Origin of the sequence: Pedobacter sp. Leaf194 (assembly GCF_001423945.1) — a bacterium.
In the GTDB taxonomy this organism is placed as follows: Bacteria; Bacteroidota; Bacteroidia; order Sphingobacteriales; family Sphingobacteriaceae; genus Pedobacter.
In genome coordinates this window covers 1-115,343 of record NZ_LMPU01000001.1, presented here as the reverse complement: position 1 = coordinate 115,343, position 115,343 = coordinate 1, and the positions used below count along the sequence as shown (strand labels likewise).

Here is a 115,343-nt window from a genome sequence, read left to right as displayed (position 1 = left end):
TTGCTGCCCGTAAGTCCAATCACCGGTATGCTTAGCTGTTTCCGGTGGTGCTTTGCCAAAGCCTGCAATGCCGTAAGTACGTCCTCCACCAGCAGGCAGTTTCCTGCTTCCGAGTATTCTGCTTCATCAACAACCGCAAATGCGGCACCCTTTTCAATGGCCTGCGCCGCAAATGTATTTGCATTGAAGTTATCGCCCTTTAATGCAAAAAAAATACAACCTTCAGCAATATTGCGTGTATCGGTAGAAATTACCGGGTGTTTTAGGTAGTGCTCGTATAATTCTTCGGTTGTAATCATGCTGATTTAAAAATATTTCGGGTAAAATTAAGCTTTCGCAGGAACAAAAAACAAAATTAGTACATTAGATAAAATTATCCATTATGAAGAAACTTTTTACCATTTGTTTATCTGCTATTTTCTCCGTTGTACTTGCTCAGGCACAGGTAAAATCTCCCGATGAATTTTTGGGTTATGAGCTTGGGGTTCATTTTACACCACATCATAAAGTAGCTGAATATTTCAAACAAACAGCTGCTGCGGCCTCAAATGTTGTAAAGTTAGTTGAGTATGGAAAAACGAATGAAGGCAGACCGCTTATGGTTGCCATTGTTTCTTCTGCAGAAAATATTAATAAGCTTGAAAAGATTCAAAAGGATAATTTGTCGCTCGCGGCCGGTACAACTAATGCGGTAGATGTCCGCTCGCAGCCTGCTATCCTCTGGCTAAGCTATAACGTTCACGGCAATGAAGCAAATTCTATGGAAACGGCCATGAAAATGCTTTATAATTTAGCTTCCGGAAAAAATCAGCAGGCCAGTAACTGGCTAAAAAACACGATAGTATTTATAGATCCTTGTCTAAATCCGGATGGAAGAGACCGATACGCAAATTATTTTAACAGTGTTGTTGGCGAAAAACCAAATTCAGATCCATCATCAAGAGAACACATAGAACCATGGCCAGGTGGCCGGCCGAACCACTACTACTTCGATTTAAACCGCGACTGGGCGTGGCAAACGCAAATCGAAAGCAAGCAAAGACTGGCACTTTACAATCAATGGATGCCTCAGGTACATGTCGATTTTCATGAGCAAAGCTATAACGACCCTTATTATTTTGCTCCTGCTGCAGAACCTGTGCATCAAGACATTACGCCCTGGCAGAAAAGCTTTCAGGTTGTAGTTGGTAAAAACAATGCGAAATACTTCGATGAGCAAGGTTGGCAATATTTTACCAAAGAACGTTTCGATTTACTATACCCATCTTACGGCGATACTTATCCCTTATATAATGGTGCAATTGGCATGACGTACGAGCAGGGCGGTATTAGGGCAGGTTTATCCGTTGTTACAAACGATGGAGATACCTTAACATTGAAAGATCGCATCGCACATCATTACACAACAGGCATGTCGACTTTAGAAGTTACCTCCCAAAACCACGATAAGCTTTTAGAAGAATATAAAAATTATTTTCAGCAATCGCTTACCACAGCACCTGGAATTTACAAAACCTATATCATAAAGCCTGATAACCTTTCGAGGTTGAAAAAATTGGCGGAACTATTGACAAAGAACAAAATTGAATTTGCATACGGTGGCGATAAAACCGGAAGGGGTTATGATTACGATTCTAAAAAGGAAGAAAATTTCACTTTAGGCAGAAATGATTTAATTGTAAATGTTGCGCAGCCGAGGGCCGTGCTTGCTAATGTTTTACTCGAGCCACAAACCTTGGTAACCGATTCGAACACTTATGATATTACTGCCTGGGCCCTGCCTTATGTTTATGGCTTAAAAGCTTATGCATCAAAAGAAAGTATAAAAGGAAAATATGACAACATCGAGGAGCGCAAAATCACTTCTTCGAATCTGGATAAACCATTAGCCTGGCTATTTGGTTGGGGAAACAGTGAAGATTTGCAATTGTTGGTGGCATTACAGAAAGAAAATATAAAAGTACGGCAAGCAGATCAACCGTTTTCGGTAAGTGGCAAAGATTATCCCGCAGGTACGCTTATCGTTTTGCGTGTAGAAAATGAGAAGGGAATAAAAGACCTCAAAAGCAAGATTGCTAAAATTTCGAACGAGCTCGAAAAACCCGTTCAGGCGATATCGACCGGTTTTGTAGATAAGGGCAAGGATTTTGGCTCTTCTGTTTATCCAATTTTAAAACAGCCAAAAATTGCGATTGTATCCGGAAATGAAGTTTCATCACTTGCCTTTGGAGAAGTTTGGTACTATCTGGAGCATGATCTGGGCCTAACTCCGAATATAATCAATGCCAGAGACATCAATAATTTAGACCTCAGCAAGGTAAATACCTTAATTCTTCCCGATGGAAATTATGGAAGCTTTATTGATGAAGGTTTAAAAAGCTGGATAAACAGGGGCGGAAAGTTAGTTTTAATGGAAGATGCCATCGAAAGTGTGTTGGAGAAAAAGGGATTTGATATCAAAAAGAAATCGGCTGTAGTAAAAAAAGACGAAAAACCGGAGGCAAGCAAGCTTTTATTTAAAGACAAAGACCGCGATGACTATGAGAATACCATACGGGGTGCAATTTATAAAATCAATTTAGACGCTTCTCACCCATTCGCATATGGCATCGGGAAAAATTACTATACCTTAAAAACAGACCGAAAAATTTACGAACCCTTAGCAGAAGGCTGGAACGTTGGTCAGCTAACCGACAAAAGTTTAATGGCAGGCGTTGTTGGGAAGAAAGTGCGGGAAGACTTAAAAACCGGCCTGCTTATCGGTGTTCAGGATGCAGGAAAAGGTTCCATTGTGTACCTCGCGAACGACCCATTATTTAGGAATTTCTGGGAAAATGGTAAAACCCTGTTCGGAAATATAATTTTTTGCAGCTATTAGGCCGTTTCTTTTGTGGAAATATTCTTCTGTTTTCCAGAGCGAACATTTTTTAGGGAAAAAACTAAAAAGATTCCCAAAACATTTAACTAATTATTAAGTTGCTTTCTGCCTCATTTTTTTTTAATTCATTTGCAGGCCTTTTTTAGGCCTGCAAATGTTAAATGTTAAAATTTGTTAAAAATAAATTTGGTGTTATTGCCAACTAACTATATTTTAGCACATTATTACTAATCATTAACTAACTTTTTTACAAACATGAAAAAACTTCTACAAAGTTTGTTCATACTTATGTTCGTTGCTGTAACAGCGATGGCACAAGATCGAACAATCACAGGTACGGTTACTTCTCAGGACGACGGCTTGCCAATCCCGGGTGTAACTGTTAAAGTAAAAGGCACTCAAACTGGTGCTGTAACTGCAGCAAACGGAAAGTATTCCGTAGCTGTTCCAGCCGGAGCGACTCAATTAGAATTCTCATTTCTTGGTTTTGCAGTTCAAACGAAAACTATCGGATCATCTACTACTGTAAATGCAGCTTTGGTTGCCGATTCTAAAACATTAACCGAGGTTGTAGTTACGGCAGTGGGTATCGAGAAAGATAAAGCATCTTTAGGATATTCTGCTGATGTGGTAAAAAGCCAGGATTTAACCAATGGTAAACAAACTAACTTAATTAACGGTTTAACAGGTAAAACAGCCGGTGTTCAGATTGGCCGTTCAAGTGGTGGTGTAAATACTGCAACTCGTATTACAATGCGTGGTATCAGATCATTACAGGGCGAAGGTCAGCCATTATTCGTTATTGACGGTATTCCAATTGACAACTCTGCTAACCAGCCATCTTCAAGTTCAGCGAACCAGGTGGATGTTGGTAATCGTGTTGGCGATATCAATCCGGATGACATCGAATCGGTGACGGTTTTGAAGGGCGCAAATGCTGCTGCATTGTACGGTTCTCAGGGTGTTAACGGTGCGATTGTAATCACAACCAAAACCGGTAAAGACGCAGCAATGCGCAACAAAAAAATGGAAATTAACGTTGTTTCTACCTTCCAGATTGATAACGTTCAGAAATTGCCACAACTTCAAAATGAATTTGGTTCAGGTTACGAAAACGGAACAGGAAATCCTGCAATTTATGATGAAATTGAAAATACAAACTGGGGTCCTAGATTAGACGGCTCTATGGTACAATCAGGTCCAACTTTAGCGAACGGTAACAAATTGATGATACCTTATAGCGCAGTTCCTGATAACGCTAAGAATTTCTTTAACACAGGTACTAACATTCAAAACTCTGTTTCATTTCAAGGTGGTAGCGAAAAAGGGTCATTCTATGCCTCGCTTTCTGATAACCAGGTTAAAGGTGTAGTTCCAAATGATAAGTTTAGAAGAAACACTTTTAAATTCTCTGGGTCTACCAAACTTGCAAATAACTTCAATGTAAGTGCAAATGTTAGTTACAATAAAAATTTAACTAATACTTCATTCGTTGGTCAGGGTAACAATGGTGTTATTAGTGACGTGCTTAACGTGAGTCGTCAAATCAATCTTGAAAATTTCAAAGATTGGAGAAATTATGAATTTGCGACTACGCAAGGCTTCTTTAACGGTTATCAGCCAAACCCATACTACGCTTTAGACAATAACAGGTTTAACGATAATTTGGACAGAGTGTTAGGTAGTATCCAAATGGGCTATGACCCATACAAATGGTTAAACGTAACTTGGCGCTTAGGTACCGATTATGCTTCTACAAGAAGAAAGCAGACTTTCGAAAAAACTGTTTTCGGAACAGGTCAACGTCCTACAGCAACTCCGGGTGCTATTATTGAAGATGCATTTTCTAACAGAATCATGAACTCAGATTTATTATTGACTTTCAAAAAAGACCTTAATAAAGATTTTAATGCAACTTTAATTTTGTTAAACAACGTACGTCAAACAGACAGTCGTAACCTGACAGCATCAGCGAGTGCAATTTCAACTCCAGGTTTCTTTAACCTATCTAACCGTGTTGGTGAACTGGGTGGTGGCGAATCAATTAACAAAAAACGTTTAATTGGTTGGGCTGGTGATTTAACAATTGGCTATAAAAACTTTTTATACTTAAACGGAACGTTGAGAAATGATATTTCTTCAACACTTCCAAAGGATAATAACTCATATTTTTATCCATCAGCAAGTTTAAGTTTCATACCTACAGAGGCAATTAGCTCACTAAAGGACAACGATATCCTTTCTTATGCAAAAGTGAGAGCAAGTTTTGCAAAGGTGGGTTCGGATGCTAATCCTTATAGTTTGGTTCCAACTTTCGGTGCTGCCGGTGGTTTCCCATTCGGTTCATTAGCAGCTTTTACACTATCTAATACAACACCTAATCCAAATCTTAAACCAGAGTTTACAACGTCTTACGAAGTAGGTACTGAATTATCTTTCTTCAAAGATAAATTAGGATTAGACTTTACTTATTACGATACGAAAACTGACGGACAGATCATCAATATCGGTATCCCTTCTTCTACAGGATTTACAGCTGCAACCGTAAATGCGGGTGTTGTAACTAATAAAGGTATAGAGGTTGCATTGAAAGGTAGCCCTTTCAGAAATCGTGATGGTTTCTCATGGAATTTCAGCGTAAGCTACACACACAACAAAAACGTTGTTGAATCACTATACCAAGAGTCAAAACAATTATCACTTGGCGCTGGAGACCCAGTTCCGACCGCAATTGTTGGTCAGCCGATATCTTTGGTAGGTTCTGCTTATCTGAGAGATTCACAAGGTCGTGTTGTTGTCGATGCAACTTCAGGTTACATCAGATTAGACCCTACGTTAAGAAACTTAGGTCAGGTGAATCCTAAACATATTTTAGGTTTCAACAATACTTTGTCTTACAAAGCCTTCACGTTGTCAACCACGCTTGATTTCAGATCTGGTAACGTGATTTACTCAGGTACGAAAAATACGTTAACCTTCACCGGTTCTACTTTAGAGACTACTCAATATGGTAGAGAGCGTTTTATTTATCCAAACTCAGTAATCGAAACTTCGCCAGGTGTGTTTACGCCTAACACAACTGTTAGAACACGTAGTGGTAACTTTGATTTCTGGTACGGTAACTTTAATAGCTTTGCAGAATCAAGCATTGTTGATGCTGCATTCTTAAAACTGAGAGACATTTCATTAAGCTACGCATTACCAAGCAAATTATTAAACAGAACACCATTCGGTAAAGCTAGCTTAGCGATATCAGGTGCTAATATTTTACTTTGGACTCCAAAATCTAACGTTTACATAGATCCTGAGGCGAGCATTTTCGGTACAAACAATTCTCAAGGAAGAGAGTTTACAAGTATTCCTTCAACAAGAACATTTGGTATCACTTTAAATGCTACGTTTTAGTATTTTAAATAATTAAGAATATGAAAATTAGACATATCATAAAGGGAATAGCCTTCTTATCGTTAACATTAACGGTAACGAGCTGTGAGAAGAATTTTTTGGAAATCAACGACAATCCAAACACCCCTACAACCACAACCCCTGAGTTGGTTTTACCAGCGGCATTAACCAATACTGGTGCAGCTGTAAATAACAACTTAAATATCCTTGGTAATCTTTTAACAGGCAACTGGGCGCAATCTCCAGATTTCTTGTTCTATCAGCCACAGGAAACTTATCAGTTTACTCCAGGTACATATGATGCTGTTTGGACTTCGTTATATGCTGGTGGATTAAATGACTACAAGTATGTAGAAACACAGGCAACTGCTGCCGGTAAAAAAAATGCGGTTGCAATCTCTAAAATAATGCAGGCATATAACTTCCAGTTACTTGTTGATACCTGGGGAGATGTTCCTTATTCAGACGCACTTAAAGGTACCGCATCTACAGCTCCAAAGTATGACAAAGCTGAAGACATTTATGACGGTATTTTAGGTTTATTGGATGCTGGTATCGCAAGTATAAATACGGCAGCTGGCGCTGACAACCCATCAGGATCGAGTGATATCGTTTTCGGTAGCGGCTCTGTAACAACTTCAATGGGCAGGTGGTTGAGATTCGCAAACACACTTAAGTTACGTGTATTGTTAAGACAATCTTTAACTCCATCTCGTGCAGCTAAAGTAACCGCAGGATTTGCAACGCTAGCTGGTCAGTCATTTTTAGGTGCTGGTGAAAACGCAGCGGTAAACCCTGGTTACATTAACCAGGCAGGTAAATTCAATCCTTTATATGGCGCCATCGGTTTTGCCGTTGCAGGAACTGAAACTTCAAACTATCAGGCAACAAGAGCAAATAAATATGCTGTCGACTTTTTATCATCTGCAACTGACCCTCGTATCGGTCTTATCTACAGACCTGCTGTAGCACCAATTCCTGCAACTCAGACCTATACAGGTGTTTATCCGGGAACAACAGCAACGCCAACAACTAAAAAAGATAACTATTCTGCAGTTGGTGCTGGTGTTTTACCTTCGAGTGCAAACAACGGCTTTGCAAAGCCCGCATATTTGTTAACGGCAGCAGAGGGATATTTTTTACAAGCTGAAGCTTATTTAAAAGGTTTCCTTCCAGGTGGTGCAGCGGCAGCACAAGCGGCTTATCAGGCTGGTATCGACGAATCATTTAAGCTATTGGGTTCAACTGCAGCAGCAGCTAATACTTACTATACAAATTCAACCCAGCCACTTGTTAACTGGGCAGTAGCTGCAACTGCAGGCCGTCAGTTCGAAGCTATTATTACTCAAAAATGGATAGCGAACAATGGTTTTAACGGTAATGAAGCTTGGGCTGAGTATCGTAGAACTGGCTTCCCAGCGAACATTCCGGTGGGCTTAAATAACTCAAGCGGTGGAAGGTTGCCATTACGTCTTCCTTATCCACAAAATGAAATTGCTTCGAATGCAGCAAATGTACCGCAGATTAATATTTTCACTTCGAAAATATTCTGGGAGAAATAACACAAACAGTTTTTAAGTAAAAGGGCAGGTTCGTTAGAATCTGCCCTTTTTTTGTGGAAAAAACGACAATACTAAACAAGTAACCGAATCAAATGTTCGTCATAATAATGTCATTTGAACCTTCTTTGTGTTAAAAATTTGTTAAAAAAATGTAAATGCATACTATATTTAGATTTTTAATAAACTAATATCAAACTAACTTAAATTTCATGAAAAAACTTTTACAAAGTTTGTTCGTGTTGATGTTTGTTGCGGTAACTGCAATGGCTCAAGAACGAACAGTAACTGGTACGGTTACCGCGAAGCAAGATGGACTACCAATTCCAGGCGTGACCGTAAGAATCAAAGACACGAAGATAGGGTCTACGACAAACGGTAACGGACAGTATTCGCTTAAAATTCCTGCTGGCTCAGTGCAGTTGGAGTTTTCTTCAATCGGATATATGCCTGTAACGAGAACCTTGGCTGCTGGCGCCAGTTCAGTAAACATCTCATTAGAAGGCGACAACAAAGATTTAGATGAAGTTGTGGTTACTGGTTATGGGTCTGGAAGAAGAGTTTCGTCTTCTGTAGGGTCTGTTGCTACTGTGAGTGCAAGAACAGTTGAAAACAAACCTGTTGCTAACGCATTTGATGCATTGCAAGGTAAGGTTGCTGGTTTACAGGTTTTTACATCTTCTGGTGAACCATCACAAACAGCAAGTATTAGATTACATGGTGTTGGCTCTTTAGGCGCTAGTAGTGCACCATTATTCTTGTTAGATGGTATTCAGGTTGATGAGAGCAGTATATTGAACATGAACCCGAATGATATCGAAGCGGTTTCTATATTAAAAGATGCTTCTTCAACTTCAATTTACGGCGCTCGTGCAGCAAATGGTGTAGTTTATGTTACTACAAAACGAGGCAGAATTGGTTCGGATGCAGTAATTACCGTACAAGGACAGTATTCAGTGGCGAACCCAGCAAGCGATAAATTTTACAGAAATTTCTTAAATACTGCTCAATTAAGTCAGTTACAAATTGAACAAGGATTAAGAACGCCGGCTGCAACAGCTGCTCTATTAGCTCAATATCCTAATGACACAAAGTGGTATGACTACTATTACAAAAAGGATGTTCCAACCTATCAAACTGATGTTACGGTTTCTGGTGGCGGCGGCAAGACTGCTTATTACATCTCTGGAAGTTTTTATCAGGGCGAAGGTAACCGTTTCCGCTCGGGCTTTGACAGATATACACTTCGTTCGAATTTAACCTCAACTTTAAATAATTATATTAAAATTGGCTTAAACTTATCGGGCGGTTCATCAGATACTGAAACTAATGGATTGGCTACGAATGACACCAATGGACCATTAGCATTATTGGCTCAACCCTGGTTTTCACCATATGATGCGAATGGAAATGAGTACTATGGTACAATTATTCCAGGTTGGGGCAGATACAGTCCAAGATATATTGCTGATAACACACCATATAACAGAAACAGATTAACATTTAATCCAACTGGTTTTGTAGAGATTACTCCTGTAAAAAACTTAACAATTAAATCTCAGGGGGGTATTGATGGTTACATTGATAGAGAAACAAGTGCTAGATTAGCATCAGACGTTCGTTTCCCTGGAGCAGGTACATTATCTGAATATTACTCTAGAAGAATTAATAAGACAGTTACTAACACGATTGAATACAAATTTTCTTTAGATAAGCATAATTTCACTGTTCTCGGCGGGCAAGAGTACGTGGATGGCATAACTCAGGAGTTTGGTGCAAACACAAGCAGACTTCCAAATGATAACCTTTTTATTCTTCAGAATGGAGATGCATCTAACAGAGGTGTAAGTTCGTTTAAGAGCGAATATACATTCAAGTCTTTATTCGGTAGATTAGAATATAATTTTAATAACAAATACTTCCTTGACGCTTCAGTTCGTGAAGATAAGTCGTCTCGTTTTGGTGCAAACAAACAGACAGCTACCTTTTGGTCAGTTGGCGGTATGTGGAGAGCAAAACAAGAAGAGTTCTTAAGGAATGTAGAGTGGTTAACTGATTTAACAGTAAGGGCAAGTACAGGTACAAGTGGTAATTCGTCAATTGGTAACTACGAGAGTTTGGCAACTGCTGCAGGTAGTTCGAATTATAACGGTCTTCCAGGTGTTTCTCAGAATGCTCCGGGTAATCCAGATTTAGGGTGGGAAAAACAACAGAAAACTACAGTTGGTTTTAAAGCGGCATTTTTGAATAAAATCCGCCTTGATGTTGAGTTTTACTACCGCGAAACAAGCAGTCAGCTAATTAACGTTCCACAGGTTTATACCACAGGATATTCATTGGTGAGAACCAATATTGGTGCTTTACAAAATAAAGGTGTTGATATCACTTTGGATTTTGACGTATATACTAACGATAAGCACAATGCTTTTGTAACGCCATACATCACTGCAAACATGAACAGAAATAAAATAACCGAATTGTTCCAGGGTAAAAATTACTATGTAAACCCAGGTACCGGTGTTTTATGGGCAATTGGCGAACCAGTTTCTTATGTTTATCCAATGTGGGCAGGCGTTAATCCGAGTAATGGTTTACCTCAATGGTATATTCCTAATACTGGTGATGCAAGTGTACAAACAAGGACTGATGCTAACGCTGTAACCAGTTCGTTTTCTGCTGCTAATTTACAGCAAAACACAGGTATTCAAAGGTATGCCTGGTTAAACGGAGGGTTTGGTGTTAATGCAGGTTATGAGGGAATTTTCTTAAATATTGATTTTACTTATTCTAAAGGTAAGTACATGATAAACAACGATAGATATTTCTTTGAAAACCCAACTACTTTTTCAGGTTTTAACCAAGCCACAACCGTTTTAGATTATTGGAAAACGCCAGGTCAAAATGCAACCTTTCCAAATTTAACACAACAGTTTACACAATTCGATAGTAGATTAATTGAAGATGCTTCATTCCTTAGATTGAAGAACTTGCAACTAGGTTATAATCTTCCTAAATCTATTCTTGAAAAAACAAAAGCAATTAAAGGCGCCAAAATATTCTTCCTATCAAGGAATCTGTTAACATTTACAAAATATTCAGGTCCAGATCCAGAGGTTGATTCAAACTTAGCTTTGGGCTCAAATCCTAATACAAAACAAGTTGGATTTGGCTTACAATTGACTTTTTAATAAATAACAAAAAATACTTCACATACAATAAAGTTATGAAAAAAATAATTTTAGGATTAGTTGGGTTGGCAGTGACTTTAACAGTGATTACATCTTGTAAGAAACTGGATTTAAAGCCATATGATGCCATTGACATCGCAACTGGCTTCAATACTGTTCAGGATGCAAAATACTGGAATTCAGGCTTGTACTCTGCATTGAGGGCTCGTACTTACGGAACATACAATGTTCCACAAGAGGTTCAGGGTGACCAGTTAAATGCATCTGGTGATTTCGGTAACAGAAATGGTGCTTTCCACCGTTGGGGTGCGTTTTTAAATGCAGATGATTTTTCTGGCGTTTATCAAGGTTACTATAGTGGCTTGTCTAACGTAAATGTTATGATAAAAGGCTTCGAGCAAATTCAGGCAACTGCAGGCGCTCAAACTGACAGTTTGAACACTTACAAAGCGGATGCTAGAATGATGAGAGCATATTATTATCATGAATTAGCTGTGAGATATGCGAAAGCATATAATCCTGCAACGGCCGGAACTGATTTAGGCGTTCCTTTGCTAACTGAATTTGATCTTACCGTTAAGCCATCTAGAGCAACTCTAAAAGCGGTATACGATCAGATTTTAGCAGATATTGCAATAGCGAAAACTTTGAACAAAAGAGCAAATGTTAAGGGTGCAAGATATTTTACGCCTGATGCTGTTTTAGCATTTGAAGCGAGAGTTAGATTAGCCATTCAGGATTGGGCCGGCGCATATGCTGCTGCAAGTACACTAATAGCTTCTGGCAGATATCCTTTGTACAATACTGCTGCTGGTTTGAAATCATATTGGGCAACTGATGCAAGCCAGGAGGATATTATGCGCATAAACGCAACATTAACTGAACCGGTTAATACAAACACCATCTACTTGGGCCTTAATGGAGCAGGAGGTTTTTTCCAACCTGATTTTATCCCAACACAAACGGTAGTAGACAGCTATGACAATGCAGATATTCGTAAAAATGTATACTTTGAACAAAAACTTATTCAAATTCAAGGTGTACGATATAACAATGTTTGGTTAGTAAATAAGTTCCCCGGTAACCCAGGCTTGTTTACAACAACTTTCACGAATTACCAGAACGCAAATAAAGTTTTCCGTATAGGTGAGGTTTATGCAATTGCAGCAGAAGCAGCTGCAAATCTAAACGATACTCCGAATGCATTAACCGCCCTAAATGGTTTACGCCAGGCTCGTGGTTTAGCTGGATTATCTGGTTTATCAGGCGCAACGCTTACAAATGAAGTTAGAGCGGAGCGAACCCGTGAGTTGAATTTCGATGGTTTCCATCTGTGGGATTTAAAGCGTTGGGGATTAGGTTTTACAAGGGGCGCTGCACAAGTTCCTGCAGCTGTTCAGCAAAGTACAGGCTTTACAGGCTTAACCATTGCGGCGGCTGATCCTAAATTTATTTGGGGACTACCAACAAATGATATCATCTTAAATCCAAACCTGGTTCAAAACCCAGGTTGGTAATATAATTTCTTATTAAACCCCCGATGTAAAACGTCGGGGGTTTTTTTTTGGACTGAAAATTAATACGCATCTCAATAATTTGCAAATACGGTTTATTAATCTTTAACATTAAGGCCGTAAAAGGTGACGGTAAATCTCTGAAGCCTTCACTAACGCTACTATTTCTCGAAGTTTAGATGATAGAGTGGAACTGGCGCCAGGCAAACCGGTAAAAGAATGCGGATATGATCCTCAAATATGGCTCAAGTAGCTAATAAGGTGGTGATTTTACAAAAAGGTGCAAGTTTTTCGCTGGCGTTAATTCATTGTCCTCGCTTTTGCATTCAATTTTCAAATTTATTGAGGCGAAATCCTTTAAATCCTACTTAATCAGTAGCATTTCTTATTGTAAAATTTGCATTACCCTGTACTTTTATATACATTAGTAGGAAACTAATTAATCTTAACTAATTTTATGAAAAAACTTTTACAAAGTTTGTTCGTCTTGCTATTTATTGCAGGAGCCGCATTCGGGCAAGAAAGAACAATCACAGGAACAGTTACAGGTAAGGAAGATGGTCTCCCACTTCCCGGGGTAAGTGTTAGAATCAAAGGCTCATCAGGCGGAACCATCACCGCCGCAGATGGAAAATACTCCATCAGAACCACCGCAACTACCGGTACATTAGAATTTTCTTCAATTGGGTTTACATCCCAAAGCAAAAGCATCGGCGCCGGTGGCGTTGTAAACGTTGCGTTATCAGCAGATGCTAAAACCTTAACCGATGTTGTTGTAACCGGCTACACAACGCAATCAAAAAGAGACGTAACCGGCTCTATCGCCAGTGTTAGCGGCGAAAAACTTAAGAATCAACCAATCCAAAGTTTTGAACAGGCCTTAGCAGGTAAAGCTGCGGGCGTTAACATTATTCAGCCAAATGGTGTTTTAAACAACCCACCAGTATTTAGGGTTCGTGGTTTTAACTCCATCTCATTAAGTTCTTATCCTTTAATTATTGTTGATGGTATTCCGGTTTTCACAGGAGATCAATCTTCAAACAGTGCTGCCGGGAATGCCTTAGGGGATATCAATCCGGCTGATATAGAATCAATCGACATCCTGAAGGATGCAGCTTCTTCTGCAATTTACGGATCAAGAGCGGCTAATGGTGTCGTTGTTATTACCACTAAAAAAGGTAAACAAGGCGTTACAAAAGTGAACTACGAAGGTTGGGTAGGAACCACAAAAGCCCAAAACCTTACGCCACTTTTAAATGCGGCAGAATATGTGCTGATCAAAAATGAATCACGAACCAATATCGGTCTTGCACCGGCATTTTTCTTGCAAAACAGATCTGATGGCTCTCAGGTTGAAACCAATTGGTATGATTATGCTTACCGTACAGCAACCTCTCAAAACCATGCATTAAATTTTTCAGGAGCGAATGAAAAAACATCTTATTATGTTTCAGTTGGCTATGGTAATCAGCAGGGTTTTATTCTTGGTAACTCATTCGAAAGAAAAAATGGTCGTGTTAATCTGGACCATAAATTATTTAAGAACGTAACAATAGGTACAAATTTTTCTTACAGTAACACCTTAAACAGAGCACCTAATACAGGCTCGTTGCCAGGGCAGGCATTTTCTACAGTGGGCTTAGGCCGATTGGCGATTGTCCTTCCACCAAACGTTTCTCCATATAATGAGGATGGTTCTTACAACATGAATGCTTCCGGTGCGATCGGCCTGGGCGCTAACACCATTGCTTCCAACTATCCCAATTCAGCAGTATTGGTAAATGAAGATAAGAATACATCAGAAAGCGATCGTATCATCGCAAACGCTTATGCGTCTATTCAAATCGTTAAGGGTTTAACGTTTAAAACAACTTATGGATTGGATAACCTAAAAATTGATAACAATTCATTTGTAAACCGTTTACAAGGTGATGGTTTTTCTTACAACGGAGGGGCAACCAGTAACTTTGTTAAAAATGCCCGTTGGAACTGGTCTAATACATTGAACTATAGTGGTGTATTTGGCGACCACTCCTTAGGTGCGTTTATTGGTGCTGAAGATCAATACACAAAATCTTCGGGTTATGGTGCAACCAGACAAGGGGTAATTGATCCGTTTATTCAAGTGTTTCAAGGCTCTTTTTCAACCATCACACCTGCAGGGTTAACCCAGGGCGACAATGCATTCCGTTCCTACTTCGGAAGCATCAATTACGATTACAAAAAGAAATATTACTTAACCGGTTCATTTAGACGGGATGGTTATTCTGGTTTATCGGCAGGTAACAAATATGGTAATTTTGGTGGTGCTTCAGTAGGTTGGGCGCTTTCAGAAGAGAACTTCTATAAAGGTTCTGGACTTAGTGAAATTTTAACACGCATTAAATTCCATGGTAGCTATGGAGAGGTTGGTAACATTAACATTGGTAACTACCCGGCCCTTTATTTATACAGCCCAGGTTTATATGGTTCTTCTCCGGCACTATCTTTTTCGCAGGCTGGTAACCCAGATTTGAAGTGGGAAACAAGTAAGAAAGCAGATGTTGGCGTTAATTTAGAGTTTTTAGCCGGCAGGTTCTCTTTGGATGTTGATTATTACCACAATAACATCGATAACCTGGTTCAAAACGCTCCTCAAGCGCCTTCTAAAGGTATTCCCGGGAATACAATCACAACAAATGTTGGTAAAATGTACAACAAAGGTTTTGAGTTTACCATCAACACCAAAAACATCAACAATGACGACTTTACCTGGTCGACTACTTTAACTTTCAGTACACTAAAAAATGAGGTTACTGAGTTGGGTAATAATAACGCTGACGTTTTTGGTGCAACAGGACTGGAAACTGCAAACATTACTAGAGTGGGGTATCCAATTGGATCAATATATACCGTGCCAACCGCTGGTGTAGACCCTGCAACTGGGGAAAGAGTGTTTATCAACAGGTTTGGCCAAAAATTGAGATTTAGTTTTGCCAGGGCAGCAGCTGCACGCTATCAATATTTAGACGGTGCAAACGCAGGCCAAAATGCACCTGCAATTGATGCCGCTTTAGATGCAACAATTACTGGCCAGTCGATTCCAAAATGGTTTGGCGGTTTAGACAACAATTTCCGTTACAAAGCCTTTGACTTAACCATTGGCGTAACCTTTTCTGGCGGAAATAAAATTTACTACGGTTCATTGGCAGGTTTAAGAGATCAGCGTTTCTGGAATAACGAAGCTGGTGTATTAAACAGGTGGACAACTCCAGGTCAGATTACTGATGTACCTCGTCTGGTTTATGGTGATAATACATCAAACGGTTCGGCATTTGCGCAATCGCAGAATGTATTCTCAGGTAACTTTTTAAAAGTACGCAACCTGGCTTTAGGCTACACCTTGCCACAAACAGTTTTAAGTAAACTTGGGGTTAGTAGTGCAAGGATATACTTACAGTCGAGTAACCTTTTGATTATTTCAAACTATCCTGGACCTGATCCGGAGGTTTCTGTTAATGGTAACTCTACAACAACAGGAAACAGCGGTAACCTTGCACCAGGTGTAGATAGAAACTCGGTTCCATCGGGAAGAACATTCACTTTCGGACTTAATGTTGGATTTTAAATAAAGAGATTATGAAAATTAAAATAAATAATAAATTAAAATATCTTTTCATTGCCGCACCGATGGTATTTGCGTCGTCATGCAAAAAAGATTTCTTAAATACTGCACCACAGACTGCACTGCCTATTGAAGATGCATTTTCTAACCCCGACAGGATTTTATCACAGGTAAATGGTATTTACGCAGGCGTAAAAAATGGCCAGTTTTATGGTGGCCGTTACCTGATATACAATGACATTCGTGGAGAAGATTTTATCGTTAATAAACCAAACGGCGTAACTGGTTTGGATACATGGCGTTTCAATGTAACTTCTGGAACAAATGAGGTGGTGAATTTGTGGGGTGCTGTGTACGCCGCAATTAACCGTGCAAATTTGGTTATAGAAGGAGTTGCGGCAAATGCTTCGATATTAACGCCGGTAGTTTCTAAACAATACATTGCAGAAGCTAAGTTTTTACGTGCCCTATCTTATTATAGTTTATTGCAGTTTTATGCAAAACCATATGTAACCGACAATGGCGCAAGTTTGGGTGTTCCACTTCGGTTAAAAGGCGAGAAAGATCTTACAGGTAACGATTTAAAAAGAAGCACTGTTGCCGAGGTTTACACGCAGATATTGAAAGATTTGAATGAAGCAGAACCTGATTTAGCATTAACACTTCCCGCAACAAGGGCTTCAAGAAATACCGCCATTGCCCTCAAAACCCGGGTTTATCTATCCATGGGCAACCTTGCTTCGGTTGTAACAGAAGCAAACAAAATTGTTTCGGCAACAGCACCATTTGCAGCAACAACAGGTACTCCTTTAAAACTGGAAAGTAACCTGGCTACAGTTTTTGGTGGTGCTTATGTTGGCAATGCTTCTGCTACAGAAGTTGCCTTAACTTTTCCAATGGCAGATTTAGATGCGCCGGGTACACAGAACCAACTCGCTTACTACTACAATGTTGCTACAAACGGCGCAGGTGGTAACGAAGAATTCTTTTTAAATCCTACAGGCATTTTTGCTAATGCAGCATTTGCGGCAGGCTCTACTGATGCCAGAAAGGGATTAACAGCTGTTTCGGGTGCGAATACATACTTAACCAAATTTAAAAGGCCTTCACCATACACAGACTATGTTCCGGTAATCAGGTATGCTGAGGTATTACTTAATCTTGCTGAAGCAACGGTTGTAAGTGATCCGACAAGATCTATCGCCTTGCTTACAGCGGTTAGACAGCGGTCAAACCCTGGTTATGTATTTCCGGCGGCTGATTTACTTCCTGCTAATTTGAAAAATACCATTTTAGCAGAGAGAAGAATCGAATTCCTCGGAGAAGGATTAAGGGCACCTGATATAATGCGTTTAGGCTTAGGGTTTGTGGCAAAAAGCGGGTCACAAGGTACTGCGCCAGCTATTCCATTCAACACGGCAGGTTATATATGGCCAATTTCATCTACAGAAATTCAAAATAATAAACTGGTCGTTCAGAATTAACAACGAATTATCGATTACAAAAAAAGCCGGCAATTGCCGGCTTTTTTTGTTTACTGATTTACTATTTCTTATCAACACTATATTTGCCCGGACCAACAAAGAGCAATCCGAAAAATACAATGCCCAATTCAATTGCATGGCTTGCGCCGCTTAGTCCATCGCCTTTGGCAAAGTGGCCCAGAGCAGCAATAATCATGGTGATGGTTAACAAGATTAACACAGGCCTGAAAAATAAGCCAACAATTAACAGGAAGCCACCGAAAGTTTCTGTCGCAGCGGCCATAAAACCCCAGAAAACAGGTAGAAAATCGATTCCAACAACCTTCATGCTGCCGCCAAGTTTTGCCCAGCCATCAGGGCCGCCTGCAATTTTTGGAAAGCCGTGAATGATAAACATAACGCCTAATCCAATCCTTAATAAAAGCAATCCGGTATTGCGGTACTTTCCTAAATTATCTAATACTGCCATCTTATATATATTTAAAATCTACATTATTTATTTCGATAGTTAACTCAACGGTTGCACCAACCACCATTGCCATGTTGTTATCGATATGACCGCTTGGAAAATTGAAGCATACCGGGTAAGTGTATTCTTTAACAAGTTCCCATATTACTTCGTCTGCAGTTTGTCCGAACGGAATTTTCTCCGGCGAAATTTCATTGAATGCACCAATAATCAAGCCCCGCAATCTTGATAGCTTTCCGGCTCTTTTGAGCATCCTTAACATCCTGTCGATAGAATATTCATGCTCACCAACATCTTCCAGAAAAAGGATTTTATCTTCAAAATCCATCTCCGATACCGAGCCTTGCAGCATGCAAAGCAAGGTTAAGTTGCCACCAATTAAGCTGCCGTTACAGGTTCCTGGCCTGTTATTAAAATCGCTTTTATAAGCATAATGGGGCTTTTCGCCAAAAAGTGCCTTTTTCAAGGATGCTAGCGCTTCACCGGTTGAATCATCAAAAGTATAAGGCATTTGCGCATGCATCGATTGTATGTTGTACCGGGCAAAAACATGGGCCAGCAAAACCGTAATATCGCTAAAGCCAATTATCCATTTAGGATTTTTCTGAAAGGCAGTAAAATCGAGGGAATCTATAATGCGCAAGGTGCCATAGCCACCCCGTCCGGCAACAATCGCCTTCACCATAGGGTCGTCTAAAAAAACCTGTAAATCTGTAGCCCTCAAATCATCATCGCCCGCAAACTGATTGTGTTCCGCATACACACTTTTCCCGATAACCACATCAAGTCCCCAGCCCTTAAGAACGGACACGGCAGAATCTATGGATTTTGGGAGTTTTTTCGCCGGACAAACAATCGCGATTTTATCACCTTTTTTTAAGTATGGGGGCTGTATAATCATGGTTAAAACAATATCTTTGTCAAATTAAATGAATTGTTTTGGATAATAATAAAATAAAAAGATATACAGTTACTGCGGCGCTACCATACACAAACGGGCCGGTGCACATCGGGCATTTGGCTGGGGTGTATATTCCTGCCGATATTTATGCCAGGTACCTGCGTTCTAACAAACGCGACGTGAAGTTTGTTTGTGGCTCTGATGAGAACGGTGTTCCCATTACCTTAAAGGCTAAGCGGGAAGGCATTACGCCGCAGGAAGTTGTAGATAAGTACCATAAAATTATCGGCGATTCTTTTAAAGAATTTGGTGTTTCTTTTGATATTTACCACCGTACATCTTCTTCAACCCACCATCAAACTGCTGCCGATTTCTTCGAAACCCTTTACAATAAGGGTGTTTTTACCGAAGAGATTACCGAGCAATATTACGATGAACAGGCAAAACAGTTTCTGGCCGACCGCTACATTACCGGAACCTGCCCAAACTGCGGTAATGAGAACGCTTATGGCGATCAATGCGAAAATTGCGGCACCACGCTCAACGCAACCGATTTAATCAATCCAAAATCAACCTTATCAGGTAATAAGCCAATTTTAAAAGAAACCAAAAACTGGTTCCTGCCTTTAGATAAGTACGAGGAAAGGCTGAGAACCTATATTGAAAGCCATAAAGAATGGCGCCCTAACGTTTATGGGCAATGCCAAAGCTGGCTTAATGCTGGCTTGCACCCACGTGCCATGACCCGCGATCTGGATTGGGGCATTCGCGTGCCGCTTCGAGATGCTGAAGGCAAGGTTTTATACGTTTGGTTCGATGCTCCGATTGGATACATCTCCGCTACAAAAGAGCTTTGTAATTATGCAAAACTCGATGTATGGAATCCTAAGGCAGAAGAATACTACATCAGCAATTACGAAGCCGATAAATGTGGCTGGGAAGAATACTGGAAAGATGACGATACTAAGCTGGTGCATTTCATCGGTAAAGATAATATCGTTTTCCACTGCATTATTTTCCCGGCAATGTTAATGGCGCATGGCGGATACATACTTGCAGACAATGTACCTGCGAACGAATTTTTAAACCTCGAAGGACAAAAAATTTCTACCTCCAAAAACTGGGCGGTTTGGTTAAATGAATACCTGCGGGAGTTTGAAGGCAAACAGGATGTTTTGCGCTATGTTTTAACAGCTACTGCTCCCGAAACAAAAGACAACGACTTTACCTGGAAAGACTTTCAGGCAAGAAATAATAACGAACTGGTAGCCGTCTTAGGAAATTTTGTAAACCGCGTTATTGTACTTACCCATAAGTATTTTAACGGCACCGTGCCGACCTTAATGGAAATTAAGGCGGAAGATCAGGCGGTTATTGATGAACTTTCCGGTTATCCTGCTAAAATTGCTGCTTCTATAGAAAACTATCGTTTCCGTGAGGCGCTTTCCGAAGTAATGAATGTTGCCCGTTTGGGAAATAAGTACCTCGCCGAAACTGAGCCCTGGAAACTGATTAAAACGGATGAAGACAGGGTTCGCACCATTTTACACATCTCCCTGCAAATTTGTGCAAACCTGCAGATTTTAATCGAACCGTTTTTGCCATTTACTGCAGATAAGTTAATGAAGATGCTAAACAATGGTAAACCAGGCTGGGAAGATGCAGGTTCCATTACATTGATAAAACGAGGACATGACATTAACGAAGGTGTGCTCCTTTTCGAGAAAGTTGAGGATGCTGCAATTGATTTCCAGATAGAGAAACTGAACCAGAGCAAGGTTACCAACGCAACAGCCTCTGCGCCCGTTCCGGTAAAAGAAAATATAAATTTCGATGATTTTTCTGCAATGGATATCCGCGTGGCAACCATTATAGCTGCCGAAAAAGTAGAGAAAACGAAAAAGTTGCTCAAACTCACCGTAAATACCGGCATTGATGAGCGAACCGTAGTTTCTGGTATTGCAGAACACTACAAGCCAGAAGAAATTATAGGCAAACAGGTTAGCATTATCGTAAACCTTGCGCCTAGGGAAATTAAAGGTATTTTATCTCAGGGGATGATTTTAATGGCCGAAAATGCAGAAGGGAAACTTGTTTTTGTATCACCAGCTGATAAATTTGAGGAAGGCAGTGTAATCAGATAAGCGAAACCGCCGTCTTTCTTTTCAACGATAGCATTAAAAAAGCCCTGCCTGGTCAGGGCTTTTTTAATGCCCCAGTGTGTGCTTAGGTTTCTAAAAGGATAGCGCTAGCCTTTGGGATAGTTATGGAAATAGCCGGGGGTCTATCTCTAAATTTGCTTCATAAAATTTAGAAAACATGAAAAAGATTCTTCATATCATTTCAAGTCCCCGCGGCGAGGCATCTATGAGTATAAAATTAGGCAAAGCCATAATAGAACAAATTCAGGACAGCTATCCTGGTGCAACCGTTCGCGAGCGTAACCTGGCAAAGCAACAATTTCCACATCTTGAAGAGGCACACATTGCCGCCTTTTTTACGCCAGCAGAAAACAGAAGTGAGCAAAGTGTTATAGCCATCCGCCATTCGGACGAAGCAATTGCAGAGATTCAGGATGCCGACATTATTGTTATCGATGTGCCCTTTTATAACTTCGGTGTACCCTCCACACTTAAAGCCTGGATAGACCACATCGCAAGAGCCGGTGTTACTTTTAAGTACGGTGCAAATGGCCCTGAAGGCTTAATTACAGGCAAAAAGATTTATCTGGCAATTGCCTCGGGCGGCATCTATTCTGACGGCCCTATGCAAGCCTACGATTTTGCCGCTCCTTATTTAAAATCGGTATTAGGCTTTATGGGCATGACAGATGTGAGCATCTTCCGAGCAGAAGGTGCATCAATTCCGGTTATCCAGGATACTGCTCTGGAGAAAGGTATTGCCAGTATTTTAATTGATTAACCGCTTTGCAAACCTTGCAGAAACGGATGTTTCTGCAAGGTTTAATTTCAGGTTGTAGCAATGTGATGGTACTAATCAAAAACTAACTACTCGAGCTAATAAATTTTAATCCAAGCATCATCAAATGAGTTTTGCTGCTTAATTGAGTGGTTTCAATCGTTCATGCCATCAGTAACAAGTGCTAAAAAAGCCGCATGTTTTTAGGCTTATTCGCAAGCAAGCAAATGGTCAACTTAAATCAGAAACCATGTATCCAAAACATATTAAATTATGCTGCTTCGTTTACCTGTTAACAATTTTAAGGAGAAGAGTGCTCAAGAAAGATGTGGCTGGCAAAAAATGGACTTCTTTACAGATGCTAAAGGAATGTAAAGATGGTATTTTTGAGTTAAAACTTTTATTATATTTGCGGCACATAGTCGGTCCCGTAGTTCAACGGATAGAATAGAAGTTTCCTAAACTTTAGATATGAGTTCGATTCTCGTCGGGACCACTTTTACGTATTTTAAAACGATTCAAAATCCTGTAAATCAAATGATTACGGGATTTTGTTTTTAATCAAAAACTGTCAAAAACAGGTCGTTTTCGCTCACTTTGGTGAGTAATTCGGTGAGTTTTGGAAAGAATCGAATTTCTACCACAGATTGAGCTTAAAATACTGATAGTCAGCATGTTCAAATTTCGAACATCTTGTTTTCGTCAGGTTGCAAATCTAACTTTGTTAACCTAGTAATTCAAGCTTATGAACCAGAATTTTAGCATGCTTTTCTATCTGAAAAAGCAAAAAAAAGAAAATGAAAATGGCCTGTTGCCGATTTATCTGCGCATAACCGTAGGCGGAAAACGCTCTGAGATTTCAATCGGGAGGGAGATTGAGCCTGAGCAATGGGACAATCGCCGCAACAAAGTCAGGGGCACCAGGCAGGAAAGCCGTGCCTTAAACGATTACATGAATAGCATCATTTCCAAAATCAGGAAAATCCATACCGGGATGATAGACCGTGATGAAGGGATTGATGCAGAGACCATTCGTAACCACTATCTTGGAAAAGGCACAAAATCAAGAATGATTCTTGAAATTTTTCAGGAGCATAATGAAAAAGTGGCCGAGCTTATTGGCAACGGATATAGTAAGAATACACTCAAGACTTATAAGAGTTCAATAAAGCATCTAGCGAACTACATTCTTGCGAAGTACGATAAAGCAGATTATCCCTTAATCAAGGTTGACTTTGGATTCATTACCGGGTATGAGCATTATCTTCGGGTTGAGAAGCAGTGCATGGCCATCTCTGCGCAAAAATATATAGTTCATTTAAAGAAGATTGTATTTTTCAGCCTGGCGAGCGGATGGATTGTTGCCAATCCGTTTCTGCATTATAAACTAAAAGCCAAGCCGTCTCCAAGAACATTTTTGACGCAGGCGGAGCTTGATGCCATGCGTACAAAAAAGCTGCATGTGCAGAGGCATACCCAGGTCAGGGATATTTTTGTTTTCAGCTGCTATACTGGCCTTGCCTATATAGATGTGCAAAAACTTAAAAGAAGTGAAATTCAGATTGGTGATGATGGCAAGGAATGGATTTTTACATCCAGGAATAAAACTGAAACGCCATCCCACATTCCCATCCTCCCTGAAGCAAAAGAAATCCTTGACCGATATAAAGACCATCCCATTTGTGAAATAAAAGGTTTGGCACTTCCGGTCTACTCCAACCAGCGAATGAACAGTTATCTTAAAGAAATCGCCGATCACTGCGGCATCACCAAAACCTTGACCTTCCATTTGGCCAGGCATACATTCGCGACAACCGTCACCCTTTCCAATGGCGTGCCAATAGAAACGGTTTCGAAAATGCTAGGGCATAACAGCCTAAAAACCACTCAGCATTATGCCAAGGTATTGGATTCGAAAACGGGACACGATATGTCCGCACTGGCTGAAAAACTATCTAAGAGAGTAAAGCATAAAGATCCGAAAAAGAAGAAGAGTGAAAAGGTAAAAATCGTGAAACTTTATAACTATAGTTAAAGTATTAACCACTAATCGGCAAATATTTCGGTATATTAGTCTATTTAAAGTTTTTTGGTAAATTTGTATTGATGAAAGGCACAAGACAAGCACGGGTTATACTGGTTCAGTGGAAAAGATTTACTGGGTTGGAATTCGATGTTTTTTCCAGTCTCAAGAACTTCTGTGATAGTTATCCAGATTATAGTTATCATACCATCAGCAATTACTTGTCGAAAAAGAAAGAGCCTTTTGAGAATGACCAAATAAGAATCGAGCGTAAACCAATTTTAACTAAACTGTCAAGGCCGGAACTCCCTAAGAGCTTGTTCTGGGATATGAAGCATTCCAACATCAATTGGCAGCGTTCTTATCGAATTGTTATTGAAAGAGTGATAACAAGGGGCGAAGAAATTGATTGGGAGGAGCTTTTAAGATTCTATGGTCAAGAGAAAATCGTGGACACACTGAAAAATGAAATCGGGTACCTACCTGAATTAATAATAGACAAAGTATGTAAATATTTCCGGTTGACTAAAAACCAACTGAAATGTTATACAAAAACACAGTTACAAGAGAAACACTGGATCTAATCCAGAAATTGATGGATGATACTAAGCTGGAACAATTTTTTCTGGTGGGCGGGACCGCAATATCGCTAAAAATCGGACATAGGATATCCATTGACATTGATTTGTTCTCGCTAGAAAAATTCGATCCTAACTTGTTGCAGGATCACATCCTGTGGAATTATGGCTCAAATTTAAGGGTCATCGGTTCGGGTGCCCTGATGGGTTTGATTGACGGTGTCAAGGTGGATTTTATCACGCATCCCTATCCCCATGTGGAGCCGCTTGACAATGTAGAGGATATCCGAATGGCATCATTGCAGGACATTGCTGCTATGAAATTAAATGCCATTGTCGGAAGCGGTGAACGCATTAAAGATTTTGTAGACTTATATTACCTGCTTGAAAAACTTAACTATTCCGAAATGCTCGATTATTACCGCCAAAAATATCCCAATGTAACAGTTGACATGGCTAACCGGTCTGTCGCCTATCATCAGCAAATCGATATGGAGGTACCCATAGATCTCCTGGATGGAAAACTTCAATGGGAGAAAGTCGCAAACAAATTAATTAGTATCTCGAATGAGTTTAGTCTTGCGGCTAAAACCATTTCTGGCGAACGGCCGGGCCTTGGGCTTAACCGTGATCGCAACAATGATATGGATAAGGGACATGGTATGACCAGATGATTACTATTTTTTAAAGTTTAATTGAAAGATAAGCTAAGAAACGGTACAACAATTTACCCTTTCTTAGCTTATTTAGCCACATACCACCAATTACTTTTTTGCGTAGATACAAAATCGGAACGAGGTGGATGGTGTGTACGGCTTAGATAGGCCACAAATGAGGGATGGCCAAAATTTATATCTTTGATTTTTATTTTTTTTGTCGCCTCTGTTCAATCTTCTTCTTGAGTAATCGCGCTTTGTTGAGTTCAACCTCTTTGTTTCTAAGGGTCTGCTCCGCCTGCAGCAGTTGTTCTTGGTTTAGTATGATCTCTTTTGCAACCCTAACCAGGCTATCCCTTGAGGATACAAACCCAAGGTCTATCCGCATTAAATATTCAGGATTATATGCCCTTAAATATAAAAGCTTATCGCTATCCAAAGCCAGGCTTGCATTTCGGTTGAGTATATATGCGCTTAAACCTGTTAGGACAGCTATGAACAAAAGGCCTGTAAAAATTCCTATAACCAAACCCTTACTACTCTTGTCAAGATAATGGTGATGTTTAACTGGAATGATGTCCGGCACTTTTTCTATTTTCCGATTTAAACTGACCAACATAGCTTTTAAATCCTCCCGGTCTAATTTTCCATTGACATCAGTTAACTCCTGTAATACCTTTTTGAAATCATCACCATAATCAGCAGGTTTGGTATTGATTAATGTCCTGACATTATCTTCTAGCGCTTTGCTTTGAGTTGCCAAGGCCTCCAAAATTTCTCCAAAATTGTCTAATGATTGCTCAATTGTTTTCATCTCATTTAATTTAATTACCTACTCATTCCCCGGCTTTTGCCCTTAGCCTGGGATTTCTTTTTTCGTTTAATAAATGGCTCCGGTTCAGTGGCAAGGGTGGGAAGCTCCGATTGCAGCAAAACCTCCAGCACGGAGGTGCCGGTATGTCCAAATTGAATATGATTACGAATCTCGTTAACCAAATTCGGCTTGGTAGAGGGCTCTTTTGTCCCTGCCGGAAAATTGGAGGTATCTAAAGCTATTACATTAAATTCGGCATTCAGCTTACCATAACTTAGCGACCTGTCAATTTCGGACCCCTTGAACAAATAGCCATCCTTGCTAAAAGAAAGTCCTTGAATCGCCTGGGTGTTGCCATTGTATTTGAAAATAATTTCCACCCCACGACTTTTTAGGGCCTGCTCAAAGTTTACCCAATTTTTTGTAACGGCTTTCGCATGTTTGATTTGGTCAAAAATCTCATACTTAACCTTATCAGCCCCCTTGAGTGCCTGTCTGTTTACATGCATTTTGCCGGCTGCTAAAAATAAATCATGGGCTTTGGTCAGTTCCCGGCATACATTCGCGTTTTTATGAAACAGGTTTTTATCAGAAATGGTCTTACCCGAATTTGAGACCCGGTTATATACTAAATGTACATGCGGATGAGATTTATCTTTATGCCTGACAAAAAGGACCTGCGTATCTTTGATGCCAATCCTATCAAGGTATTCATTTGCTATTTCAAGCATTTTTTCATCAGTTAGCTTCAGCTTATCCTGCTCGCTGAAATTTAGGGAAATGTGACCTACCGCTTTATTTAGATCCGGATTTGCGGAACGCTGAAAATTAAAATCTGCAATCATCCTTTCCACGTCAGCGGTCCTGATGCCCAAACCATCAAGCACTCTTGCTGTATCCTTTTGAACTACATAGCGCACACAGCCACCAAAACTCCTTCCCGATGTTATTTTACCAATCATAAATCATTCATTGTCTTCATATGATCTTCAATCTCCGAAATCAGATCCTGACAGCGCCTAGCCATAATCAGGAGGCCCAAATGATGGGCTTTTTTCGTCAGCTGATTTAGATTGTTTGCCATACCTGCAAGTACCCTATGGGCAGAGATTTCCGCTTCGCCAAATCTGGTCATAACCTTGGATGACATTACCGAATGCCTTATAAAATCACTTATGCCCATTCCGGCACGCTTTGATTTTTGCTCAAAAAGAAATCGCTCAGAGACGGTCAACCGCAATCTGACCATACTTTGTCTTTTTATTTTCTTTGGTGGTCTTCCACCTTTTCTCTTTGGTCGAATTTCCATACTAATCTTATTTAGGTCTTTATGGCGGCAGCCACTTTCTGAGACCATCGGGAGCGGAAAGCAAGTTCTTTTTCCCCGGGAAAAAGGTTTTTGTGGTAACAAAAACATAAACTTGCTCCCTCAAAGTTTTTAAAAACCCCCTGCTCAGAAAATCGATTCATATAACTTTATTTATTTAAAAGAATCAAACTCCCTGATGGATTAAAAGATGGCAGATAAGTAATGTAACCTGACCTGGATAAATCCGTGATACACTTATGGTAAGTGCTGGTTGATCTGATCTTTGAAATCCTCATTAGCTTTTTCCTGGTGACCACGACCGGATTCATCCGGCCACCACTCGCCCAGCACTGAACGATTGATGTGAAGAGACTGATATGTGTGGGTGAGATCACCTGGTCTTCCGCTGCCTTGCACAGAAAGATTGTTAGTGGTGTACCCATTTTCATTTCAGAATATTAGGCTTTTTTGGAAACTGCAAGACTTTGTTGATTTCCTCCATGCTGTAATACATGGTCCCACCAATTTTGGTAAAACTGAGCGTTCGGTTATTTCTAAGGGTTTGAAGAGTTCCAGCGGATATGCCCAGTAATTTCCTGACCTCATTGCTACGAAGCCATTTTTTATCAGCGGGTTTTTCTGGAGCCAGAAAAGTCTTAAGTTCTTTAAATAGATCTGATTTGAAATTCATCAGATCAGATTTGGTCATAATTTCTATAGACATAAGATTCAATTACGTTGGCGACATTGCCAGTACGAAATTGAATCAGAAAAGGGCATTTTATATGACCATTAAATTGGTTTGGTCAAATCAAAACCGTTTTGTCTTATGGATTGGAGTTAATCGGGATGATTTTGAAGAGTTTGTTTGATTCTGATACATCAGAGCCCTTAATCAGCTTCCCGATTTTATTGGCAGGAAAGTAATTTCGAAGCGTCTCAAGCGAAATCTCACTTTCTCCATGCTGAAAGTATCTGCCGATCATTTTATACCAGGGACTTTGGGATTGTGAGCGAGCTAATTTTTTACCATCCGGCGTTTCGAGTTCCTGAATTTGCTTTATCAAATCAATCAATTGGGTCAGATTACCATCCAGCAGTCTTATTTTCTGATCTGGCTCGTAACGGCTTAGTAATTTGATTTGCTTTTTTAAGAGTAGAATTTCTTTTTTAAGCTTTAATATCTCAATATCCTTTTCTGAGACAACTGTTTCCAGGCCTTTTTTGATGTGCCATTTGTCAAACTTTCCAACAACATCTTTAAATTTTCTTAACGCATCGAGGCCCGTAATTGTATCCAAAGCCACTATGCTTTTTTTATGATAATGGATAATTTGGTCATCGATTTTATCTAAAACATGCGTAAAAAATTCTTTTTCGGTATTGTCATTATTAAGAACAAACCAATCAAGATGGAACTGATAGTATTCTGCATATTCTTCAAATTCAAGACTGAAGAATTTCTTAAAGAAAAAATTATCTCCTTTTTTCCTGTCAAACTTAATTGGATTACCGATCTCAAACTTGTGCGGGCTTTTATCAAATGGATCTCTAAATTTGAAGTAGTCTTTCATAAAATAATTCTACTGTATAATCTAAATTAAACATTTCCATTAAATGTAATGAAATACATACTTTATAAATCCTTTTAGGAAGTTCTAATAATACAAATTGAAGGCAACCATCAAAATCTTTATCAAAATTGACCGTTTTTTAATAGGCTTACTTGTTATCTAGCTTCTATTAATACTTGCGCAAATTCATCTGGTAAAGGACTTTCTAGTATTCCCTTAATAGCCTTGTCAAGGTCATAAGCGACTCTTCTAAATTCTACTTTAATACTTTCTGGATCTAAAACAGAACTGCTTTTGTCGATGGTCAGCAGGACATAACACCCCCGCACGTCTCCATCCTTTGGTTTTCCAACCGAACCTAAATTGATTACATGTTTAAAAACACCGACACTGCTTTCCATTATCCGGTGATAGGGTTTATGAGAATGGCCGACAAATAATAGGTCAGCATTTGCTTCTTCCATCATTTTTAGCACCTGTTTTTCTTCGGTATCAAACAACGTATATTCATCTACGCTCCTGGTACTGCCATGAGCCATTATGACGTTTAATTTTTCACTGCCTTGCTTAAATTCCAGTCTGATGTGTGCAGGGAGCGTCAACAAATAATCCCGATGATGTTGTTCAACTAAGTGGTAAGCATACTTTTTACTAGGCTCGCTTAAGCTCTGGGGAGTAGTGATCAGGTTTTCTACTTTTAAGTCATGGTTTCCGGCAAGGGTAGCTATACCTCGCCTTCTAATTTCAGCAATAACTTCATTTGGCCACACGTTGTAACCTACCAAATCGCCAAGGCAGTATACAGCATCTGGACCCTGTTTGTCTAAGTCTTCCAACATAGCCTTAAAAGCCGGTAGATTAGCATGTACATCCGAAAAAAGTGCAATCTTCATTATTGTATGGTTTCAAAGGGCTTGGAGGGATAGTATTTTTTTTTAAAGTAAAAAGCAAGGTTCACCAGGGCGATCAGTGCAGGAACTTCTACTAAAGGTCCGATAACTCCGGCAAAGGCCTGACCTGAATTGATTCCAAATACCCCAATGGCTACTGCAATGGCCAGTTCAAAATTGTTCCCGGTTGCCGTAAATGCGATAGAAGCGCTCTTGGAATAATCTGCACCAAAATAACGTCCTGCAAAAAAGCTCATGACAAACATGATGGAAAAATAAATGACTAGTGGAATGGCAATTCTAACCACATCCATAGGAATGTGTACGATCAGTTCTCCCTTTAAACTAAACATGATCACAATGGTGAAAAGTAAAGCAATAAGGGTAATGGGCGAAATCATAGGTACGAAGACATTATTAAACCAATCTCTTCCCTTAAGACTGATCAGCGCATATCTTGAAATGATTCCAAGCGCAAAGGGCAACCCTAAATAGATCGCGACACTTTTAGCAATTTCGCCAATGGTAATATGTACTTCCAGGCCTTTCAATCCAAAATAAGGAGGTAGTACTGTAATGAAGATATAAGCAAATACACTATATAATAATACCTGGAAAATACTATTCAAGGCAATTAGTCCCGCTGCATATTCCCGGTTTCCTTCAGCAAGTTCATTCCAGACCACCACCATGGCAATGCACCTGGCAAGTCCAATCAGGATGAGCCCAACCATATATTCCGGATAGTCTTTTAAAAAAATGATGGCCAAGAAAAACATTAGTAATGGCCCAACTACCCAGTTTAGTATCAGCGAAACGCTTAATACTTTAGTGTCTTTGAATACTTCACCCATTTTTTCATAACTCACTTTTACAAGCGGAGGGTACATCATCAGGATCAGTCCAATGGCTAAAGGAATGTTTGTGGTGCCACTGGAAAAGGAATTGATAAAACCGGAGGATGAAGGTGCGAAATAACCTATGCTCACCCCAAGAGCCATTGCTATGAAGATCCATAAAGTTAGGTACCTGTCAAGGAAACCTAATTTCTTTCGTTCGGCCACAGGGGCACAATTATTTGCACTCATTACAATTCCCTTGTTATATGTTTGCTGATAAATCAGCAGAATACATTTTGATCAGGTCTCTGACCCTTCTGAATTCGTCCATGATTTCTTCATCCGTTCCTGTTGCTTTTGCGGGATCCGGAAAGTTCTGATGAAAGCGTTCTACCTTGCCGGGAAAATAGGGACAGGCTTCGTTTGCATTGTCACATACGGTGATCACTGCATCAAAAGGAATCGAGAGATATTCATCCACGTGGTTTGAGGTATGGACTGAAATGTCGATGTGGTCTTCTGCCATAACCTGCACCGCTTTTGGATTTACACCATGGGTTTCAATCCCGGCACTATAAATATTGGCTTTACCTTCTGCAAAATGACGCAGATACCCTTCAGCAAGCTGGCTTCGGCAGCTATTTCCTGTACACAGGACTAGTATGTTTTTCAATTCTCTTTAAATTATAGTTTGACTTCTTCTTTCTAATAGTACGGTATCCCGCCAGGTGCCATGTTGTTTTCCAATCTTTTCCCGAATGCCAAGGATCCTGAAACCAGCTTTCTCATGAATTTTTAAGCTTGATGCATTTTCAGGGAAAATTCCAGCCTGCAAAGTCCAGATGCCTTCCTGTTCACTTGCCTTGACCAATTGATTTAGGAGATCAGATCCAATACCTTTTCCACTGAATGCCGGATCAACGTACACACTCACTTCTGCAACCCCGGCATAAACGCATCTGGAAGAAACAGGAGTTAATGCTGCCCATCCACGCACAATACCATTATGATCATGGACAAAGCGACAAGTTTTTAAATGTGAATCGTCCCATTCCTCAAAGGTTGGGGCAGTGGTTTGAAAAGTGGCATTGCCAGTTGCAATTCCCTTTTCATAAATAGATTTAACCTGCTCCCAATCTGGAAGAACTAAAATTCTAATGCCCATGTTTTTTATTTAGCAGCAGCCACCACCTGGAGTACACGCATTTGCGTCACTTGCCAGGTTTACCATTTCAACTTTTTCTTTTTTTGCCGGAATGCCGCATTTGTCCATGGCAAGGCAAGCAGTCGTTTTTGAGGTTAAAACAAAGTTATCCCCGTCAAAGGCCAGGTCATATTTACCTATGGTTTCAGACTGATATTCTACTTCTATATCAAGATCTTCGATACCGATAACCTGCTCAGACAAAGAAATGATGTTCAATAATTTTCCTGCTTTCAAACGGTGCTCAAAATCATTGGCATCCCAAAGTTGGAAATTTGCTACTTTCTCATGGCGTACAGTGCCTCCGCAGTCAATAAAATCTTTAGTGATTACACCAACTTCGGTAACATGGAAGTGTTCAGGCACAACCTGCCCGTTCTCAAGTTTAAAATTAACACTTTCTCTTTTAGCCAGGATTTGTTTAATTTCTGATAGTTTCATAACGGTATATTTAATATTGCAATTTAACGATTGATTTAACCTTTAAAAAAACTAACAACAGTCAGCTTCTTGTTTGTAAGCGCCTAAAAAAGCGCCTATTCGAGTCTCTATTAATTTCCAAGTTACCGGATCAATTCAGTAACAAACACTTACCCCTTCAATGGTACCCTGAATAATTCCAGCAGTCTTTAATTCTTTCAAATGTTGGGATATAGTAGCCTGTGCCAAACCCAATTCTTCTACCAAGTCGCCACAGATGCAGGTATTAGAAGCAAGGATCCTCTGCAAAATAGCGATACGGGCAGGGTGGGCCAACGCTTTTAATAAAGTTGCCAATTGGTTCTGTTCGGTGCTGAATATTTCTGTTCTTGTAAGTCCCATAACTATGTATTGCAATATTACGATATATAATTAAAACCTGCAAGTATTTTTTAATTATGCCATATTAACCACTCTCATTATATCCTCGTTTTTTGAAATGCTTCTTACTCGCATATGCAAACTTTCCTAGTGATTTTTACCCGAATAATGGCCATTTTTCATTATCAAAAACTCATCATCAAAAACCTAAAAATGATTTTGATTAATGAAATGGGTTTATGATAATTGTGAAAACCTCAACTAGGATTTTATAGAATTAGGTTCTCTTTTGAATTCGCTAATTTAGATTATCACTAAACGAGGGAATTTCGATAATTATTACGAAATAATAAAAAGCGTAGTAACGTTCGCTTTTGTCATATGACAAGTCCCGATACCTATTTAGAACACACCTTTGTGCTCTAAATAAATTGAAAATGAAATCGATTATCATTACAGGCGCAAATAGCGGAATAGGCTATGAATGTGCAATGCAAATGGCTAAATTAGCTCCTAAAGAGTCTATCATAATAGCCTGTAGAAATACGACAGCTGGAAAGTTGGCTGCCGAAAAAATAAAAAAAGAGACCGGGCATCCAAGTTTAGTGTGCATGGAGCTTAACCTTGCCTCACTTCAGTCAATCAGAGACTTTGAAATAGCGTTTTCAAAGACTGACCACAAGGAGATATCTACTTTAATAAATAACGCTGGACTGCAAAATATTGGTGAAACAGCGTACACAAAGGACGAATTTGAAATTACTTTTGGAACAAATCATTTAGGTGGGTTTTACCTTACACAATTGCTCACCCCCTACATGACCAGTGGTGCGAGCGTTACTTTCACAGCTAGTGATACACATGACCCATTGACAAAGACCGGAACTGAACCACCAGTTTGCACCAGTGGCCGTGAGCTTGCTTTTCCTACAAAAACTACGGAGAAAGCAACGACTGTTGGTCAAAGGCGCTATTCAACCTCTAAGTTATGTAATGTAATGACCGCCTACCTCTTTCATGAAAAATCAGCACCTCTTGGGATAAGGGTTAATGCATTTGATCCTGGTATGGTTCCAGGCACTGGACTAGCTAAGAATTATCCAGCAATATTAAGATTTGTATGGAATAACATCATGCCTGTTCTTACCCAATTCAAGAAAAACACCAACACAGCAGTATTATCTGGAAGCCGGCTAGCAAACCTTGCATACTCAAAAAAGTATGCTGACCTTAATGGAGTATATTTTTCAAATGGAGAGGTTACTAAATCCTCAACTGATTCTTATAATGAAAAGTATCAGACAGAACTATGGAACTCAAGTATTGAACTGATCAACGGTTAATTATTAATATAAATTGCAGCTAATGCTCACCTTACTTTAATCATTATTTTGATTAACATCATATGGAAAAAATTATAAACTATCTATTACACTTTGGCAGCCTGAATGATCAACAGATCTCTTTGGTCAAGAAGCATGCAACTGAATTACTACTGTATGAGGGCGATTATTTCTCAGAAGCAGGAAAAGTGGCCAGTCAGGTTGGTTTCATTCTCGAAGGGGTAATTAGAGTAAGCTATTACAATAAGGATGGAGAGGATGTGACCCGCTACTTTATTGATGAGGATAATTTTGTAGTTGATCTTAATAGTTTTGATAACAGGATTCCATCATCAGAATATGTGCAGGCGGTTACGGACTGCAAGTTTTTGGTCTTCTCAAAAAAGAGCTGGGAAAATCTCTCTCTTACCATTTTAGGATGGGATGCCATCGTTGCTAAAATAACACCAAAAGGCTTGTTGCAAAAAATTCAACGAATTAGTCCATTGATTGCTGAAGATGCTGCCACAAGGTATCGGACTTTTCTGGAAAGATACCCTGGAATTGCTAACCGGGTCGCTTTGGTTTTTATAGCATCCTATCTTGGCATTACCCCTTCATCATTAAGCAGAATCAGAAGAAATATATCATGAGCTATGCGCTCGCTTACTTAAATATTGGTTTTGAAAAAAAAGAAGAATATAAACAGGCTCAAATTCCAGCAAAAAAATTAATGGTGGTATTTGGAATATTGAGCAGAATTTAGCAAATCCAAAATTAGATGAAGGCAAGCTTGTAAGAACCGTTAGCAGTCAATGTGAAAAATGGACATACCAGCACTTTTTTACCAAATGACAAATACTCAACAAATAACAATTTCTAATTTTGCAAAATGGATGAGTTTATTGAATACATTTTACAGTTTGGCAATTTGAACAAACAGCAAGTTGACCTCATTAGAGGCAAGGCGACAGAAATGGAACTTCGCAAAGACGAATACTATTGGGAAGCAGGAAAAGCAGTTAAACAAATCGGCTTTATTACATCGGGCGTTCTTCGTGTTTACTATTACAACAATAAGGGCGAAGAAATTACACGCTACTTTGTGGATGAAAACCATTTGATTTTATCAGGAAACACAGTTGATGAAGTTTTTATGCCTTCTGAATATTTGTCGGCCATTACGGATTGCAAATTAGTTGTTTTTTCAAAACAAAATTGGAAAGACATTTCCGCCACGATTATTGGTTGGGATACTATAATCCAAAAAATAATAACTAAACATCACAGCGAGAAAATTACAAGAAGAAGCGAGTTGGTTTCCCAGGACGGAACTGAACGTTATGTTGACTTTATTGACAAATTTCCAACGTTGGTTAATCGCGTTCCATTGTCCTACATCGCTTCTTATTTGGGTGTTACACAATCCTCACTGAGCCGGATTAGAAAAAATATCCGGTGAAATCACTTTTTGTCAAATGGCAAATGGTTTCAATTTTTATTGAGCCAACTTTGTGCTATCAAATTTAAAGTCAAAGAAAATGAAATCAAGACAATTGGGAAATAGCGGATTAGAAGTCTCCGCATTAGGATTTGGTTGTATGGGATTAAGCTTCCCAAATGCGCCTACGAAAGAAGAAAGTATAAAGCTACTTCGTTCGGCAGTAGAAAACGGCATTACTTTCTTCGACACCGCACAAGGCTATGGGGAAAACGAACTTTTGGTCGGGGAAGCACTTGAACCATTGCGTAAAGAAGTTGTAATTGCAACAAAATTCGGTTTTAAGGACGGCGATGGCAGATTGGGACTAGACAGCAGCCCTAAAAATATAAAAGCTGTTGCAGAGGCCTCCTTGAAAAGATTGAGAACAGATGTGATTGATTTGTTTTATCAGCACAGATTTGACCCTAGCGTACCGATTGAAGATGTAGCAGGTGCAGTAAAGGATTTAGTACAGGAAGGGAAAGTAAAGCATTTTGGTATGTGTGAGGTAAATGCCAACACCATCCGCATGGCACACGCTATTTTACCTGTAGCGGCCATACAAAGCGAATACTCAATGTTTTATCGTGATCCCGAAAATGAAATCATTCCGACATTGGACGAATTAGAAATTGGTTTTGTGCCGTTCAGTCCACTAGGCAAAGGATTTTTGACAGGAACAATAAACGCAGATGTAGAGCTGGCGAAGACTGATGCAAGAAACATGTCTCCACGTTTTAGCAAAGAAAACAGAGAAGCCAACCAAGCATTAGTTGATTTGGTTGTTTCCATTGCGACAGATAAAAATGCCACCCCTGCACAAATTGCGTTAGGCTGGTTGTTGGCACAAAAGCCTTACATTGTCCCAATTCCGGGTACATCAAAATTACATCGCCTGCAAGAAAATATTGGCGGTACAGACATCTTATTGTCTAACGATGAATTAAACAAAATCAATATTACATTAGCAAATATTAAAATAGTGGGCGAACGTTATCCTGTACAAATGCGAGACACGGCAGAAAAAAAATAAGGATGAGCTGAAGACAACTGACTGTAACAAGGTATTTCAGGATTGGGGCTGAAGCGCAAGCTTCAGCTTTATCGCTTACAATAACTCATTAATTAGAAGGTAGGCTTTAAACAGTTGGTTATGTGTGTCATTAAAGTCCTCAATCTCTTCTGTTTCTGCTTCTCTACTCTTGTAAACTTCCAGAAAGCTTTTTAGTAAAGGGTGGAATTACTGAAACGTACATAAAACGCCACTTCATAATTTTTAGCCAAACAATGTTTTGCGTTATAATTGTAACGGCTAAAGCGAAATCGTGAATTTGGCAGAAATTAATTCATGAAAAAGGCAGGTTATACAAATCATTAAACGGTGATTTTATGATAAGATTATTTGACCCAGATATTTAACATTTTGTCTCAAAAAACGAAGAGTTAATAACTATAGTTTGCTATTAAAACTGGGGGCTTTGCAATTTTTAGGCGACAATCGATATTCGAAATCAATAATTAATTATTAAGTTAGTGCTGTGGCTGATTGCAAATTAAATTGAAAATTCGCGAAGCCCTAAACCCTTCGGCAATTTCTATGAATGACTCCATAAACAACTTTAAGGTGATAGACAGACAAACTTTCATTGAGTTTCTTGAGATGCTGCGGAAGGACTTTCTAGACAACCCTGAAAGTTGGGAAAACAAAACATTGCCAGACTTTTTGGAGGCGTTAAGGTCTTACAATGAGGATATTCAGGGCTATTATAACAAGCTGAAACAAGATATAAATGCTGATCGACCTAATTGGCAAACATTTGCGGACCTTTTTACAGGTGCATAAATCTACGAGTAAAAAAATAGATATATGCAAATACAGGACTTAGTAATCGCGAAAGCAAAACTCATAATGAAGGCGACAGCGGAGCGGCAGACAATATGGCTTTAACATATTCTGCCCATCGCGCATTGTGGTCGGCAAAACCTTCGGTTCTTGCTGTCTGCTCCTACGGGAGGCGCCAGGTTAGGAGATGTTTTATTTTACCGGGGGTATCCTCACGAGACGTACGGAGGTGTTCTGTGATTAGTCATTAATATCTCCATTAGAACCAGCACGCCCAACTGGACCACAAACCTGTAATTGCCTGCGTTTGGGATTAGCCATTTAATTAACTGTTAATTTGTCGCCTTTATTTTTCCTCTGGAATCGAAAATCCAGGTAGATGTTATCCTCAGGATCATTTTTGTTTTTCAGCCTGATAATGAACTGACCTACAATTGCTGGCAATCAAAACTAGCTTTCTGAATACTGAGAAAGTGCTTTAAGGAGATTTACAAATGGTTATGCTGATGAATTTATAGCTTAAAAGACAGAAAAGCTCGTCTTTCCATGCGGCAAACAGAACCAGATATCCAATATCAGTTGTTCATTTGTTTTCGAGTTTGAAAAAGCCAGTGCAGAATTTCCGTCACTTCTCACCAGACGGGCGAGTTTGCCATCCCCAGCATACTCAACCTTACATTTATTTTCCAGATCCATAACATTGAATCCACTATTAAGGTCGTCTGATATATCCTTTACCCGGGCCTGCAAGTCGTCGTGTCCCAAATACATTGTTTTTGCATTTCGGGTCTCAATCGTCCTTATTGCCGAGAATAATGCTTCGTGGTTGGATCTTTTCGAATTTTCGATAAGGTGGTTATACGCATTGTATAGGGGTGGATACAAGTCTGATTTCAGATTTGTAAGCTTTTGAAGGCCTCCCCAATTTTCTATCTGATATGGTACCTCGGCGTTGAATGTGGTCTTGTGAATTATAAATGGCTCGCCCTGCTTAGCCTGTGGTGTTTGATACTTTTCAGAACTATTTATAATGGAAAATTTATCATTTTCCACATCCTGCTCTACGATTTTATAACGGATGTAGGCCTCGTGGTTAAGGACAGTCGTTCCATCTAATGGGTATCCCCTCACTTCAATCTCCTGCTTCCCGCTACCGAATATCGCTGCATTAATGGGAATATCCGTCGAAGCCTGTCCATCAAGATTTAGCGACAAAATTTCGATGTCATTTACCTTTATCTGGAATTTACATAACAATGCGCTGAAATCCAGCTGATAATATGGTTGTTTCATCTTTATATAAAAATGAGGTTATATAGGTAATCCTTATTTGCTTTGACTTTATTCGAACTCCGTTACAATTAGGGGAGCGCCTGCTTAGATGCCAGTCTTTTACTTTACAACGTCAGGATACATCATCCTATAATAATCTTTTATAGTTATTACTTTCGGGTCGGTACTGTTCTCCATTCGTGTTCCTTTTTTTACCAAAATGAAATTAGTGCTGAAAAAGTTTTTGCTATTCTTATCTGTCGAGATGGCCTGGTAGGTAAAAATCCAGGCATTAAGTTTTGGAATATCCCAAAAAAAGGATTCTCCGCTTCCTTTGGTATCACTTTGCTGATAGGTTGAGTATGTTTTCTTTAGATAAGCAATAATCGCCTTCGTCTCGTCCTGATTAACAGAACTGTAATTAAATCCGAGGTAGTTACTTTTTTCTTTTGAGTTTACAAATATCGAAAGGCTACTGTAATCCGAAAGGTTTCCGTTGGGGTAATCATAAGTGCTGAGTTTTACATCTCCGATTGCATAGCCGTCTAATTTTTTTGTTGTGAGAGAAGCCAGTCCGAGGTTAGGATCCATATCCTTTTTCAGCTCTTTGTCTTGCGTTGCGATGGACGAAATGTCTGAGTCGGGCTTTAAGGAAAGAAGGTCTGTTTTTGTCTGCGACTTACAAGATAGGATAATCATACCTATCACGATTGATAAGAAAAGTTTCATGTCTAATTTTTAATTAATGGGATATTGGCGCTGGTTTCAAATAATTTTTCCAAGTGTTCTATAACATCAAATTTCGGGATAACCTGAGGGTAATCGCCTTGTGCAATTACGACTTTACCTTCATCATCCGCATCGCTAATTTTTGTTTTATCGATAACAATCTTCTTAGCCAGCCCTACTGAGATCGATACAACATACTTTGCATTCAATCCATCAAATCCGAGTATGGGGCGATAATACAATCCTTTTTCGTCATACACAATTTTATGCCCGAATGTGATAGATGCGTCGCCGGATGCTGCCGCTTCGAAATATGCATGAGCCTTAACAATAACCAGAGAAACTTCGCCTTTAACTTTAACGCCTACTTTCAATTCAATTTTAAGCCTGGCATCTGCACATACCTCCAATCTGGAATCTGAAGGTTTTCCAACGGTATTGAACTTAAATGTTGAATTAACTGTAATTTGACTGGTAATAATTAAATCCATATAAATGTTAACGCTCGATTTAAAGCCAACTTCGTCATTTCCTACACTGATGCCTTTTTTTAACTTATCCTGGATTTGGTTATAAAGCTTGAGTACACCGGGCGCAGCGCTGCCACCGCTAACTACACCGGTTACACCGACAATAATTGCGCCAAGCAGGTCTATGGTAACTTCAAGTCCGATTAAAGGATTAGCGTTCAAGGTTATCTTAACATCCGTACCTACTTCAAGTACGTTTTGGCTATTTTTAACTTTTTTCAAAAACCACTCACCTGTTAAGGAAAGATTAGGTGGCTTTACTACAAATGACACAGGCACTCCCGGAAGACTTTTTTTAACCACGCCTTTGGTCACGCCTGTTACGCCATCCGCCAGGGAGTTAAATGAAGAAAAAATAGTATAAAGCTTTTTAAACTTTCCTTCATACTCCGCTTTGAGTTCTTCCTGCTGCCCGTAAGCTTCTCCTGATTTGTCCCACTGCGCTTTCAAACCGAAATTGAAGGTCGCATCTTTCTGTTTCCACCGGCGTTCGGCTCCCTCTTTACCTGCTTTACTCTGAAATTCTTTATGCTCTTTTGGTGACAGATTTTGCCATTTAACACTCAGGTCATTCGTCAGGTTTAACATGAAATCCAGGTTCCATTTTACATCAGGGTAAACTTTTACCAATACTGTTGGCTTATTTCTAACAGAATAATACCTACAGGTATGAAAATGAATAGTATAATCATTAGCAGAGCTGAACGTACCCAATTCTGTTAAATTGTTCATTGGCCAGATGTAATGCAAAGGCATAGGATGTTCCTTGCTCATTGTTGATATCGCCGGTATCGTAATCGTGCCAACATCATCACTTTTAAGATAGATATTGTCTAGTGTGATTTTCTTTGTGTGTTGAGGACGTTCAAAACAGGCTTTTGTCTCAAATTTTACTGGCTCAATCTTGATGTTTCTGGCTGTAGGGCCGCCAATTGTCTGGTAAATAATGGTCTCGGCATTGTGTCCATAATAATCAAAGGAGATATCAACCCTTCGGTTAGTTTTATAATTTTCCTCATCCCTGTATTTGATGTTGTCGCGGCCCATTTTGTCATCGGTTGGATTTACTTCACCATGACCGGCAGTTTTCATGCGCAAAGGGTCTAGTTTGCCTTTAATGAAAAATTCTCTAACCGTTTTCGCTCTGTTTTCAGACAGCACATTATTATAATTCTGTTTTCCGATAACACAGGCGAAACCATCTAAATGAATTATGCTGTATCGGTGTTCCAGAAGAAACTGCAAGATATTATTTAGCTTTTTCAGGCTTTCAGGTGATAGTTGTGTACTGTTAAAATTGAAAACTATCGGTTCAACAACCTTTTCCTTTCTATCCTGTATTCTCTTAACTCCAGCTCCGTTATCAAAAACGAGATTGGTCTTCCCTTCGTCAACGATGTTTATCTGCTCAAACTTACAAAGCTCAAACCTTGCTGCGTTCTTATCCGGCTCATAAATCGTCACCGGCGTACGGTTCTGTGGCATCTCCACTACCTGCGATACGGTTTTGTCTTTAATTCTCAGAAAACGGGCATGTGCAGTGTCTTTACCGTTGTCTTCAATGTAGGTTCCGGTGATTGGATGTACAACCCTTACATAAAATTCTTCTACACCTGATACATCGTTCATGCTTTGACGCCAAGAGTAAGTATTGGGAATTTTTAGGTTAATCTCTCCACGTATAACTTCTACACGATATATTTTTCGGGTTACTTCATCGTCTGCAGGCAGCAAGCCAAATGCCGAACGGAGTCTTCTATACACACGGACTTCAACATTTTTATAGCCATTGAGTCCCTCGGTTAATAACTTAAGCCAAATGATTTCACCGTAAGAGAACTGATAAGTTTTTCTTACATCCGCACCACCTTCATTTTTAGACCAGCAACTATCAGTAATTCGGGCAGGCGTTTCGCCCCTCATTTGTATACCCGATTTACCATCGAATGTGCCGGTTAAGGAAGCTTCAATGTAGTAGGTGTAGGGGCCACAAAGTGCTCTTGTAATTCTATACCCATATTTATAGTTACCGGGAATCGTTCTTTGATGGTCAATGTATCCCTTATTATTGAATATGGCCCATTTTACATCCTTTGACTTTTCCTCCTCCTTTGTACCCTCAAACCATTCCCCCACTTTGAACCAGACCAATTTTTCAGGCGAGGTTACCAGCAGTTTATTCGGAATGGAGCCCTTTTTGTAAACTATACCATCTCCGGTCCAAACTATTTTTTTGATTCCTTTTGCCATAGCTTATAATTTTACACCAACTTCAGTTCCTTCAAAGTTTGTTGCTGTCGCAATGAGCGAATCCGACATTGGATTAAGCTGCGCCTGTACATCTTTATTGGAATTGTTAACATTCTGTTTAGATGGTTCTGATTTTTGGCCATGATGAACAATTTCTATACAATCGGGTCCACCAACCGGGCAGGTTGCCTTGCTATCTTCCAGCAATATTTTTCCGTTGTTAGACAGCACAGTTTTCTCATAAAATCCCGACCACTTGGAAACCACAGCGTTGCAAGGCCTGTTGTTCATTTTAGAACAAGAGCCAAATGTGTTTTTTTCGAAAGTTGCGCCAATATCAACAGTGGTAACTATCGGTTTTGAACTTGCGGCCTGATCATTTGCGTACTCTTTCTTATGCGTTAACACTTTTATTTTATCTGGTGCCGATCCAAATTTGCACATACATTGCGCCCCCTGTACTACGATATGTTTTTCTGCCATAGTATTAATTGTTAAATAACCGCTCCCAAAAGCTTTTTTCGTGGGGGCCATCGAGTATAATTGCTTCCCCAATTGTATTTTCACTATCAGGTAGCTGTGAAGAAAAATCGTGGTCAAAACTTTTACCGTTTTCAGGTACTATAAAAATTTTAACCTTAACTTGGTTGCTTATGTAATGCTTAACACTGAAGTCTGATACGATACCAATAATATGCCTGGTTAACGGGTGCAAGAAGTACCTGCCCTCATAAGTGCCGGATAATCCTTTTTGCCGGTCAACGTCATGCGCTGCAATAACACCTTGTTGCTTCATTTCAATTGCTCCGAAGCTTTGATCATCTGTGCCGATTGTTTCGCTTACATCATAGCCTTCAATGTTGAAGTCATTCATTATCGGAAAGTTTAGCACTTCTGGTTTATCAGCCTCGTAAACCTTGTAAATCGGTTTAAAAAATGTGTTAATGAACCAATCATTTCTCGCAAATGCGTTAGTAATCGTGACAGGCATAAGCAAGAGTTTCTCCATGTTTGCCATATACTCCTCTGCAAGTTCGCCATCGAAGTATTGTTGTATCGCTGCCTTAACTTTTTTCCACCGTCTCAAAATGTCGCTATGGTTAAAAACCGATTCGAAACCTCCGTTATTATTTACTGAAATTATTAAAGGGTAAAAAACTTTTCCCGCTTCGTAACTCAGGCGGTCAGCAATAAGGTCAGGAATAATTTCATTTACGTAAACATCGCTGATGCGTTCTATCTGAAAAAGCTGCTCGTTATCTGCTGAAGGCTTCAAACGGGTTACGAGCACTTCATACTTTACCTCATTACTGCTCTCCTCCAAACCAAAATCTATACGCACACCATACCGTAGCGCCGTTCCCGGAAGCCATTTCAACCGGAGCGCCCGCTGGGCCCTGTGTTTTGTGAAAGAGTCGGTAGCTTCCATCATTTCGTCTTAAAAAAATTTAATACCTCTGCTTGAGACATTCTGGCTTTTTTTACGTTGACATCTCTTGAAGAAATTTCTGTTACAAGCGTAGTCTCCAGGTTTTTTCCAGTTTCGAGCACTTTGTCAGTCCAACGATATTTTCCTGCTTTCTGTGAATTTACAACCATTGTCCGCTCTGTAATTTGCCTGTCTTCTATATTTCTGTACGATTTTAGAACTAGATTTTCCGGTTTGTAGGTTAAGGTTTTAGAAAAACGTACTTCCTCCTTGTTAAGCGCTTTTACAGAAAGTATTTTGCCCGCTTTATCGTACGCATAGTTACAGCTCCAGTTATCCCTGGCATTGTCGGCCTGACTTCTTAACGTATTAACCTGTGCGTATTTAGTTTTGACCCCTGGTTTAACTCTCGAAGAAACCATGTTCAGTGGAAGCAAACCTTCTATTGGGTAATCACCGATATTATCTTCAAGCAAACTTACCAGGCTTAGGATTTTGTGTTTTGCATTGATATCTTGTTTAAACTGGCTATAGCTTGCTGGGAAGAGCGTGTATTGGTCAGTTTTGCCGATGCGAACGGCACACTTTGCATCATTAAAAGCGATTTGGAGGCTATCCGCTTCGTTTTGACCAGAAAATAAACGCTCAGATATGAAGAAAAGTCCGGCTCCGGTATTGGCAAAACGGTAGCCAATGGCATCAGATATTGCTCCGTTTGCAAAGGTATAAGCAGAATACTGATCACCGGATGCGGATGATGTATACAGAATCCTGCTGGTGCTCGTTTCGCTGCCCGCAGCCGATGTTGATTTCACCGTTTTCGTTAACAAAGTGCCGTTGCTAGCCATGGCAGAATTTTTCTTCTGCTGCATGGCCGAGCTAAAAACGATAAGCAGGCTTAGGGCGGTTATATGTACAATTCTTATCATTTTAAGGTGTAGCAGGTGCCGCTGCTGTTAAACGTGTTGGTGTAATTTTCCAGAATATACTCTTTCCGGCCGTAATGGTAGCCGAAATTCCATTTGTTTTTTTTGCCCCGGTTTCATAGTAGAAACTACCACTCGTCCAGTACTGCTGGTCGGTAAAATCTGCCGCCGGAATTGCATAGCGAATCTTCGCTTTCTCGTTTCCTTTCTTATCCTTTACTTTTATGTGTTCGTGTGTGCCGGCATCCTTTTTCAAATCATGATTGCCCGAATCTCCATAAGTTGTTGTAGTTGAGCCCTGCGCCGCCACAAAATCATCATAAATATCTTTTGGTATTTCAATAAAATTGTATTCATCAAATTTATTCTGCCCAAGTTTGTTGTAAGGATTCTGTTCAGAATTTCCCCAGGCAAGAAAGTCAGTGCCATCCCAAAACTCAGCACCGTTTGTTAAATCCTCAATTCCCCTCAACACATCCATTACCGCATATCTGGCCAATTTCGATTTGTTTCCGTTACCATCCGGAAGCTCGATTTTATTCGGTACAGAAGAGTAGCCGGATGCCAGCAATGCCCTCCAGGTTTTCTTTGTGGTAACCGAACGGTTGTAGCTTGCAAAAGCCACACACCTTAATTCTTTTATATCTTCATCACCCGATTCGTGGCTAATAATGTAGGCGATGTAGCGAAAATCTGAATGGGTAATTGGTTTATCGTTATACTTCAACAACTGCGATTCGTCGTTTACGGTTTCAAAGTCTTTAGCCGCTACAGCCTGGTCGTATTTTTCTTTAGTTGTTGTAAAAATTTTCGCACTACCAGCTATTCCGCCAAGGTATTCACCTTGCCGGGTATAATAAACGTATTGCGTTGAATCTTTGGGTTCTTCAGTCGGACTGTAATCGCCGAATTTTACATTCTCCATTTCAACTCGATTTTCCGCCTTGTCCTACAACTTTTTTATTGCTGGCTAAGGTGAGGTTGTCCCGCCTCGCCTCTACATTGATCTTATTAGCCACTTTTTGCATCGTTCCATCCACAGCAAGTTCATAAGCTGAGCGGACGCGTACCCGCATGTTTGTGCTCGTTTTCTGAATAGCCATACCTAGAACATTTTGGATTTTTCGGCACTGTTTACCTCAACGGTTTTACCACTTTGCAGCGTCATATTTTCCGACTGGCTGAACATCGTGATTGCGTTAGCAAGTTCATTTGAAGAGTCTGACTGCCGCATAAAGTCTTTTGACACCGTTTCTTTCCGGTTGTCAGAATTTTCCTGAATGTCGCCCGTTGCACTTAATGAATAATTATTACCCGCAGTTATCGCAATGTCTTTACTAACAGAAGTGCTCTGACTATTGCCAATGCTCGAACTCTGATCTTTTCCAACCTGGATATCCATGTTCTCTTCTACATTAATCTGCATGTTCTTGCAGTTAAGTCTCATATTTTCGAGTGCGGTAATGGTAATGTTGTTTCCTTTAGTATCGATATGAATGATGTTACTATGCATATCCGTAATTTTTATTCCCTGCGTGGTAGGGTCGTCATCAAACTCCACCAAATGGCCACTTCTGGTAATAATACTTTTGAGGTTATTTTTAATCAGCGGGCTACTATCCACGCTCGAACTATGAAAAACGCTTCCTATAACCACTGGACGGGCGATATTGCCTTCTTCGAAAGCAACCATTACCTGATCGTCAATTTCCGGTACAGCGAAATATCCGCGGTTTGTTCCCCGCTCTCCGTTCCCTGCACTAGGGCTAACTACCCGCAACCATTCTGTCACATCGTTGGTCATGCATTCCCATTTAAACTGAACCTTAATTCTTCCCTGGCCTTGGGGGTCGTTATTGTCGATAACGTCTGCCAGCTGCATGTCAGGCTGAGGTTTCTCAGGCTTCCTTACCAGTAAACGTTCTGTAGTGGAAATTTTTCCTTCAAATGTGTTGTGGTACTTTCCATTTTCATCGATATAATGCTTGATATCGGTAATCAGAAACTTACCTAAACTTTCGGTTGTGAAAGAAAGTTCCTTTCTAAGGCTCATGGTAATCTCAGCAACGCTGCCAATACTAAGCCCCGCATTGTCGCCTTTTGCTGTTACTTTTAATAATTCACTTGTATTTGCCTTTTCCTCATTGTCTACAAGGTTTTTTATATCTTCCCCACTATCTACTCGAATTAAAGCGGGCTGATTAAATGTTTTGCTATAGGTAAGGTTAGATGCTTTGATGGCGTGGGTTAGGTCGGGCGTTCCGTCAACTTTTCCGGTGCTCTCACTAACGAGCATTTCGTTTTGTTTTGGGTTATATGAAAACCTCCTGTTTTTTATAGGCGCTATTTCCATAGCATATTGCATTTCCTGCACATCTCTTCCGTAAAAAAGCGCTATTTCCTTTTGCCGTTCAGGTTTTCCAAAATTCAGCTGTTTGCCATCATAAAAAAACCATTCATGGTATTCTGCTGATAAGCGGTTAAGAAATCCAAAATCGCTTTCGCGGTACTGGATAATATAATCGATTGGCGTCGTTCTTGAAGCGTTCGCTACAACTTTCAAGTCGTTTGCCGGAGTATCTTTAGTGGCCAGCTTAACAATTTCGTTAAGGTCTTTATCTAAATACGAGCCTAAATCAGGCCCGCGGTCAATTAGTATTGTAGGGCTATAGCCACTAACAATAAGTACCCCATGGTAGCCATGGCTTTGTGAGAGTTCGACTTTTGATACCAGACCAATGAAGTTTTGCATACCCTCTGGCGAATGACCAAAAGATGCCGTAAGGGTTTTGCCAACAAAATCTCTGCTATCATCCAAACTGATCAATCCGGGCGCTCCCATTTGATCATGATTAAAACGCAGCTCAAAATAGTGGTGGTCGTTAAAAGCCTGGTGAAGACTAAAAGAGGCGAAATGCGTAATCTCCTTATCCTCTATATTGATTTCTGCTGTCAGTTTCTTTTCCATATTGGTTTTGAGTCTTGATCATAGCAACCGCCATTAATAAAAACATTCAATCCGCAGGAATATTAAAAAGGACATTGAACCAATTCTCCTTAGTATATGTTAAGTAAATGATTTTGGAGCGTCCTGGAAAATCTTGCGTAAAACAGAATATTTTGTCTTAAGGGTTTAATAATTAAATACTGTGAAATCGTATAAAATTAAATCGCTAAGTCTTAAGTACAGTATCGTCTATACAATTCAATACTGATAGTTACATGCAGCCAGAAAACCGGCCGCATGTAATTGAAAATGTATTCCGAAAAGGACTATGCTTTTGGCCAGTCGTTTTCGTGGTGTGCATTTCCTAGTTTTAGCGTACGTGCAGACACTACGAAGCTTAACGTCATTGGCGTATTGTCATTAACCGCAATACCCTCATTATATTGGATGATGTAGCCATCTTCGAAGGTAAGTTCCTTCATTTTGGCATCTTCTTCGCCTTTTTTGAAAATAATCGTTCCCGATTGTGGCTTATATTGATTATTAACCATTGATTCAATAACTGATGTATCTTCAGTTGATTCAATTTCGATATTAATTGTACCACCATAAACACCTGATGATGGACGGCCTTTTGCGTCAACATCTCTGTTTAATGAAAAGCTGCATTGCAGGACATCAAATTCTTTTGAGCCCAACGTTAATCTGGTTTTAAATGCCATGATAATTTTTTTAAATGATTGAAAGAAATAATGTTTTAACTTACGCAGAAAGATTTCGGTTCTGAATTAAAAACAGTTGTGAAATCCTGTGAAATGATTAGGCTTTCGGCCAGTCGTTAACATGTACTGCATTTCCAAGTTTCAGCTCTCTCGCAGAGATTTGAAATTTCAGCGTCATCGGATGATCGCCCACAATGTTAATTCCTTCGGAATATTTAACAATGTAACCGTCCTGAAAACTGACCTCTTTCATTTTGGCATCTTCCTCAGATTTTTTAATCAAAAGGGTTCCTGTAATTGGTTTGTACTGGTTGTTTACCATAGCCTCGATAATTGAGGTGTCTTCTGTTGATTCGATTTCAACATCGATGGTTCCGCCATAGACTCCGGAAGAAGGTCTTCCCTTAGCATCTACATCACGGTTTAACGCATAGGCGCAGTGAAGCACATCGTACTCCTTGCCCGAAAAATTTAATCTAGCTTTGAAAGCCATAGTTTTAAAATTTAAAGGTTAATAAATTGATTTAAGTAGCCTCCGCTACCGTTTATATTTTAACCAAATATCAAGCCAAATGCTATGGCACACAAACACATAAAGCTGAAAAGCTTACTCCGATTATGTTTATAAAAGTGAAAAGGCAGCCAGAATAAAATGGAAAGCGATGTTTTAGCCGTTGGGTGCGACTTGGTCTTTTTGTAACAAAATTATCTCAGTTACCTGCCTGTATTGAGATGATTTGAAATGTGTGGGAAATTTGGGCAGTTTGTTGCTTTAAGCTACAGTGCTTATTCCAGCTAAACAGACAACACTAAATTAGCTGTGCACCAAACTTTTCCATCTTGGTAACCCATTTTTTGCTGTAATGGTTATCAAGGGAGTGAAGCTGGCCGATTGTGTTGGTAAGCACAGGACTAATTCGGCACTTTTCGAAAGTGTTTTTCTTGATGGAGAGGTAAGTCGTTTTTTTGCTTGCTTTCCAGTCTTTGAACGTTTCCTCATCTAAAATAGAAATAATCCGTGCAGATTTACCGCTGAAATTATTATCTATTTTCTGCTGCTGTGCATTAAAAATCTGATCGGGCATAAAAAGGCGGTCAAAAAAACCTTTAATTTTTGTAGGAATATGATCTACATATACCGGGCAGAAAAGAACAATATGGTTGCTCTGCCTGATGGCGCTCAGCGCTTTTTGCAAATCAGGTTCAAGTTCTGCAATCTGCCTGTTATTGAAAAGCTTATTCGAGTTAAAAATAAGATCAATAATGGCAATTTCCCTCACCGTTGCACCAGCATTTTTAGCGCCCGTTGTGTAGGCATTAATTAAAAACCCTGTCGATACCGTCTTATCTATATCCCCATTTAGGATAAGTACTTGCTTCATTATTCTTTGGTGTTAGATTTGAGGCGGGAGATGTGTTACAAAATTATAAAGATTTTGTTAACTCGAAGTATCATAAACGAAAAAAACCCGACCGGGAAGGGTCAGGTTCTTATTTTATTTATTGAGATTAGATTTTTATTGCTGGTTGTATTCAGATGCCCAGGTAGTGCTTTCATCTTCACCCTTATGCCCATCAAGCTTTACAACAAAACTTTTTGCAGGAAAATACGGTGTTATGTGAATGTCAAGATGAATCCTGTCTTTTTGCTGTTCATCGCGTTCAAATCTCATAATCTTGAAACGCTCGATTAAGCGGTCTGCACCTTGAATACCATCCAGGAACTTCACAATTTGTCCCCTCAAATCCTGTTCAGTTTTCGAAGTCCAGTTTTCAAATGCTCTTCTGTTCAGAAAATCAAACAACACTTTTGTAACGTAGTCAAATACACGAACTACCGAATAGGTTTGCAAACCAACGTTGTCGCCATTAAACAAAGTTTTTGCCGAGAAGGCCATCACCTTGCCATATTCATTTACCATTGGTACAAGTCCAACTCTTTCCAGGTGTGAAATTTCGCTCTTTTTAAGGTCAAACTTAACGCCGTCAACCTCATTAATGGCGCCGTGTTTTTTACCAGCGGTAACCTGCGACATTAGCGTGTAATACATTTTACCGGCCAAAGCTGCCGAGCCTGGAACAGTTAAATCATCTTCTTCACCAACTTCTGCTACCTTTCCGCGGCCAACAAGCCAGTTACAGGTCATGATAACATTCGACCTGAACGCATCTGCTCCGGTAAAATTTGCAGCAGTGAAAAGGTCTAATACATCATCCGGCTGATCCAAATCTGCAAAGTCTGTTACCAGCATGGCTTTATTGCTGTGTGCAATTTTACCCCATCTTTCTACCACTTTGTTTGATCCCATATAACCAGGTACCACCATTAAAGAGTAGTTGTTGCGGAGATCCAATCGATCATAGTTCTGTTTCAACTCATCGTCTACATACTCAATGAAACGCGGATTGTCTAAATCTTTTATCTGATCCATAGACGCGTTCAAAAGCACAACATTTTTAAGTTTATCAGATTCTGTGTTTTTATAAAACAAATGTACCGAGCGATAAGCCTGCTCAAGCTCTCTGGTGCTTTCCAATGCAGTACCAATGTTCTTGTTTAGGTTTTCTTCAGCAGAATTAAGCTTTTGCGTACTTTTTTCTACCATATCAGAAACTGATGTTGAAGCTTCGAGTACGTCAATCCAAAGCTGAATTTTCTTTTTCAGTTCTTCGCGTTCTTTCTTTTTCTCATCACCCGTAAGAAAGATCTGCTTTCTGGCTTTTCTTTCCGGGTTAAGGTTCTGGAGACCATCAACCGTGGCTTCTAGCAGGTCGAAACCTCCAACTCTCGCCAGTTTTTCGAGATTATCCTTAAGGGATGTTTTTTCTATGGTTTTTCCCTCTGCCGGTTTAAAGCCAGCCGAGGTATTATTTTGTTCTGATTGTAGTTCTTGAGGGTTTGACATCTTTTCTAGGCGTTTAATTATTTATTTTGCTCCAATTCATCTACAAAATTCTTCAAAGCACTGATGAATGCCGACTTGGTTTCTTCGTCGTCTAGTGTAGCTTTTAAAGTTTTATTGGATTTAAGTTGCTTGATAACATTAAGCGACATTTCCCGCTCAATGTTTACATTAGTGAGGTAATTGCTCTGGCTAATGATATTTTTAACGCCAAAATCGCTCAAATCATTGAAGCTGATTGTTTCCGAAACGGTAGAGCCATCTTCCTTTTCAAAGGCAACCTTTACATTAGGTTTGTAATGTTCAAATACGTCTTTTACGGTTTTCAAGCCCTCAACCTTTTCTGGTTTGATAGGTTCGTTGTCGGTCAGCTTCTGTACGAAGAGTGTTTTGTTGTGGGCGATTTCCGCGAAAGCTTCTGAGGTGTCAATTTTTCGCTCATTTCCACCAATTTCATAATTAAACATAATATGCTGATTTAGGGTGATGATTTATTTTTTATTGTAAATATAGTAGTTTAACGCATTAACTCAATTTTTGTTCTAATGGTGCATCTGCGGGCTCTATAATTTCCCAGCTTAGCTGATTTTCAGTGGGTTGTTTGCTTACTTTTATCGTCGAACCTTTCTTTAATTCGCCTGAAATAATGTATTTTGATATCGGCCTCCTCAATAAATTTCTGATAACTGCCGATAGCTGCCTTGCACCGTATTTCGGCGTAAAGCCATCAAGCGCAATCATCTTTTTGGCATCATCCGAGATTTCAAATTCGATACCGAGTTTGTTCAGAGACTGAATCAAGCTGTTCAGCTGGATTTCGAAAATCCGTATGACATTACTTTCATTTATCGGGGCGAATGGAACAATTTCTGAAATTCTGGCTAAAAATTCTGGCCGGAAATGACCAGCCATTACCTCCATTAGTTGATTTGAAGCAGGAATAATTCCTTTTCCTATCTGTTCTGCAATCCACTCACTGCCAATGTTCGAGGTAAACAGAATAAGTGAGTTGCTGAAATCGCCTTCTTTTCCCAACCGGTCGTGCATATGGCCTTCATCAAGAATTTGTAGAAAAGTATCGAACACCGATGGATGCGCTTTCTCAATTTCATCAAACAACAACACCGAATATGGCTGTTGCCTGATTTTATTCACCAGTAATCCGCCTTCTTCGTATCCAACATAGCCCGGAGGCGCTCCGTACAGGAGTGCTGCGCTGTGTTCTTCTTTAAACTCCGACATGTCAAACCTGATCATCGCCTTTTCATCGTTAAACAAAAATTCGGCAATTGATTTTGCCAGTTCGGTTTTGCCGGTTCCTGTAGGCCCCAACAGAAAAAAAGATCCAATCGGCTGGCCCTTTTTATTTAATCCGCTTCGTGATTCTAAGATCGCATCAGAAACTGCTTTAAGCGCCTGATCCTGGCCAACGACACGTTTTTTCAGGTACTGCTCCATGTTGAGCAGTTTTTCCTTTTCACCGGCCTGAAGTTTGCCCATTGGGATGCCGGTTTTGTATGCAACTATCGATGCAATGTCTTGCTTAGTGATGCGTTCGCTTTTCTCGAGTGCGAAAGTTTTAAGCTCAGCAAGGCTTTTCTGAATATATTCCTGATATTCTTCAGCAGTTTCGAAGGCATCTGTTTGCGTTTCGTCGGTTAACCTTCCCAGCAAAACAGGACTCAGTTTATTCTGCAATAAGGAGTAGAGCCATTTGTAGTCCTTATATTTATTTTGCACCTCTTCATCTGTTCTCAAATCTTCCAGGTCATGTTCCAGTGTTGATATGACCAGGTCAGAAGTGTCGTTCATCATTTTCATGGCTGCCATAGTGCGGTCAAGTAGGTCGAAAGCAGAATCCGGAAGCCTTCTATCTTTCATGTAGCGTTTTGCCAACCTCACACACTCTTCCATCGCCTCAGGGTCTATGCTTAAGCCATGGTGTTCTTCGTATTTCACGGCTAGCTTTTGGAGCATTTTTATGGTGCTCTCCTCGTTTGGTTCATTCACCTGAAGTACTTCAAACCGTCTGCTAAATGCCTGTTCCGGCTCAATAATCTTCCGGTATTCGTCAATTGTTGTGGCACCTATTACCGTTATTTCGCCCCGTGCAAGTTCGGGTTTCAAAAGATTTCCAATTCCAGCGCCCAATGGTCCTTTACTATCCAGCAGGGTATGAATTTCGTCGATAAAAAGCACTGCCTTTTCGAACTGTTTAATCTCTTTAATAATATTCTTCAACCGGTCTTCTATCTCGCCTTTGTAAGATGCGCCGGCAATGAGAGCGCCCAGGTCAAGCTCATATAATTGAACTGATTTGAGGCTTTCTGGTACAGACTGGTTCACGATATCAATCGCAAAGCCATCAACAAGCGCAGTTTTACCCACACCGGCATCACCAGTAAGAATTACGTTTGGCTTTGTACGGCGACAAAGAATTTCCATCATCATCCTTGTTTCCCGGTCGCGGCCAATTATCGAATCAGTTTTGCCATCTCTAACCATTTGTAACCTGTCTATACAGTATTTCAAAAGCGCATTATTTGTAGCCTTTTTTTCAGCATTGTTAGCATGCGCATCTGGTGCAACTGCTCTCGCAATTTCTTCATCTTTTACATACAACTCCAATATTTCCTTCTCTTTTATTGGAAAAGATTTCAGCTGATCTACCTGGAAACCAACACCGGGTTTTGCCAATGCGGTTAGCACGCATACTGGTGTAATCAAATCCAGGCCAAGTTTTATGCGTACGTTATCGGCCTCCTCAAAAATGGTTGCAATTTCCGGGGCACCCGTCACCTCGTCACTATAACCAGATGATTTTGGTTGTTCATCAATCCTCACTTCGGCCCACTCACTGATGTATTCTTCATCCTTGCCTATTGAGGTAATGAAAGACCTCAACCCAACATCTTTATGCATTAATCCCTTGAGTAAATGCGCCGCAGAAAACGTCTTGTTGCCGTATTCTTTTGCTAACGACTGGGCGATATGCAATGCGGTTTTTACCGATTCGCTAAAATTTGTGATTGCCATTATCTAATTGGTTTTTGGCATCACTGCCGGATTAAAGTTTTCTTCGGTTATGTAATAATATAATTTGCCGTTCGAAACAAACTGCTGTTCTATTTGGGTAGCCCTTTTAATTTGCTGAACGGATTCACTAAGCAATTTAATGTAGTTCTCAAATTGGTCTAATGGCATCGTAGAAGTTCTGTTCAAATCACCTACTGTGTACTGGTTCAAAAATTCATTATTTAAAGGCAAACCGGTAACCAGTTTCAGATAACCAGCCAGGCTCATTGCTTTGATTTCGCTGGATGACACCTTCATTCCTAAAAGCTGTTTAGGCATTTTTACATAGTTTTTTACCAACTTGCTTCTAAAAGAACTTTGATCGGCCTGTAAGTTTTGACCCAGCATAATTGAAAAAACATCCGTTATCTGTCTGTATTCCATATTGTTTAGCACAATTGCGTATTGCAGTGATGAATGGTTTTTGCTAACCAGGTCTGAAGGGAGTGTTGCCGTGCTATAATATTTAAATGCATTGTGTGGCATCCGGTCAGCCACTTCTATGCCAACAGGCTGAGGTAATAAATCCTCCACGTTTTTTGATAAGTTTTTACGTGCAATACCCGTTAAACGGAATGCGCTGTCTAAAGAACTTATCTGATTGTAAATATCTGAATTTGTTTCTTTTACGAAACGTTTCAATGCAATGGTCATGCTCTGGTTTGAGTTTACTGTTCCTTTAGTCGGGAAAACAACACCACCCTGAATCAGGCTGTTCTTGGGGTAATCCAGGTAATAGGAAATTGAATCCTGAAGGCTGGTGTTGTAGGGTTGAAAACTCTTTAGTCCTTCACCTTTCACCATGGTGTTTTTTCTGTACTCGGCTGATCGGATAGCAGATTCTGACACCAGTTTACGGGACTGGATTACAAAATCATTAAAAACAGAATTGTAATCGCTGTACACCTGCAAGGCCAGAATTCTTGCGTCGGCAAGTGCCACCTGCTCGCTCAATTCGTTGATAAGGTAATTGTTTGTGCCTCCTGAATTTCCGGTACTGCCAACCAGAATAATTAGGTTAGTTTCGTTCTTTTTTCCTTTAAACAAGCCCAGCCCAGCCTTAATCGCATTGAAAACCGGCGATTCAGAAATTACGCTGTTACACTTTTCCGTGTTCTTTGCCTCATTAGATAAGAAACTCATAAGCTGCCTGTAGTCATTTTGGATAGGGCTGGTAAACACACCTTTTACAGGGCAGCCATCATCGCCACGGTAAACCACGCCACCATAACTAACCCTTGTACCTTTGCCAAAATCGCCCATAATACTTTCAAAAGAAGCTATGGTATTGGTCATACCCGAGAGGTATTTGCTCATCGAACTTCCGCCATCTACAACAAAAACAACATTAACTTTCGTCTTATTTTTCCGAAGGGCAACATAATCTCGGTAAGAAAGTGCAGAACCGTTAATGGTTAGTATTTTATTGTCGGTTTTATTGTAAACATCTGTTGCAATGCCTACCGTATAATTACCTTCATTTTCTGCAATTACAGGAAGGCCTTTTAAAATCACATTTTCCGCGGGGAGTAAAGGGTCGGCTACAAATGCGGTTCCACTGCTTATGCCCTTTGCAATGGCTGCTGCGGTCGAATCTTCCCGGCTGTAGTCGCCGGGTTTAATTGAACTGATGTACAACCTGTCGCCCCAGCTGTGCATGGCTTCTGCCGAAACCCAACCGTAAACACTTTTACGTGCAGAATCTGCAAATAACTGGTCGTCGGAGCCTATCAGATATTTCTTTTCATCTTCCGATTTTTTGTAGATATAGGCAATTTCGTGGAGCCTTACCTTGGTGCGCCTGTCTTTGAGTTCGGGTGTGCTGTAAACCAGGATTGAATCGGTAGTATCGAAATAAAATTTTGGCTCGGTAAGTGGGTTTTTCCCGTTAACAATTCCAATAGCTTTTTCTGCATAACCTGTTTTTTGGTTGGAAAAGGCACGTTGCCACAGAAGTAGCTTCGATTTCGATATCCATCCATAGCTTATGGCGCTTTTTTTATCATTTATTTTACGGCCTCTTATCATCCCGGCCTTGTACTTAATTAATTTCAGGTACCCGTTTTCTTCTTTCGATACGTAGAAGGGCTCCATAAAACTGATTTTTTTCATAATAAGGCTTCCGCCGGGCGAGGTTGTGGTGTAATTATCTTCGCGGTCTGAAAAAACTATCCAGGGCAGGCTGCTGCCCGAAGTATTTTCATTAATGTTTATTGTTTCGGCCGGCCGCTCGTAAGACTTGGGCATATATTTAACCTTTTTACCAAACGAAGCCGGGGATTGGGCATTAGCCAGTGATATTCCTAAAAGGAAAATGGTTAAGAAATAATATTTTTTCATGTTGAATAGGGATGAGCTTATGCGTTAGGATGAGTTATGATCTATCTTGTTTTTGCAGCAGCATCTGCAGCGGTTGCCGTAGCAGGCTGTGCAGTACCGGAGTGCTGTTTTATATTTAAAAGACTTGCACAGGTCGAGTTCGGTTTAATTGTAAGCTGTGCCTCATCTACCGCTATTTCGCCGCCAAAGGTCAGTCCCATGCAATAGGAATAAATATCAGTCTGTTTTTTCTTCCCGTTCATTTCTACATTTACGGTGACCTTCTCATTGCCGCACATGTACTTTTTAACGAGGTAATAATAATTTGAGTTAAAATCGGCTCCGTTAGCAATGGCCTGCAGCCGGGCTCTGATGTCATCGATGGTCTTTCGTTCGCCATCCCCCGGCGCAACTAAATCTTCAACAATTTCCGCATTCGGGTCGGTAATTAGAACGGTTAAATAGGCGGGCTTTCTGCTTTTGTCAGATCGCAGGCGGACAACATATTTCCCAGGCGCACGATACGTGTAAAGGGCAGTTTTTCCTTTTACGTCTACACGTCCGGTTTCACCAAAAGACCACTCGAAATCCTTGCCTTCGCCATCTCCTTCAAGCCTGATCTCTTCGTTTACCAGGCCAGCGGTTGGCCCACTGATGGTTAAAACACTATCTACAACTGCCGCCCTTACCGTATCTCTAACGGTTACCGGAAATTCCTGGCGAAGTTCGCCATCAACAGTTAACCGCACAATATAAGTGTCAGGTTTAGTGTAATGATAGGAGCCGGTTTTGGTAGTGGCTTTGGCACCATTACCGAATTCCCACAGCCATTTTGATGCCTTGGGTGTGTTGTCTGTAAATACCAGACTCTCATTCAAATAGATTTCATCTTTGAGAATCCTGGCGTCAATTTTACGTTTTTCGAAGAAAGAACTTTTGAATAAAAAAATAAGGCCTGTTAAGAGTAATACAGCCAGCAGGATGTAAAGTATAATGTATCCCTGCGAATTGGAGCTGATCTGCTTCGTGTTTGGTTCGGACATCTTTAGCGTTTTTGATGGTTTTAGGATGATTTTGAGGTGATTTTAGTTTTTATCTGGATGAGATGGTTTGCTGTAGTTGGCGTCTGTTGGTTATGCAGTCGTCAAGTTGTCTTTTATGCAGTTCTATATCTGAAATATTTCTGTTCTGTTCCTGCCTGTCGTAAAACAGCCTGTCGTAAAGTTGCGCAGTCTGCACAAAAATCTTGTATCGTGAATCAGAAGCTTTGCGGTCGAATGCCGCTCTAATCGAGCCCAAAGAAAGCTGAATGTCGTTTTTCAAAAACACGGCCTGTACATTTGGGTTATAGCGAGTAATTTGTTTAAAGGTAGTATCTACAGTTGGCATGGTTTCCTTAACCATATTTTCGAAGGCTTCATTTTCGTTGATTTTTACCTCGAGGTCGGATTTAGAAATTTCGTAGCGTGATTTGCCGCTGTAAAAAATGCCAAAGCTTAGCAGTCCAACAGTGAAAATAAACAGCGCTGCAAAAAACAAAAACTGTTCTCGTCTTTCTTTTATACTTAGTTTTATCATGGTGCTTAGTTATCTGCCGAATCTGCCATTTCTAATTTTGTTAGCTGCAGATTGATTTGCGCGCTGACAATCGTTTATCTGTTCCTTATACCTTTGAATATCACCTCTGGAATTTATGAGTGAGTCTTGCAAATCGGCCATTGCGCTTACATTATTGTTTATTTTCTCATACAAGTCAAAACTGGCACTTGCTTCTGGTTTTTTCGAAATCAAATCTTTGATTCTGTTATTGGAAGTTTGAATATCATTGAGCAGAATGCCTTGCTTGCTCATTTCGTTGGCATTATAATCGCGGTATTGTGCAAGTTCTTTGAAACGGACCAGAATAAGGTCGAAATTGGTATTGATATCTTTTCGTAAATACGAAAGTTTTTCAGCTTCTTTTACTTTTTTATCCAGAAGGGCATATTCAAAATCTGCCGCTACAAAAAAAAGAAAGATACAGAGAATAGAAAAAAGCGTTAAAAAGACAAAATTCGAAATAAACTTGATATAAGCCTTTCTAATTTCAAGGGCGTTAATGGGTTTCATAGATTGTTAGGGATTTCACATACTACTGGTCTAATAACTAATTCGACAATCAACACCAACAATCAACCCCAAAATCACATAACTATCAAATCAACATTGTACAGTAACAATTTTTAATATTTGTTGTTTGGTTACATAAACGATTTTTTTAAATTACTTTTAACAAACTTTAAGCCAAACATCTATGTCTGATAAATTTTTCAACAAACCCTTCAGATTGAGTTCTTTACTTTCAGGCAAAGGGCTTCAATCTGCAGACCTTGGAAAATCGATTTCTAACCACATAGAACTGATAATTTTCACCAGATACGGCGAACACCGCTACCAGCAAAACTTCGGTTGCGAGATATGGGATTTGGATTTTGAGCTCATCGTAAGCGAGAGCATCTGGGAAGAAAAGTTCCGCAAATCGCTTCTTAAGTCTATTACCGATCAAGAACTTCGTATTTACAGTACGTCTGTAGATATACACATAACAGAGGTAGAAAACGTTTACCCTATGCGTAAGATAACCGAGATCAAAAAAAAAGTAGATATTAGCGTAAGAGCGCTAATAAAAGCAACAGGCGAAAAATATTTTTTTAATACCGCTTTATTTCTCAGTCCTTTATCTACCTAATTAACCGCCCCAAATAGAGTACATATGAAACCAGTCTTTTATTCATCAAAGGATGAGATCCGTAACCGAATATTAAAAAATGCAGAAGATTTTTGGAACACTAAAGATAGTAACGATTTTGATCCGCTGGTAAAACTGATAATTGAGGCTTTAAGCAACGAGTTATTTAATGTTGCCAATGACGTAAAAAATCTTGAAAACAGAATTTTCGATAAGATAAGCAGAATTTTGGCGCCCGACCACTTAACTTCCTCTTTGCCTGCACATGCGATTCTCCATGCCCGCCCAAATGAACAGGAAGATTTCGTTTCTCCTTACCATCAGTTTTCTTTTAAAAAAGACGTGCAACTGGAAACTGACCAGACAAAAAAGACAGACATTTTTTTCAGCCCATTGCACACGGTGAAACTGCTCAATGCTTCGGTAAAATATATGGCCACAGGTAATACTATCTTTAGTGTGGAAGGGTTTAACAAACAGCCTGCTGTTAACAGCCTGCCTGGCTTCTCGATACCCCAGAACGTTCTTTACATAGGCTTTAGCGGGATAAAGAACTGGATGGACTTTAATAAACTAAATTTATTTTTCGACTGGAAAAATTATGCTGTACCGGAGAATGCTTATGATCTTTTAGCACTGGGCAAATGGTATTACAAAGGTAATGAGCTCGCTGCGTACACCGAGCGGTTTATGGATGAGCCGGTAACTGGAAAAACCCAGGCGCCATTCTACCACAAGCAGTTGCTTAACCTAATCAAATCTGATGTGCTGCAATTTTACAGCAACAGGTTTCTAACGCTTGGCGATCTTAACGATTTTAATATCGAAGAAACTACAGAAATGCCGTCAGAATTTTCGAATCTATTTCAACAGGCTGAGTTGAATAGAATTGGTGGCGAAATAAAATGGTTAAAAGTTGTGTTGCCTGCTGCAATCAATCAGGATATGCTCAACGAAATTCATGTTCATATCAATGCGTTCCCTGTGGTTAATAAAAAACTGAGTCAGATAAAACACCGCCTCAAAACGATGAACAATGTAGTGCCGATAAAAACCGAAGGGTTTGACCAGATGCTTACCGTTGAAAATTTGAAGGACAACAAAGGCAAAAGCTATAACGAGATTCCCTACACCAATGAAAACGAAAAAGGCGACGGGTCGTTTTCAATTAGATATGGAGGCACCGAGCGCTTTGATACCAGAAATGCCAAAGAGCTTGTAGAGTATCTTTTTGAACTTTTGAGAGATGAAAAGGCCGCCTTTTCGGCCTATGGGCCAGATTTTTTAAGTACGGCACTTAAAAATCTGGAACAGAATATTGCCCTGATTGAGCAAAAAAGTCGCTCTGCATTAAAAGACATTAAAGAGCTTCCGAGCTATGTTATTATTAAGCCTATTGACGACGCCGATATTTTATTTTTAGACATTTGGGTTACGCAGGCAGAAGAAGCCAATCACATCAATCCGGGCAGCCGGTTACTGGCTTACGGCAATAACAGAGTCAACCCGGAGAGCGTTTTTCTATTAAGTCAATCAAAAGGCGGCCGCTCGAAGCTTAATGCAGCCAATCGGGTACAGGCTTACAAATATGGCTTAACCACCGGAGATCGGGTTATCACTAAAGCAGATGTTATTAATTTTTGCCATTTTGAATTGGGGCCGAAACTAAAAAGCATAACACTGTTAAAAGGAATCATGCTGGATAATAAACCAAATGCGGGTTTCATCAAAACAACCGATATTGTGATCGAACCTTCAGAAGCCGCAAGGCTTACAAAATCTGATTGGGCGGAGTTGTTGAGTATCACCCTTTCCAAGCTACGTTTGCGAAGCGCAATGAATGTACATTACCGTATGTTTTTGAAGAATGCTGCAGAAAATCTGCACCAGCAGTAAAAAAAACTAGATGTAAGCGGTATAACCCAAATAAGCGCTGCTTCCGCTTTCATTTAGTAGGGTTTCCTGAAAATCGGGCGCCGTTACCAGCTCCACGTTCACTTCGGCATCAACTGGCATCAGGTAACTAATTGCCATATCGAGAATTTCCCGGCTCTTTTGGCCCGGCATAAATGCAACCAACTCTTCAGGAGCAGTTGGGCCAACATTTATTTGAAAACATTCATGATCTGGGGTAAAACTGCTCCCAATGATGGTGTCAATACCAAGGGCGCCCATTCCAAGCTTAATCTGCATGTCGTCTGCAACATCAATCCCTGTAAGTTGTGTTGTGGCATCATTAACGGCGATGGGTAGGTTAAATAACGCGGTGAGCACTTTCGCGGTAAAATCGATATCGTTTCTTTTTTGCTGTATTTCGGGCAACAGGTGCATCCAGATGATGCTCTGTTCTTTATTCAGGAGATTAAACTCGTTCCATCCAAACTCAAAGATTCGGCTTAATTCGGAATAGGTGGTTTTTTTATCAAGCTTATTTTCATACAGCTCCGTCATCACCCGAACACGGTTAATTTCGGTATCAAATGGAGTAAAAAATAATCTTGCATGTTTTTCTTCTTCTCGTCTTTCCCTGATATCGCCAATCATAGATTCTTCATCCATTCCTGCGCTGCCGGTAGGTGGCCTGTGGAAAAGACCTTCCGGAAGCATATCATAAAGGCCTTCGCGGTTGGTGGTAATCCGGATGCGTTCGTGCCTTCTGTTTTCCGAATAATAAAAAGCAGACGATTCAATATCTTTTGCAAAAGCCCGTTTATCAGGCCCAATCGGAACCACCTCTATTTGGTCGGCATCAACTACAGAGCGCTCTATCAAATCGGCCGCCTTAGCTACCGCCTTGTAGTCTGTAAATAGTTCGTTATCAATCAAAGTTTCTTTTTTCATTTAAACTTTAAGCTTGCATTTTTGTTGTAGATAAAATTTTATTTCTCGAGTAAAATAAGGATTATAATCAAGTATTAAAGATACTATATTTGCAATATAACACATCAACAAAATTAATGGACGTTCAATCATTTTTTATCCGCTACCTCTTATTTCCACTGATCATTCTGGTATCTACCGCAGTATTATCAATCCTAAATAAAAAGAATCAGTTTCTAAGCAACAAAAGATTGATTGTAAGTGTTTTGCTTACCGGACTGATTTTGGCTATCCCGGGTTTCTTGGGCTTTCTAAATTTCAATTTCATGCCCTGGGGCTATATAATTTGTTGTATTTTCTATATTTTAATGGGTAGCTTATTTGTTTACCTGCTCACTAAATATTATGCGAATGATTTACTCGAACGCAAGGTTTTCATCTTTTTTTCTACGCTAGTGTCAGCTATCCTTGCGGTTTATTTATTTCAGTTGGCTTTCAATTGGTTAAGTTCTGTTAATTTCGGATGGTACGGTGCGGGTAGCATCATGTGCTTTTTTGTACCCTTAATTTTCTGGTGGGCATATGTGGCGCTGCTCGGTATACCTTCAGAGATTTTTAAGATCTGGAAGTATCCTGAAACCCCATTGGACATTAACATGGATCATGTAGATTTCAACAGATTACTTGTTCTCGAATTGGAACTGTATAAAAAAAGTAGCGATCCGGAACCATTAAAGGTGAAAGTAAAGGCGGTTGAAAACATGAATTTTGGGATCTGGTTTCATAAATTTATTGATGATTACAACCTCAAATTTTCCAAGAGCCCGGTTGAATTTAGAGGAAGTGATCAGGACAATTACAAATGGATTTTCTTTATTAAAACCTCTTTTTTCAAGCGTAACATTTTTATAGATCCAGATCTGGATATTATTGAAAATGGCATCACCGAAAAAATGACTATCTACGCCAAACGCGTTTCAGAAAACGCGAATAAGCCAAACGAAGTTGGGGAAAGTGCTATATTTATCTAATCAACATCTAAAAAACATTTATTATGATCAAGCCGCTTAGATACAAGCCCATCAATTGGGTGAATGGCATGAAACTTTCTAGCGACCATTTTACGGTTAACGATCTCTATTTACAAGACTTTGTAAGAAATGCGGTATCGCTCAATATCAATGCGAACAACTATGGATTTCTGCCGCCTTTCGCCGGTTATAAAAGCTCCCACGATATCGAGATTGCAGAAAAGGCTACAAATCATATTGAAGTACGAATCAGGCATTGCAATGCCGTTACCCCTGAAGGCTGCCATATAGATATTGAACAGTCTGACAATATGGATTCGCTGGTGCATAATCATTATTTTGGGCAGTCGGAACCTAGAAATTATCTTATCCTGCTTGTTGTTAACCCGTACAACCGAATACCTGCGGGTACGCCCAACCCGGATGAAAGTCCGATAAGGTACCCTGAACTTGCCAAATCTTATTCCATTTCAATTCTGCCAGAGAGCGAGCTTGGCGCTCAAACCGTCGACAGCTTTTTTCTAACGATAGGGCAGGTTTATTATGAAAATGGAAGGCTAACCATTAATAATAGTTATATACCGCCCAGCGTTACGATAACCAGTCACCCCGCTTTAATAAGGTACTACGAGTCTTTTAGTGTTATGCTAAACGAACTACAGCTATCCGCATTTAAAATTATTGATAAAACAGGCGGTCGAGACAACATCACCCCTCTGGGGAAAAATATTCGTTCCATTTCAGAGAAGATTGCAGACTATATTGCAGGCTTGTTTTATTCTTACCGAAACCTTGCTCACCGCGAATCTCCGGCTGTTCTGGTCGGTTATTTCTCCAGCTTGGCACATGTGTTTTTTACGGCAATTAAATTCATCGATCCGCGCGAGCGGGAAGAATTGTTAAAGTATTTCTATGAATGGAAAGACGTTACGCCTGGCAATTTCGAGGAGCTGCTAGCCAAAACTATCGAACTCGTTTACGACCACAAACAAATTAATACCAGCATGGTTATGGCAAGCGAATTTATGAACGTACTGGTTGCACTTTGGAATAAGCTAAGCAGTTTAGAATACATCGGCCAACGCAAGGAAAACATCGTTGTTGCCGAGCAACAGGTTGTGCAGCAGGTTCAGGCACGCAAAACCTGGACGCTGCTCGACTAGTGGGTTTAGAATAAGCATTAGCTGGTTGATTTGGTGCAATCGGCATACCATTATAACTCATGACTTCTTATAAGTGCAGAAGCTTAAGGCTAGTTTTAAAGAGAAGGAGCTAGCCTTTGCCCCTAGCCTTTAAAAAAGCATGTGATGACATGCTTTATCTTTACAAGGTAGAAAACAAGTGCAACAAAGAATAATAGATTTAAAAGCAAAATTGAATCTGATAAAAAGAAAATTAACCAGAACCAGAAGTAATTGAAACACCACCAGCAGCACCTAAAGCAGCAAAGAAAGGAAAGAAAAATACCAATTAGTTAAAGTAAAAAGTATTGTTATTTTTGATAAAGATTTAACCTCGTAAAAATTTAATGGCAGTAATTACTAATTCTAAGTAAACAGAATTTCCCGAAATGAACTGCATATCCAAGCTTAATAACTCTATATAATTTTAGCTGTATATCTTGATTTTCGGGTGCAATAATCAATTACAAGAAAGTTAAGGAAATAATTGTGTGGATATTTTTATCTTGCTTTTTTGTACTTTTTTTGCGATGTTTAAACCAATAAATTTGCAAAACAAAATAGGCACAAATCCAGGTTAGGAATGGGTGAGTTTTAAATAAAAAAATATGTAAAAGTGGTGTGTAAAGCCCTTAAATGGACTGAGTTCGATTCTCGTCGGGACCACTCAGCAATAATTTAAAAACCAATCCTGTAACTTCAGTTACAGGATTTTCTTTTATTAACCAAGCTACTTACTTTACCACATCTGGATACATCATTTTGTAATACGCCATTATCGTGATTACTTTCGGATCTGTACTGTTCTCCATGCGTGTACCTCTTTTCACGAATATGAAGTTTGTGCTGAAAAAATTCTTGCCATTCTTATCGGTAGAGTTTCCCTGATAGGTAAAAATCCAGGCATCAAGTTTTGGAACATCCCAGAAGTAAGATTCTCCGTTGCCTTTAGTATCGCTTTGCTGGTAGGCTGGATAGGTTTTTTTTAAGTAGGCTACAATTGCTTTAGTTTCCTGCTGGTTTACCGAACTGTAATTGAAACCGAGGTAATTGTTGCGCTGTTTCGAGCTAAGGAGTATAGACAGGTTGCTGTAGTCGGCGGCATTCCCATTGGGAAAAGTATAAGAATTAAGTTCAATTTCGCCAATTGCGTATTTTTCCAGCTTGGCTGTATTGAGTATTGCTAAACCGAGGTTGGGATCTGTATCTTGTTTAAGCTCGTTATTTTGAAGCACAACAGCTGGAACTTTCGAATTGAGCTTTAGCGAAAGAAGATCCGTTTTGGTTTGCGAGTTACAGGAAAGGATAGTTACAACCATAAAAATTGCAAAGGGAAGTTTCATGTTCTTAATTTTGGTAAATGTCTATTTAGCATGGTATAGTAGCTGGTGTAGCAAACTGCCTGAACCTTTGGCGCAGCTTATTCATACACTGCTATTAAATTTCCGGTATTTCTTTGTTTCGCCCACCCGTTTCCGGAATATTGCTTAAAGGTGTGCCTTTTCAGTCAGTTGGTTAGCGTTTTGGGTTCGTATCATCGTTCATTGCTTTTTCTTCAATAAATTTAATACTTCCTGTTGATTCATTTTGGCCTGCTCAACTGAAAATACAGCCTTGGTCAGGATTTCCGTTACCAGCGTTGTTTCAACGTTTTTCCCGCTTTGCATTACGCGGTCCGTCCACTTAAGTTTGCCGGGCGTGCTTGCCTGCATTAACAGGATGCGGTCGGTTATCTGCCTGTCTTCTATATTTCTGTGCGATTTAATTACCAGGCCGCCGTCCGGTTCATAGCTGACGTTTTTAGTAAAACGCAGTCCGTCCTCATTAAAAGCTTTTACAAACAATATTTTCCCGGTCCGTCCGTATTTGTAATTGCATTGCCAGGTATCAAGAATGTCGTCAGACTGACTTCGTGCCGTGCTAACCTGAGCCTGTTTAATCTTAAGCGCTGGTTTTTGGTTACCGTAAATTGCAATGAGCGGAAGCAATTCTGCAATCGGATAATCACCGAGGTTATCTTCCAGCAAACCTATAAAACTCAGAATTTTATGGCTCCCATTTACTTCTTGCTTAAATTTTAGGTAGCTCGATGGAAAAAGCTGGTATCGGTCACCTTTACCGATGTGTACCAGGTGCTGAGCGTCGTCAAAGCGAATTTGAAGACTGTCAACCTCATTCTGATTCGAAAACAGGCGCTCGGCTATGAAGAAAAGGCCCTTAGCGGTGGCCGCGAACCGATACCCAAGTGCATCGGAGATGATTCCATCTGTTAGGGTGTAAGCAAAATACTCGTCTCCAGTTGGAGATGAGGTGTACAACAGTGTACTTGCAATACTTTCAGTTGCTGTACCATCGCTTGATTTTACCGTTTTGCTCAATAAGAACGCATTGCTGATTTTTGCCGGCTCTTTTTTTACCTGGCCTGCACAAGTCAAGATTGTGAACAGGCTTAAGATTAGGTTTCTAATCATTTCGAATTGTATATACTTAGCAGCCTTTAGGTCCAGGTATTGCTACTTAAAAGATTTTAACAAAGCCATGTAAACTGAAGGGAACTAAATCGATGAAAACCAAATATTTAAATCAACATTCGCAATGATATCAGGCAAAGTTCAATACCGCATTTAGGCCATGATATTGTTTACTTCAGCAACAAACCGCTCTACTTTTTTCGTGCTGAAAAAGCTCGATAGTATCATTGCATCTTCCTTATCGGTTCCGGGCCGTAAAAAATAAATCCGAACGTCTGTTCCTGAATAGATAAGATTAGTAGATTTCCTGACGGTTTGAATCCCGTTAAAATCATCAAAACTGTAAACTTTGTTGCCCAGGCCAATTGGGCTGCTGCGCTTTACCAATCGCGACGACTTATCAAAGATGGTCTCCGTAAAGCCGGCCAATATGATTACCGGGCCGCCGATAAGGGTAAAGAGCATAAAACACATTCTGCCTATGCTAAAATCGTGGCCAAGCCAGGCAGCAGGCGTTAATTCGTGGATGCCTATGGCCAGCAGAACCAGGCCGAGCAACACGCCACCCATTTTGTTTTTCTTTATCGTGTAGGTACCGCCCTGCACGTTAAAAAACTTATACTGGTCTATCTGCTTTGGAATGAAATCGCCTGGTGCATCGTGGAGTTCGAGCTGGCGGTGTATCGGGGTAATCACCTCATCAACAAATGCGATTGCATTGGGGTCATCATTTTTTCCATAACTGGAAGAAACCAGTATGCCTTTGCCGTAGCGGTTGTCTTTCTTAAAAACGCGATAGGTATAAGAACCCGCAAGGTTAGAAACCGGTGAGATGCCGTAAATCTTTGCAAAGGGAACAGCCGATACAGGCAGAAAGCCAAAGAGTTTCCTGCGCATAATGCCCTGCCCGGTTTCAAACTCTACAGCTGTTCCGGCCCAGGCCACAAAAAGTGCAATTACAACCGCCATTACAATCAGCAATGGCAGAGACGATGCAATATCATTTTTCAGATAGTACACATATACAAAATATCCGGCAACAAAAATGACTGCCAATACCCCGGCGAGTATGTATGATAAGCCGTAAGGATAAACAACAACCCGGTCTGGCTCAATCCTCCAGCGGGTTTTAGATAGCGATTTTAGTGACAAGGCGTTTAGTTTTTACGGTTAAACAGCGAAAAAGTATTTTGGTTTGAATGCGCAGGCAAATAACAACGTCGCGAAGATTTGCACATCGGTTTCCGAAGGCAATTAACAAAACATATTTTAAAATATCGCATTAGCTGCGGTAGCGATGAAAGAAATTAAAAAACCGCCATTCAACCGATAGTCTTTTATCCTAAGCTGAGATTTGAAACTTCTTGAGTGCTTATCAGCGCATCATAACATAATAAAAGGGCAGGTAGACAAGCGGTTCGTCGATTCTAATAAAAAATGAACGGGCGTTCGTCTAGAAATTACAGGCGTTGGTCTGCTGCCTACTCTTGCTGGTATAATACGGCATTTTTAGCTGAAACGTTTCCTGGGCGACGGCGTCTTAATAACAAACAATAACAAAAAACTTAAAATATAAAAGATATGAAAACCTTCGCAAAATCATTATTCGCAGCAGCATTAACAGCAGTAGTATTCACTTCATCAGCCATGGCAACTTTCGCCGCAGAGCCAGTTAAAGCAGAAACAAAAACAGCCTCATTATCGAAGTTCAACAGAATTTGGGTGAGTGGAAATGTAAAAGTTATTCTAAGCCAGGGCGACAAGCAGGATGTAGCTGGTAAAGTTAACTACGATGCTGCAAAAACTTCGGTAACTACCGACGGCAGAACCTTATTCATCAATTCAACCGAAACTGATCAGGTTACCATAAATGTTACGGTAAAAGATTTAGAAAGAATCGAAGCCTACGGCGAATCAATCGTTAGTACAGAAAACAACTTTGATGTAAAAAATCTTCAATTATTTTTAAGCCAAAGCGCAACAGCGAACATCAAAACTACAGCAACAAGTTTATACACAGTTGTTAAAGACAGCGCAGTATTAAGGTTATCAGGTTCAGCAACTGAAAGCACCGTAATTGCCGGTAACATGAAAAATGTAAAAGCCGCTAACTTTGCCAGCCTTAAATCTGCGGCTTTTGCTTCTCAGGCCATTATGGAGGCGCAGCAAAATGCAATGGTTTTGGCAAAATAAAAAGCATAAACACACAATAAATAAACGGAAAGCTGCCCTTGGGCGGCTTTTGTCGTTTTTGCAGAAAAGAATGTTCTCAGCCTAAATAAGTTTAAAAATGGTGCAGGCAAAGCAATTTAAAGGATACCCATTCTTTTCGTTAGTAAGGTAAAAACGCCTTTGGGCAGGGTATAGCCGGGTGTAATTGTCCAGCCTTCATCTGTTAACTCTAAGGTGCCATTATACAGGCTGTCTACATATATTCTGAATTGATTAGGATAATCTCTGACACGATTTACAACGATGGTCATCGATTTAAACACCACAATCCTGGTGTCTGTTTGAGCGTTACTGAACATTAAAATGAGGAAAACTTGTTTGGTTAGGGGATTAACTTTCGAAGATATGCCAAGAATTTGAAAAATCCATGCTTTAAAACTTCTGGTTTTGAGAATTGATAAACTGTCAGGCTTTCAATTGGTTAAAACCAACAACGTCCTTAACAATTGAGGAAGTTGTTGGTGTTTAATCAGGCAATTTTCCACCTACCAATAGCCATCCGCAAAATCAGCACGGCATTTAATTGATCGATAATAAATACCCTTTATCGTCCTATTGTTCCAGTTGTTAGCGAACAAATTCCGGGTAGAGCTAACCTGGGAGCGATTAGCTGTTTCAAAAAAGAAACCTTAGTTATTATTATATTTGAATATCTAATCATCATTACCATGAAGAACCTATTGGTGACATTAATCCTCACAATGTCACTTATCATTACTACGCTTGTCTTGCTCATAGCCGTAGATGTAATAATGCACATTCTTACCGCTTTTAAAATGGATTTAATAACCGATGAAATCAACACCTTGATAAGGTATCTATTGTGTGCGCTAGTTTTGTTGTTTAATTATTTTGCCGCGAAAATTCTAATCAGACAGCTACTGATTGCCTCCCGAAAAATTTCTCAAAAATTACATCTATCTATTTCAGTTACAGCATTGGCCAGTGTTTACGGTCTATTTTGCTTTTGTATTAAAATGTTTCCGGCAATTAACCCTCAATTTTATCATTATCCGGATGCAATAATATACCTGCCTTTTTTGTGCATCATCATCTATCTAACATTTAGCCAGAACAAAAAAATAGGCGCAAATTATTAATATTCCCGTATCTCCATTAGTCAATACTGGTGTGCAGTAAAAGACACGTCTCCAAAAGCAACCTTGTTCCGATGAAAACTTTATCATATCAATCCGTAACCCTGAACATATTCGTGCTTTTATTCCTTACAACTTTAGTTATGGGCTGTAAAGATGGTAAGCCAGACTTGAATACGGTGAAGCACCAACGGTTTGTTGGTATTAGAAAACAAGATACAACCATTGCAGTTATCAAGGTCGCTGGGACCGATTTTTACGGAAGCATGGAGGTATTGTATCATGTTGGCATGAAAGATTCTGGTATTGTAAAAGGTAAGTTATACGGTGACACTTTATTTGCCGGAGATTATTATCACTTACATGATGGACAGGACCACTGGATGCGTGTTCCATTAAGGCTGTTAAAAAGGCAAAATAAACTTATCCTTGGCGAAGGGGTGATTGCTTATTTTGCCAATATGCCTTTCTTTGTTCACTATCCACCAGTATTATATGATGAACAAAAGCAATTTGTTCTTTATCCTAAAAACTGACACTTTATTACCACAAACGAAGTGCTATCTCCAGTTTGAGCAGCTCAAAAAACCAATAAATTAACCAAAGGGGTTCGGCAGGTCAATTTTTTGGCACCCATGGCTGCAAGAAAAATGATCTAAAATTCGACTATTCACGCCTCATTCGGTGCAACCTTAACCTACTCAAGCCTTCATCAAGCCACTAGCTTTATGGTATCAACAGAAACGATATGATAAGCGGGCAAAAAACCTCACAGTATGCATACAACTTTAGCAGCTTCTTGCTAATGGTTTTATGGTCTTATGCGGTCTGGGTAAAACTAGCAGATTTAGCTCATTACCAGCAACAAGTGTTAAGGCAGCCTTTTGCACCAGTAGTAAATCTGTTGCTTACTTATTTCATTCCCATAGCAGAAGCAGCTGTGGCTGGCCTTTTGATTTTTAATTATAGCCGGCCTGGTTTGTGGTTGTCATTGCTGCTTCTGGTTTCATTTAGTATTTATATTCTTTTAATTCTAATGCACTTTTATGCAAAGGTGCCCTGCAGTTGTGGTGGTTTCATTTCAAAAATGAGCTGGCAGCACCACTTCATGTTTAACCTCTGCTTGATTGCAATTAACACTTACTGTCTCTATTATTTAAACCAAAACAGAAAGGAGGTTGCGGAAAAAATGCATTAACGAAGGTAATCGGCCATGGCGGATGTTCATTAAAGGGTTATTTGTTGAACAGCAGGTATGGCTAACCCATAAAAAACAGGCTAAAAATAGGGAGGATGTGATTTAACCTGAATGGGCTTGGGGATACACAAAGATAAAGAATATTGAGAAAAGACTTAATGCAAAAAGGGGGATTTAAACAATCCCCCCTGGTTAATTAGCTTTTATCTTTAAATTCTGGCTTGATGAGTGCGGCCATGCTTTTCCGCAGCTTGAGCACTTTTGGCCTGGATACATTTTGAATATAACCATTGCCGGGGTTGAGCTTATAATAATCCTGGTGGTAATTTTCTGCGGGGTAGAAAACTTTAAAGGGCACCACCTGGGTAACGATTTTATCGGCGTAATGCTTACTTGCGTTTACCTTTGCAATTACCTGTTCGAGTGTTTTATGCTCCTCGTCGTTTTTGTAAAATGCCATCGAGCGGTAGTCTTCACCTTCGTCTGGGCCCTGCCTATTTACCGTAGTGGGGTCATGGGCGTAGAAAAAGGCTTCGGCAAGCTGCGCATAGCTGATTAAGGCTGGATCATAGTACACATCAACGGATTCGGCATGGCCGGTATTGTCTGCGCAAACCTCTTCGTAAGTTGGGTTTTTAACCGTTCCGCCTGCGTAGCCGGATACAACCTTATCTACGCCTTTAAGTTCGCTCATGCCTTCTTCCAGCGCCCAAAAGCAGCCGCCTGCAAAAGTTGCCACTTTCTGGTTGGCTGTTGGTTTAGGTAAATCAGCAAAAGCATTTTCGTTTTTGCGGGTTTGTGCATCGGTGCATGAGGCGAGGAAGCCCAGTCCGAGCAGCCACAATTTATATCTTTTCATGATGATTTGATTTATTTGGCGGGGATAAACTTGAGGGCGTAAGAATTCATGCAGTAACGCAGTCCGGTAGGTTTAGGTCCGTCATCAAAAACATGGCCCAGGTGCAGGCCGGTGCTGGCCTCTACCACTTCGTCTCTAACCATTCCGTCTGATGCATCGCGAACGATTTTGATGGCTTTAGCATCGATGGGTTTAAAGAAACTTGGCCATCCAGTGCCCGATTCAAATTTCGTATCCGAGCTGAAAAGCGGTTTGCCGGTTGCTGCACTTACATAAACGCCTTTTTTGTGGTTATCCCAATAGGGATTTTTATAAGGCGTTTCGGTTCCGCTGTTTACCATAATATCATAAGCCTGGGCAGATAGTGCCTGTTTCCAGTAGGCAGCTGATTTTGCGGCCGGGTATTTTTTAATATCGCGGGATAATCCCCCTGCGTTTGAGGTTTTATTTTGGCTGCAGGCATTTAATGCGAGTGCCACCATGAGTATGCCGAATAATTTTAGTGTTTTCATATGGGGTATTGGTCGTTTAAAGTTTATAATCCTTACAAACAAAGCCGCTGGAATTTTTTGTCCAACTGGCTGTTATGGTAAGATTTACGCATAAAAGGGGTAAATGGTTCTTCATGGAATTGTAAGTAATGATGTGGGGTAAATGAGGCCTGCGCTGTAGCCTAGCCTGGCTCTATTTGGTGGCCGCAAAAACACCGGGCATCTAAGAACTTGAAATAAGAGCTTAGCCAGGGCGGATTGTGGTGTTCAATTGTAATGATCATTTGACGAAACTTTTCAATTTTTTTCGGGTTATTCGAAGAAATTCTACCCTATGGAAAATAGTAACCCAAATGATATGGATGCTGCATTTGCGGCACTCCAAAAGAAGTTTGAAGCAGGAGTTGTCGAATCTGTTTTGAGTGAGAGTGGTGCTTTAACTTATATTGTTAAAGATGGCCTGGATTTAACAGAATATGCGGCAATGGCGAAGCAGGTATTAGAAACCCATGGCGAAGTTGCCCACGATTTTAAGGGCAGGGTGGTTAACGAATCGAAAACAGACCATGCAGATTTTGTGTACAAATCGGGATGGCCCCTGGATCACCTGTCGGAGGGAGAAATTGAATAAGCGCTAACGCTCTTTAAAACCTTAAAAAAATGCAAAAATTAAAACGGGCCTTTTAAACAAAACGTATATATAGCAAACGCTTAGCAAAATGAGCCGCAAACGACTTCTCATCCTCGACGACGATTATAATATCTTAGATTCCCTTTCTACCTTGTTCGAGTATGAGGACTACAACATTGTAACCTTAAGCCAGATTTACACCATTAATATTTTCGAAGACATTAGCCTCTTAAAACCAGATGTAATTTTAATGGACATTAACTTTGGCAAGTTTAATGGCATGGATTTATGCCTGAAACTGAAGGAAAACACGCAAACGGCCGCATACAAAATTATTTTAATGAGTGCCGGCGATTATGGCGCAGTGGCTTTTAACGCCAAGTGCGATTTCTATATTCAAAAACCTTTTCAAACAGCGTTATTGCTTGCCACGGTTGCGCAGCTGGCTTCCTAACCTTTTTACTGGTCTTCAAATTCTTCGAAAGCCAGCTCCATTGCAGATTTTTCTGCATAGATGATTTTCTCTTTTTCAGATACCTGCTCTACCTTGGTAAAGATGGTTATCGAGTTTGCAAGGGTGTTGACTTCAAAAGCCGGTAAAAGCTCCTTTAATTTAATCGGGTTGATTTTTAAAACCGTAGTGTTACGGTTGTACCTGTCGAAACTTTGCTGTCTAATCATTACAATAACCTTCTCCTATCTGGTAGTTGCCCCTGCTCTTCATGGGTACAACCTCACCACTTTCTAAGTAAATTTTATATAAAGGCGCTCCGTTTGCCGGTGATGTTTCTGTACTGATGGCCATAATTTTGCCACAGAACTTCTTTTTGCAACCGGCGATCAAAATTATCAGAAATGCTGTAAAAAGTAATTTTCTCATAATTGAGCCAGCTGTTTCAATTTTAATACCAAGAGCAACAAAAAGCGCTATAAGTTGTAGGATTAATAATATAATCTCGCAAAAAATGGAACGTTTACGCTGCTGTGTTTCTGTTGAATTACAAGGTTTTATGCGATTCAGGTACTTGGGGCAATGTTTTGCGAGGAAGAGCAGCTATTTAACAGTTTAAGTAATTTTGTTGTTCACTGCCCTAAACCTAATCTGAAACAAATGATTTTCAATTCCTTGTTTTGCATACAAGATTCGGGGCTTAGCAAACATGCGCTTCCTGAAAGTTCCGCACTTTTGAATCATGAAAAACAACAACATTATGGAATTAAAAAAAATAGCATTAGGTAGCGCAGGACTTGAAGTTGTACCAATCGGTTTAGGTTGTATGGGGATGACAGGTTTTGAGGAAGCCCATATGTATGGCCCGGCCGATGAGCAGGAAGCCATTGCAACCATTCATCGTTCGTTAGAACTGGGCGGCAACTTTTTGGATACGGCCGATTTATATGGTCCGCTTAAAAATGAGCAGCTTATCGCCAGGGCCATTGCTGGCAACCGGGATAAATATACCATTGCCACTAAGTTTGGCTGGGAAATTAACGACGAAAATAAAGTGACCTGGGCCATTAACGGCAAAAAAGATTACGTTAAAAAGGCAGTAGAGCGATCGCTGAAAAACCTGAATACCGATTACATCGATTTGTATTACCTGCATCGCCTGGATAAAAATACGCCGGTTGAAGAAACGGTGGGTGCCATGAGCGAATTGGTAAAAGAAGGTAAAATTGGCTACATCGGCCTGTCGGAAGTCTCTTCTGAAACGGTAAAAAAAGCACATGCCGTGCATCCGGTTACGGCGGTACAGAGTGAATATTCGCTCTTCGAACGTGGTGTTGAGGAGCTGGGTGTTTTGCAAACCTTAAAAGAACTGGGCATTGGCTTTGTAGCTTACTCTCCGCTGGGGAGGGGATTTCTATCCGGACAAATCCGCAAGATTGATGACCTGCCTGAAAATGACTTCAGAAGAGGAATACCGCGTTTTCAGGAAAGCCATTTTCACAAAAACCTGGAACTTGTTGCCGCAATTGAAGCTTTGGCTGCCGAAAAGAACATCACCTCAACACAACTGGCGCTCGCCTGGATTATGGCCAGGGGCATCGTGCCTATTCCCGGAACGAAAAGGCGGAAATACCTGGAGCAAAATATCGCCGCCGCCGGCATTGTGTTGTCCGACGCCGATTTGAACAGGCTGGAAAGCATCGTGCCGCTGGGTACCGATACCGGCAATCCTTACGATGAGTTTAGTATGGGCCTTATCGATTAGCAATATTGATGGCTGCACTTTATGACGGTGCAGCCGTAATTCTAAAATTCTTTATCCTTAAATTCGTATTATGAACGCTATTAAATCGATATCGCAATTCCACAAGCTGTTGTCTTTACCAGAGCCGCTGCACCCGCAGGTAAGCGTGATTAACCTGTCGAAATGTATTTTTCTGGAAGATGAAATCTGGAAGGGATTTGTGAATATGTTCTATTGTGTGGCGCTCAAAAGAGACGCAACCGGAAAGATAAAGTACGGCCAGCAACATTACGATTATGACAAAGGCGTACTCAGCTTCACGGCGCCCAACCAGGTGCAACAACTCGATTTGCACAATATGGAATGCGGTTCCGGATACCTGCTTATTTTTCACCCAGATTTCTTAATCAAGCATCCGCTGGCGGCTGCTATTAACAATTATGGCTTCTTCTCTTATGCCGTTAATGAGGCGCTGCACCTTTCTGCTGAGGAAGAAGAGGATTTAATTGTTATTCTCGATAAAATAAATAAAGAATGCAGCCATATAGACCGGCATACTCAGGAGATTATTTTATCGCAGATTGAACTTCTGCTGAATTATTCGAACCGGTTTTACGAGCGCCAGTTTATTACCCGCAGAAACAATAACCACCAGGTTCTTGCAAAATTTGAGCAGCTGGTTAACGATTATTTTCATAAAAATGATGTGGCAAAGCATGGCCTGCTTACGGTGCAGCATATTGCGGGGCAGATGAATTTAACGCCGAACTACCTGAGTGATTTATTACGTGTACACACTGGGCAGAATACACAGCAGCATATACATGAGAAACTTATTGAGAAGGCGAAGGAAAAGCTTTCGGTAACAAGCTTATCGGTAAGTGAAATTGCCTATGCATTGGGTTTTGAGCATGCACAATCTTTCAGCACTTTATTTAAAAAGAAAACGAATATGTCACCCGTTGAATTTCGGCATGCCTTTAGTTAGCCAACCAGAGGAATATCCTTAGTTATTAGATGCTAAGCTTGAGGTGATTTTTGCAAGGGTTTGTTCGCTGAAATTATGTTTTCCGTTTAGCCATTTATTAACTTCCGCTACGTGCGTATCCATTAGCTGGGCGAGGTTGCCTGCGTTTAGGCCTTTCTCATCAAGCATTTCGGCAACCTTGCCTGCAGTTTCGAGGTTTATTTGTGTTAACTTCTCAATTGCCGGATTGCCATTTTCTTTAATCCAGTTCGAAACCATATCTTCTTTCTCGGTACTCATGATCTACTTTACGCTTCTTTAAAAACTGCGGCAAAGATATTAATTTGAAGGCATCCTAAAAATGGACTTGATTAGAAAAGCGTTCGAAGACAGTTAGATCTTAGCTATGTCCGGTACCACTGAACTGGGCGGTGTTGGTATCTACAGGATTTTCGGAAACTTTCGGTACGGTTTCGTGGTAAGAAGCAGCTAATACATCTACATAGTCTTTCAGTTTTGCGAGTTTTTGATTAACGACTTCCTGCGCATCTAAGTTGTGCTCTGGCGCACCATCCATTGTCTTAATTACATCGAGTGCATAATCGATAAAATCTTTGGCGTTTTCTGAAAGTAGTGGTTTTGGGCTGATCATATTTCTGGTGTAATGGTTAAACTTTGAAAGGAACAATTCAAGGCAATTAAAGTTTTGAATGTTTGTATCGGGGTTGGGGCAACCTGCCTTTCTAAACGTTAGTCGCAACAAAATTGGCAAAGCTGGAAAACAGAGCAGCGTTTTAATATAGGCTTTTCCCGAGGCCAGGGTATGCTGAAAAGTTGTGCATCTTTTTGATTATTAGTTATTTGCAAATTAAATATTTTGATTATTTTAGCTAAAAAAACAAAAATCGAAATGAAAACGCTCAAAGTTCTCCTCGTCCTCTTCGGACTCATTATCCTGTTGGTTGTTGCCGCAGGAAGCTACGTTAAATTCGCACTGCCAAATGTTGGCGATGCCCCTAAAATTTCTATCAACGCTACACCAGAGCGGATTGAAAATGGAAAGTACCTGGCAAACCATGTTACAGTTTGTATGGACTGCCACAGCTCCCGTGACTGGACCAAATTTGCTGGTCCGATGAAGGCTGAAGGATTTGGTGCAGGCGGTGAGGTGTTTAATCAGCAGATGGGTTTTCCGGGTGTATACTACGCGGCCAACTTAACCCCTGCTGCGCTAAAAAACTGGACTGACGGAGAAATATTCCGGGCGGTAACCAGCGGTGTAAACAAGAATGGAAAAGCACTTTTCCCGGTAATGGCTGCACACCGGTTCGGTAAAATGGACAGAGCGGATATTTACGACATCATTGCCTACATCAGAACACTTCAACCAATAGAAAAAAACATTCCAGAATCAAAGTCTGATTTTCCGGTTAATTTCATCATTAATACCATGCCGCAAAAGCCTGCTTTTGAGCAGAAGCCTTCAACAGCAGATACCATAAAATACGGTGCTTATTTAGTTAATGCAGCGGGTTGTGTAGATTGCCATAGCAAAACAGATAAAGGTGCGGTAGTTAAAGGTACCGAATTTGGGGGCGGAATGGAATTTGTTCAACCGGGCGGTACGGTAACAACTCCAAACATTACTTTTGATAAAGCAACCGGTATCGGCAGCTGGAGCGAGCAGGCGTTTGTGTCGCGATTTAAGCTTTACGCCGACTCTTCATATCATGCGCCAGCAGTTGGAAAAAACGAAATGAATAGCCCAATGCCCTGGATGATGTATGCCGGAATGAAGAATACAGATTTGAAGGCCATTTATACTTATCTGCGAAGTTTGCAACCGATTATAAACCGGGTTGAGAAGTTTAAACCTGCGAAATAACAGCCTGGATTATCGACAAATTGAGATGAAAACATTGAAATATTTTCTAATGGTGATTTTGATCGCGGGCGCAGGTTCTGTGGTTGCACAACAAACTGCGCCCACCGCTGCAGATCTTATCATTTATGAAAAGGCGGTGGATAAATTGTATCCTGCAGATCGACAAGCACCTTATCCTAAAGAATTTTTTATTGGCGAGCAAAGTCTTTTGGAAATCGCGATATACCTGTCAGGAGAACCTGCAAACGATAGCATTTCTACGTTTCTCAGTAGTGGATGGTCTTTTGTGCGCAAGTTTAAGTCGCTCGTTCCTGATAGGCGCTGGAAATCGGTTTCAACCAAAACCTTCAAAGGTAGCGCCCGGAAAATAAAAAACAGCGTCGACCAGGAAGTTTTGATGTTTAGTCCCATGCTTTATGCAGATAATGGTTCACAAGCTTTTGTCGTCAGCCAGTCCTTAAGTAACCATGTGATTCAGAACAGGTTATTTTTTTCTTTGAAAAACGCAATGACTTATGGTTTTTGCGAAGCGTTCAATTGCCGTATCTGGAATAGTAACAGTGCTGGGACGTTTTTTGACGTCGCTCAAATTTTTATGTGGATTGAAGTGATGACCTCTTTTTTTCTGCTATTTCCTTTTCTCGGTTGGCCACCGAAGGGCTTTACTTTTTTGCTTGATCAAAAAAGTAACAAAAAAATCAAGGCTTGGAACTGATATCGGCTATCCTCGTCGAAACTTTTATTGCGGCAGCGCAAGCACCCGATGAAAAATCGGGCAGGACGCGCTGCCTTGTACAGAATTATTTTAATGGTAGTGCAAAACTTTCAACGGGCTATCCTTCTATCCGTTCCTATGCCGAACAACATGGCGCACATTGCAGGGATACTTAGTTTCTTGCTTGATCCCTTCTCTTCCGGAGAAGGTGCCGGTAGGCGAATGAGGCATTAGTGCAAAACTTTCAACGGTCTATCCTTCTATCCGTTCCTATGCCGAACAGTATGGCGCATATTGCAGGGATAACAAGTTTCTTGCTTGATGCCTTCTCTTCCGGAGAAGGTGCCGGTAGGCGGATGAGGCGATAGTGCAAAACTTTCAACGGTCTATCCTTCTATCCGTTCCTATGCCGTACAGCATTGCGCAAATTGCAGGGATAAAATTTTCTTGCTTGATCCCTTCTCTTCCGGAGAAGGTGCCGATAGGCGGATGAGGCATTAGCGCAAAACTTTCAACGGGCTATCCATCTATCCGTTCCTATGCCGAATAGCATTTCGCATATTGCATGGCTAAAATTTTCTTGCTTGATGCCTTGTCTTCCGGAGAAAGTGCCGGTATGCGGATGAGGCATCAGGGCAAAACTTTCAACGGGCTATCCTTCTATCCGTTCCTATGACGAATAGCATGGCGCACATTGCGGGGATAAAATTTTCTTGCTTGATCCCTTCTCTTCCGGAGAAGGTGTCGGTAGGTGGATGAGGCATTAGTGCAAAACTTTCAACGGGCTATTCTTCTATCCGTTCCTATGCCGAATAGCATTTCGCATATTGCATGGCTAAAATTTTCTTGCTTGATCCCTTCTCTTCCGGAAAAGGTGCCGGTAGGCGGATGAGGCACAGTGCAAAACTTTCATATTTTCTGGCACATTAACAGGTTACAGATAGCTAGTTTTTACATTTGGATAAGTTATCGCTAAAAAAGCCGTTATTATTTAAAAAATCAGAAACCCTATTACCTGTTAAAAATGAATTTTATTAAGAACTATTTATTTTCTGCGCTCATCGGACTATCAGTAATCACCATGTACGCTTGTAAAGCAAAGAAAATGGTGACCAAGCCTGATCCGGCGCCTGTTGCAAAACCGGCTCCTCCTATTGAAGAGAAAAAGCCCGAACCAGCGCCGCAAAAAGAAGCCGAACAACCTGCTCCGGTAGATAAACCTAATTTTAATTTGGATAACATTCAGTTTGAGTTTAACTCTTCTGTTTTAAAAACAGCATCATTCTCTATTTTGGATAAAGCCGTAACAGAAATGAAAAAATCGCCAGATACTAAATTTGTCTTAAACGGTTACTCATCCGCAGAAGGCACACCCGAACATAATTTGTCGTTATCTGAAGACAGGGCAAACTCGGTAAAGTCATATTTTGTAAATGCAGGCCTTAAAGCTGCTAACTTTACCATTGTTGGACACGGAGAAAAAGATCCGATTACCAGTAACGATAGCGAAGAAGGCAGAATGTTGAACAGGAGAACAGAGATTAAAGTTCAGCAATAACCTATCTTAGTGAATGATAATTAAAAGGAGTGCGATTGTACTCCTTTTTTTGTTTCGCATTTGGCGGTTTGCTTAATTACAAGGAGTCATAGTACATATTCTTATCCCGATATTTTTGTCATAAACTTTTAAAGCTATATATAATTTACAATCTTTAGTGTAAAATAGTATTCGAATTAAATAACTTTGTTAAGCAAAGAAAATCGATTTAGCTTACTCCTTTAGAAATATATTTAAATGATTTTAATAATACTTAATGTAATTTTCTGCATTTCCTTTATCGGTTTTGCCTACGTTAACCTCAATGATAAAGACTCTTGGCTATGGGTTCCGATTTATATGGCTGCCGCAATTTGTTGTGGCCTGGCTGCTGCGGGGTTATTTTATCCTTACGTTTACCTTGCTTTAATTGCATTTTACTTAATCTATGCAACTAAAATTTTCTTTGCAAAGGATGGCGTCCGCGATTGGATTACAAAGTACAACAAGCCAAGTTTGGTAGAAAGCATGCAGGCTACAAAACCTTACATAGAGCAAACCCGGGAGTTTTTCGGATTGCTTATTGTTGCCGGTGCCTTGCTGATAAACTATTTGGTTACGACAGGGGTTTTTGCATAAATAAAACGTGTTTGTTATGGCGATTAGTGATGATTTTGGGAATATAAATGAACTGCTTTTAAACATTATAGAAGATAATACCGAGCAAAGTGCGTTCGAATGGCTTAAAATGGCGGGTTCTGCCGGTGAAATCAACAAATTAGGGCAGGCTTTTGTAATGCTCCCCCGGAAAACAGGAAAAGCTCGCCTGCGGGTTTCAGATTTGCAAAAGCAAAGCGCCGAAGCAGCAGGGATAGCATATGTAATCGATTGGAGTATTGATAGGTTGGCCAGGGTCTGGCTGCTGAGCATTCAGAGTTTTACTGATGCTGAAAAATCACATCCGCTTATCGAACAGTTGTTTTTAGCTGCAGAAATGAATGAAGCCGTGGCTTTGTATTCGGCATTGCCTTTTTTAGCTGAACCAACAACCTGGGTGAAAAGATGTGCTGAAGGTATCAGAAGCAATATTGGTTCGGTTTTGGAATCGATAATGGAAAACAATCCTTATCCTTCAGCATACCTTGATGAGGCTGCCTGGAACCAATTGGTTTTAAAAGCCTTCTTTACTGAGAAAAACATTTGCAAAATAAATGGTTTAGAGGTGCGTGCCAACGAACAGCTTGCTTTAACACTGAGTGATTATGCCCGTGAGCGCTATGCCGCCGGGCGAAAAGTAAACCCGGAATTGTGGCGGTTAACTGGTCCCTTTATAAATGAACAGATTTTCGAAGCCATTAAGATTGGTTTAAATAATCATGATAAGGCAGAACATGAAGCCATTGCACTTGCCATTTCTAAGTCTGATTATGCACCCGCTAAAGCATATATCAGCCAAATTCCCGAACTTAGCACGTCAGGTAAATAGAAAAAATCCGACTACAAATTAAAATGTTATAAAATGTGTTGCAGCAATTCAATTGAAAGAGATAAGGCGATGATGGGTGAACCTGAGGCCTTTGATATCAGTGCCGTAAAGGAAATGAAGTTTTTCGATCCGCATGTGCACATGACTTCCCGCACAACCGATGATTACCAGGCCATGGCTGATGCCGGTGTTGTTGCGCTGATTGAGCCGGCCTTCTGGTTGGGGCAGCCACGAACCGGTCTGGATAGTTTCAGAGATTATTACAGCAGTCTCATCGGTTGGGAGCGGTTCCGCTCTTCGCAATTTGGCATTAAACATTATTGCACCATTGGCCTAAACTCTCGCGAAGCGAATAACGAGGCACTTGCTGAACAGGTAATGGAAATCTTGCCTCTGTTTATTTATAAGGAAGGTGTTGTAGGTATCGGTGAAATTGGTTTTGATGACCAAACCGCTGCCGAAGAAAAGTACTACCGCCAGCAATTGGAACTGGCGAAAGAAGCCGGCCTTCCGGTTCAAATCCATACGCCGCACCGTGATAAGAAAAAGGGAACCCAGCGCAGCATGGATATTGCCTTGGAACATGGTTTGGATCCTTATCAAATCATCATCGACCATAACAATGAGGAAACAGTAAAAGAGGTTTTAGATCGGGGTTTCTTTGCGGCTTTTACCATCTATCCATTTACAAAAATGGGCAATGAACGGATGGTGGAAATCGTAAAACAATATGGTTCGGAACGCATAATGGTAAATTCTGCTGCCGATTGGGGCATAAGCGACCCCTTGGCAGTGCCTAAAACTGCGGCGTTAATGAAGCTGAAAGGCATAAGCGATGCGGATATAGAACTGGTAACTTACCGCAATGCCATTACCGCGTTTGCGCAAAGCGGACAAATAGACGAAGCTGATTTTACGGCGCCTAAAAACATAGACCAGACAGAAAAATTTGAAGGCAATACCATTTTACGTGGCGGGCAACAGCCCCGTACAGATAAATCTTCGATCATTATCAGTTAAGTAGCCTTGGGAAAATTATTCGCTTACCTGCGCATCATGCGCCCTGCAAACATTGTAACATCGGTTGCAGATATTCTTGCCGGTATTGCCATTTCAGGTATTCTGATTAACGGCAACGGTACGCCCTGGCTAACAATATTTTGTCTATGCCTTTCCACCGCCTGTTTGTATGGTGGCGGTATTGTGTTTAACGATGTTTTTGATGCCGAACTTGATAAAACTGAGAGGCCGGAACGTGCAATACCGAGCGGAATAATCAGTTTAACGAATGCAACCATTTTAGGAACAGCATTGCTGATTTCGGGAATTGTGCTTGCAGCCTTAACAAGTTCAACTTCAGGCTTACTGGCGTTTGGTGTAAGTTGCTTTGCATTACTATACAATAAGATTGGCAAGCACCATCCTTTTTTCGGTCCGCTAACAATGGGCATTTGCCGTGGTTTAAACCTATTGCTCGGTTTAAGCATTGTGCCGGCTATGTTGCAACAACATTATTTACTGGCTATAATTCCGGTGATTTATATCTTTTCGATAACCATGACGAGCCGTGGAGAGGTACATGGCGGCAATACGAAGAACCTTTATCTGGCGGCGGTTTTATACGCAGTTGTGATTGGCAGTATTGCCTGGTTTAGTTTTACAAACGACCGTTTGTTATGGTCGCTGCTTTTTCTTTTACCTTTCGCCTGGATGATATTCAGGCCATTATCCAAAGCCATTAAAAACCCCATCGGGAAAAATATTGGTGGCGCAGTAAAGGCAGGTGTTATCTCCTTAATTTTGATGGACGCCGCCTGGGCGGTAACTTTCGATGCATTGTTGCTCGCTTTCATCATCGCGGCATTGTTGCCCTTATCTATCTGGCTCTCGAAATTATTCGCTGTTACCTGATTTCTTAACTTTAGCAAAAAGATTATCCACTTTATATGGAACATTTACAACAAAGCTTTACTGTTCAATACAACTTTAATGTCTTCTTTACCTCTTCGCTTTTTTCGGTTGAAAATGATTTATTTAACAACTTTCTGGCTGGTTTAAACCCGGCAAAGGCGGCAAAAAAGATTTTTTTCGTATTAGATGAGGGTGTTGTAAATGCACATCCTGATTTAAAGGCATCGATAAAAAATTACTTCGAAAAATACAATCACACACATTTGGTTAGTGATTTTCTGGTTATCCCGGGGGGCGAGGTCGTAAAAAACGAGACACAATATTTTGATAAAGTATTGGAGGCGGTAAACACTTACGGTATCGATCGTCATTCATTTATAGCGGCCATTGGCGGCGGCGCTGTGCTTGATATGGTTGGCTATGCGGCAAATGTTTCGCACCGTGGCATTAAACATATCCGCATCCCAACAACAGTTTTATCGCAAAACGATTCGGGTGTCGGCGTAAAAAATGGCATCAATTATTTTAATAAAAAGAATTTTTTAGGTACGTTTTCACCACCTGTAGCCGTTTTTAATGATGCTTTATTCCTGCGCACTTTATCTGATCGCGATTGGCGTTCAGGCATTGCCGAAGCGATAAAAGTAGCTTTAATTAAAGACAGAGAATTTTTCGAATGGCTTGAAGCAAATGCCGAAGCAATGGCAAACCGCAACATGGAGGCAATGAATTATCAGATATGGAAGTGTGCAAAATTGCACATGGAGCACATCAGAAGCGGCGACCCCTTCGAAAGCGGTTCTGCCCGCCCGCTCGATTTTGGTCACTGGAGCGCCCATAAGCTGGAGTACCTCAGCAATTTCGAAATCAGGCATGGAGAAGCCGTGGCTATGGGCATTGCGCTAGATACGGTTTACGCACAATTATCCGGAAGGATAAGCGAAGCTGATGCGCAAAGGATTATAAAACTGATCCAGGTGCTAGGATTTGAATGCACACATCCATTGTTACAGGTAAGTAATGGCGATAGTCCGATTTTACAAGGCCTGGAAGAGTTTAGGGAGCATTTGGGTGGCGAGTTAACCATTACTTTGTTAACAGGAATTGGTAGCGGAGAGGAAGTTCATGAAATGGACACAGCATTGTTAAAACAGGCTGCGGAAACACTCAACCATCAGGCAAATCTTCAATCTACAAATAACTGTTATGGAAATTAATTCAGCACATTTAACTTTCTGTACAAATATTTATGCAGGTGAAAGCTGGGCGGCACATTTTTCAGTTTTAACAGATAGCTTTCCGGTTTTAAAAGCGGCATTATCTCCAGAGCAACCAATGGGTATCGGGCTACGCCTGTCTAACCTTGCAAGCATCGAAATTTTAGAGGCGAATCATCTGCATGAATTTAAAAAATGGCTAAACGATAATGGTGGATATGTATTTACCATGAACGGATTTCCTTATGGAGGCTTCCACCACACGAGGGTAAAAGATCAGGTTCATGCGCCCGACTGGACAACCACTGAACGCCTTGAGTATACCATTCGCTTATTTCACATTCTTGCAGAGCTTATTCCTGAAGGGATAGACGGCGGGATTTCAACTTCTCCTTTGAGTTATAAACCATGGTTTTCTGACCTGCAAGAGCGCAAAGTTGCCACCATTGCCGCGACCAACCATATTTTAAAAGTTGCCGAAGAATTGAGCACAATTAAAGCGAAGAGCGGAAAAACCCTCCACCTGGATATTGAGCCGGAACCAGATGGCTTCTTAGAATCGGGGCCCGAATTTGTCGACTGGTATGAAAATGTTTTGCTACAATCCGGTAAGCTAACCGGCGACGTGATACGAAAACACATTTGTTTATGTTATGATGTTTGCCATTTTGCGATCGGTTATGAGCCGCATGCTGAAATTATTGATGAACTGAAAGCTAAAGGAATTTCTGTAGGAAAAATCCAGATTAGTGCAGCTTTGAAGGCTAAATTACCTGAGGTTGCTGAAGAAAGAAATCTGGTGATTAATGCGCTTGGCCGATTTGATGAGCCGACCTATTTGCACCAGGTAATTGCGCAACAGCATGATGGGCGCTTAATCCGTTATCCGGATTTATCGAATGCTTTGGCTGATAAAGAAAATACAAATGCCAGAGAATGGCGGGCGCATTTTCATGTGCCGATTTTTGTTGAAGACATGGGCTTAGTGCAGTCTACCCAGGCAGACATTAAATCCGTTTTGGATTATCATAAAAAAAATCCCTTTACAAACCACTTGGAGGTAGAAACTTACACCTGGGAAGTGCTTCCGGCAGCATTAAAGGCACCTCTAAACGATTCGATTATACGCGAATTGCGTTGGGTAAAAAATATTTTAGAATCTTAAGTTATGCATAAAACAGTTGTTATAGATATCGTTGGCTTATCTTCATCCGTAATTGGCGAGCATACGCCTTTCCTCAAAAAATATATCGCAGGCAAGAATTTTACCAACATCGAGCCATTATTGCCAGCGGTAACTACAAGCGTGCAATCCAGCTTCCTTACCGGAAAATATCCTTCGGAAAATGGTATTGTTGGAAATGGCTGGTACGATAATGTGGACAGTGAAATTAAATTCTGGAAACAATCTAACAAGCTTGTTAACGGTGAAAAAATTTGGGACAGCGCAAAAAAAGTAGATCCATCTTTTACCTGCGCTAACATGTTTTGGTGGTATAATATGTATTCCAATGCCGATTATTCGGCAACGCCACGTCCAAATTACCTTGCAGATGGCCGTAAACTGCCCGACTGCTATACACAACCCGCCGAACTTCGGGATCATTTACAGCAAAAATTTGGACAGTTTCCTTTATTTCAATTCTGGGGACCAGGCGCAAATATTAAATCGAGCCGGTGGATTGCCGATGCCGCAATGGAAACCGAGCAGCTGCACAACCCAACCCTTAGCTTAATTTACCTGCCGCATTTAGATTATTGCCTCCAAAAATTTGGTCCGGATTTAGGTAAAATTAGCACTGAATTAATTGAAATAGATAAGCTGGTTGAAGAACTGGTTATCTTTCACGAGAAAAAGGGCGCCAGAATTATTCTGCTTTCGGAGTACGGCATCGAACCCGTGAGCAAACCGATACATTTGAACCGGATTTTTAGGGAAAACGGTTTAATTGGGATTAGAGAAGAGCGTGGTTTAGAATTGCTGGACCCCGGAGCTTCCAAAGCATTTGTTGTGGCCGATCACCAGGTTGCACATGTTTACATAAATGATAAAAGCGTTACCGAACAGGTAATAACCCTGCTCAAAAATGCGCCCGGAGTCGATTTGGTTTTAGATAAAAAGGAACAGGAACAACACAATATTAATCACGAACGCTCGGGCGATTTTGTGGTTACAGCGAAAGAAAACAGCTGGTTTACTTATTATTTCTGGCTCGATGATTCTAAAGCACCGGATTATGCAAGGTGTGTTGATATCCATAAAAAACCCGGTTACGACCCGGTAGAAATGTTCATGTCATCTAAGCTTCGTGCCGGCTATAAACTGCTTAGAAAAAAGTCGGGATTTAGATATGTGATGGATGTAATTCCACTCGATGCAACGCTCGTTAAAGGGTCGCATGGAAGAATTGGCGTGGCTGATGCATTTAAACCTGTTCTGATTACGGATTGGAAAATAGACAAAAAGCTCGCTGCGCCGGGAATATATGATGTAATCTGGGAAGCGCTGACGAAGCAATAAAGCGCCGGTTCGGGAATTTTTTTGCATTTGTTGTTAAAGGTATAGCGCCTCTAGTTTTTTACTATTTCGGAGCGCAAAGGACAGTAGTTTTTGGAATGGGTTCTGTCCCGCCAACACTGCAATCTTTTGGGCAATGTTTGTACAAATTTTAAGGTATTTGCAACCAAAAGTATTTCCGCTTATGTCGGGGCTATTGAACAAAGTATTGCAGGAGGTCGTTATTTCAATCAAAAAAGTATGGCAACAAACCTTTTTTTCGAAACCAGACAGAGCCAGGTAGCCCGAAGCGAGGAACGAGCAAGGCTACAGGCGATAGCGGGGCTACCTGCCGCCATAAACACCGGAGTGTTCATTTCCAAACATTAATTCTGACAACTTTTACGTTAAACTAAAAATTTAGCGCCTGTAGTTTTTTACTATTTCGGAGCGCAAAGGGCAGTAGTTCTTGGAATGGGTTCTGTCCCGCCAACACTACAATCTTTTGGCCAATGTTTGTACAAATTTTAAGGTATTTGCAACCAAAAGTATTTCCGCTTATGTCGGGGCTATTGAACAAAGTATTGCATGCAGACCAAGCCATCGAAATTTTAATAAGTAGCTCGGTTAATATACAAACCTTCGTTTCTAAACCCGATAGAGCCAGGTAGCCCGAAGCGAGGAACGAGCAAGGCTACAGGCGATAGCGGGGCTACCTGCCGCCATAAACACCAAAGTGTTCATTTCCAAACATTAATTCTGACAACTTTTACGTTAAACTAAAAATTTAGCGCCCGTAATTTCTTGCTATTTCGGAGCGCAAAGGGCAGTAGTTCTTCGAATTGGTCCTGTCCCGCCAACACTGCAATCTTTTGGGCAATGTTTGTACAAATTTTAGGGTATTTGCAGCCAAAAGTATTTCCGCTTATGTCGGGGCTATTGAACAAAGTATTGCAGGAGGTCGTTATTTCAATCAAAAAAGTATGGCAACAAGCCTCTGTTTCTAAACCCGATAGAGCCAGGTAGCCCGAAGCGAGGAACGAGCAAGGCTACAGGCGATAGCGGGGCTACCGACCGCCATAAACACCGGAGTGTTCATTTCCAAACATTAATTCTATCACTTTGAACAAAGATTGCCCTGCGTAAATATTATTATCATTTAGATTTTTCGACCACCCTCCCGAGACAAAGACTTCTATAATTATTGATAGGCACCAAAATTAATCATCCAACAGATGCCATATTTGTCTTTAAAGCTTCCAAAGTAGTCGCCCCAAAACTGATCTTCCAGCGGCATTTCGATATCGCCCCCGGCTGATAGGCCATTAAACAGGCGTTCAGCTTCTTCGCGGCTATCCGGACTAACACTGATATACATACTGTTGCCCTTGGTTAGTACGTGTTTGGCAGATGGAATACAGTCTGAAGCCATAAGAACAAGGTTTTCATTTATTGGCAGCGCAATATGCATGATAAGGTGTTGCTCGTCCTGAGGTAATTTATCTGCATCTGGCATGTCGCCCATTCTCATTAATGCAATAAATTCCCCTCCAAAAGTCGATTTGTAAAAGTTGAAAGCTTCCTCGGCCTGGCCGTAGAAGTTTAAGTACGGGTGCATTTTAATCATTTTCGTTTTTTGTTAAACGAAACTAATCAACCGAAAAATGATTAAATGGGTGTGTTTAAGACAACTTTAGGGTACAGCGAATTTAAAAACATTCTACTTCCCAGCAACGCTCCCAGCTTTTGCCAGCTTCGAGTTTTGTAATCCCTTCTTTATTTGTTAGTTTCTGGTTGTGGTTAATGCCATCGGCAACGCCACACCAAGGCTCTAGGCATACAAAAGGTGCATCTTTAGCTGCCCAGATTCCAAAAAACGGGAAGTCATCAAAATGGAAGTGCAAACCGTAATCATTTTTGGTATTTAATAAACTGATGCAATTGCTTTGAAGGGTTTTAAAAACCAAAGCATCATTATAAAAAAGGTCGTGTTTTAGCGTTAACTTGTGGCTGTTCAATTCAATTGTTTCCGTTTCGTTGGCAACTAAGCCTTCATCGAGTTTCCAAAAGGTTAACCGTTCATCATCATTAAATGCGAGGTAATAATCCTCATATTTAGTGGCTGGCGTATTGGGCACAGCAAAAGCTGGATGCGCACCGAGCGAAAAATACATTTTAGCCGTGCCTTTATTCGTAACCGTGTAGCTGATGCTTAGCTTCCTTTCAATGATGCGGTAATTGAGTTTTAATTCGAATGGGAAAGGATAAGCTTTTATAGTATCAGCGGTATCTGTTAGGGTAAAAACGGCCTCCGTATTCGTTAGTTTCGTTGCTGTAAACTCATGATCTCTGGCAAAACCGTGTCTTGGTAAATGGTAGGTTTTATCTTTGTAAATGTAGCTGTCGTTTTTTAGCGAGCCTACTATCGGGAATAAAACCGGACTATGTTTGCCCCAGAAATTTGCATCGCCATTCCACAAATATTCAATCTGAGTTTCTTTACTAAAAAGCGCCTGTAGTTCTGCCCCTTTTGTCGCTATTTCTACTTTTAAAAAGTCGTTTTCAAGTCGTATCATTACATTTAAAAGTAACAAATTTGACGCAACTTTTAACTGCCTTTCGAAAATAGTTAAAATTTTTTCCTCCCGAATTGTTTTGCCAAGCTTGTTTGCTTACATGTTTTCATTATTTTTAAACCATCACAATTCGGATTTAGTAAACGCGGAAGAATTGTGATGAACACGATGTTGAGCCGGCAGTTTGCAAGCTGTTCCCTGACTTACATGCAGGGCGAGCTGTAAATGTTGCAACTTGTAAACTTGGCATCTGGCTTCGCCGATGTTGCTTAGTATTAATCAACTCCAAAAAATAAATATGGCTATCGATTTAAGCAAGCTTACAAATACAAAAGTTAAGGCGGCCATTGTTGCGTTACAAAAAGGCGATGCCAAAGCGTGGTTTGCCATGTTTGCCCAGGATGTTGCGCTCTATGATGATGGAAACCAGATGCAGTTTAACAACTTTTTTAAGAAAGCTTTAGGTCGCGAGTGGTTTACAAGTATTGATAAGGTAGAAAATAACGGCCTGGATGTTTATGGCAATTTCCATTCCAGTCAGTGGGGCGATTTCAATACCTATTTCAAATTTAAAATTAACAAAGAAGGCAAAATCAACCGGCTGGATATTGGCCAGGAAGGTTAATTCAGGTTCGGTAAGCCTGCAACTGAAAATTAGCTGCTTTCTTCCCAAATGCAGGCGATGTTTACGATGGTTTGCACCGCTTTTTCCATATCCTGCACACTCACCCATTCCTGTTTGCTGTGAAATGCATGCTCACCTGCAAAAATGTTGGGGCAAGGCAAACCCATAAAAGATAACCTGGAGCCATCGGTACCTCCGCGGATGCTTTGTTTTTTTGCTTTTACGCCGGTGCGTTCTATTGCCTCAATCCCATAAGCAACAATTTGTGGATGCTTATCCAATACCTGTTTCATATTTCTGTACTGTGCTTTCACTGTTAAGTTATAGCTCGAATTCGGGTAATTTTTAATCACCTTTTCAACAGTTTCTTTCAATATGTTTTCGTGTTCTGTTAATTTCTCATCGGTAAAATCGCGGATAATAAATTGCACTTCGGCTTGCTCTACCTGCCCTTTTATGGCAACGGGATGAATGAAACCTTCTTTTTCTGCAGTAGTTTCGGGCGTTAGGTTAAGTTTTGGCAAAGCCGATAAAACATTGCCTAGTATTTTTATGGCGCTCTCCATTTTCCCTTTTGCAAAGCCCGGGTGCGTACTCACGCCGTTTATTGTTAATGTTGCGCCATCGGCAGAAAAGGTTTCATCTTCAATAGAACCTAAAGTTTCGCCATCAACGGTGTAAGCAAAATCGGCCGCAACCTTTTTCAGGTCGACCTTATCTACACCCCGCCCTATCTCCTCATCAGGTGTAAATAAAACTTTAATAAGGCCGTGTTTTATGTCGCGGTTTTCCATTAAAAAACCAACGGCTTCCATAATTTCAGCGACTCCCGCCTTGTTATCTGCGCCAAGTAAGGTAGTGCCACTGGCGGTTATGATATCGTTTCCAATTTGGTGTTGAAGATCCGCATGATCGGCAAGTTTAACTACTATCGATTCGTCATCAGGTAAAACCAGATCCTGGCCCTGGTAATTGCGATGAATGATTGGTTTCACCTGCGCTCCGCTGCAATCGGGCGACGTATCCATGTGTGAACAAAAGCAAATTACCGGCACATTTTTAGGTGAGGTAGCAGGAACAGTTGCATATACATAACCGTTTTCGTCCATGTGCGCATCGGTACAACCAAATTCCAAAAGTTCTTTAACGAGTTTTTCACCAAGCGTTTTTTGCTTTTCCGTTGATGGGCAAGTTGGCGATTCTGGGTCAGATTGTGTATCTATTTCAGCGTAGCTGATGAATCTGTTTGCTAATGTTCCGTTAAAGTTTTTGTACATTGTCATAATTACAAAGCTAAAAGTTATGGATATTCAATAAACATATTATTTTTGTAAAAAAACAATATGACGTATAAACCACTGAAGCTTACATCCCTTACTTTTTTTTTCCTGTTCTTTGCCCTTTTTTCCGAAGCTCAGTCAAATTACTTCAAATGGTCGTACGGTTTTAGTGGAGGTCCAAATTATTCTAAAACTGATGTTGTTAAAGGGAATTGGGGTTACACCATTGCCGGTAACATCGACCATCATTTTACGCCTTTTATTACAGGTGGATTGGAAGCCCAGTACGGCATGGTTCAGGGTGGCGATATTGTTACCGATGCCCATAACAGGCAGTTTGTAAATAAATATACTGGCATAAACGCTAACCTGAAATTTGCGCTGGGTGAATTCATAAATTACAATAAAACCAATTTCTTATACAACATCAAAGGCTTGTATGCCGGCATTGGTGTTGGTGCAATAAACAACAATATAACAGATATTGTACGTTATAAGCCAAGTTGGGCAGAATATGATCCCGGATACGGGCCATTTCCGGGCGAAGATAAAAGTATAAATCTTTGGGTGCCGGTAAATCTGGGTATCAACTTTTATTTTAATGATGGCTGGGGTTACGTTCGTTATGTGCTTAACTTTAATGCGCAGAGCAATTTTACTTTTGGCGAGGGTTTAGATGGCTATAACGACCCTGAAACCAGATTTAAAAACTACGACCCCGACACGTACAACGTTTACAGCGTTGGCTTTAAATATTATTTCGGTAATATTAAAGTTTATCGCAAAACACTCTAATAATTCCTTAAATCTTAATATCCCAACATGAACAGATTATTCGTGTTTTTGTTGCTTTTTAGCAATGTTGCTGTTCTGGCTCAGCAAACCCCCTACGAAAAAAGCGGTAAAAAGGAAACAACAACCTACAACGCTGCAATTTCTTACTATGAAGCTTTAGCAAAAAATCATGCCCAGGCAAAACTGCTAACTTATGGTAATACCGATTTTGGTAAACCGTTACATTTACTCGTTTTATCGAAGGATAAGGTTTTTAACCCGAGCGAAATACGGAAACAGCATAAGCGGATTTTTCTGATTAATAATGGCATCCATCCGGGTGAACCGGAAGGTATTGATGCCTCTATGATGTTGGCACGCGATTTACTTAAAGGCAATAAATTGCCGGCCAATGTTGTCATCTGTATCATTCCAATATACAATATTGATGGTAGCTTTAACCGAAGCGGAACATCACGGGCGAACCAGAACGGGCCTGTTGCCTATGGTTTCAGGGGGAATAGTAAAAACCTCGATTTAAATCGTGATTTTATCAAAACTGATTCTAAAAATTCTGCCGCCTTCCAGTTGATTTTTAATACCTGGCAACCTGAAATATTTGTCGATACCCATACAAGTAACGGCGCTGATTACCAATATGTGATGACGCTCATACCGACGCAAAAGGATAAATTAAATGGCCTGCTATCCGGATATTTAACCAAAACATTGGTGCCGGATTTGTATAAAGCAATGGAAGCGAAAGGTTACCCAATGGTGCCGTACGTAAATTCAATTGGGGAAACGCCGGAGACCGGAATTACAGGCTTTATTGAGTCGCCACGTTATTCTACCGGATATACCACCCTGCATAACGCCATTGGGTTTATGCCAGAAACGCACATGCTGAAATCATTCGATTTACGTGTTGATGCAACCTACAAACTGCTTCAAAGCTATGTGGATGTTATACAACGCGACGCGAAAATTATTGGCGAAAATAAACGTAAGGCGGATGAATTGGTTGCTGCACAGAAAGCGTTTCCACTGGAATGGAAGCTTAACAGGAACGATGTAGATAGTATACCATTTAAAGGTTTCGAGGCAGGTAAAAAGCCCAGCGCAATTAGTGGCTACGACAGGCTTTTTTACGATAGGAGCAAACCATTTATCAGAAACATTAAAGCGTATAACAAGTTTGAGGCCGCCATAAGCATTCAAAAACCAGTTGCTTACATTATACCGAAAGCCTGGGACAAAGTTGTCGCTTTGCTTAAGTTGAATAATGTAAAAGTTGAACAGCTTAAGGCAGATACGAAGCTTAAAGTTGAAAGTTATTATATTGATGATTTTAAAACCGGAACCAGACCATATGAGGGCCACTATTTGCACAGTAGCGTAAAAGTTAGGCCGGTTGAACAGTCTTTGCAGTATTATGCAGGCGATTTTCTGGTGTACACAAACCAGGCGAGCAACCGTTATATCATCGAAACGCTGGAACCCCAGGCAACGGATTCATATTTTAACTGGAATTTTTTCGATTCAATTCTGGATATGAAGGAGCATTACTCGGCTTATGTTTTTGAAGATACAGGTGCAGAATTGTTGAAAAATAATCCTGAATTAAAAGCTAAATTAGAGGCGAAAAAAGCAGCCGACACCGCGTTTGCGAAAAGTGGATCGGCCCAGTTGGAATTCGTGTACAAAAATTCTGACTATTATGAAAAAACACACAACAGATACCCGGTTTCGCGTTTAGTAACAAATGTAAAACTCGAATTAAACTAAACTTAAATGGAATTTTTTAACGTGGCGCCAGTTGCCTCACTTATTTTTGTTTTCACCATTATTACAAGTCTTTATGCATTTTACGATAACAGCCTTTATGGGAAGTTTATGCTGCATCCATACAGCGTTGCAAAGGGTAAAAATGTTTTCACTTTAATTACGAGCGGGCTAATCCATGCAGATTGGATGCACCTGGCGTTTAACATGTTTACCTTCTATGCCTTCGCTTTTACACTGGAAGCGATGATGGGAAGCTGGCGATTCGGCTTACTTTATTTTGTTTGCTTAATTCTGAGCGACATCCCTACAGTGTATAAATATAAAGATAGCTTTAACTACAATAGTCTGGGCGCTTCGGGTGCAATAAGCGGCGTACTTTTTAGTTTTATACTCTTCAATCCAACCTCAGGAATCAGAATTTTATTTATACCTTTTGATATTCCGGCTTATATTTTTGGCTTTCTTTATTTGATTTACTGTGCGTATGCATCAAAAAACTCCAGAGATGGCATAAACCATGATGCGCATTTCTACGGCGCTTTAACAGGGCTGATTTTCACCATTATATTTGTGCCAGGCATCATCCAGAATTTTATCACCGCTTTAACCGGCGGCAGGTAAACAGGGCTTTTCAAAAAAGCTCATCGGCTCATCAGGGTTCTTAATAATTTCGAACTTAACATAGCCCCAGGGTTTCCAGAAGTTTTCCAAAACCTGGGCATAAATTTTATGTTGCCAAACATCGAAAAGCGGTTTGCTCATATTTCCGCGAAGAGGCATTGCTTCTATATAGGTTGTACCTTCTACAGGCATAAAAGTGTATTCGGGCAATCTGTTAAAAAGGTAAGCAGAATAGTAAAACCTGGCGGTTAACTCCTCAAACTGTTCTGCGCTTAAAGCTTTTCCTTTAACTTCGTCAATTATTTCCTGATGGTAACGTTTGTTGGTTCCATTATCCTGTAAGCAGGCAATAATCCCAAAATTCTTCATTTTTAACGAAAAGGTAAGCGTGTTTATCTCATCGCGAAAACTAAATGGCGTTGCTTCATCTTCGAGTTTTACCACGATTATAGACCATGGTGTAAAATCCTCAAATTCTAAATTCGTGTATAAGTTTTGCATCATGAAATTCAGGTTGGCAAATTTCATCATTAAAGATTGAGACATATTTAAACCATCTGCTGTCATTTCTTTGCGCAAGGCAGAATGCATTTCGATGTACACAAAGCCATATAAAAACTTACCAATCCAGTTGAACAAGTCAAGTTCTGGCAATGTTGAAACGGCATCAAATCCAGCTTCAAAAGCCTGCTCAATTTTTGCCTCCAAAGGATTTAAAAACTGTGTATTTACTTCGCTGTTTACCGGAATAACCAGGGTATTGTAGGAGCGGATACTTTCATCAAGAAACTGAATTTGCTCTTCGCCGCTTAAACCCGCTTGTTTTAGCAGCCATTTAGGAATTAAAGGTACCTGCAAAACCGGGGAATTGAAGGTGTTGCCGCTCAGAAAACATTTCTTGTATAAAAAATCGAAACCCTGGAAAGGATTATATAAACCGGTATTCATCGATGCAATATTAGCCATTATATTTTTATGGCTTTGCAGCGATATTTTATTTTAACGTTGCGATTACAACAAAGGATGCTTTTTTAAAAAAGTTCGGGATTGCGAAACACTTAACAACCTTTCTTTTGAAATATTGCTTCATGCATCGCAATCACGAGGAATTCATGCTAGTAATTATTATAGTAGTAACTGATGTCGTCTACCAGCTGACTGTAAATAGGCTTCGTGAATTCAAGAAATAAGGTTGTTGGTGGTGGCGGCAAAACCTCTCGTCTTCTCGTCATTGCTAACTGCTGCTTGTTTAATGCTCTGTCATCACCTTTATAACTTGCCCAGCTATCGCTCCATACATAAGTGCCTGGAAATTTTTGCTGGCGAACTATCTTTTTACTTTGCCAATCGGTAATGGTCATATCCAATAAGCCGGATGAAGAAATATTTTTCTCAAAAATACTCAAACTGGCCTTTACCGTTCCGTAAACCGGTTTACGTTCTCTTGTTTCGCCAATAACCACACTATCTCTTTTTAGCCTTTCTACCCGTTCTTTAACATAAGTCTGGCCAACAACAAAGTCGTCAAAGTTTAAGCTCAGCACCTGGTCTGGAACAACCTTCTTACTGGTAGCTTGTTCCTCCGAATAGAAAAGAACAAACTTATTTCGCGAATAGTTGCCAATAAACTGATCAATTTGTTCTTGAAAATAGTCGCCACTTAGCTTGTATAAGCCACTGTTAACGTAGATCGGCTGAACCACCACTCTGGTTACAGCGGCCCAGTAAGCTTCGTCCATTTTTGCTTTTACATCTTTATAATTTGGGGCCAGATTTTGTACTTTTTCAAATTCGTAGTAAGCTTTTTTAGCCGACTGGCGGTTGTTTGCATTTAAGAATGCTACACCCGAATTATACCTGGCCATGGCTGCATTGAATTTGCTATCGGCCAATTCTTTTACATATTTGGCAGGATTTGAAACCATGGTTAAACATGCGGGGCAGCTGTTAATATCATCAGCAAGCTGGTTAATTTTTTGGTAATCGTACATTATCGACTCCCATCTGAATAAATCATTAGAAATTTTTGCCTCATCAATTTTCCTTAGGTGATCCTGCAAGGCTAAATTATACGCCGTTGATAAAACCTGTAATGCTTCGCCGTTTTTAGGCGAATTCTGTAAGCGACTAACAGCTTTAGAAACCGAAGCATCATAATCACCTTTTTGCAAGGCTTTTTTTCCTGTGGTACATCCTCCAATAATTATAAAGGATAAATAAATAAAATACCGTAATCTTGAAATGTTTTTCATGGCAGGAGTGGTTTGCGTTAAACAAATATAATTTGTGAAGGCCAAATTTGCCTTATTTATTTAGTAGACGATTGATAATGAAAATTAGTTGCAAGCAGTTTGAATTAGAGTTAAAACACCCTTTTTCAATATCGAAATTTACCCGCACCAGTACCCCGCTGATGCTATTAAAATCACAGTATGAAGGTGTTACCGGCTATGGTGAAGCTTCGATGGTACCATATATGGGTGAAAGCTACGAAAGTGCTAATGCATTTTTAAAGCTAGTTGATTGGAGTAAATTTAAACATCCGTTCAATTTTAAAGAGATTATTGCTTACCTGGACAGCCTGGCCCCTGGGCAGCCCGCTATTAAGGCGGCTATAGATATTGCTTTGAATGATATTAATGGAAAAATTTTAAATAAGCCCTGCTACGAGATTTATGGCGCAGAGCCGGCGGAAATGCCTGTAACTTCTTATACAATCGGTATTGATACGCCAGAAGTTATCCGCGAAAAATTAAAGGATGCAGAAGCCTTTAAGGTTATAAAAGTTAAGCTCGGCCGGGATAACGACAAGGAGATTATTGAAACCATTCGCAGCATGACTAATGTTCCGCTCTATGTAGACGCAAACCAGGGTTGGGCCGATAAGATTAAAGCAATTGATTTGATTTACTGGTTGCATGGGCAGGGTGTGGTGTTGATAGAGCAGCCGATGGATAAAGCTAACCTGGACGGCAATGCCTGGTTAACAGAACGCAGTCCGATTCCTTTGCTTGCCGATGAAGCTGTACAACGGCTGGCAGATATGGATAGCCTGAAAGGTGCTTACCATGGAATAAACGTAAAGCTAATGAAAAGCTGCGGCATGTACGAAGGCCATCAAATGATTTTGAAAGCACGTTCTTTTGGGATGAAAGTTTTAATCGGGTGTATGAGCGAAACCAGTTGCGCAACCTTGGCTGCGGCCGCCCTTGCGCCTTTATGCAACTGGGCCGATTTGGATGGGCCCTGGTTAACAAAAAATAATCCTTTCGAAAATCCTGCCTTCGAAAATGGAAAATATACCTTAAAAAATTTGCCTGGACTGGGTTTGGAAGGTGTTACTGAGGATCTTTTTCCTTATACGATTTCCTGATTTCTTTCATCAGTTGAATCTTAAAGTAGAAAAGACAAGCTGCGGTTCCGACAAGAAACGCTGCCGGCAGGTATTTGCCATTATTGTAGCACCAAATTAATCCAAAAATGGAAAGTATAATGCCCAGGTTGTAAAAGATATTTAATGCGAATTTTTTACCCACAATGGTAGATTTATTGATTGCCAATTGAGGAATTTTGAATGAGCGAATGTTAATCTGCACTTAGTCAATGCAATTATCCGTTCATTCAAAATTCAATTATTATTTCTAGTAAACGGGCATGTTGGGGTCAAAAGCTTCCTGCCACGCCAAAATGCCGCCTTTTAAGTTGTACAAGTTATCAAAACCGTACTGTGCCTCAAGCTGCATAACCGCTGCCGCACTTCTTTTGCCACTTCGGCACTGCATAATTACTGGCTTGTCTTTAGCAACTTTATCAGCTTCTATCAAAATTCCGCCTAGTGGAATGTTTTCTCCATCAAGATTAGAAACTTCGTATTCGAATGTTTCCCGAACATCAATCAACTGAAAATCTTCTTTATTGTCGATTTTCTCTTTTAGCTCTTGTACTGATATCTCTTTCATGTAAATATATTTTTTCAAATATACGAAAAACAGTTAACCAGTTAGCAAGGCATTGTTGCGCATCGAATTTAAAATCATTAGCAATTTAAAACTTTTTAACACCGGGCTCCCAGCATTTTATTTCATTGAAAATTGCCTTCGTTATATTTGTAAGTTGCTGTAAAATTGCTTTTTAAGATTAATTTTAGATGGAAAAGCACTGAAAATAGTTTCAAAGAAACTGTAACAACTTGCCTTGTCAGGCGTTTAATTATAAATATTAACACATGAATAAACTAAACCGATTTTTTTGGTTTTGCTCTGGCGCCCACATCCCGACACTGGAAAAGTATTCTTCAGAACAAAATAAATATACAGGCATTGGTGCCACAATTTTTTTTACAGGTTTATTTGCTGCCCTATCTGGGGGTTATGCAATGTACTTTGTTTTTAAAGGCGATGATTTAGCGATTATTTTCGCAATCATTTTTGGCCTTTTATGGGGTGCGGCAATTTTTAATATGGACAGATACATCGTTTCCAGCATTAATAAAAGTGCATCAACTAACAAACAGATTTTACAGGCTACGCCACGTATTTTGCTGGCCATTATGATTGGTATCGTTATCTCCCGCCCCATCGAATTAAAAATTTTTGATAAAGAAATTAAAGAGCGGCTTAAGGTAAGTTACCTCAACGGGCAACGCTCTAAAATTGATACGCTCAATAAAGCCTTTGAAAATAAATATCAGGTCGAATTCGGAAGGTTAAATCAGCAAAAAGCGACGAGAGATTCGCTGGAAAAAGGCATAAAGGCCGACAGGCAAAAACTGAATTTTGAAATTTTTGGAAATAAAACAGCTGAAACCTCAGGCGTGTTGGGTTATGGCCCTTTTGCCAAGCGCAAGGAAGCAGAGTTGCAGCAGCGCACATCAGAATTAGATACGCTAAAAGCGAGTATTAATAAGGCAGAATCTTTTATCGATAAACGGAAGCAATTTGACGGCCTTTTCACAGCCAAAATTTTTACGGATAAACAGTTGGATAGTTTGGCCAACATAGCCGGTTTTGCAGATAGAAACTGGGCATTGGGACAGCTGAAGTTTAACGCCGATGGAACAAGTGATAACAACACCGCTTTAGCGGTAACTTTTATTGGGTTGCTGTTTATCTTTTTCGAATGTTTGCCGGTTTTTGTAAAGCTTATGAGCGCCCGTGGTCCTTATGATTATGTTATTGCTGATGGCGATGAAATTGCAATTTACGAATCGAAAAAGGATAAAGATTTTAGGTTTGAGGTAGCGGATAATATACATGAAACTAAGGTTGATTCAGAATCATCAAAAAGGAAAGAAATTATAAAAGGAAAAGCCTACCGTGATTTGGAAAAATACGATTGGGACAAAGATTAACAGGCCTTACGGCGTGGCCGGTTTAACTGAAATTGATTTTCGTGATAGACCAAACACCTTTTATATATTTCCTTAGCCTTTTTTCTGTAATTTAAGCCCATCAAATCCTTTTTATGAAGAAAATTCTTGGAGCCACAGCGGCAATGTTTTTGTCGTTGGGCGTTTTTGCTCAAAACGAAATAAATTATACCGTTTCATTTCCCAATGCTGTTCATCATGAAGCTGAGGTGAGCATGTTAATTCCTAACGTGCCGGCCGGGAAACTAACGGTTAGAATGAGCCGCTCATCGCCAGGAAGATATGCAACACATGAGTTTGGTAAAAATGTTTATGGCCTTAAAGCTTTCGATGATTCAGGAAAAGAACTGCTCTTAAATCAATCGGCCGGCGATGTTTATGAAATTCCAAATCACGGCAAGAGCGTAAAAATTACCTACACAATTTTTGGTAATTGGATTGATGGCACCTATGCCGGTTTTGATGAAACTCATGCACACATGAACATTCCCGCAACTTTTGCTTTTCCTGTCGGGATGGACAGCCGGGCCCGTTTGGTTAAATTTAACTACAGCGGTAAACAAAACTGGAAAGTAGCTACGCAGTTGAAACCGATGGGCAATGATACCTATTATGCATCGAACCTGCAGTATTTTATGGATAGTCCTACAGAAATTGCAAACTATAAAACGGCTAGCTGGCAGGTTAAAAATACGGATGGTAAAATGCAAACCATTCATTTGATTTCGCACTCAAACGATAATCAGCAAACGGTAGACAATTATGCTGTGATGCTTAAAAAAATGGTCGATGAACATTTGGCCGTTTGGGGAGAATTCCCTGCCTATGATTATGGCAATTATTATTTCCTTCAGGATGTTTATCCAGACAATGCAGGCGATGGTATGGAGCATAGAAACTCGACATCAATTGTTCAGCGGACACCAAAGATTGAAGGTTATGAATCAAGCTTATTGGGTACGTTTTCACACGAATATTTTCACAGCTGGAATGTGGAAAGGCTTAGGCCAAAAACCCTGGAGCCATTTAATTTCACACACTCAAACATGAGTAACGAACTTTGGCTTGCCGAGGGTTTTACACAATATTATGGTGCTTTGCTGTTAACACGGGCGGGTTTTAAAACAGTAGACAATGCTTCTCAAACCTTTAGCGGATTAGTTAATGCGGTTTTAAGCTCTCCTGGCGCTAAAAACTTTTCTCCAATCCAGGCAAGCCGTTATGCTGTTTTTGCAGATGCAGGTGTTGCGATAGATCAAACTAATAAAGGAAATATTTTCCTTTCTTATTACACTTATGGTGCGGCAACAGCGCTGGCTTTAGACCTTCGCCTTCGGGCTGATTTTAAGTTAACGCTTGATGATTACATGCGGGCGTTATGGAAGGCCTATGGAAAACCAGAAATCGCTTATACTGTTCCAGATTTGGAAAAAACACTGGCGGTGTTAACGAAAAATCCAGCTTTTGCTGCCGATTTTTTTAAACGATACATTTACGGAACGGAAAAGAATGATTATGCAAAGCTTTTACTTAACGCGGGTTTTGTACTTCGTAAAGCAAATCCGGGCAAAGCTTATACGGGTTTAATGCGTTTAACATTTGAAAATGGCAAAGCCGTTTTACCACAAACCACAAGCGGTACGCCTGCATATGCTGCAGGGTTAGATGTTGGCGATGTGCTTTTAACAATGGATGGGGTTGAGGTAAAAGATCAGGCTGCATTAAACAAAATAACCGAAGCGCACAAACCGGGCGATGTTGTGGACGTAACCTACGCTTACCGTGGCGAAGCAAAAACAACAAGATTAACCTTCACGGAAAACCCTGCTTTAGAAATTGTATCTGTTGAAAAGACAGGTGGAAGTTTAACCCGGGAAATGGAAAGTTTTAGAGATAAGTGGTTGAGTACACAGGTTAAAACCAAACAATAATCTAAGTAAAAAAACTAAATTAGCAGAACTAAAAATTACACTAACACATGAAAAAACTTTTCTTTTTAGCGTTGGCCGGCATGGCAACTTTACAATTAAACGCTCAAAAAATTGATAAAATTATCACAAGAGAATATACAGACCACCTCATTAAAACCTTAAGTGCTGATGATATGGAAGGTCGCGGTACGTTTACGCCAGGAATTGATAAAGCGGCTACTTTTATCGAATCTGAGTTTAAAAAAATTGGCCTGCAACCATTAACAGGCGAGCAAGCATTCCGCCAAACTTTTTACAAATATAAGTTAACACCAGAGCCTGCAGTAGTTGTAATTGATGGAAAAACAATCCCCCAGGAAAATATTCTGCTGGTTGGAAGAACGGTATCGGCTAAATTTAACCAAACGGGTACGGAGGTCATTAAGTTAGATACCACGAAAGCATTTTTACAGCAATACCGCATGCTTGGGCGTGGCGCCAAAAAAATCGTTTTGGTTGATAATAAATTTGCCGCAGATTTTAAACGGTACAAATCTTTTGCAGCTCGCCCGGCAATTGTGGATGAGAAAGAATTGCAGAATCCTGCTCAGGATGCTACGGTTTTCGTTTTAGGCGTAAGTGATGCAAAAGAATTTAATGTCGAGGTAAAAAGCAAATCAGAAAAAATGGCGCTTTTTAATGTTGCAGGTATGATTCCAGGCAAATCGAAAGCTAAAGAACTGGTAGTTTTTTCTGGTCACTATGATCACCTTGGGATTACGAAATCTGTAGATGGTGATAGCATTGCAAACGGTGCAGATGATGATGCTTCTGGTACTACAGCGATGATTGCCTTGGCTAAATATTATAAAACGCAAAAAAACAATGAACGTACTTTAATTTTCGTGGCTTTTACTGCGGAAGAAATCGGTGGTTATGGAGCAAGGTATTTTTCAGAGAAATTAAATCCTGATGATGTTGTTGCGATGTTCAACATTGAGATGATTGGAAAAGATTCTAAATTTGGCAAAAACACAGCCTTTATAACTGGTTACGAACGTTCTGATTTTGGCAAAATTCTACAGAAAAATTTAACCGGAACAGAGTTTACTTTCCATCCGGATCCATATCCAGATCAAAATCTTTTTTATAGAAGTGATAATGCCACTTTAGCAGCCTTAGGGGTTCCGGCACACACAATAAGTACTGATAAAATTGACATCGACAAATTGTACCACACCGTGAAAGATGAATATAGCTCGCTGGATGTAGAAAACATATTGGCTACAATTAAGGCGATTGCCAAGAGTGCAACTACAATTGTGAACGGAACAGATACGCCGACCAGAATACCGAAGTTGAAACAATAAGATTGCCAGATAAACATGGCCATGCAGGAGGCAACAATTTAAAGCGAGAAAGAATTGTTGTTGTGCCCATCCGATAGTAGCGGATGACGGATGTTTTAATTAAAAGCCATAGATTAACTGATTGCGTAATTTAATCTGTTAGTCTATGGCTTTCTTGTTGCGTGGTTAAAACTTGTATTCCATTACGAAATCATCCATGAAATAGCCACCACCAATATCTATTTTAACAGGTTCTTTCACCGTAAAGCCTGCCTTCAAATAAAAATTTTTGGCCTTGTTATTTTTGTTTACATTCAATTGTAAGGCAGAAGCACCAGCCTCTTTAACTTGGTTGAAAACTTCATTAATTAAAATTTTGCCAACTCCCTTTCCATGAGCGGTTGGTAAAACATAGAGTTTATGCAATTTGTAAATACGCTCTTCATGGCCAACAATTGAGTAGCCCGCAAAACCGTACTGTTTTTCACCTTCTTCGGCAATCAGAAATGTATGGCCCTCCATAAATTGTTTAATCAACTCACCTCTGTTATACATTTTATCTAACATATAATCGATTTGCTGCTGACCGATGAGCTCCAGATATGTTGAAGGCCAGGTTGCTAAGGCGATATCGCGGATAAGTTCTACATCCTGTTCTTTTGCTTTTCTTAGGGTAATCATAGTGGTTCACTTATATAAACTGGTTGTCCTGAGAAGGTAAATTCCACAAAGCCATCTTTAACTACTATGAAAACTTCTTCTTCATTTTGAGTTAGGTTTGTAACTTCAAGATAACGGTTGCCGTGAATTAAAAATTCGCTTCCGGCAGGTTTCCACACAGAAAAGCCAGATTTTATTGGATAATGTTTCGCCTTTTCGGTGAAAACAACAAGGTTAATTTTGTCTTCAAAACCGGCAAATTTCTCTAAATCAAATTTTTTGGTGATAACGTTTACTGCCGGAAATTTCTCTTCATAAAGATGGTTTACGGCAACCATAAGGGCATCTACCGGGCCCTGGATAATCTTAGTATCTTCCTGCGTATCTGCCTCTTTGCCATTTACCAAAACATCAACTTTAATGCCCAGCGAACGTATTTTATCATAATTTTCCCCGTTAACTAGAAGCGTTGGACTCCACTCTAAAAGCTGCCCAAGCAGTTCTTCATTAAAATTTCCAAGTTCATCAATGTATAACGCCGGCTCTTGTTTCTCTTTTACGATATGGTGTGAAGACATAATGCGAAGGTAAGTTAAATTAAGATTTTAGGATTACGATTTTAAATTTTTTGAATGCTTAAACTGCAAAATTCAAAAATTTACGTCCCGAAGTAATTTAAAACTAAGTGGTAAGATTATCCTTTAACCGCGTCATAAAAGTCCTGATAAGCACCAATAAAATCATCGGCAAAATTGATGGCACCTGAAACAGCAACGCCATAAATTCCGCTTTGCATTAAGGCATTTACATCATAAATTTTTATGCCGCCAACAGCTAAAACAGGCATTTTTATTTCCAGATCACTCAACACTCCGATAATGCTTTTGTACTTTTCTACAGTAATTAAGGGATAGTTATTCGGTTTGGTTTCTGATGAAGCATAAGGACCTAATCCTGCGTAATCTGCGCCTTCCTTCGCAATACGAATCAAATTTTCAGGTGTATTTGCCGAACCGCCAAGCGTAATATCGTTACCAACCAATTTGCGCAGCGCTGTAAAATCCGCATTCATATCCTCAATATGAAAGCCTTGAATATCAGCTTTGCCATTTAAATGAATATGGTTTGTTACAATAAGTGTTGTTCCCCAGTCATCACAGATTTCAGCAATCGAATTAATATCATTTAGAAGTTCATGGTCAACTTTACTTAAACAACGGTATTGAACCCATTTTGCACCGGCTTCGCAAGCGTTTTGTGCCTGCTCAATGTGCGTTAAATGTGGTATATCGTGCGTAATGTAATGCAGTTTTTCAATGTATTTCATGCCATGGTTTTTTAAGAATTAGCACAGTTTTAAACGCTTTCGTTTACAAATTTTAAAGCCCAAAAAAGTAATTGCAAGGTACGAAGCAATTACTTAAAATTAAGCATGCTTTGTACCTTGCAATCTGTGTGATCTTATATCGCCAACCGGATAAAATCGATGTTACGCACCTTTTACCTCGCTGCTAAAATTTAACATTTAAGCTTAGCAAGAAGTTAGTACCCGCCTGCGGATAGAAGAAATTTTCGGTTACCCTGCTCCCACCTAAAAGGTAGCCGTAGGTATAGCCATTACTTTCATATTTTTTATCGAAAATGTTGTTTACCAGGAAGCCCAGGTTTACATTTTTAACACCGGCAAATTTAAAATCGTAACCGAAACGGGCATTGCTTACCCAATAACCGTTAATTGTTCTGTCGTTATTTTGGGTATTATCCATGTATTGCTTGCTTACATATTTGCTCTGTAAAGCCAGGGCAAAACCTGCAACTGGCTTGTAAACCAACTCACCAAAAAGTACGGCTGCCGGCGAATATGAAATATCCGTTAAAGCATAGTTGTTTACAACTTGTCCGCCGTTATCGTAATCGTCATAATACTCTGTAAAGTTTTTTATTTTATTTCTGCTTAAGGCCGCGTTTGCATTTAAAACAAACGATCTGTTAATAATGTATGAACCATCCAACTCAATTCCCAAACGGTAACTTCTGTCAACATTCTGACGGTAATTGCCACCAACATCGTTTATTTTTCCGGTTACAACCAGCTGGTTTTTGTAAAACATGCCGTAAGCGTTTGCGCCTAAATTAAACTGTTTGTTTTTAAAACGATAACCTAACTCAACATCATTTAGCCGCTCTGGTTTCGGGTAAACACCAACGGCCGCGTCGGTGTAATCATCGCGGTTTGGCTCTTTATTGGCTACACTGAATGAAGCATATACGTTGCTTTCCGGATTGATAAAATAGGTTGCGCCAAACTTCGGGTTAAAGAAATTCAGGGTTTCATTAATCGCCAGGGTGTTCAGTTTATTTTCTGTTCCGGCAATATCGTAGTAAACACGGCGGTACTGCAAATCTGCAAATAAGCTTAGGGCTTCAACCGGACTGTAATTTACTTTTCCGTAAGTATTAAAATCTGTTTTAAATCCTTCATTATCGTAATAATGTCTGTCGATATCTCCGTTTGATGCATATTGAGCCCAAATAATTTGGCCAAAGTGAGCGCCCTTATATTCGTTATAAGCACCGCCCAGCGTAAAATTTAAATTCTTTTGAGGCACATAATTAAACGCATAAGTAACCCCATAAAAATCGTTATCCAACCAGCGGCGGCGAATTAAATCGGTTTCGCTAATTGTTGTGGTACCAATAACTACCGGTTTCAAACCGTAATCTGCCAAATCATTCTGAACCCTGTATTCTTCGTAATAGCCTTCGCCCTGTGTATAATGCAAAGCACCGTTAAAGCTAAACTTATCAGAAAATTGTCTTGCGTAAAGCAACTGATAATGATTTTGCCAGTAATTGTCTGTTTGGTTGTTGTAAAGGAAACTGTTGTAAGTTCTGCCAGCGTTTAAAAGGTTATCGGCATCTGTCTGGCTTAAGCCATTTCTGTCAATGTAAGCCTGCATTCCTGCAACATCGTTATTCAGTCGGGATTCAGGAATACCATTCCACGACTGATAGGTTTTTTCAGCACCTGCGAAAACGTTTATCCTCAATAAATCTTTATTTCCGTGGTAAGCGCCAGACATAAAATAAGATTTTAACAGAGATGATCCTCTGTCTACATAGCCATCAGAACTGATTCTCGATAAACGGCCATCGAAACTAAACCGGTTATTAATTAAGCCCGTGCCAACTTTTACGGTATTTTTCCAGGTATCGAAACTTCCGAAAGTGCTGTTTACTTCTGCATAAGGCTCCATTTCACTGGCCGTAGTTTGAATGTTTAAACTGGCGCCAAAAGCACCCGCACCGTTTGTTGATGTACCAACACCTCTTTGAATCTGAATGTTATCCACTGATGAAGCAAAATCAGGCATGTTAACATAAAAAGTTCCCTGACTTTCGCTATCGTTAATCGGAATACCATTTACGGTAACATTTATCCGGCTATTATCGCTTCCGCGGATGCGAATACCGGTGTAACCCACGCCCGCACCTGCATCTGAATTAACAACCACACCAGGCGTATTCTGCAAGATAAAAGGTAAATCCTGCCCGAAATTATTTTCCTGAATTTCTGCTTTAGTTACATTCTTGTAGGTAGTTGCCGATTTTTCATTTGCCCTTGTGGCCCGAACAATCACCTCATCGGCCAAAAAGGCCTGTGCAATCAGAGAAAAGTTAACCGTTTGATTTTGATTAAGTTGAGCTGATTTTTCGGCAGACTGGTAACCCAGATAGCTTACACTGATATTGTAATTACCGCCAGCTAAATTTGCCAGCGTAAAATTTCCTTCAGCATCAGTAAGAACGGCAGTTTTTTGATTTTTTACCCTAACGGTGGCGCCTGCCAAAGGTTTTTGATTGTTGTCTGTAACTTTACCCGTTACAGAAATTTGTGCCAAAACGAAGAATGGCATCATTGCAGTCAGAACCGCAAAAAGTAATTTTTTCAATGTTAATTGTTTTTAGTTAAACCCATCGGAAATAGGGGTATTCCCGATTTCAGTTAAACTTCCATAACTCCAATCCCTACGCCGGCATTACCCGGATCAGGTGCATTTAGGGTTCGGGTTTTAAAGCCTGGCGTTTAGGTTCGCTTATGCAAAACCTATTACCTTTCACTTTTTACCGTTCACCGTAAAATGGGTATGATCTCAGCCCGTTTTTGTGTTATTTAAAACAAGGCACCCCTAATGATGTGGCAAATGTAGAAAATAATTTAACAATAAGGCAGAAAAAATATTGCGCGGCTTTTAAATTTAGAAAAGCAGGTTTCTGTAACCATCGGTTGGGTTTTGTCCCGCTTTTCACTCCAAAAAAAGCAGAAAAAGCTTTTGTTTTCCGTTGCAATCGGGTTTATTTTACCCTGAATTTTACCGATGTCTTGGCCATTTAAACCCGACCTCAGCGAGATGCCCCCAATTTTTCATTGGGGCAGAAGCGTGGGCGGGAACAAAGGCAGCCATGATTTGCTGCAATTGCTTTCAAAAAATTATGAAGCCAAAAACTCGTCAATTGTCGCTATCGCATGTTGCACACGAGCCTCGCCCAAGCCACTAACAACCTTATAATTTGCCTTAAGTGCTTTCAATTCCTTGTGCCAAACATCCATAAAATATTGCCTCTGGTTAGGGAAATCGCGTAAGGGATCATCCTGCCATGGCAAATCAATGTCCATTAACAGATACAAATCGTAAGGTCTCTTTGGTAGCGCATCTAAAACCACCTGCGGTGTTTCGCCGAGCATTTCATCGCTCCATATTTTCACGGTTACAAAGGTTGTATCGCAAATTATAAATTCGCTTTCTGTGGTTACCAGTATGGCATCTTCCAAAGCAATTTGCCCATAATACATATTTACTTCATCTTGTAAAGTGTATGGAGCAGTCAGGTTTTCGCAGTAATAACGGGCATATTCGGGTACCCAGGAAGCCTTATAATATTTCGCTAAAAGTTGCGACATGGTTGATTTGCCGGTGCTTTCCGGACCAACAATGGCAATTTTTTTAATTGAGTTGCTCACGATATGTTTTTCTCCAATCTAAATATCCCTTATACGCAATGGCGATAAGGACGAAATACAGAACAGCACTTAAATTTAAATGCTTGTAAATAAATAATGGGATGTAGCAGATATCAACAAAGACCCACAACAACCAGTTCTGCAGAACTTTTCGGGTAAGTAAAATCTGCGCAACAAAGCTAACTGACGTGCAAAAGCCATCTGCATAAGGCACTGTGCTGTTTGTGTAGCTTGCCATAAACCAACCCAGCAATAAGCTTAGGATAATTATTGATGCAATTGAAACAAGCCAGCCTTTTCGCGTTAGCAAGGTAATGGGTTTTTGCCTTTCGGTTTTTTTCCTGAACCAGAAATACCAACCATAAATACCGGTGAAGAGAAAATAAATTTGCAGGGTCATGTCGCCATACATGGCTTCTTTAAAAAAAAGGAAGCCGTATGCCGTGACACTAATTAACGATATGGGCCAGTTCCAGATGCTCTCCTTTGCGGCAAGATAAATGCAGACAAATCCGGCGATTACAGCAAGCCATTCAAGCGAGCTTGTATGCACAAACTGATCTGCTAAAAATTCAATAAATGTGCTCGCGGCAATTGTCATTAAACCAAAAATATAAACAAAAAGCAGATTAAAGAAAAAATCCGGTCGAGGAGGGCTCCTCTGACCGGATAATAAACCAAACAAACTATTTATGAAGAAATCCTCGTTGCGGTTAACTACTCCGCGAGGAAGCTTTAGATTGAACTAAAGTATTTACAAAACGCAAATACGTTGAGCTTATTACAAGATTATTGCCAATTCTGCGAACATCAGTATTTCGTGACGTAAACATGACTTCGATCGGGTGGACCTTGGTATTTTAAGTAAATTGTGCTCTCCTTATCGGTTTAAAAGCGTATTACCCTTATGTTTTTTTGTACAAATGGGTGTACACTACCTTAAATTGTGTTCAATTTGTGAAACATTACAGGCGATGAATCGTTTATATTTAACGCTATTTAACGTTGCATTAATTTCTGTAGATAAAAAATTAGTCAAAATAGATTGAGTTATGAAAAAGTTGAATATTATTTTAGTCACAATGGTTATGATTTCACTTGTAGTGTTTTCATTTACCAACATAAGGCTCAGTGGAATTACTGGTAAAGTAACGCCTGCCACAGGTGTTTCTGCTGTAGCTTTGGTTGCAGGTACAGATACTTTAAGGGCAGAACTTAACCAGGGCAGTTTCGCCTTTACCAACCTTAAAGAAGGGGTTTACAAGGTATGGATAAAAGGTAACGCAGCATATAAAGATGCAACGATAGAAAACGTTGCAGTGAAAGATAGCGCAACCACTGATTTAGGCGAAATAAAATTGCAGCAATAACTAAATCAGCGAAAGAAAAGTTTATAAAGAGGGTTATAGCAACCCTCTTTTTTATTTTGAAAAAAAACGGCTCAAAATACTTCTAAAGGTGTATCTTTGCATCCCGACAGAACAGTTGGGATTTTCTTCTTTAAAGCAAAAAACCTCCTTGCTTCTAGCCTTTAAAACAGGCCAACACTTTAGAAATTTAAATATTGTATTAAGCTTTATCATGCCTAAAGACACCTCCATACGCTCAGTATTGATTATCGGTTCAGGTCCAATTATTATTGGCCAGGCTTGCGAATTTGACTACTCGGGTTCACAAGCGGCGTTATCCTTAAAAGAAGAAGGAATAACTGTTTCAATTATCAACTCAAATCCGGCTACGATTATGACGGATAAAGTAATCGGCGACCATGTTTACCTTCGCCCTTTATCTGTTGATTCAATTGAGGTAATTTTGCAAGAGCATATCGACTCGGCAGATTTGCCTAAAATTGACGCTGTTTTGCCAACAATGGGCGGCCAAACTGCGCTTAACTTATGTAAAGAAGCAGAAGAGCGTGGCGTTTGGGAAAAATATGGTGTTAAAGTAATCGGTGTTGATGTTGATGCAATTGAGAAAACCGAGAACCGCGAATCTTTCCGCCAGTTAATGGTTGATATTGGCGTTGGTGTTGCGGAATCGAAAATTGCCAACTCTTTTCTGGAAGGTAAAGAAGCTGCACAAGAAATTGGTTATCCGTTAGTAATTCGTCCATCATACACTTTGGGTGGTTCTGGCGGTGGTTTTGTACACAAGAAAGAAGAGTTCGACGCCGCATTGAAACGTGGTTTAGAAGCGTCGCCTACGCACGAGGTTTTAGTAGAGAAAGCAGTTTTAGGCTGGAAAGAATATGAGCTCGAGTTGTTGAGAGATAGCAATGATAACGTGATTATCATTTGCTCAATCGAAAACTTCGACCCAATGGGTATCCACACCGGTGATTCAATCACGGTTGCCCCAGCAATGACCTTATCCGACCGTTGTTACCAGGATATGCGTAACCAGGCGATTAAAATGATGCGTGCTATCGGTAATTTCGCCGGAGGTTGTAATGTTCAGTTCTCGGTAAATCCGGCAAATGATGAAATTATCGCCATCGAAATCAACCCACGTGTTTCGCGTTCGTCAGCCCTGGCAAGTAAGGCAACTGGTTATCCAATTGCTAAAATTGCAGCGAAACTTGCCATAGGTTACAACCTTGACGAAATCGAAAATCAAATTACTAAAACTACATCAGCATATTTCGAGCCTACTTTAGATTACGTTATCGTAAAAATTCCACGCTGGAATTTTGATAAATTTAAAGGCGCCAATAAAGAATTGGGTTTGCAAATGAAATCGGTTGGCGAGGTAATGGCCATTGGCCGTACTTTCATCGAAGCGCTTCAAAAAGCTTGTCAGAGTTTAGAAATTGGCAGAGCGGGTTTAGGTGCCGATGGCAGACAAAACCGCAACATTAATGAGATAATGGATGGCCTGGAGCATGCTTCATGGAACCGTCTGTTTTTAATAAAAGATGCGATGACGATGGGCGTGCCTTTGGAATCCATCCGCAAGGTTACAAAAATTGACAAGTGGTTTTTAAATCAAATTCAGGAACTTGTTGCCTTAGAAGTTGAGTTAAAGCGATATTCTTTAAATAACATTCCCCAGGATTTCTTTTTCACCCTGAAAACTAAAGGATTTTCAGACATTCAGATTGCGTGGCTGTTAGGCAACGTCACCGAAGATGAAGTTTATGATCGCCGTAAGGCTTTAGGCATAAACAGAGTTTACAAAATGGTAGATACCTGTGCTGCTGAATTTCCGGCGCAAACACCTTATTATTATTCTTCTTTTGATGAAGAAAATGAATCGGTAGCATCAGACCGTAAAAAAGTTATTGTTTTAGGCTCTGGACCAAACCGTATCGGCCAGGGTATCGAATTCGATTACTCTTGTGTGCACGGATTGCTTGCCGCCAAAGAATCAGGTTTCGAAGCCATTATGGTGAATTGTAATCCTGAGACGGTTTCTACAGATTTTAACATGGCCGATAAATTATACTTCGAGCCGGTTTTCTGGGAACATGTTCGTGAAATTATTGAGCTTGAAAAACCGATTGGCGTAATTGTTCAGTTGGGTGGACAAACAGCTTTGAAAATGGCTGAAAAACTAACCGAGAAAGGCATCAAAATCATCGGAACATCTTTCGAGAATATGGATATTGCCGAAGACCGTGGCCGTTTTTCAGATTTATTAAAAGAGCTGAATATTCCTTATCCTAAATATGGTGTGGCTGAAAATGCTGAAGAAGCCATTGTAGTAGCAAACGAAGTTGGTTACCCGGTGTTGGTTCGTCCGAGTTATGTTCTCGGCGGACAAGGCATGAGCATTGTAATTAATGATGAAGACCTCGAGAAAGCTGTAGTGAAATTATTGGGTGATTTGCCGGGCAACCGTGTCTTAATCGACCACTTTTTAGATAGGGCAGAAGAAGCAGAATCTGATTCGATTTCTGATGGCGATGATGTACATATTGTAGGTATGATGGAGCACATTGAACCTGCAGGTATTCACTCAGGCGATTCGTTCGCGGTTCTGCCAACTTTTAGTTTATCTGAAAAGGTAACAAAAGCTATGGAAGAATATTCCATTAAAATTGCAAAAGCACTTGATGTTCGCGGCTTGTTGAACATTCAGTTCGCAATTAAAGATGAAAAGGTTTATGTAATCGAGGCAAATCCAAGAGCTTCACGTACGGTTCCATTTATAGCGAAAGCTTATGATGTTCCTTACATTAATATTGCGGCCAAAATTATGTTAGGTGTAGCGAAACTGAAAGATTTCACAATCGAACGTAAACTAAAAGGCTATGCGATTAAAGAGCCGGTTTTCTCTTATGAGAAATTCCCTGAAGTTGCAAAGGAGTTAGGTCCGGAAATGAAATCTACAGGTGAAGCCATTCGTTTCATTAAGGATTTAGAAGACCCATACTTCCGCAAGCTTTACAAGGATAAATCAATGTATTTAAGTAAATAATTAAAAAAAGGCCGGTGTTTTACACTGCCCCCAAAAAGTTAGACACTTATTGGGGGCATTTTTATGAACAAGAAGTATGATGCGGCTTTTAAAGTCGAAGTTGTTAAAGAACATTTAGAGGGCGATTCTCTTACAGCAGTAGCATTTAAGTGGGGTTTATCGCGGTCTTTATTGACAAGATGGGTAGATCAATACAATATCTCTGGCAGTGTCGGGCTGCTACCTAAAGCCAAAGTTTATCATTCCAGAGAGTTTAAGTTAAAAGTAGTTGAGCGTTATAATGCTGAAGGGTTATCTTTGAGAGATTGCTGTTCGCATTATGGGATAGCTAATGAAAGCATTGTGCTATCCTGGGTGAGAYGCTATGAGTTATCAGGATTGGATGGCCTGCGAGAACAACGGGGACGACCCAAGCTCATGAAAAAGGATAAACCTCATAAGAAAACACAACCACTTACCAGGCTTGAAGAACTGGAGAAAGAAAACCTGTACCTAAAGGCCGAAAACGAGTTGCTAAAAAAGCTCGAAGCCTTAACTCAAGCAAAAGAAATGCTAAAGAAAAAGCGTTAGCCATTGAAGAGTTAAGGCATAAATATCCATTAGACATATTGTTGGGTATTTTAAAGATGGCCAGAAGCAGTTACTATTATCATCTTAAGACTAAATCGGTATTAAATAAGCATGAGGTTGCTAAAGCACAAATCAAGAATATTTATCAACAGCATAAAGGAAGGTATGGTTACCGTAGAATAACCTTGCAGATGAAGAACGAGGGAATGATTATCAATCATAAAACGGTTTTTAAACTAATGGGCTCACTTGGGATGCGTTCGTTGATTCGCAGAAAGAAATATCGTTCTTACAGAGGGGAAATAGGCGCTATTGCACCTAACCTGCTCCAACGAGACTTCAAATCAAACCAACCTGACCTGAAGTGGGCTACTGACATTACCGAATTTAAAGTTAAAGACAAAAAGCTTTACTTGTCGCCTATTATTGAGCTTTTTAACGGCGAAAYCATTAGTTACAGTATCTCAGAGTCGCCTAACTTCAAACAGGTCTCTGATATGTTAAACTGTGCTTTTAAGAAGACTACAAGAAACACAAAGCTGATACTGCATTCAGATCAGGGATGGCAATATCAGATGAAAAAATACCAAAGTCTGTTAAAAGAAAAAGGAATAACACAAAGCATGTCGAGGAAAGGCAACTGTCTGGACAATGCCGTTATTGAAAACTTCTTCAGTATAATAAAGTCAGAATTATTCTACCTGAATAAATATGACGATATCGAAGAACTTAGAAAAGACATCAAAGAGTATATCAGGTATTATAACAATGACAGAATCAAACTTAATCTAAAAGGAATGAGCCCGGTTAAATACCGAGCTCATCATATTATTAATTAAATTAAATTTGTCTAACTTTTCGGGTGCACTTCA

The 115,343-nt window shown here is 40.1% G+C and carries 107 protein-coding genes, 1 tRNA gene, 2 pseudogenes and 1 riboswitch (1 of these 111 running past the window's edge); of the genes and pseudogenes, 52 read left to right on the top strand and 58 right to left on the bottom strand.

All coding sequences use genetic code 11. The features are described from left to right. Nucleotides 1-299 carry the 5' portion of a UDP-N-acetylmuramoyl-tripeptide--D-alanyl-D-alanine ligase gene (gene murF / locus ASG14_RS00560; RefSeq protein ID WP_200940300.1) on the bottom strand. It extends 1,003 nt beyond the left edge of the window, so 299 of the gene's 1,302 nt are visible here — the first part of the coding sequence; the start codon lies at nt 297-299; its stop codon lies beyond the left edge, outside the window. Between the two features lie 83 nt (nt 300-382). Between murF and ASG14_RS00555 the strand changes: the two genes are divergently transcribed. The 7 genes from ASG14_RS00555 (at nt 383) to ASG14_RS00525 (ending at nt 17,632) form a co-directional block, all read left to right on the top strand. Further along, on the top strand, nt 383-2,878 hold the full coding sequence (locus tag ASG14_RS00555; RefSeq protein ID WP_056869131.1) for a M14 metallopeptidase family protein: 2,496 nt from the start codon (nt 383-385) through the stop codon (nt 2,876-2,878). A 255-nt stretch (nt 2,879-3,133) separates the two neighbouring features. After that, nucleotides 3,134-6,283: a SusC/RagA family TonB-linked outer membrane protein gene (locus tag ASG14_RS00550; protein WP_082491272.1), complete on the top strand. Its 3,150-nt coding sequence runs from the start codon at nt 3,134-3,136 to the stop codon at nt 6,281-6,283. Between the two features lie 20 nt (nt 6,284-6,303). After that, on the top strand, nt 6,304-7,845 hold the full coding sequence (locus ASG14_RS00545) for a SusD/RagB family nutrient-binding outer membrane lipoprotein (RefSeq protein WP_056869129.1): 1,542 nt from the start codon (nt 6,304-6,306) through the stop codon (nt 7,843-7,845). A gap of 209 nt (nt 7,846-8,054) precedes the next feature. Further along, nucleotides 8,055-11,030, top strand: a complete 2,976-nt coding sequence (locus ASG14_RS00540) for a SusC/RagA family TonB-linked outer membrane protein (RefSeq protein WP_056869128.1) — start codon at nt 8,055-8,057, stop codon at nt 11,028-11,030. A gap of 35 nt (nt 11,031-11,065) precedes the next feature. After that, on the top strand, nt 11,066-12,547 hold the full coding sequence (locus tag ASG14_RS00535; protein ID WP_056869127.1) for a RagB/SusD family nutrient uptake outer membrane protein: 1,482 nt from the start codon (nt 11,066-11,068) through the stop codon (nt 12,545-12,547). A 454-nt stretch (nt 12,548-13,001) separates the two neighbouring features. Next, nucleotides 13,002-16,151 carry a TonB-dependent receptor gene (locus ASG14_RS00530; protein WP_056869126.1) on the top strand — a complete coding sequence of 1,050 codons (3,150 nt, stop codon included), beginning with the start codon at nt 13,002-13,004 and terminating at the stop codon, nt 16,149-16,151. An 11-nt stretch (nt 16,152-16,162) separates the two neighbouring features. Beyond that, nucleotides 16,163-17,632, top strand: a complete 1,470-nt coding sequence (locus ASG14_RS00525) for a RagB/SusD family nutrient uptake outer membrane protein (RefSeq protein WP_056869125.1) — start codon at nt 16,163-16,165, stop codon at nt 17,630-17,632. Nucleotides 17,633-17,693: 61 nt separating this feature from the next. Here the strand turns inward: ASG14_RS00525 and ASG14_RS00520 are convergent, their stop codons facing one another. Together ASG14_RS00520 and ASG14_RS00515 are read right to left on the bottom strand one after the other, a co-directional pair. After that, nucleotides 17,694-18,101, bottom strand: coding sequence for a DoxX family protein (locus tag ASG14_RS00520; protein WP_056869124.1), 408 nt, complete (start codon nt 18,099-18,101; stop codon nt 17,694-17,696). Nucleotide 18,102: 1 nt separating this feature from the next. Next, nucleotides 18,103-19,002 (bottom strand): LD-carboxypeptidase, encoded by a 900-nt coding sequence (locus tag ASG14_RS00515; RefSeq protein WP_056869123.1) that lies wholly within the window; start codon nt 19,000-19,002, stop codon nt 18,103-18,105. Between the two features lie 38 nt (nt 19,003-19,040). Here ASG14_RS00515 and metG point away from each other — a divergent pair, with 38 nt between their 5' ends. The 6 genes from metG (at nt 19,041) to ASG14_RS00485 (ending at nt 25,196) form a co-directional block, all read left to right on the top strand. After that, nucleotides 19,041-21,146, top strand: a complete 2,106-nt coding sequence (metG, locus tag ASG14_RS00510) for a methionine--tRNA ligase (RefSeq protein WP_157274805.1) — start codon at nt 19,041-19,043, stop codon at nt 21,144-21,146. Nucleotides 21,147-21,321: 175 nt separating this feature from the next. Continuing rightward, nucleotides 21,322-21,924 carry an FMN-dependent NADH-azoreductase gene (locus ASG14_RS00505; RefSeq protein ID WP_056869121.1) on the top strand — a complete coding sequence of 201 codons (603 nt, stop codon included), beginning with the start codon at nt 21,322-21,324 and terminating at the stop codon, nt 21,922-21,924. Nucleotides 21,925-22,345: 421 nt separating this feature from the next. Continuing rightward, nucleotides 22,346-22,417: transfer RNA gene (locus ASG14_RS00500), tRNA-Arg, on the top strand. 249 nt (nt 22,418-22,666) lie between these two features. Beyond that, complete coding sequence (locus ASG14_RS00495; protein WP_056869120.1) at nt 22,667-23,956, top strand: site-specific integrase; 1,290 nt, start codon at nt 22,667-22,669, stop codon at nt 23,954-23,956. 71 nt (nt 23,957-24,027) lie between these two features. Then, on the top strand, nt 24,028-24,528 hold the full coding sequence (locus ASG14_RS00490) for a hypothetical protein (protein WP_056869119.1): 501 nt from the start codon (nt 24,028-24,030) through the stop codon (nt 24,526-24,528). Then, entirely contained in the window at nt 24,486-25,196 is a 711-nt protein-coding gene (locus tag ASG14_RS00485; RefSeq protein ID WP_056869118.1) for a nucleotidyl transferase AbiEii/AbiGii toxin family protein, read from the top strand. Before ASG14_RS00490 ends, ASG14_RS00485 begins: the two co-directional genes overlap by 43 nt. Before the next feature lie 190 nt (nt 25,197-25,386). On the opposite strand, the gene ASG14_RS00480 is transcribed toward ASG14_RS00485, so the two are convergent. From ASG14_RS00480 to ASG14_RS00430, 12 genes and pseudogenes are all read right to left on the bottom strand, one after another. After that, nucleotides 25,387-25,992 carry a hypothetical protein gene (locus ASG14_RS00480; RefSeq protein WP_056869117.1) on the bottom strand — a complete coding sequence of 202 codons (606 nt, stop codon included), beginning with the start codon at nt 25,990-25,992 and terminating at the stop codon, nt 25,387-25,389. Nucleotides 25,993-26,006: 14 nt separating this feature from the next. Beyond that, the gene (locus tag ASG14_RS00475) at nt 26,007-26,954 is read right to left on the bottom strand and encodes a relaxase/mobilization nuclease domain-containing protein (protein WP_056869116.1); all 948 of its coding nucleotides are present in this window, start codon (nt 26,952-26,954) and stop codon (nt 26,007-26,009) included. Further along, nucleotides 26,951-27,301, bottom strand: coding sequence for a plasmid mobilization relaxosome protein MobC (gene mobC / locus ASG14_RS00470; RefSeq protein WP_162238697.1), 351 nt, complete (start codon nt 27,299-27,301; stop codon nt 26,951-26,953). The genes ASG14_RS00475 and mobC overlap by 4 nt, the downstream gene beginning before the upstream one ends. Nucleotides 27,302-27,468: 167 nt before the next feature. Beyond that, nucleotides 27,469-27,750 (bottom strand): hypothetical protein, encoded by a 282-nt coding sequence (locus ASG14_RS20130; protein ID WP_157274804.1) that lies wholly within the window; start codon nt 27,748-27,750, stop codon nt 27,469-27,471. Continuing rightward, nucleotides 27,747-27,992, bottom strand: coding sequence for a helix-turn-helix domain-containing protein (locus ASG14_RS00465; RefSeq protein WP_235528470.1), 246 nt, complete (start codon nt 27,990-27,992; stop codon nt 27,747-27,749). Before ASG14_RS00465 ends, ASG14_RS20130 begins: the two co-directional genes overlap by 4 nt. A gap of 136 nt (nt 27,993-28,128) precedes the next feature. Continuing rightward, the gene (locus ASG14_RS00460; RefSeq protein ID WP_056869113.1) at nt 28,129-28,875 is read right to left on the bottom strand and encodes a hypothetical protein; all 747 of its coding nucleotides are present in this window, start codon (nt 28,873-28,875) and stop codon (nt 28,129-28,131) included. Between the two features lie 155 nt (nt 28,876-29,030). After that, on the bottom strand, nt 29,031-29,768 hold the full coding sequence (locus ASG14_RS00455) for a metallophosphoesterase (protein WP_056869112.1): 738 nt from the start codon (nt 29,766-29,768) through the stop codon (nt 29,031-29,033). After that, complete coding sequence (gene arsB, locus ASG14_RS00450; RefSeq protein ID WP_056869111.1) at nt 29,768-30,853, bottom strand: ACR3 family arsenite efflux transporter; 1,086 nt, start codon at nt 30,851-30,853, stop codon at nt 29,768-29,770. Before arsB ends, ASG14_RS00455 begins: the two co-directional genes overlap by 1 nt. A 13-nt stretch (nt 30,854-30,866) precedes the next feature. Further along, complete coding sequence (locus tag ASG14_RS00445) at nt 30,867-31,277, bottom strand: arsenate reductase ArsC (RefSeq protein ID WP_056869110.1); 411 nt, start codon at nt 31,275-31,277, stop codon at nt 30,867-30,869. Nucleotides 31,278-31,283: 6 nt separating this feature from the next. Further along, nucleotides 31,284-31,769: a GNAT family N-acetyltransferase gene (locus tag ASG14_RS00440; RefSeq protein WP_056869109.1), complete on the bottom strand. Its 486-nt coding sequence runs from the start codon at nt 31,767-31,769 to the stop codon at nt 31,284-31,286. A 9-nt stretch (nt 31,770-31,778) separates the two neighbouring features. After that, nucleotides 31,779-32,249, bottom strand: coding sequence for a DUF6428 family protein (locus ASG14_RS00435; RefSeq protein WP_056869108.1), 471 nt, complete (start codon nt 32,247-32,249; stop codon nt 31,779-31,781). A 51-nt stretch (nt 32,250-32,300) separates the two neighbouring features. Continuing rightward, nucleotides 32,301-32,630: pseudogene (locus ASG14_RS00430) on the bottom strand (ArsR/SmtB family transcription factor). A 416-nt stretch (nt 32,631-33,046) separates the two neighbouring features. On the opposite strand from ASG14_RS00430, the gene ASG14_RS00425 reads away from it, so the two are divergent. The 5 genes from ASG14_RS00425 to ASG14_RS00405 all read left to right on the top strand — a co-directional run bounded on the left by ASG14_RS00425 (nt 33,047) and on the right by ASG14_RS00405 (nt 37,257). Further along, nucleotides 33,047-33,952 (top strand): SDR family NAD(P)-dependent oxidoreductase, encoded by a 906-nt coding sequence (locus ASG14_RS00425; protein ID WP_056869107.1) that lies wholly within the window; start codon nt 33,047-33,049, stop codon nt 33,950-33,952. 62 nt (nt 33,953-34,014) lie between these two features. After that, nucleotides 34,015-34,584 carry a Crp/Fnr family transcriptional regulator gene (locus ASG14_RS00420; protein WP_056869106.1) on the top strand — a complete coding sequence of 190 codons (570 nt, stop codon included), beginning with the start codon at nt 34,015-34,017 and terminating at the stop codon, nt 34,582-34,584. Between the two features lie 239 nt (nt 34,585-34,823). After that, a complete protein-coding gene (locus tag ASG14_RS00415; RefSeq protein WP_056869105.1) occupies nt 34,824-35,393 on the top strand; it encodes a Crp/Fnr family transcriptional regulator in 570 nt (189 codons plus the stop codon). 79 nt (nt 35,394-35,472) lie between these two features. Beyond that, entirely contained in the window at nt 35,473-36,447 is a 975-nt protein-coding gene (locus tag ASG14_RS00410; RefSeq protein ID WP_056869104.1) for an aldo/keto reductase, read from the top strand. A 564-nt stretch (nt 36,448-37,011) separates the two neighbouring features. Next, nucleotides 37,012-37,257 (top strand): hypothetical protein, encoded by a 246-nt coding sequence (locus tag ASG14_RS00405; protein ID WP_056869103.1) that lies wholly within the window; start codon nt 37,012-37,014, stop codon nt 37,255-37,257. A 519-nt stretch (nt 37,258-37,776) separates the two neighbouring features. Here ASG14_RS00405 and ASG14_RS00400 read toward each other — a convergent pair. From ASG14_RS00400 to tssO (ASG14_RS00315), 19 genes are all read right to left on the bottom strand, one after another. Continuing rightward, nucleotides 37,777-38,550, bottom strand: a complete 774-nt coding sequence (locus ASG14_RS00400; RefSeq protein ID WP_056869102.1) for a hypothetical protein — start codon at nt 38,548-38,550, stop codon at nt 37,777-37,779. 99 nt (nt 38,551-38,649) lie between these two features. After that, on the bottom strand, nt 38,650-39,258 hold the full coding sequence (locus ASG14_RS00395; RefSeq protein WP_157274803.1) for a hypothetical protein: 609 nt from the start codon (nt 39,256-39,258) through the stop codon (nt 38,650-38,652). A gap of 2 nt (nt 39,259-39,260) precedes the next feature. Next, nucleotides 39,261-42,038, bottom strand: coding sequence for an OmpA family protein (locus tag ASG14_RS00390; protein WP_056869100.1), 2,778 nt, complete (start codon nt 42,036-42,038; stop codon nt 39,261-39,263). Between the two features lie 3 nt (nt 42,039-42,041). Further along, nucleotides 42,042-42,521 carry a DUF4280 domain-containing protein gene (locus ASG14_RS00385; RefSeq protein WP_056869099.1) on the bottom strand — a complete coding sequence of 160 codons (480 nt, stop codon included), beginning with the start codon at nt 42,519-42,521 and terminating at the stop codon, nt 42,042-42,044. A gap of 4 nt (nt 42,522-42,525) precedes the next feature. After that, on the bottom strand, nt 42,526-43,470 hold the full coding sequence (locus tag ASG14_RS00380; RefSeq protein WP_157274802.1) for a hypothetical protein: 945 nt from the start codon (nt 43,468-43,470) through the stop codon (nt 42,526-42,528). Further along, nucleotides 43,467-44,396, bottom strand: coding sequence for a hypothetical protein (locus ASG14_RS00375; RefSeq protein WP_056869097.1), 930 nt, complete (start codon nt 44,394-44,396; stop codon nt 43,467-43,469). The genes ASG14_RS00380 and ASG14_RS00375 overlap by 4 nt, the downstream gene beginning before the upstream one ends. A gap of 1 nt (nt 44,397) precedes the next feature. Continuing rightward, on the bottom strand, nt 44,398-45,318 hold the full coding sequence (locus ASG14_RS00370; protein ID WP_056869096.1) for a hypothetical protein: 921 nt from the start codon (nt 45,316-45,318) through the stop codon (nt 44,398-44,400). A gap of 1 nt (nt 45,319) precedes the next feature. Next, complete coding sequence (locus ASG14_RS20125) at nt 45,320-45,496, bottom strand: hypothetical protein (RefSeq protein ID WP_157274801.1); 177 nt, start codon at nt 45,494-45,496, stop codon at nt 45,320-45,322. Nucleotides 45,497-45,498: 2 nt separating this feature from the next. Further along, nucleotides 45,499-47,361, bottom strand: a complete 1,863-nt coding sequence (locus tag ASG14_RS00365) for a type VI secretion system Vgr family protein (protein ID WP_056869095.1) — start codon at nt 47,359-47,361, stop codon at nt 45,499-45,501. A 305-nt stretch (nt 47,362-47,666) separates the two neighbouring features. Next, nucleotides 47,667-48,062, bottom strand: a complete 396-nt coding sequence (gene tssD / locus ASG14_RS00360) for a type VI secretion system tube protein TssD (protein WP_056869094.1) — start codon at nt 48,060-48,062, stop codon at nt 47,667-47,669. Nucleotides 48,063-48,159: 97 nt separating this feature from the next. Next, nucleotides 48,160-48,555, bottom strand: coding sequence for a type VI secretion system tube protein TssD (tssD, locus tag ASG14_RS00355; RefSeq protein ID WP_056869093.1), 396 nt, complete (start codon nt 48,553-48,555; stop codon nt 48,160-48,162). 316 nt (nt 48,556-48,871) lie between these two features. After that, entirely contained in the window at nt 48,872-49,444 is a 573-nt protein-coding gene (locus tag ASG14_RS00350) for an NAD(P)H-dependent oxidoreductase (RefSeq protein WP_056869092.1), read from the bottom strand. 135 nt (nt 49,445-49,579) lie between these two features. Further along, complete coding sequence (locus tag ASG14_RS00345) at nt 49,580-50,968, bottom strand: DUF5458 family protein (RefSeq protein WP_056869091.1); 1,389 nt, start codon at nt 50,966-50,968, stop codon at nt 49,580-49,582. A gap of 17 nt (nt 50,969-50,985) precedes the next feature. Next, on the bottom strand, nt 50,986-51,432 hold the full coding sequence (locus ASG14_RS00340; protein WP_056869090.1) for a hypothetical protein: 447 nt from the start codon (nt 51,430-51,432) through the stop codon (nt 50,986-50,988). Between the two features lie 58 nt (nt 51,433-51,490). After that, nucleotides 51,491-54,001: an ATP-dependent Clp protease ATP-binding subunit gene (locus tag ASG14_RS00335; RefSeq protein WP_056869089.1), complete on the bottom strand. Its 2,511-nt coding sequence runs from the start codon at nt 53,999-54,001 to the stop codon at nt 51,491-51,493. A gap of 3 nt (nt 54,002-54,004) precedes the next feature. Beyond that, nucleotides 54,005-56,380, bottom strand: a complete 2,376-nt coding sequence (tssR, locus tag ASG14_RS00330) for a type VI secretion system protein TssR domain-containing protein (RefSeq protein WP_056869088.1) — start codon at nt 56,378-56,380, stop codon at nt 54,005-54,007. Nucleotides 56,381-56,421: 41 nt separating this feature from the next. Next, the gene (locus ASG14_RS00325) at nt 56,422-57,402 is read right to left on the bottom strand and encodes a PKD domain-containing protein (protein ID WP_056869087.1); all 981 of its coding nucleotides are present in this window, start codon (nt 57,400-57,402) and stop codon (nt 56,422-56,424) included. Nucleotides 57,403-57,451: 49 nt separating this feature from the next. Then, nucleotides 57,452-57,937, bottom strand: a complete 486-nt coding sequence (gene tssO / locus ASG14_RS00320; RefSeq protein WP_082491270.1) for a type VI secretion system TssO — start codon at nt 57,935-57,937, stop codon at nt 57,452-57,454. 9 nt (nt 57,938-57,946) lie between these two features. Beyond that, a complete protein-coding gene (gene tssO / locus ASG14_RS00315) occupies nt 57,947-58,468 on the bottom strand; it encodes a type VI secretion system TssO (protein WP_056869086.1) in 522 nt (173 codons plus the stop codon). A 184-nt stretch (nt 58,469-58,652) separates the two neighbouring features. On the opposite strand from tssO (ASG14_RS00315), the gene ASG14_RS00310 reads away from it, so the two are divergent. Both ASG14_RS00310 and ASG14_RS00305 read left to right on the top strand, forming a co-directional pair. Then, nucleotides 58,653-59,087, top strand: a complete 435-nt coding sequence (locus ASG14_RS00310; RefSeq protein WP_056869085.1) for a GPW/gp25 family protein — start codon at nt 58,653-58,655, stop codon at nt 59,085-59,087. A 24-nt stretch (nt 59,088-59,111) separates the two neighbouring features. Further along, entirely contained in the window at nt 59,112-60,983 is a 1,872-nt protein-coding gene (locus tag ASG14_RS00305) for a type VI secretion system baseplate subunit TssF (RefSeq protein WP_056869084.1), read from the top strand. Nucleotides 60,984-60,989: 6 nt separating this feature from the next. On the opposite strand, the gene ASG14_RS00300 is transcribed toward ASG14_RS00305, so the two are convergent. Next, entirely contained in the window at nt 60,990-61,928 is a 939-nt protein-coding gene (locus ASG14_RS00300) for a type VI secretion system baseplate subunit TssG (protein ID WP_056869083.1), read from the bottom strand. 116 nt (nt 61,929-62,044) lie between these two features. Here ASG14_RS00300 and ASG14_RS00295 point away from each other — a divergent pair, with 116 nt between their 5' ends. Next, a complete protein-coding gene (locus tag ASG14_RS00295) occupies nt 62,045-62,938 on the top strand; it encodes a TssN family type VI secretion system protein (protein WP_056869082.1) in 894 nt (297 codons plus the stop codon). 23 nt (nt 62,939-62,961) lie between these two features. Continuing rightward, nucleotides 62,962-64,101, top strand: coding sequence for a hypothetical protein (locus tag ASG14_RS00290; RefSeq protein ID WP_056869081.1), 1,140 nt, complete (start codon nt 62,962-62,964; stop codon nt 64,099-64,101). Nucleotides 64,102-64,853: 752 nt separating this feature from the next. Here the strand turns inward: ASG14_RS00290 and ASG14_RS00285 are convergent. The 3 genes from ASG14_RS00285 to ASG14_RS00275 form a co-directional block, all read right to left on the bottom strand. Continuing rightward, entirely contained in the window at nt 64,854-65,462 is a 609-nt protein-coding gene (locus ASG14_RS00285; RefSeq protein WP_056869080.1) for a hypothetical protein, read from the bottom strand. A gap of 198 nt (nt 65,463-65,660) precedes the next feature. Continuing rightward, nucleotides 65,661-66,590 carry a hypothetical protein gene (locus ASG14_RS00280; RefSeq protein ID WP_056869079.1) on the bottom strand — a complete coding sequence of 310 codons (930 nt, stop codon included), beginning with the start codon at nt 66,588-66,590 and terminating at the stop codon, nt 65,661-65,663. Between the two features lie 153 nt (nt 66,591-66,743). After that, a complete protein-coding gene (locus ASG14_RS00275; RefSeq protein WP_056869078.1) occupies nt 66,744-67,742 on the bottom strand; it encodes a hypothetical protein in 999 nt (332 codons plus the stop codon). Between the two features lie 429 nt (nt 67,743-68,171). Between ASG14_RS00275 and ASG14_RS00270 the strand changes: the two genes are divergently transcribed. Next, on the top strand, nt 68,172-68,783 hold the full coding sequence (locus tag ASG14_RS00270) for a GIN domain-containing protein (RefSeq protein ID WP_056869077.1): 612 nt from the start codon (nt 68,172-68,174) through the stop codon (nt 68,781-68,783). A 116-nt stretch (nt 68,784-68,899) separates the two neighbouring features. Here ASG14_RS00270 and ASG14_RS00265 read toward each other — a convergent pair whose 3' ends face one another. Further along, nucleotides 68,900-69,121 carry a hypothetical protein gene (locus ASG14_RS00265; protein ID WP_056869076.1) on the bottom strand — a complete coding sequence of 74 codons (222 nt, stop codon included), beginning with the start codon at nt 69,119-69,121 and terminating at the stop codon, nt 68,900-68,902. Between the two features lie 872 nt (nt 69,122-69,993). On the opposite strand from ASG14_RS00265, the gene ASG14_RS00255 reads away from it, so the two are divergent. Next, nucleotides 69,994-70,455 (top strand): hypothetical protein, encoded by a 462-nt coding sequence (locus ASG14_RS00255; protein WP_157274800.1) that lies wholly within the window; start codon nt 69,994-69,996, stop codon nt 70,453-70,455. 212 nt (nt 70,456-70,667) lie between these two features. Beyond that, on the top strand, nt 70,668-71,117 hold the full coding sequence (locus ASG14_RS20645) for a MauE/DoxX family redox-associated membrane protein (RefSeq protein ID WP_056869073.1): 450 nt from the start codon (nt 70,668-70,670) through the stop codon (nt 71,115-71,117). 196 nt (nt 71,118-71,313) lie between these two features. Here ASG14_RS20645 and msrA read toward each other — a convergent pair whose 3' ends face one another. Next, nucleotides 71,314-71,976 (bottom strand): peptide-methionine (S)-S-oxide reductase MsrA, encoded by a 663-nt coding sequence (gene msrA, locus ASG14_RS00245; RefSeq protein WP_056869072.1) that lies wholly within the window; start codon nt 71,974-71,976, stop codon nt 71,314-71,316. Between the two features lie 11 nt (nt 71,977-71,987). Beyond that, on the bottom strand, nt 71,988-72,488 hold the full coding sequence (gene msrB / locus ASG14_RS00240) for a peptide-methionine (R)-S-oxide reductase MsrB (protein WP_082491268.1): 501 nt from the start codon (nt 72,486-72,488) through the stop codon (nt 71,988-71,990). 313 nt (nt 72,489-72,801) lie between these two features. Here msrB and ASG14_RS00235 point away from each other — a divergent pair, with 313 nt between their 5' ends. Together ASG14_RS00235 and ASG14_RS00230 are read left to right on the top strand one after the other, a co-directional pair. Next, entirely contained in the window at nt 72,802-73,098 is a 297-nt protein-coding gene (locus ASG14_RS00235; protein WP_056869071.1) for a hypothetical protein, read from the top strand. Between the two features lie 88 nt (nt 73,099-73,186). Then, nucleotides 73,187-73,552, top strand: coding sequence for a response regulator (locus ASG14_RS00230; protein ID WP_056869070.1), 366 nt, complete (start codon nt 73,187-73,189; stop codon nt 73,550-73,552). Between the two features lie 5 nt (nt 73,553-73,557). Here the strand turns inward: ASG14_RS00230 and ASG14_RS00225 are convergent, their stop codons facing one another. Continuing rightward, entirely contained in the window at nt 73,558-73,779 is a 222-nt protein-coding gene (locus ASG14_RS00225) for a hypothetical protein (RefSeq protein WP_056869069.1), read from the bottom strand. Then, nucleotides 73,772-73,978: a hypothetical protein gene (locus ASG14_RS20120; RefSeq protein WP_157274799.1), complete on the bottom strand. Its 207-nt coding sequence runs from the start codon at nt 73,976-73,978 to the stop codon at nt 73,772-73,774. Before ASG14_RS20120 ends, ASG14_RS00225 begins: the two co-directional genes overlap by 8 nt. 331 nt (nt 73,979-74,309) lie before the next feature. On the opposite strand from ASG14_RS20120, the gene ASG14_RS00215 reads away from it, so the two are divergent. Together ASG14_RS00215 and ASG14_RS00210 are read left to right on the top strand one after the other, a co-directional pair. Beyond that, a complete protein-coding gene (locus ASG14_RS00215) occupies nt 74,310-75,314 on the top strand; it encodes an aldo/keto reductase (protein WP_056870176.1) in 1,005 nt (334 codons plus the stop codon). 70 nt (nt 75,315-75,384) lie between these two features. Beyond that, on the top strand, nt 75,385-76,281 hold the full coding sequence (locus ASG14_RS00210) for an AraC family transcriptional regulator (protein ID WP_056869067.1): 897 nt from the start codon (nt 75,385-75,387) through the stop codon (nt 76,279-76,281). Nucleotides 76,282-76,299: 18 nt separating this feature from the next. Here ASG14_RS00210 and ASG14_RS00205 read toward each other — a convergent pair whose 3' ends face one another. Then, a complete protein-coding gene (locus tag ASG14_RS00205) occupies nt 76,300-76,560 on the bottom strand; it encodes a helix-turn-helix transcriptional regulator (RefSeq protein WP_056869066.1) in 261 nt (86 codons plus the stop codon). Between the two features lie 100 nt (nt 76,561-76,660). Next, entirely contained in the window at nt 76,661-76,912 is a 252-nt protein-coding gene (locus ASG14_RS00200; protein WP_056869065.1) for a hypothetical protein, read from the bottom strand. Between the two features lie 258 nt (nt 76,913-77,170). Here ASG14_RS00200 and ASG14_RS00195 point away from each other — a divergent pair, with 258 nt between their 5' ends. The 11 genes from ASG14_RS00195 (at nt 77,171) to ASG14_RS20565 (ending at nt 87,898) form a co-directional block, all read left to right on the top strand. Then, the gene (locus ASG14_RS00195) at nt 77,171-78,145 is read left to right on the top strand and encodes a c-type cytochrome (protein ID WP_056870175.1); all 975 of its coding nucleotides are present in this window, start codon (nt 77,171-77,173) and stop codon (nt 78,143-78,145) included. Between the two features lie 25 nt (nt 78,146-78,170). Continuing rightward, nucleotides 78,171-78,860, top strand: a complete 690-nt coding sequence (locus ASG14_RS00190) for a hypothetical protein (protein ID WP_157274798.1) — start codon at nt 78,171-78,173, stop codon at nt 78,858-78,860. Nucleotides 78,861-79,884: 1,024 nt separating this feature from the next. Further along, nucleotides 79,885-80,418, top strand: a complete 534-nt coding sequence (locus ASG14_RS00180; protein ID WP_056869062.1) for an OmpA family protein — start codon at nt 79,885-79,887, stop codon at nt 80,416-80,418. Between the two features lie 237 nt (nt 80,419-80,655). Next, nucleotides 80,656-81,036 (top strand): transmembrane 220 family protein, encoded by a 381-nt coding sequence (locus tag ASG14_RS00175; protein ID WP_056869061.1) that lies wholly within the window; start codon nt 80,656-80,658, stop codon nt 81,034-81,036. A 16-nt stretch (nt 81,037-81,052) separates the two neighbouring features. After that, nucleotides 81,053-81,883: an EboA domain-containing protein gene (locus tag ASG14_RS00170; RefSeq protein ID WP_056869060.1), complete on the top strand. Its 831-nt coding sequence runs from the start codon at nt 81,053-81,055 to the stop codon at nt 81,881-81,883. A 33-nt stretch (nt 81,884-81,916) separates the two neighbouring features. Further along, entirely contained in the window at nt 81,917-82,903 is a 987-nt protein-coding gene (locus ASG14_RS00165; protein WP_056869059.1) for a TatD family hydrolase, read from the top strand. Nucleotides 82,904-82,909: 6 nt separating this feature from the next. Continuing rightward, on the top strand, nt 82,910-83,794 hold the full coding sequence (eboC, locus tag ASG14_RS00160) for a UbiA-like protein EboC (RefSeq protein ID WP_235528468.1): 885 nt from the start codon (nt 82,910-82,912) through the stop codon (nt 83,792-83,794). A gap of 35 nt (nt 83,795-83,829) precedes the next feature. Further along, complete coding sequence (locus ASG14_RS00155; protein ID WP_056869057.1) at nt 83,830-85,011, top strand: 3-dehydroquinate synthase; 1,182 nt, start codon at nt 83,830-83,832, stop codon at nt 85,009-85,011. Beyond that, nucleotides 85,001-86,176, top strand: a complete 1,176-nt coding sequence (eboE, locus tag ASG14_RS00150; protein ID WP_056869056.1) for a metabolite traffic protein EboE — start codon at nt 85,001-85,003, stop codon at nt 86,174-86,176. The genes ASG14_RS00155 and eboE overlap by 11 nt, the downstream gene beginning before the upstream one ends. A gap of 3 nt (nt 86,177-86,179) precedes the next feature. Further along, nucleotides 86,180-87,532: an alkaline phosphatase family protein gene (locus ASG14_RS00145; RefSeq protein ID WP_056869055.1), complete on the top strand. Its 1,353-nt coding sequence runs from the start codon at nt 86,180-86,182 to the stop codon at nt 87,530-87,532. 237 nt (nt 87,533-87,769) lie between these two features. Next, complete coding sequence (locus ASG14_RS20565) at nt 87,770-87,898, top strand: hypothetical protein (protein ID WP_255352768.1); 129 nt, start codon at nt 87,770-87,772, stop codon at nt 87,896-87,898. 811 nt (nt 87,899-88,709) lie between these two features. On the opposite strand, the gene ASG14_RS00130 is transcribed toward ASG14_RS20565, so the two are convergent. Continuing rightward, nucleotides 88,710-89,135, bottom strand: coding sequence for a VOC family protein (locus ASG14_RS00130; protein ID WP_056869052.1), 426 nt, complete (start codon nt 89,133-89,135; stop codon nt 88,710-88,712). A gap of 82 nt (nt 89,136-89,217) precedes the next feature. Further along, on the bottom strand, nt 89,218-90,084 hold the full coding sequence (locus ASG14_RS00125; protein WP_056869051.1) for an aldose 1-epimerase family protein: 867 nt from the start codon (nt 90,082-90,084) through the stop codon (nt 89,218-89,220). A gap of 298 nt (nt 90,085-90,382) precedes the next feature. Between ASG14_RS00125 and ASG14_RS00120 the strand changes: the two genes are divergently transcribed. Then, nucleotides 90,383-90,709 (top strand): hypothetical protein, encoded by a 327-nt coding sequence (locus ASG14_RS00120; RefSeq protein WP_056870174.1) that lies wholly within the window; start codon nt 90,383-90,385, stop codon nt 90,707-90,709. Between the two features lie 29 nt (nt 90,710-90,738). Here ASG14_RS00120 and pepT read toward each other — a convergent pair whose 3' ends face one another. Beyond that, nucleotides 90,739-91,992 (bottom strand): peptidase T, encoded by a 1,254-nt coding sequence (gene pepT, locus ASG14_RS00115; RefSeq protein WP_056869050.1) that lies wholly within the window; start codon nt 91,990-91,992, stop codon nt 90,739-90,741. A gap of 60 nt (nt 91,993-92,052) precedes the next feature. Between pepT and ASG14_RS00110 the strand changes: the two genes are divergently transcribed. Genes ASG14_RS00110 through ASG14_RS00100 form a run of 3 tightly spaced genes read left to right on the top strand, consistent with a single transcriptional unit; the run spans nt 92,053 to nt 95,172 of the window. After that, nucleotides 92,053-92,784 (top strand): hypothetical protein, encoded by a 732-nt coding sequence (locus ASG14_RS00110; protein WP_056869049.1) that lies wholly within the window; start codon nt 92,053-92,055, stop codon nt 92,782-92,784. 27 nt (nt 92,785-92,811) lie between these two features. Next, the gene (locus tag ASG14_RS00105; RefSeq protein WP_056869048.1) at nt 92,812-94,551 is read left to right on the top strand and encodes a M14 family metallopeptidase; all 1,740 of its coding nucleotides are present in this window, start codon (nt 92,812-92,814) and stop codon (nt 94,549-94,551) included. 6 nt (nt 94,552-94,557) lie between these two features. Continuing rightward, a complete protein-coding gene (locus ASG14_RS00100; protein WP_056869047.1) occupies nt 94,558-95,172 on the top strand; it encodes a rhomboid family intramembrane serine protease in 615 nt (204 codons plus the stop codon). Here ASG14_RS00100 and ASG14_RS00095 read toward each other — a convergent pair. Then, on the bottom strand, nt 95,155-96,138 hold the full coding sequence (locus ASG14_RS00095) for a hypothetical protein (RefSeq protein ID WP_082491266.1): 984 nt from the start codon (nt 96,136-96,138) through the stop codon (nt 95,155-95,157). The genes ASG14_RS00100 and ASG14_RS00095 overlap by 18 nt on opposite strands. A 149-nt stretch (nt 96,139-96,287) precedes the next feature. Beyond that, nucleotides 96,288-97,424: a hypothetical protein gene (locus ASG14_RS00090; protein WP_056869045.1), complete on the bottom strand. Its 1,137-nt coding sequence runs from the start codon at nt 97,422-97,424 to the stop codon at nt 96,288-96,290. A gap of 77 nt (nt 97,425-97,501) precedes the next feature. Here ASG14_RS00090 and ASG14_RS00085 point away from each other — a divergent pair, with 77 nt between their 5' ends. Further along, nucleotides 97,502-98,545 (top strand): dipeptide epimerase, encoded by a 1,044-nt coding sequence (locus ASG14_RS00085; RefSeq protein ID WP_056869044.1) that lies wholly within the window; start codon nt 97,502-97,504, stop codon nt 98,543-98,545. On the opposite strand, the gene ASG14_RS00080 is transcribed toward ASG14_RS00085, so the two are convergent. Both ASG14_RS00080 and ASG14_RS00075 read right to left on the bottom strand, forming a co-directional pair. Further along, nucleotides 98,511-98,732, bottom strand: coding sequence for a DUF6358 family protein (locus ASG14_RS00080; protein WP_235528467.1), 222 nt, complete (start codon nt 98,730-98,732; stop codon nt 98,511-98,513). The genes ASG14_RS00085 and ASG14_RS00080 overlap by 35 nt on opposite strands. Nucleotides 98,733-98,813: 81 nt before the next feature. Next, nucleotides 98,814-99,131 (bottom strand): rhodanese-like domain-containing protein, encoded by a 318-nt coding sequence (locus tag ASG14_RS00075; protein WP_056093557.1) that lies wholly within the window; start codon nt 99,129-99,131, stop codon nt 98,814-98,816. Between the two features lie 266 nt (nt 99,132-99,397). Here ASG14_RS00075 and ASG14_RS00070 point away from each other — a divergent pair, with 266 nt between their 5' ends. The 3 genes from ASG14_RS00070 to ASG14_RS00060 all read left to right on the top strand — a co-directional run bounded on the left by ASG14_RS00070 (nt 99,398) and on the right by ASG14_RS00060 (nt 103,820). After that, on the top strand, nt 99,398-100,522 hold the full coding sequence (locus ASG14_RS00070; RefSeq protein WP_056869043.1) for a DUF4407 domain-containing protein: 1,125 nt from the start codon (nt 99,398-99,400) through the stop codon (nt 100,520-100,522). Nucleotides 100,523-100,635: 113 nt separating this feature from the next. Beyond that, nucleotides 100,636-102,471, top strand: coding sequence for a M61 family metallopeptidase (locus tag ASG14_RS00065; protein WP_056869042.1), 1,836 nt, complete (start codon nt 100,636-100,638; stop codon nt 102,469-102,471). 47 nt (nt 102,472-102,518) lie between these two features. Beyond that, nucleotides 102,519-103,820: a M20/M25/M40 family metallo-hydrolase gene (locus ASG14_RS00060; protein ID WP_056869041.1), complete on the top strand. Its 1,302-nt coding sequence runs from the start codon at nt 102,519-102,521 to the stop codon at nt 103,818-103,820. Between the two features lie 165 nt (nt 103,821-103,985). Here ASG14_RS00060 and ASG14_RS00055 read toward each other — a convergent pair whose 3' ends face one another. The 6 genes from ASG14_RS00055 to pnuC all read right to left on the bottom strand — a co-directional run bounded on the left by ASG14_RS00055 (nt 103,986) and on the right by pnuC (nt 110,083). Next, nucleotides 103,986-104,480, bottom strand: a complete 495-nt coding sequence (locus tag ASG14_RS00055) for a GNAT family N-acetyltransferase (protein ID WP_056869040.1) — start codon at nt 104,478-104,480, stop codon at nt 103,986-103,988. Further along, complete coding sequence (locus tag ASG14_RS00050; protein ID WP_056869039.1) at nt 104,477-105,037, bottom strand: hypothetical protein; 561 nt, start codon at nt 105,035-105,037, stop codon at nt 104,477-104,479. Before ASG14_RS00050 ends, ASG14_RS00055 begins: the two co-directional genes overlap by 4 nt. A 116-nt stretch (nt 105,038-105,153) precedes the next feature. Further along, a complete protein-coding gene (locus tag ASG14_RS00045; RefSeq protein WP_056869038.1) occupies nt 105,154-105,786 on the bottom strand; it encodes a thiamine phosphate synthase in 633 nt (210 codons plus the stop codon). 184 nt (nt 105,787-105,970) lie between these two features. Continuing rightward, complete coding sequence (locus tag ASG14_RS00040; protein ID WP_369817205.1) at nt 105,971-108,412, bottom strand: TonB-dependent receptor; 2,442 nt, start codon at nt 108,410-108,412, stop codon at nt 105,971-105,973. 56 nt (nt 108,413-108,468) lie between these two features. After that, nucleotides 108,469-108,661, bottom strand: a riboswitch (TPP riboswitch). A gap of 290 nt (nt 108,662-108,951) precedes the next feature. Next, complete coding sequence (locus tag ASG14_RS00030) at nt 108,952-109,482, bottom strand: AAA family ATPase (protein WP_056869035.1); 531 nt, start codon at nt 109,480-109,482, stop codon at nt 108,952-108,954. Next, entirely contained in the window at nt 109,466-110,083 is a 618-nt protein-coding gene (gene pnuC / locus ASG14_RS00025; protein ID WP_056869034.1) for a nicotinamide riboside transporter PnuC, read from the bottom strand. The genes ASG14_RS00030 and pnuC overlap by 17 nt, the downstream gene beginning before the upstream one ends. A 451-nt stretch (nt 110,084-110,534) precedes the next feature. On the opposite strand from pnuC, the gene ASG14_RS00020 reads away from it, so the two are divergent. The 4 genes and pseudogenes from ASG14_RS00020 to ASG14_RS00005 form a co-directional block, all read left to right on the top strand. Further along, on the top strand, nt 110,535-110,852 hold the full coding sequence (locus ASG14_RS00020; protein ID WP_056869033.1) for a hypothetical protein: 318 nt from the start codon (nt 110,535-110,537) through the stop codon (nt 110,850-110,852). Nucleotides 110,853-111,063: 211 nt separating this feature from the next. Further along, nucleotides 111,064-113,901: a carbamoyl-phosphate synthase large subunit gene (gene carB / locus ASG14_RS00015; protein WP_056870172.1), complete on the top strand. Its 2,838-nt coding sequence runs from the start codon at nt 111,064-111,066 to the stop codon at nt 113,899-113,901. Nucleotides 113,902-113,964: 63 nt separating this feature from the next. After that, nucleotides 113,965-114,471, top strand: a complete 507-nt coding sequence (locus ASG14_RS00010; protein WP_056869032.1) for a helix-turn-helix domain-containing protein — start codon at nt 113,965-113,967, stop codon at nt 114,469-114,471. After that, a pseudogene (locus ASG14_RS00005) lies at nt 114,465-115,310 on the top strand (IS3 family transposase); the annotation flags it as partial. The gene ASG14_RS00010 and the pseudogene ASG14_RS00005, both read left to right, overlap by 7 nt. Nucleotides 115,311-115,343 lie beyond the last annotated feature (33 nt).

Coding starts and splice junctions, on each gene's coding strand:
- ASG14_RS00285 (WP_056869080.1), bottom strand. CDS start 65,462: ATGAAACTTCCCTTTGCAATTTTTATGGTTGTAACTATCCTTTCCTGT.
- ASG14_RS00405 (WP_056869103.1), top strand. CDS start 37,012: ATGAATGACTCCATAAACAACTTTAAGGTGATAGACAGACAAACTTTC.
- ASG14_RS00485 (WP_056869118.1), top strand. CDS start 24,486: ATGTTATACAAAAACACAGTTACAAGAGAAACACTGGATCTAATCCAG.
- ASG14_RS00555 (WP_056869131.1), top strand. CDS start 383: ATGAAGAAACTTTTTACCATTTGTTTATCTGCTATTTTCTCCGTTGTA.
- ASG14_RS00345 (WP_056869091.1), bottom strand. CDS start 50,968: ATGTCAAACCCTCAAGAACTACAATCAGAACAAAATAATACCTCGGCT.
- tssD (WP_056869093.1), bottom strand. CDS start 48,555: ATGGCTTTCAAAGCTAGATTAAATTTTTCGGGCAAGGAGTACGATGTG.
- ASG14_RS00525 (WP_056869125.1), top strand. CDS start 16,163: ATGAAAATTAAAATAAATAATAAATTAAAATATCTTTTCATTGCCGCA.
- ASG14_RS00270 (WP_056869077.1), top strand. CDS start 68,172: ATGAAAACCTTCGCAAAATCATTATTCGCAGCAGCATTAACAGCAGTA.
- ASG14_RS00440 (WP_056869109.1), bottom strand. CDS start 31,769: ATGGGCATTAGAATTTTAGTTCTTCCAGATTGGGAGCAGGTTAAATCT.
- ASG14_RS00145 (WP_056869055.1), top strand. CDS start 86,180: ATGCATAAAACAGTTGTTATAGATATCGTTGGCTTATCTTCATCCGTA.
- ASG14_RS00385 (WP_056869099.1), bottom strand. CDS start 42,521: ATGGCAGAAAAACATATCGTAGTACAGGGGGCGCAATGTATGTGCAAA.
- ASG14_RS00130 (WP_056869052.1), bottom strand. CDS start 89,135: ATGATTAAAATGCACCCGTACTTAAACTTCTACGGCCAGGCCGAGGAA.
- ASG14_RS00105 (WP_056869048.1), top strand. CDS start 92,812: ATGAACAGATTATTCGTGTTTTTGTTGCTTTTTAGCAATGTTGCTGTT.
- ASG14_RS00325 (WP_056869087.1), bottom strand. CDS start 57,402: ATGTCCGAACCAAACACGAAGCAGATCAGCTCCAATTCGCAGGGATAC.
- ASG14_RS00255 (WP_157274800.1), top strand. CDS start 69,994: ATGAAAACTTTATCATATCAATCCGTAACCCTGAACATATTCGTGCTT.
- ASG14_RS00280 (WP_056869079.1), bottom strand. CDS start 66,590: ATGATTAGAAACCTAATCTTAAGCCTGTTCACAATCTTGACTTGTGCA.
- ASG14_RS00100 (WP_056869047.1), top strand. CDS start 94,558: ATGGAATTTTTTAACGTGGCGCCAGTTGCCTCACTTATTTTTGTTTTC.
- ASG14_RS00075 (WP_056093557.1), bottom strand. CDS start 99,131: ATGAAAGAGATATCAGTACAAGAGCTAAAAGAGAAAATCGACAATAAA.
- ASG14_RS00095 (WP_082491266.1), bottom strand. CDS start 96,138: ATGGCTAATATTGCATCGATGAATACCGGTTTATATAATCCTTTCCAG.
- ASG14_RS00215 (WP_056870176.1), top strand. CDS start 74,310: ATGGAATTAAAAAAAATAGCATTAGGTAGCGCAGGACTTGAAGTTGTA.
- ASG14_RS00475 (WP_056869116.1), bottom strand. CDS start 26,954: ATGATTGGTAAAATAACATCGGGAAGGAGTTTTGGTGGCTGTGTGCGC.
- ASG14_RS20645 (WP_056869073.1), top strand. CDS start 70,668: ATGATAAGCGGGCAAAAAACCTCACAGTATGCATACAACTTTAGCAGC.
- ASG14_RS00420 (WP_056869106.1), top strand. CDS start 34,015: ATGGAAAAAATTATAAACTATCTATTACACTTTGGCAGCCTGAATGAT.
- ASG14_RS00225 (WP_056869069.1), bottom strand. CDS start 73,779: ATGATTAGACAGCAAAGTTTCGACAGGTACAACCGTAACACTACGGTT.
- ASG14_RS00350 (WP_056869092.1), bottom strand. CDS start 49,444: ATGAAGCAAGTACTTATCCTAAATGGGGATATAGATAAGACGGTATCG.
- ASG14_RS00155 (WP_056869057.1), top strand. CDS start 83,830: ATGGAACATTTACAACAAAGCTTTACTGTTCAATACAACTTTAATGTC.
- ASG14_RS00340 (WP_056869090.1), bottom strand. CDS start 51,432: ATGTTTAATTATGAAATTGGTGGAAATGAGCGAAAAATTGACACCTCA.
- carB (WP_056870172.1), top strand. CDS start 111,064: ATGCCTAAAGACACCTCCATACGCTCAGTATTGATTATCGGTTCAGGT.
- ASG14_RS00265 (WP_056869076.1), bottom strand. CDS start 69,121: ATGTTCAGTAACGCTCAAACAGACACCAGGATTGTGGTGTTTAAATCG.
- ASG14_RS00020 (WP_056869033.1), top strand. CDS start 110,535: ATGAAAAAGTTGAATATTATTTTAGTCACAATGGTTATGATTTCACTT.
- ASG14_RS00490 (WP_056869119.1), top strand. CDS start 24,028: ATGAAAGGCACAAGACAAGCACGGGTTATACTGGTTCAGTGGAAAAGA.
- ASG14_RS00045 (WP_056869038.1), bottom strand. CDS start 105,786: ATGAAATACATTGAAAAACTGCATTACATTACGCACGATATACCACAT.
- ASG14_RS00425 (WP_056869107.1), top strand. CDS start 33,047: ATGAAATCGATTATCATTACAGGCGCAAATAGCGGAATAGGCTATGAA.
- ASG14_RS00310 (WP_056869085.1), top strand. CDS start 58,653: ATGTCTGATAAATTTTTCAACAAACCCTTCAGATTGAGTTCTTTACTT.
- ASG14_RS00545 (WP_056869129.1), top strand. CDS start 6,304: ATGAAAATTAGACATATCATAAAGGGAATAGCCTTCTTATCGTTAACA.
- ASG14_RS00050 (WP_056869039.1), bottom strand. CDS start 105,037: ATGTCTTCACACCATATCGTAAAAGAGAAACAAGAGCCGGCGTTATAC.
- pepT (WP_056869050.1), bottom strand. CDS start 91,992: ATGACAATGTACAAAAACTTTAACGGAACATTAGCAAACAGATTCATC.
- ASG14_RS00190 (WP_157274798.1), top strand. CDS start 78,171: ATGAAAACATTGAAATATTTTCTAATGGTGATTTTGATCGCGGGCGCA.
- ASG14_RS00540 (WP_056869128.1), top strand. CDS start 8,055: ATGAAAAAACTTTTACAAAGTTTGTTCGTGTTGATGTTTGTTGCGGTA.
- ASG14_RS00060 (WP_056869041.1), top strand. CDS start 102,519: ATGAAAAAACTTTTCTTTTTAGCGTTGGCCGGCATGGCAACTTTACAA.
- ASG14_RS00505 (WP_056869121.1), top strand. CDS start 21,322: ATGAAAAAGATTCTTCATATCATTTCAAGTCCCCGCGGCGAGGCATCT.
- ASG14_RS00535 (WP_056869127.1), top strand. CDS start 11,066: ATGAAAAAAATAATTTTAGGATTAGTTGGGTTGGCAGTGACTTTAACA.
- ASG14_RS00530 (WP_056869126.1), top strand. CDS start 13,002: ATGAAAAAACTTTTACAAAGTTTGTTCGTCTTGCTATTTATTGCAGGA.
- ASG14_RS00210 (WP_056869067.1), top strand. CDS start 75,385: ATGAACGCTATTAAATCGATATCGCAATTCCACAAGCTGTTGTCTTTA.
- ASG14_RS00070 (WP_056869043.1), top strand. CDS start 99,398: ATGAATAAACTAAACCGATTTTTTTGGTTTTGCTCTGGCGCCCACATC.
- ASG14_RS00460 (WP_056869113.1), bottom strand. CDS start 28,875: ATGAAAGACTACTTCAAATTTAGAGATCCATTTGATAAAAGCCCGCAC.
- ASG14_RS00390 (WP_056869100.1), bottom strand. CDS start 42,038: ATGGCAAAAGGAATCAAAAAAATAGTTTGGACCGGAGATGGTATAGTT.
- ASG14_RS00170 (WP_056869060.1), top strand. CDS start 81,053: ATGGCGATTAGTGATGATTTTGGGAATATAAATGAACTGCTTTTAAAC.
- ASG14_RS20120 (WP_157274799.1), bottom strand. CDS start 73,978: ATGAGAAAATTACTTTTTACAGCATTTCTGATAATTTTGATCGCCGGT.
- ASG14_RS00495 (WP_056869120.1), top strand. CDS start 22,667: ATGAACCAGAATTTTAGCATGCTTTTCTATCTGAAAAAGCAAAAAAAA.
- ASG14_RS00200 (WP_056869065.1), bottom strand. CDS start 76,912: ATGATCAGCCCAAAACCACTACTTTCAGAAAACGCCAAAGATTTTATC.
- ASG14_RS00365 (WP_056869095.1), bottom strand. CDS start 47,361: ATGGAAAAGAAACTGACAGCAGAAATCAATATAGAGGATAAGGAGATT.
- ASG14_RS00305 (WP_056869084.1), top strand. CDS start 59,112: ATGAAACCAGTCTTTTATTCATCAAAGGATGAGATCCGTAACCGAATA.
- ASG14_RS20565 (WP_255352768.1), top strand. CDS start 87,770: ATGGCAACAAACCTTTTTTTCGAAACCAGACAGAGCCAGGTAGCCCGA.
- ASG14_RS00410 (WP_056869104.1), top strand. CDS start 35,473: ATGAAATCAAGACAATTGGGAAATAGCGGATTAGAAGTCTCCGCATTA.
- pnuC (WP_056869034.1), bottom strand. CDS start 110,083: ATGACAATTGCCGCGAGCACATTTATTGAATTTTTAGCAGATCAGTTT.
- tssO (WP_082491270.1), bottom strand. CDS start 57,937: ATGATAAAACTAAGTATAAAAGAAAGACGAGAACAGTTTTTGTTTTTT.
- ASG14_RS00400 (WP_056869102.1), bottom strand. CDS start 38,550: ATGAAACAACCATATTATCAGCTGGATTTCAGCGCATTGTTATGTAAA.
- ASG14_RS00165 (WP_056869059.1), top strand. CDS start 81,917: ATGTGTTGCAGCAATTCAATTGAAAGAGATAAGGCGATGATGGGTGAA.
- tssO (WP_056869086.1), bottom strand. CDS start 58,468: ATGAAACCCATTAACGCCCTTGAAATTAGAAAGGCTTATATCAAGTTT.
- ASG14_RS00235 (WP_056869071.1), top strand. CDS start 72,802: ATGGAAAATAGTAACCCAAATGATATGGATGCTGCATTTGCGGCACTC.
- ASG14_RS00110 (WP_056869049.1), top strand. CDS start 92,053: ATGACGTATAAACCACTGAAGCTTACATCCCTTACTTTTTTTTTCCTG.
- ASG14_RS00335 (WP_056869089.1), bottom strand. CDS start 54,001: ATGGCAATCACAAATTTTAGCGAATCGGTAAAAACCGCATTGCATATC.
- ASG14_RS00435 (WP_056869108.1), bottom strand. CDS start 32,249: ATGAAACTATCAGAAATTAAACAAATCCTGGCTAAAAGAGAAAGTGTT.
- ASG14_RS00065 (WP_056869042.1), top strand. CDS start 100,636: ATGAAGAAAATTCTTGGAGCCACAGCGGCAATGTTTTTGTCGTTGGGC.
- ASG14_RS00370 (WP_056869096.1), bottom strand. CDS start 45,318: ATGGAGAATGTAAAATTCGGCGATTACAGTCCGACTGAAGAACCCAAA.
- ASG14_RS00230 (WP_056869070.1), top strand. CDS start 73,187: ATGAGCCGCAAACGACTTCTCATCCTCGACGACGATTATAATATCTTA.
- ASG14_RS00465 (WP_235528470.1), bottom strand. CDS start 27,992: ATGAATTTCAAATCAGATCTATTTAAAGAACTTAAGACTTTTCTGGCT.
- tssD (WP_056869094.1), bottom strand. CDS start 48,062: ATGGCATTTAAAACCAGATTAACGTTGGGCTCAAAAGAATTTGATGTC.
- ASG14_RS00085 (WP_056869044.1), top strand. CDS start 97,502: ATGAAAATTAGTTGCAAGCAGTTTGAATTAGAGTTAAAACACCCTTTT.
- msrB (WP_082491268.1), bottom strand. CDS start 72,488: ATGAAAACACTAAAATTATTCGGCATACTCATGGTGGCACTCGCATTA.
- ASG14_RS00290 (WP_056869081.1), top strand. CDS start 62,962: ATGATCAAGCCGCTTAGATACAAGCCCATCAATTGGGTGAATGGCATG.
- ASG14_RS20130 (WP_157274804.1), bottom strand. CDS start 27,750: ATGAAAATGGGTACACCACTAACAATCTTTCTGTGCAAGGCAGCGGAA.
- ASG14_RS00515 (WP_056869123.1), bottom strand. CDS start 19,002: ATGATTATACAGCCCCCATACTTAAAAAAAGGTGATAAAATCGCGATT.
- ASG14_RS00175 (WP_056869061.1), top strand. CDS start 80,656: ATGATTTTAATAATACTTAATGTAATTTTCTGCATTTCCTTTATCGGT.
- mobC (WP_162238697.1), bottom strand. CDS start 27,301: ATGGAAATTCGACCAAAGAGAAAAGGTGGAAGACCACCAAAGAAAATA.
- ASG14_RS00520 (WP_056869124.1), bottom strand. CDS start 18,101: ATGGCAGTATTAGATAATTTAGGAAAGTACCGCAATACCGGATTGCTT.
- ASG14_RS00120 (WP_056870174.1), top strand. CDS start 90,383: ATGGCTATCGATTTAAGCAAGCTTACAAATACAAAAGTTAAGGCGGCC.
- eboE (WP_056869056.1), top strand. CDS start 85,001: ATGGAAATTAATTCAGCACATTTAACTTTCTGTACAAATATTTATGCA.
- ASG14_RS00195 (WP_056870175.1), top strand. CDS start 77,171: ATGAAAACGCTCAAAGTTCTCCTCGTCCTCTTCGGACTCATTATCCTG.
- ASG14_RS00090 (WP_056869045.1), bottom strand. CDS start 97,424: ATGAAAAACATTTCAAGATTACGGTATTTTATTTATTTATCCTTTATA.
- msrA (WP_056869072.1), bottom strand. CDS start 71,976: ATGAAAAGATATAAATTGTGGCTGCTCGGACTGGGCTTCCTCGCCTCA.
- ASG14_RS00415 (WP_056869105.1), top strand. CDS start 34,824: ATGGATGAGTTTATTGAATACATTTTACAGTTTGGCAATTTGAACAAA.
- tssR (WP_056869088.1), bottom strand. CDS start 56,380: ATGAAAAAATATTATTTCTTAACCATTTTCCTTTTAGGAATATCACTG.
- arsB (WP_056869111.1), bottom strand. CDS start 30,853: ATGAGTGCAAATAATTGTGCCCCTGTGGCCGAACGAAAGAAATTAGGT.
- ASG14_RS00180 (WP_056869062.1), top strand. CDS start 79,885: ATGAATTTTATTAAGAACTATTTATTTTCTGCGCTCATCGGACTATCA.
- ASG14_RS00480 (WP_056869117.1), bottom strand. CDS start 25,992: ATGAAAACAATTGAGCAATCATTAGACAATTTTGGAGAAATTTTGGAG.
- ASG14_RS00125 (WP_056869051.1), bottom strand. CDS start 90,084: ATGATACGACTTGAAAACGACTTTTTAAAAGTAGAAATAGCGACAAAA.
- ASG14_RS20125 (WP_157274801.1), bottom strand. CDS start 45,496: ATGGCTATTCAGAAAACGAGCACAAACATGCGGGTACGCGTCCGCTCA.
- ASG14_RS00380 (WP_157274802.1), bottom strand. CDS start 43,470: ATGATGGAAGCTACCGACTCTTTCACAAAACACAGGGCCCAGCGGGCG.
- ASG14_RS00205 (WP_056869066.1), bottom strand. CDS start 76,560: ATGAGTACCGAGAAAGAAGATATGGTTTCGAACTGGATTAAAGAAAAT.
- ASG14_RS00550 (WP_082491272.1), top strand. CDS start 3,134: ATGAAAAAACTTCTACAAAGTTTGTTCATACTTATGTTCGTTGCTGTA.
- ASG14_RS00375 (WP_056869097.1), bottom strand. CDS start 44,396: ATGATAAGAATTGTACATATAACCGCCCTAAGCCTGCTTATCGTTTTT.
- ASG14_RS00295 (WP_056869082.1), top strand. CDS start 62,045: ATGGACGTTCAATCATTTTTTATCCGCTACCTCTTATTTCCACTGATC.
- ASG14_RS00455 (WP_056869112.1), bottom strand. CDS start 29,768: ATGAAGATTGCACTTTTTTCGGATGTACATGCTAATCTACCGGCTTTT.
- ASG14_RS00300 (WP_056869083.1), bottom strand. CDS start 61,928: ATGAAAAAAGAAACTTTGATTGATAACGAACTATTTACAGACTACAAG.
- ASG14_RS00055 (WP_056869040.1), bottom strand. CDS start 104,480: ATGATTACCCTAAGAAAAGCAAAAGAACAGGATGTAGAACTTATCCGC.
- ASG14_RS00395 (WP_157274803.1), bottom strand. CDS start 39,258: ATGAAACTTTTCTTATCAATCGTGATAGGTATGATTATCCTATCTTGT.